The sequence below is a fragment of the Actinoplanes sp. NPDC026670 genome, from assembly GCF_040638175.1.
Taxonomy (GTDB): Bacteria; Actinomycetota; Actinomycetes; order Mycobacteriales; family Micromonosporaceae; genus Actinoplanes.
This window is the reverse complement of sequence record NZ_JBEZXU010000016.1, coordinates 56,919-172,261: the sequence shown is the minus strand read 5'-3', so window position 1 is coordinate 172,261 and position 115,343 is coordinate 56,919. Positions and strand designations below refer to the sequence as shown.

General features: G+C 71.3%; 89 protein-coding genes (2 of these 89 cut by a window edge). 60 read left to right on the top strand and 29 right to left on the bottom strand.

All coding sequences use genetic code 11. The features are described 5' to 3' along the window. From AB0E94_RS18015 to AB0E94_RS18000, 4 genes are all read right to left on the bottom strand, one after another. Window positions 1-1,089 carry the 5' portion of an ABC transporter ATP-binding protein gene (locus tag AB0E94_RS18015; protein WP_360327362.1) on the bottom strand. Its footprint begins 738 nt before the window's first position, so the window shows 1,089 of its 1,827 coding nt (coding positions 1-1,089); the start codon lies at window positions 1,087-1,089; its stop codon lies off the left edge, out of view. Continuing rightward, window positions 1,086-1,628, bottom strand: coding sequence for a TlpA disulfide reductase family protein (locus AB0E94_RS18010; protein ID WP_360327360.1), 543 nt, complete (start codon window positions 1,626-1,628; stop codon window positions 1,086-1,088). Before AB0E94_RS18010 ends, AB0E94_RS18015 begins: the two co-directional genes overlap by 4 nt. Continuing rightward, complete coding sequence (locus tag AB0E94_RS18005; RefSeq protein WP_360327358.1) at window positions 1,549-2,175, bottom strand: MauE/DoxX family redox-associated membrane protein; 627 nt, start codon at window positions 2,173-2,175, stop codon at window positions 1,549-1,551. The genes AB0E94_RS18010 and AB0E94_RS18005 overlap by 80 nt, the downstream gene beginning before the upstream one ends. 64 nt (window positions 2,176-2,239) lie before the next feature. Next, a complete protein-coding gene (locus AB0E94_RS18000; protein WP_360327357.1) occupies window positions 2,240-2,452 on the bottom strand; it encodes a hypothetical protein in 213 nt (70 codons plus the stop codon). Window positions 2,453-2,593: 141 nt separating this feature from the next. On the opposite strand from AB0E94_RS18000, the gene AB0E94_RS17995 reads away from it, so the two are divergent. Then, window positions 2,594-5,410 (top strand): BTAD domain-containing putative transcriptional regulator, encoded by a 2,817-nt coding sequence (locus AB0E94_RS17995; RefSeq protein WP_360327355.1) that lies wholly within the window; start codon window positions 2,594-2,596, stop codon window positions 5,408-5,410. A gap of 134 nt (window positions 5,411-5,544) precedes the next feature. Here AB0E94_RS17995 and AB0E94_RS17990 read toward each other — a convergent pair whose 3' ends face one another. After that, the gene (locus AB0E94_RS17990) at window positions 5,545-6,168 is read right to left on the bottom strand and encodes a carbonic anhydrase (RefSeq protein ID WP_360327354.1); all 624 of its coding nucleotides are present in this window, start codon (window positions 6,166-6,168) and stop codon (window positions 5,545-5,547) included. Window positions 6,169-6,372: 204 nt separating this feature from the next. Here AB0E94_RS17990 and AB0E94_RS17985 point away from each other — a divergent pair, with 204 nt between their 5' ends. Continuing rightward, a complete protein-coding gene (locus AB0E94_RS17985; protein ID WP_360327352.1) occupies window positions 6,373-8,481 on the top strand; it encodes a PAS domain-containing methyl-accepting chemotaxis protein in 2,109 nt (702 codons plus the stop codon). Beyond that, complete coding sequence (locus AB0E94_RS17980) at window positions 8,478-9,983, top strand: chemotaxis protein CheW (protein ID WP_360327351.1); 1,506 nt, start codon at window positions 8,478-8,480, stop codon at window positions 9,981-9,983. Before AB0E94_RS17985 ends, AB0E94_RS17980 begins: the two co-directional genes overlap by 4 nt. A gap of 55 nt (window positions 9,984-10,038) precedes the next feature. Here the strand turns inward: AB0E94_RS17980 and AB0E94_RS17975 are convergent, their stop codons facing one another. Then, window positions 10,039-11,808 (bottom strand): CocE/NonD family hydrolase, encoded by a 1,770-nt coding sequence (locus AB0E94_RS17975; RefSeq protein WP_360327349.1) that lies wholly within the window; start codon window positions 11,806-11,808, stop codon window positions 10,039-10,041. Between the two features lie 59 nt (window positions 11,809-11,867). Here AB0E94_RS17975 and AB0E94_RS17970 point away from each other — a divergent pair, with 59 nt between their 5' ends. Beyond that, window positions 11,868-13,877: a M6 family metalloprotease domain-containing protein gene (locus tag AB0E94_RS17970; RefSeq protein ID WP_360327348.1), complete on the top strand. Its 2,010-nt coding sequence runs from the start codon at window positions 11,868-11,870 to the stop codon at window positions 13,875-13,877. Window positions 13,878-13,896: 19 nt separating this feature from the next. Continuing rightward, entirely contained in the window at window positions 13,897-15,933 is a 2,037-nt protein-coding gene (locus AB0E94_RS17965) for a hypothetical protein (RefSeq protein WP_360327346.1), read from the top strand. 135 nt (window positions 15,934-16,068) lie between these two features. Here the strand turns inward: AB0E94_RS17965 and AB0E94_RS17960 are convergent, their stop codons facing one another. Continuing rightward, a complete protein-coding gene (locus tag AB0E94_RS17960) occupies window positions 16,069-16,962 on the bottom strand; it encodes a hypothetical protein (RefSeq protein WP_360327345.1) in 894 nt (297 codons plus the stop codon). Between the two features lie 225 nt (window positions 16,963-17,187). Here AB0E94_RS17960 and AB0E94_RS17955 point away from each other — a divergent pair, with 225 nt between their 5' ends. The 5 genes from AB0E94_RS17955 to AB0E94_RS17935 all read left to right on the top strand — a co-directional run bounded on the left by AB0E94_RS17955 (window position 17,188) and on the right by AB0E94_RS17935 (window position 20,641). Further along, window positions 17,188-17,904: a response regulator transcription factor gene (locus tag AB0E94_RS17955; protein WP_360327343.1), complete on the top strand. Its 717-nt coding sequence runs from the start codon at window positions 17,188-17,190 to the stop codon at window positions 17,902-17,904. 106 nt (window positions 17,905-18,010) lie between these two features. Beyond that, a complete protein-coding gene (locus AB0E94_RS17950; RefSeq protein WP_360327342.1) occupies window positions 18,011-18,187 on the top strand; it encodes a hypothetical protein in 177 nt (58 codons plus the stop codon). Beyond that, complete coding sequence (locus AB0E94_RS17945; protein WP_360327341.1) at window positions 18,184-18,612, top strand: hypothetical protein; 429 nt, start codon at window positions 18,184-18,186, stop codon at window positions 18,610-18,612. Before AB0E94_RS17950 ends, AB0E94_RS17945 begins: the two co-directional genes overlap by 4 nt. Next, window positions 18,602-19,747, top strand: coding sequence for a histidine kinase (locus tag AB0E94_RS17940; protein ID WP_360327339.1), 1,146 nt, complete (start codon window positions 18,602-18,604; stop codon window positions 19,745-19,747). Before AB0E94_RS17945 ends, AB0E94_RS17940 begins: the two co-directional genes overlap by 11 nt. A gap of 111 nt (window positions 19,748-19,858) precedes the next feature. Continuing rightward, on the top strand, window positions 19,859-20,641 hold the full coding sequence (locus AB0E94_RS17935; protein WP_360327337.1) for an SGNH/GDSL hydrolase family protein: 783 nt from the start codon (window positions 19,859-19,861) through the stop codon (window positions 20,639-20,641). Here AB0E94_RS17935 and AB0E94_RS17930 read toward each other — a convergent pair. Then, a complete protein-coding gene (locus AB0E94_RS17930) occupies window positions 20,622-20,774 on the bottom strand; it encodes a hypothetical protein (protein WP_360327336.1) in 153 nt (50 codons plus the stop codon). The genes AB0E94_RS17935 and AB0E94_RS17930 overlap by 20 nt on opposite strands. A gap of 315 nt (window positions 20,775-21,089) precedes the next feature. Between AB0E94_RS17930 and AB0E94_RS17925 the strand changes: the two genes are divergently transcribed. From AB0E94_RS17925 to AB0E94_RS17910, 4 genes are read left to right on the top strand one after another with little or no spacing between them, the layout of a single operon-like run. Further along, window positions 21,090-22,172 (top strand): hypothetical protein, encoded by a 1,083-nt coding sequence (locus AB0E94_RS17925; RefSeq protein ID WP_360327335.1) that lies wholly within the window; start codon window positions 21,090-21,092, stop codon window positions 22,170-22,172. Continuing rightward, window positions 22,159-24,450, top strand: coding sequence for a nitrate- and nitrite sensing domain-containing protein (locus AB0E94_RS17920; RefSeq protein WP_360327333.1), 2,292 nt, complete (start codon window positions 22,159-22,161; stop codon window positions 24,448-24,450). The genes AB0E94_RS17925 and AB0E94_RS17920 overlap by 14 nt, the downstream gene beginning before the upstream one ends. A gap of 13 nt (window positions 24,451-24,463) precedes the next feature. Further along, the gene (locus tag AB0E94_RS17915) at window positions 24,464-24,892 is read left to right on the top strand and encodes a roadblock/LC7 domain-containing protein (RefSeq protein ID WP_360327332.1); all 429 of its coding nucleotides are present in this window, start codon (window positions 24,464-24,466) and stop codon (window positions 24,890-24,892) included. Then, window positions 24,889-25,344, top strand: a complete 456-nt coding sequence (locus tag AB0E94_RS17910) for a DUF742 domain-containing protein (RefSeq protein WP_360327330.1) — start codon at window positions 24,889-24,891, stop codon at window positions 25,342-25,344. Before AB0E94_RS17915 ends, AB0E94_RS17910 begins: the two co-directional genes overlap by 4 nt. Window positions 25,345-25,519: 175 nt before the next feature. On the opposite strand, the gene AB0E94_RS17905 is transcribed toward AB0E94_RS17910, so the two are convergent. Next, window positions 25,520-27,112, bottom strand: coding sequence for a methyl-accepting chemotaxis protein (locus AB0E94_RS17905; protein ID WP_360327328.1), 1,593 nt, complete (start codon window positions 27,110-27,112; stop codon window positions 25,520-25,522). Between the two features lie 212 nt (window positions 27,113-27,324). On the opposite strand from AB0E94_RS17905, the gene AB0E94_RS17900 reads away from it, so the two are divergent. The 3 genes from AB0E94_RS17900 to AB0E94_RS17890 all read left to right on the top strand — a co-directional run bounded on the left by AB0E94_RS17900 (window position 27,325) and on the right by AB0E94_RS17890 (window position 30,512). Further along, window positions 27,325-28,311, top strand: coding sequence for a pectinesterase family protein (locus tag AB0E94_RS17900; protein ID WP_360327326.1), 987 nt, complete (start codon window positions 27,325-27,327; stop codon window positions 28,309-28,311). A gap of 94 nt (window positions 28,312-28,405) precedes the next feature. Beyond that, window positions 28,406-29,572 carry a 4-hydroxybenzoate 3-monooxygenase gene (locus AB0E94_RS17895; RefSeq protein ID WP_360327324.1) on the top strand — a complete coding sequence of 389 codons (1,167 nt, stop codon included), beginning with the start codon at window positions 28,406-28,408 and terminating at the stop codon, window positions 29,570-29,572. A gap of 94 nt (window positions 29,573-29,666) precedes the next feature. After that, a complete protein-coding gene (locus tag AB0E94_RS17890) occupies window positions 29,667-30,512 on the top strand; it encodes a hypothetical protein (RefSeq protein ID WP_360327322.1) in 846 nt (281 codons plus the stop codon). Here AB0E94_RS17890 and AB0E94_RS17885 read toward each other — a convergent pair. Then, window positions 30,509-31,294 (bottom strand): polysaccharide lyase family 7 protein, encoded by a 786-nt coding sequence (locus tag AB0E94_RS17885; protein WP_360327320.1) that lies wholly within the window; start codon window positions 31,292-31,294, stop codon window positions 30,509-30,511. The two genes, AB0E94_RS17890 and AB0E94_RS17885, sit on opposite strands and share 4 nt — an antisense overlap. A gap of 202 nt (window positions 31,295-31,496) precedes the next feature. Here AB0E94_RS17885 and AB0E94_RS17880 point away from each other — a divergent pair, with 202 nt between their 5' ends. Together AB0E94_RS17880 and AB0E94_RS17875 are read left to right on the top strand one after the other, a co-directional pair. After that, a complete protein-coding gene (locus tag AB0E94_RS17880) occupies window positions 31,497-32,996 on the top strand; it encodes a sodium:solute symporter family protein (protein WP_360327319.1) in 1,500 nt (499 codons plus the stop codon). A gap of 19 nt (window positions 32,997-33,015) precedes the next feature. Further along, window positions 33,016-33,777 carry an IclR family transcriptional regulator gene (locus tag AB0E94_RS17875; protein ID WP_360327317.1) on the top strand — a complete coding sequence of 254 codons (762 nt, stop codon included), beginning with the start codon at window positions 33,016-33,018 and terminating at the stop codon, window positions 33,775-33,777. 904 nt (window positions 33,778-34,681) lie between these two features. Here AB0E94_RS17875 and AB0E94_RS17870 read toward each other — a convergent pair. Next, on the bottom strand, window positions 34,682-38,008 hold the full coding sequence (locus tag AB0E94_RS17870) for a BTAD domain-containing putative transcriptional regulator (RefSeq protein WP_360327316.1): 3,327 nt from the start codon (window positions 38,006-38,008) through the stop codon (window positions 34,682-34,684). 67 nt (window positions 38,009-38,075) lie between these two features. Between AB0E94_RS17870 and AB0E94_RS17865 the strand changes: the two genes are divergently transcribed. The 4 genes from AB0E94_RS17865 (at window position 38,076) to AB0E94_RS17850 (ending at window position 40,893) form a co-directional block, all read left to right on the top strand. Continuing rightward, window positions 38,076-38,735, top strand: coding sequence for an alpha/beta fold hydrolase (locus tag AB0E94_RS17865; RefSeq protein ID WP_360327314.1), 660 nt, complete (start codon window positions 38,076-38,078; stop codon window positions 38,733-38,735). Window positions 38,736-38,804: 69 nt separating this feature from the next. Next, on the top strand, window positions 38,805-39,236 hold the full coding sequence (locus tag AB0E94_RS17860) for a DUF393 domain-containing protein (protein WP_360327312.1): 432 nt from the start codon (window positions 38,805-38,807) through the stop codon (window positions 39,234-39,236). A 39-nt stretch (window positions 39,237-39,275) separates the two neighbouring features. Continuing rightward, a complete protein-coding gene (locus tag AB0E94_RS17855; protein WP_360327311.1) occupies window positions 39,276-39,902 on the top strand; it encodes a DUF5819 family protein in 627 nt (208 codons plus the stop codon). Beyond that, entirely contained in the window at window positions 39,892-40,893 is a 1,002-nt protein-coding gene (locus AB0E94_RS17850) for an HTTM domain-containing protein (RefSeq protein WP_360327309.1), read from the top strand. The genes AB0E94_RS17855 and AB0E94_RS17850 overlap by 11 nt, the downstream gene beginning before the upstream one ends. A gap of 16 nt (window positions 40,894-40,909) precedes the next feature. Here the strand turns inward: AB0E94_RS17850 and AB0E94_RS17845 are convergent, their stop codons facing one another. The 4 genes from AB0E94_RS17845 to AB0E94_RS17830 form a co-directional block, all read right to left on the bottom strand. After that, complete coding sequence (locus AB0E94_RS17845) at window positions 40,910-42,886, bottom strand: DUF4153 domain-containing protein (protein WP_360327308.1); 1,977 nt, start codon at window positions 42,884-42,886, stop codon at window positions 40,910-40,912. Window positions 42,887-43,036: 150 nt separating this feature from the next. After that, complete coding sequence (locus AB0E94_RS17840) at window positions 43,037-44,542, bottom strand: tripartite tricarboxylate transporter permease (RefSeq protein WP_360327306.1); 1,506 nt, start codon at window positions 44,540-44,542, stop codon at window positions 43,037-43,039. Beyond that, complete coding sequence (locus tag AB0E94_RS17835; RefSeq protein WP_360327304.1) at window positions 44,542-44,985, bottom strand: tripartite tricarboxylate transporter TctB family protein; 444 nt, start codon at window positions 44,983-44,985, stop codon at window positions 44,542-44,544. The genes AB0E94_RS17840 and AB0E94_RS17835 overlap by 1 nt, the downstream gene beginning before the upstream one ends. Next, window positions 44,986-45,987: a tripartite tricarboxylate transporter substrate-binding protein gene (locus AB0E94_RS17830; protein WP_360327303.1), complete on the bottom strand. Its 1,002-nt coding sequence runs from the start codon at window positions 45,985-45,987 to the stop codon at window positions 44,986-44,988. A gap of 90 nt (window positions 45,988-46,077) precedes the next feature. On the opposite strand from AB0E94_RS17830, the gene AB0E94_RS17825 reads away from it, so the two are divergent. The 3 genes from AB0E94_RS17825 (at window position 46,078) to AB0E94_RS17815 (ending at window position 49,493) form a co-directional block, all read left to right on the top strand. Continuing rightward, window positions 46,078-46,380: a hypothetical protein gene (locus tag AB0E94_RS17825; RefSeq protein WP_360327302.1), complete on the top strand. Its 303-nt coding sequence runs from the start codon at window positions 46,078-46,080 to the stop codon at window positions 46,378-46,380. Then, entirely contained in the window at window positions 46,377-47,915 is a 1,539-nt protein-coding gene (locus AB0E94_RS17820) for a hypothetical protein (RefSeq protein WP_360327300.1), read from the top strand. Before AB0E94_RS17825 ends, AB0E94_RS17820 begins: the two co-directional genes overlap by 4 nt. 72 nt (window positions 47,916-47,987) lie before the next feature. Continuing rightward, a complete protein-coding gene (locus AB0E94_RS17815; protein ID WP_360327298.1) occupies window positions 47,988-49,493 on the top strand; it encodes a multicopper oxidase domain-containing protein in 1,506 nt (501 codons plus the stop codon). A gap of 64 nt (window positions 49,494-49,557) precedes the next feature. Here the strand turns inward: AB0E94_RS17815 and AB0E94_RS17810 are convergent, their stop codons facing one another. The 3 genes from AB0E94_RS17810 to AB0E94_RS17800 all read right to left on the bottom strand — a co-directional run bounded on the left by AB0E94_RS17810 (window position 49,558) and on the right by AB0E94_RS17800 (window position 53,972). Then, on the bottom strand, window positions 49,558-50,664 hold the full coding sequence (locus AB0E94_RS17810) for an aromatic ring-hydroxylating dioxygenase subunit alpha (RefSeq protein WP_360327297.1): 1,107 nt from the start codon (window positions 50,662-50,664) through the stop codon (window positions 49,558-49,560). Between the two features lie 11 nt (window positions 50,665-50,675). Beyond that, the gene (locus AB0E94_RS17805; RefSeq protein ID WP_360327296.1) at window positions 50,676-53,075 is read right to left on the bottom strand and encodes an FAD-dependent oxidoreductase; all 2,400 of its coding nucleotides are present in this window, start codon (window positions 53,073-53,075) and stop codon (window positions 50,676-50,678) included. Window positions 53,076-53,195: 120 nt separating this feature from the next. After that, window positions 53,196-53,972, bottom strand: a complete 777-nt coding sequence (locus tag AB0E94_RS17800; RefSeq protein WP_360327294.1) for an IclR family transcriptional regulator — start codon at window positions 53,970-53,972, stop codon at window positions 53,196-53,198. Between the two features lie 146 nt (window positions 53,973-54,118). Here AB0E94_RS17800 and AB0E94_RS17795 point away from each other — a divergent pair, with 146 nt between their 5' ends. The 16 genes from AB0E94_RS17795 (at window position 54,119) to AB0E94_RS17720 (ending at window position 72,479) form a co-directional block, all read left to right on the top strand. Then, window positions 54,119-55,207: an FAD-dependent oxidoreductase gene (locus AB0E94_RS17795; RefSeq protein ID WP_360327293.1), complete on the top strand. Its 1,089-nt coding sequence runs from the start codon at window positions 54,119-54,121 to the stop codon at window positions 55,205-55,207. Further along, window positions 55,207-55,548 carry a bifunctional 3-phenylpropionate/cinnamic acid dioxygenase ferredoxin subunit gene (locus AB0E94_RS17790; RefSeq protein ID WP_360327292.1) on the top strand — a complete coding sequence of 114 codons (342 nt, stop codon included), beginning with the start codon at window positions 55,207-55,209 and terminating at the stop codon, window positions 55,546-55,548. Before AB0E94_RS17795 ends, AB0E94_RS17790 begins: the two co-directional genes overlap by 1 nt. Then, a complete protein-coding gene (betA, locus tag AB0E94_RS17785; RefSeq protein WP_360327291.1) occupies window positions 55,545-57,203 on the top strand; it encodes a choline dehydrogenase in 1,659 nt (552 codons plus the stop codon). Before AB0E94_RS17790 ends, betA begins: the two co-directional genes overlap by 4 nt. Continuing rightward, entirely contained in the window at window positions 57,200-58,627 is a 1,428-nt protein-coding gene (locus tag AB0E94_RS17780; RefSeq protein WP_360327289.1) for an aldehyde dehydrogenase family protein, read from the top strand. Before betA ends, AB0E94_RS17780 begins: the two co-directional genes overlap by 4 nt. A 15-nt stretch (window positions 58,628-58,642) precedes the next feature. Further along, window positions 58,643-59,680 (top strand): glycine betaine/L-proline ABC transporter ATP-binding protein, encoded by a 1,038-nt coding sequence (locus AB0E94_RS17775; protein ID WP_360327287.1) that lies wholly within the window; start codon window positions 58,643-58,645, stop codon window positions 59,678-59,680. Continuing rightward, window positions 59,680-61,638, top strand: coding sequence for an ABC transporter permease subunit (locus AB0E94_RS17770; protein WP_360327285.1), 1,959 nt, complete (start codon window positions 59,680-59,682; stop codon window positions 61,636-61,638). Before AB0E94_RS17775 ends, AB0E94_RS17770 begins: the two co-directional genes overlap by 1 nt. A 2-nt stretch (window positions 61,639-61,640) precedes the next feature. After that, window positions 61,641-62,603: an ABC transporter substrate-binding protein gene (locus AB0E94_RS17765; protein ID WP_360327283.1), complete on the top strand. Its 963-nt coding sequence runs from the start codon at window positions 61,641-61,643 to the stop codon at window positions 62,601-62,603. Next, complete coding sequence (locus AB0E94_RS17760; RefSeq protein ID WP_360327281.1) at window positions 62,588-63,835, top strand: sarcosine oxidase subunit beta family protein; 1,248 nt, start codon at window positions 62,588-62,590, stop codon at window positions 63,833-63,835. Before AB0E94_RS17765 ends, AB0E94_RS17760 begins: the two co-directional genes overlap by 16 nt. A 16-nt stretch (window positions 63,836-63,851) precedes the next feature. Further along, window positions 63,852-64,094 carry a sarcosine oxidase subunit delta gene (locus AB0E94_RS17755; RefSeq protein ID WP_360327279.1) on the top strand — a complete coding sequence of 81 codons (243 nt, stop codon included), beginning with the start codon at window positions 63,852-63,854 and terminating at the stop codon, window positions 64,092-64,094. After that, entirely contained in the window at window positions 64,091-66,862 is a 2,772-nt protein-coding gene (locus AB0E94_RS17750; protein ID WP_360327278.1) for a 2Fe-2S iron-sulfur cluster-binding protein, read from the top strand. Before AB0E94_RS17755 ends, AB0E94_RS17750 begins: the two co-directional genes overlap by 4 nt. Next, entirely contained in the window at window positions 66,852-67,364 is a 513-nt protein-coding gene (locus AB0E94_RS17745) for a sarcosine oxidase subunit gamma family protein (protein WP_360327276.1), read from the top strand. The genes AB0E94_RS17750 and AB0E94_RS17745 overlap by 11 nt, the downstream gene beginning before the upstream one ends. Before the next feature lie 269 nt (window positions 67,365-67,633). After that, window positions 67,634-70,054: a nitrate- and nitrite sensing domain-containing protein gene (locus tag AB0E94_RS17740; RefSeq protein WP_360327274.1), complete on the top strand. Its 2,421-nt coding sequence runs from the start codon at window positions 67,634-67,636 to the stop codon at window positions 70,052-70,054. Window positions 70,055-70,101: 47 nt separating this feature from the next. Then, window positions 70,102-70,527 (top strand): roadblock/LC7 domain-containing protein, encoded by a 426-nt coding sequence (locus tag AB0E94_RS17735; protein WP_109599425.1) that lies wholly within the window; start codon window positions 70,102-70,104, stop codon window positions 70,525-70,527. Window positions 70,528-70,556: 29 nt separating this feature from the next. After that, window positions 70,557-70,940 carry a DUF742 domain-containing protein gene (locus tag AB0E94_RS17730; RefSeq protein ID WP_360327407.1) on the top strand — a complete coding sequence of 128 codons (384 nt, stop codon included), beginning with the start codon at window positions 70,557-70,559 and terminating at the stop codon, window positions 70,938-70,940. Further along, entirely contained in the window at window positions 70,924-71,523 is a 600-nt protein-coding gene (locus AB0E94_RS17725) for an ATP/GTP-binding protein (protein WP_360327271.1), read from the top strand. Before AB0E94_RS17730 ends, AB0E94_RS17725 begins: the two co-directional genes overlap by 17 nt. A 29-nt stretch (window positions 71,524-71,552) precedes the next feature. Continuing rightward, a complete protein-coding gene (locus AB0E94_RS17720) occupies window positions 71,553-72,479 on the top strand; it encodes an ABC transporter substrate-binding protein (protein WP_360327405.1) in 927 nt (308 codons plus the stop codon). Between the two features lies 1 nt (window position 72,480). Here AB0E94_RS17720 and AB0E94_RS17715 read toward each other — a convergent pair whose 3' ends face one another. Beyond that, entirely contained in the window at window positions 72,481-73,224 is a 744-nt protein-coding gene (locus AB0E94_RS17715; protein WP_360327269.1) for an EAL domain-containing protein, read from the bottom strand. A gap of 129 nt (window positions 73,225-73,353) precedes the next feature. Here AB0E94_RS17715 and AB0E94_RS17710 point away from each other — a divergent pair, with 129 nt between their 5' ends. Next, window positions 73,354-74,175, top strand: coding sequence for a glycosyltransferase family 2 protein (locus AB0E94_RS17710; protein ID WP_360327268.1), 822 nt, complete (start codon window positions 73,354-73,356; stop codon window positions 74,173-74,175). Here the strand turns inward: AB0E94_RS17710 and AB0E94_RS17705 are convergent. Next, window positions 74,123-76,231, bottom strand: a complete 2,109-nt coding sequence (locus tag AB0E94_RS17705) for a hypothetical protein (protein ID WP_360327267.1) — start codon at window positions 76,229-76,231, stop codon at window positions 74,123-74,125. The genes AB0E94_RS17710 and AB0E94_RS17705 overlap by 53 nt on opposite strands. A gap of 90 nt (window positions 76,232-76,321) precedes the next feature. Between AB0E94_RS17705 and AB0E94_RS17700 the strand changes: the two genes are divergently transcribed. After that, window positions 76,322-77,422: a glycosyltransferase family 4 protein gene (locus AB0E94_RS17700; protein ID WP_360327265.1), complete on the top strand. Its 1,101-nt coding sequence runs from the start codon at window positions 76,322-76,324 to the stop codon at window positions 77,420-77,422. A gap of 11 nt (window positions 77,423-77,433) precedes the next feature. Here AB0E94_RS17700 and AB0E94_RS17695 read toward each other — a convergent pair whose 3' ends face one another. Beyond that, on the bottom strand, window positions 77,434-78,444 hold the full coding sequence (locus AB0E94_RS17695) for a metallophosphoesterase (RefSeq protein ID WP_360327264.1): 1,011 nt from the start codon (window positions 78,442-78,444) through the stop codon (window positions 77,434-77,436). Continuing rightward, on the bottom strand, window positions 78,441-82,454 hold the full coding sequence (locus AB0E94_RS17690) for a hypothetical protein (protein WP_360327263.1): 4,014 nt from the start codon (window positions 82,452-82,454) through the stop codon (window positions 78,441-78,443). Before AB0E94_RS17690 ends, AB0E94_RS17695 begins: the two co-directional genes overlap by 4 nt. Before the next feature lie 170 nt (window positions 82,455-82,624). Between AB0E94_RS17690 and AB0E94_RS17685 the strand changes: the two genes are divergently transcribed. The 8 genes from AB0E94_RS17685 (at window position 82,625) to AB0E94_RS17650 (ending at window position 92,756) form a co-directional block, all read left to right on the top strand. Next, window positions 82,625-83,158, top strand: a complete 534-nt coding sequence (locus tag AB0E94_RS17685) for a hypothetical protein (protein WP_360327262.1) — start codon at window positions 82,625-82,627, stop codon at window positions 83,156-83,158. Window positions 83,159-83,289: 131 nt separating this feature from the next. Then, window positions 83,290-85,170 carry an ATP-binding protein gene (locus AB0E94_RS17680; protein WP_360327260.1) on the top strand — a complete coding sequence of 627 codons (1,881 nt, stop codon included), beginning with the start codon at window positions 83,290-83,292 and terminating at the stop codon, window positions 85,168-85,170. Then, on the top strand, window positions 85,167-86,036 hold the full coding sequence (locus AB0E94_RS17675) for a HAMP domain-containing sensor histidine kinase (RefSeq protein ID WP_360327258.1): 870 nt from the start codon (window positions 85,167-85,169) through the stop codon (window positions 86,034-86,036). The genes AB0E94_RS17680 and AB0E94_RS17675 overlap by 4 nt, the downstream gene beginning before the upstream one ends. A gap of 54 nt (window positions 86,037-86,090) precedes the next feature. After that, entirely contained in the window at window positions 86,091-89,339 is a 3,249-nt protein-coding gene (locus AB0E94_RS17670; protein ID WP_360327256.1) for a Neogenin, read from the top strand. A gap of 96 nt (window positions 89,340-89,435) precedes the next feature. Next, the gene (locus AB0E94_RS17665; RefSeq protein ID WP_360327254.1) at window positions 89,436-90,293 is read left to right on the top strand and encodes a glycosyltransferase; all 858 of its coding nucleotides are present in this window, start codon (window positions 89,436-89,438) and stop codon (window positions 90,291-90,293) included. Next, entirely contained in the window at window positions 90,290-91,453 is a 1,164-nt protein-coding gene (locus AB0E94_RS17660; protein WP_360327253.1) for a glycosyltransferase family 4 protein, read from the top strand. The genes AB0E94_RS17665 and AB0E94_RS17660 overlap by 4 nt, the downstream gene beginning before the upstream one ends. Window positions 91,454-91,488: 35 nt before the next feature. Then, a complete protein-coding gene (locus AB0E94_RS17655; RefSeq protein WP_360327251.1) occupies window positions 91,489-91,998 on the top strand; it encodes a hypothetical protein in 510 nt (169 codons plus the stop codon). A gap of 74 nt (window positions 91,999-92,072) precedes the next feature. Continuing rightward, the gene (locus AB0E94_RS17650; RefSeq protein ID WP_360327404.1) at window positions 92,073-92,756 is read left to right on the top strand and encodes a response regulator transcription factor; all 684 of its coding nucleotides are present in this window, start codon (window positions 92,073-92,075) and stop codon (window positions 92,754-92,756) included. Window positions 92,757-92,944: 188 nt separating this feature from the next. Here the strand turns inward: AB0E94_RS17650 and AB0E94_RS17645 are convergent, their stop codons facing one another. After that, entirely contained in the window at window positions 92,945-94,300 is a 1,356-nt protein-coding gene (locus tag AB0E94_RS17645) for a thymidylate kinase (RefSeq protein ID WP_360327250.1), read from the bottom strand. Window positions 94,301-94,415: 115 nt separating this feature from the next. Here AB0E94_RS17645 and AB0E94_RS17640 point away from each other — a divergent pair, with 115 nt between their 5' ends. Both AB0E94_RS17640 and AB0E94_RS17635 read left to right on the top strand, forming a co-directional pair. Next, window positions 94,416-95,648 (top strand): polysaccharide biosynthesis protein, encoded by a 1,233-nt coding sequence (locus AB0E94_RS17640; protein WP_360327248.1) that lies wholly within the window; start codon window positions 94,416-94,418, stop codon window positions 95,646-95,648. Window positions 95,649-95,650: 2 nt separating this feature from the next. Further along, window positions 95,651-98,047 carry a response regulator gene (locus tag AB0E94_RS17635; protein WP_360327246.1) on the top strand — a complete coding sequence of 799 codons (2,397 nt, stop codon included), beginning with the start codon at window positions 95,651-95,653 and terminating at the stop codon, window positions 98,045-98,047. 214 nt (window positions 98,048-98,261) lie between these two features. Here AB0E94_RS17635 and AB0E94_RS17630 read toward each other — a convergent pair whose 3' ends face one another. The 4 genes from AB0E94_RS17630 to AB0E94_RS17615 form a co-directional block, all read right to left on the bottom strand. Next, window positions 98,262-98,915: a hypothetical protein gene (locus AB0E94_RS17630; RefSeq protein WP_360327245.1), complete on the bottom strand. Its 654-nt coding sequence runs from the start codon at window positions 98,913-98,915 to the stop codon at window positions 98,262-98,264. 82 nt (window positions 98,916-98,997) lie between these two features. After that, window positions 98,998-99,510 carry a hypothetical protein gene (locus tag AB0E94_RS17625; protein WP_360327243.1) on the bottom strand — a complete coding sequence of 171 codons (513 nt, stop codon included), beginning with the start codon at window positions 99,508-99,510 and terminating at the stop codon, window positions 98,998-99,000. A 49-nt stretch (window positions 99,511-99,559) separates the two neighbouring features. Further along, entirely contained in the window at window positions 99,560-100,807 is a 1,248-nt protein-coding gene (locus tag AB0E94_RS17620; protein ID WP_360327241.1) for an SUKH-3 domain-containing protein, read from the bottom strand. After that, complete coding sequence (locus AB0E94_RS17615; protein ID WP_360327239.1) at window positions 100,804-102,054, bottom strand: SUKH-3 domain-containing protein; 1,251 nt, start codon at window positions 102,052-102,054, stop codon at window positions 100,804-100,806. Before AB0E94_RS17615 ends, AB0E94_RS17620 begins: the two co-directional genes overlap by 4 nt. Window positions 102,055-102,185: 131 nt before the next feature. Here AB0E94_RS17615 and AB0E94_RS17610 point away from each other — a divergent pair, with 131 nt between their 5' ends. From AB0E94_RS17610 to AB0E94_RS17595, 4 genes are read left to right on the top strand one after another with little or no spacing between them, the layout of a single operon-like run. Then, a complete protein-coding gene (locus tag AB0E94_RS17610) occupies window positions 102,186-102,614 on the top strand; it encodes a YbaB/EbfC family nucleoid-associated protein (protein ID WP_360327238.1) in 429 nt (142 codons plus the stop codon). After that, window positions 102,604-102,933, top strand: coding sequence for a hypothetical protein (locus AB0E94_RS17605; RefSeq protein ID WP_360327237.1), 330 nt, complete (start codon window positions 102,604-102,606; stop codon window positions 102,931-102,933). Before AB0E94_RS17610 ends, AB0E94_RS17605 begins: the two co-directional genes overlap by 11 nt. Before the next feature lie 4 nt (window positions 102,934-102,937). Continuing rightward, a complete protein-coding gene (locus AB0E94_RS17600; protein ID WP_360327235.1) occupies window positions 102,938-108,496 on the top strand; it encodes a toxin glutamine deamidase domain-containing protein in 5,559 nt (1,852 codons plus the stop codon). Then, on the top strand, window positions 108,493-109,365 hold the full coding sequence (locus AB0E94_RS17595; protein WP_360327234.1) for a hypothetical protein: 873 nt from the start codon (window positions 108,493-108,495) through the stop codon (window positions 109,363-109,365). Before AB0E94_RS17600 ends, AB0E94_RS17595 begins: the two co-directional genes overlap by 4 nt. 353 nt (window positions 109,366-109,718) lie before the next feature. Here the strand turns inward: AB0E94_RS17595 and AB0E94_RS17590 are convergent, their stop codons facing one another. After that, a complete protein-coding gene (locus tag AB0E94_RS17590; protein WP_360327232.1) occupies window positions 109,719-112,148 on the bottom strand; it encodes an EAL domain-containing protein in 2,430 nt (809 codons plus the stop codon). 341 nt (window positions 112,149-112,489) lie between these two features. Here AB0E94_RS17590 and AB0E94_RS17585 point away from each other — a divergent pair, with 341 nt between their 5' ends. Beyond that, on the top strand, window positions 112,490-114,043 hold the full coding sequence (locus tag AB0E94_RS17585; RefSeq protein WP_360327231.1) for a GGDEF domain-containing protein: 1,554 nt from the start codon (window positions 112,490-112,492) through the stop codon (window positions 114,041-114,043). A gap of 24 nt (window positions 114,044-114,067) precedes the next feature. Here the strand turns inward: AB0E94_RS17585 and AB0E94_RS17580 are convergent, their stop codons facing one another. Continuing rightward, entirely contained in the window at window positions 114,068-114,850 is a 783-nt protein-coding gene (locus AB0E94_RS17580) for an IclR family transcriptional regulator C-terminal domain-containing protein (RefSeq protein ID WP_360327229.1), read from the bottom strand. A gap of 100 nt (window positions 114,851-114,950) precedes the next feature. On the opposite strand from AB0E94_RS17580, the gene AB0E94_RS17575 reads away from it, so the two are divergent. Continuing rightward, a protein-coding gene (locus AB0E94_RS17575; RefSeq protein WP_360327227.1) for an ABC transporter substrate-binding protein crosses the window boundary here: on the top strand, window positions 114,951-115,343 show its 5' end (the start). 567 nt of this gene lie beyond the right edge of the window; 393 of the gene's 960 nt are visible here — the first part of the coding sequence; the start codon lies at window positions 114,951-114,953; the stop codon falls past the right edge of the window.

Genomic DNA, 115,343 nt, shown 5'->3' with positions numbered 1-115,343 from the left:
GTGCTCCGGGCCGTACCGGAACCAGACGTCCCGCAGTTCGATCCCGCACCTCAGCGGTGGCACCCCGCGGGCCGGAACGGCTCGCGGGAGATCGGGGGGATGGCTCCGGACAGCGGCGTGATGCGCGAAGAGCAACAGCGACTGCTGCACCCGGGCGGCGTCCGAGATCCCCCGGCCCAACGCGGTCTGCACGCCGGCCACCGCGGCGATGAACATCGTGACGTCGCCGGCGCTGAGCCGTCCGCCGGCCGCCGCGCGGACCGCCCACAGCAGCCCCGCGCCCGCCACCACCGCGGCGGTCAGAGCCAGTCCACCGTGTACGACCAGGGTGCGCCGGTCCAATCGGTCCTCGACCGAGTGCGCGGCGAGTCGCTCGGCGCGCATCCGGCCCCGCAGGAAATCGCCGGCGCTGAAGAGCCTGATCTCCTTCGCCGCCTGCACGTCGGTCAGCAGGGTCGCGTAGAACATCTCCCGCCGGTGCCGGGGGCTGATCTCCCAGTACGCGGCGGCCTGCCGGCGGGCCAGCCACAGCTGCGCGATCAGGCCCGGCACCGCCGAGACCATCAACAGCACGGTCATCGGCAGGCTCAGCGCGGCGAGCGAGACCACGAAGCCGGCCACGAGCGCCACCGCGCCGAGCAGTCCGAGAACACTGTCGAAGACCAGGGCGGGTGCGTTCTCCGCCTGCTGAGCCATCCGCAGCCGGTCCAGGAAACGCGGGTCCTCGAAGTTCCGCAGTCCCTGCTGGCGCTCCACCGCGGCGTAGAGCCGATCCTGGGCGAGCAGGCCGGACCGGCGGCTGATTCGGGCCTGGAGATAGCGGTTGAGCTGGGGCAGGACGGCGGTGCCGGCCGCGGTCACGGCCAGCCCGAGCGCGAGACCGAGCACCGCCGAGGCCGCGACCGGCGGGCGGGTGACCCGGTCCAGGATCGCCTTGGTGAGCCAGGCCGCGGCCACCGGCGCCGCCACGCCTGCCGCCGTCACCAGGACGTAGGCCGTCACACCCCACCGGGCCGGGCGCCAGACCAGCCCCAACGCGGCCGGGAGGTGGCTCAGCGCCGCCTTCTCGGCGTTCGCGGCGACGGTCATGCGAGCGCCGCGATCTGGATCTGCTGCGGGCGATACGCCGACGACCGTACGACGCCGGTCTCGCCGATGACGTAGTAGGCGGGGTAGCCGGACACCTCGAACGCCCGCGCCATCGGGCCGTCCTCCGGATCGAGCAGCACCTGCGAGACCGGACCCAGCTGTGCCACCATCGGCGCGGCCTCCGCGGCGGCGCCCGCCACCACGGCGAGCACCCGGTGCCGCCCGCCTGGGGTGTCGCCGGCCAGTTGCAGGAACGCGGGAAGGTTCTCCTCGCACGGCGGGCAGCCGGGCTTCATGAAGGCGACCACGGTGTCGCCGGTCAGCACGTCACGGCTCACCGGTTCGCCGTCGACAGTGGTGGCCGTGAAGCCGCCGACGCGCTCGCCGGCGGGAATCAGGCCCGGCGGGGCGACGGTGCCACCGCCGGCGGCGAGCATCGCCGTGTGCGTGCGCAGGCGCCTAATCACGCCGAGCGTGAGCAGCAGGTTCAGGGCGGTGACCAGGCTGAGGAGCAACACGGCGGCGAGTAGGTACGTCATCGGTAGTCCTTGTCGTCGTAGAGTGCCGGGGCGACGGCACGGCGGTGAACAGTTCGATGAGGTCGTCGAGGCAGATGATCAGCGCGGCGACGGTGAGGCCGGCGACGGCCGCTACGAGCACCCCGGCCGGGTCCGTTCCCTTGCCTGCCGGTCCGGCCAGGCCGATCACGGCCGCGCCCGCCAGCAGGCCGTTACGCAGCAGGTGCCGGCGGCTGAGCGGGGACTCCCGGTGGCCGAAGCAGCGGCACGGCGCGGGCTTGCCCCGCACCAGAACGACGGCGACCCCAGCCGTCAGCACGCCGAGCAGGCCCAGCGCGACGGTGAAGCCGGCAGTGGCGGTGCCGTCGGCGATGAGCAGCACGGGCACAGCCGCCTCGGTGAGGCCCAGAGCGACCGCGACGGACGCCACCATCCGGGCGGGCATCAGGCTCAGCTGGTGCAGCGACCCGGTGAAGTCGCGTATCGCCGGGCGGGACCTCAGCTTGCCGAAGGCCGCCGCCAGGAACACGGCGCCGAGCAGGACCCGGCAGGCCGTCGAGAGATACATCGTGACCATCACTTCCCGTCGGAGGTGCCGGCCCGGCCGCACAGGACGCCGGGCCGGCGACTGCTCAGCACAAGCCGGCGTTGCGCCAGACCTGCCGGTAGACGTAGCAGCCCTCGAAGGTCTCCGTGTAGCAGTTGTAGAGCTGCTCGGCGCCGTAGGTCGTACACCGGTAGATGCCTGTCCCACAGCAGCTTCCGCAGCAGGCGGCATGTGCGTCCGCCCGCGGGACGAACCGGCCGAACAGGCCGGCCGTTACCTTCGATGTGAGTCGTCTCATGCCATGCCCTTTCACAGACGGATCGTGGAACGCCCCCGTGACGTCCCCGTCGCTCGAGAGTGCGGGACGGCTGTTGACAGACCTTGGACATGATCACTCCCGGTGATCACGCGTGCACCGCTTTCATAGACTCAGGTCGCTATGGACTTCTTCGTGCTCGGGCCACTGGTCGTCCGCGACGGGGACGAGCCCGTCCGGCTCTGCCCGCGCCGGCGCGAGCGCTGCCTGCTCGGCCTGCTGCTGCTGGAGCCGGGCCGGCTGATGGCCGCGGACCGCCTGGCCGACCTGCTCTGGGACGGCGAGCCGCCGGTCCGCGCCGAGGCGATGCTGCGCAGTCATGTCTCGCGGTTGCGCGGCTCGTTGTCCGCCTTGACCGACGTACGACTGCGCCGCCAGGGCTCGGCCTATGTGCTGGAGGTGGCGCCGGACCGGGTGGACGCACACCGGTTCACCGCCCTGGTGCGAACCGCCGCGCAGGTGGCCGGCCCGGACCGCCGCAGCCGGATCCTGCGCGAGGCGCTGGGGCTGTGGCGCGGGAACCTGCTGACGGACATCGCCTCCGACCGGCTGCGGGATCGGGTGGGCGAGGGCCTGACCGAGGCACGCCTGGGCGCCGCCGAGGATCTCTTCGCGGCCGAGCTCGCCTGTGGACGGCATGACCAGGCGGTTCCGGCGCTCACCGACCTGGTCGCGGATCATCCGTACCGTGAGCGGCTGGTCTCGCTGCTCATGCTGGCGCTGTACCGTTCGGGCCGGCAGACCGACGCTCTGGAGGTCTACCGCCGCGCCCTGGCCCGGCTGGCCGGCGATCTGGGCATCGCGCCGGGTCCCGGCCTGCGCCGCCTGCACGAGGCCGTGCTCTGCCGTGATCCGGAGATCGACCCGCCGCTCGCCGCGAGCGGATCCGCTCCGCTCGCGTCCCCGGTGGTGCCGGCTCAGCTCCCCGCCGCGCCGCGGCACTTCTTCGGCCGGGAGGGCGATCTCGCCGCGCTCGCCGAGGCCGGCGCCGGTGCCGCAGTCGTCACCGTCGAGGGGACGGCGGGGGTCGGCAAAACCGCCCTCGTTCTGCGCTGGGCGGCTGCCGCCCGGAGCCAATTCACCGACGGCCAGCTCTTCGTCGACCTGCGTGGGTTCTCCGCCGAGGCGCTCCTGCCGCCCGCCGAGGTCCTGGCCAAGCTGCTCCGGGCGCTCGGCGTGCCCGTCGCCGACCGGCCCGCCGACACGGCTACGGCGGCGGCGAGATTCCGGGCGGCCGTCGGCTGGCGGCGAATGTTGATCCTGCTCGACAACGCCGCCGGCGTCGAACAGATCCGGCCGCTGCTGCCCGCCGGGCCCCGATGCGTCGTGGTGATCACCAGCCGCAACCGGCTGGCCGATCTGCCCGCGGCCGGGAAGACCGTCCGGATCACGCTGGGTCCCCTGCCCGTGACCGACGCGATGGGCCTGCTGCGAGCGTTCCTCGGCACCGAGCGCATGGACCAGGACCCGGGCGCGGCGAACGCGCTCTCCCGCGCCTGCGGTCACCTCCCGCTGGCGCTGCGGATCGCGGCGGCCAATCTCGCCGACGACCCGGGCCGGCCCATCGCCTCCTACCTGCAGGAGGCGGCCGCAACCGGCCTTTCCGCCTGGAGCGTCGACGGCGATCCCCACGCCGCGGTGCGACGAGCCTTCGATCTCTCGTACGCGAAACTGGCGCCCCCGGCCGCCCGCCTCTTCCGATTGTCGGGCCTCGGTCCCGGCCCGGCCCTGTCGATGACGGCCGCGGCCGCGCTGGCCGGCCGGAGCGTCGACGAGACCCAGGCGCTGATGCGGGTGCTGGCCTACGCGCACCTCGTGGAGGAGGGCCAACCCGGCCGGTATGGGATGCACGACCTCATCGCGTTGCACGCGCGGGAACGGCTGTCCACCGACGAGCCGGCCGCGCACCGGGAAGCGGCCCGCGCCAGGCTGTACGGCTGGTATCTCGGCGTGCTCCACGCGGCCCACGCGCTTCTCGCACCGCACCGGCGGACGCTGCCGGTCACCCCACCCGATCCGCCCGTCCCGCCGGAGTTCCCCGTCACCTGGGAGTCGGCACTGACGTTCCTGGACGCGGAACGCCCCGGCCTCGTCGCGCTGGTCCGCTCCGCCGCCGCGGCCGCCCTGGACGAACCCGCCTGGCAGCTGGCCTACCTGCTGGGGCCGTACTTCCAGCTTCGCGGTGACGGCCCGGACAGCCTCGAGATCTATCGGATCGGGCTCGGCGCGGCGCAGCGGGTCGGTAGCCCGCCGGCGCAGGCAGCGCTGCACAACAGCGCCGGAATCGCGTACGCGACGGCACACCGGCTGACGAAGGCGGCCGAACACCTGTCTCGTGCGGTCGCGCTGTTCCGCGAAGGCGGGCAGGCCGACGCCGAAGCCGGCGCTCTGACCAACCTGGGCCGTCTCCTGGCCGAGCAGAACCGCCTGCCGGAAGCCCGCGCGGCGTTCGAGCGGGCCGTGCGGCTGCGGACGAGCAGCGGAGACACGGCACGGCTCGGCTTCATCCTGAACAATCTCGGCGGCACGCTGACCGCAATGGGTGAGACCGGCCAGGCCGACCGGTGTCTGAGGCTCGCGCTGGCGCTGCATCGCCGGACCGGCGACCTGGCCGGGGAGGGCAACACGCTGGACACCATCGGCGCACTGCAGCTGAAGACCGGTGCGGTGGAGGAGGCCCTCGTCAGCCTGCACACCGCTCTCGACGTCCTGCGCGCGGCGGGCTACCGGGAGGCCGAGGGCGTGACGCTCGCCAACCTGGGACGGGCCTACCTGCGCCGGGGAGACAGCACGGCGGCCATCGGATATCTGCGCCGGGCCGCCGATCACTACGACGAGGCAAGCGACTGGCACCGGGCCGAGCAGATCCGCCACGAACTGTCCGCCCTGACCGGCGGATGCCCGCGCGACGATGCCGGCGAGCCCGAAGATCTCGGCTGACCGGGCCGGATCCGGTGGTCAGCGTTCGCCGGGCCGGCCTGAACGCCGCCGATCGCACCGCGGCTCTGGTGCCGGTTTGCCGACCGGTCCGCCGCACGGCCTGTCCCGCCGGACAGGCCGCGGGCTCCGTCACGTCACACCGGCAGCAGCCGTCGCAGCGGGACCGCCTCGGTGACCAGGCCGGTGCTGAGCGAGTACCGGGCGGCGGTCACCGTCAGCCGGCCGGCCCGGACGGCGCCGTCGATCAGGGACGAGCGCTCGGACAGCAGCTCCGCGGTGTGGCACGCGTGCTGCTCGACCGTCGCCTCGAACGTCTCGGCCCCGTCGAGCCGGGCCCGGACGACGTCCGGGGCGATGCGCTCGGCGACCTCACGGATGCAGCCGGACGGCACCATGCCTTCGTCGACCATGGCGATCGCCGCGGCCACCGCGCCGCACCCGTCATGCCCGAGGATCACGATCGAGGGCACGTCGAGCTGCTGCACGGCGTACTCGATCGAGCCGAGAACGGCGCCGTCGACGACGTGCCCGGCGGTGCGGACCACGAAGAGGTCACCCAGGCCCTGGTCGAAGAGGATCTCGACCGGCACCCGCGAGTCGGCGCAGCCGAGCACGATCGCCGTCGGCGTCTGGGCGCCGACCAGCTCCGACCGGCGTTGCGAGCCACGGCGCGCATCGGCGGTGCTCCGCCCCTCCACGTACCGGGCGTTGCCGGTCCGCAGAACCGCCCACGGCGATCGGGTGTCGTCTGTCGGCATCGAGACTCCTGACTAGAAGGACGAGGGGCGCCGTTCCACGGCGACCTGGCCAGCCAGGAGAGTCGGCACGAGGCCGGGCAACCTAAGCACAAACTCCATATGCCGGACTCCAGATGCTCAATCTGCTTCCCGGCGAAATCTCTCAACGCTGCCCGGCGCCGGTCGAATGACGGGACGCGTATCCCATGAGAGAAGCGGAGCATCATGCCGAGTGCCAGGGCCAATTCCACCGACACCGACTCCCAGGAGGCCCTTCTGCGGCAGGCAGAGGACGACCGGGGCAAGGTGGCCGCCCTCAACCGGTCGCAAGCGGTGATCGAGTTCGACCTCTCGGGCACGATCCTGGCGGCCAACGACAATCTTCTCGCGACCATGGGCTACACCCGGGAAGAGGTGATCGGGCAGCACCATCGCATGTTCATGCCGGAGCGGGAGGCGCACAGCGCCGAGTACCGCGAGTTCTGGCAGCGGCTGGGTGCGGGCGAGTTCCAGGCCGGGGTGTACTCGCGGGTGGCCAAGGCCGGCCGGCCGGTGTGGTTGCGGGCGACGTACAACCCGATCCTCGGCACCGACGGCAAGCCGGTGAAGGTGGTCAAGTTCGCCGCCGACATCACCGCTGACCGCCAGCGCACCGCCGAGTTCGAGGGCAAGATCGCGGCGGTGAGCCGGTCCCGGGCGCTGATCGAGTTCGACCTCGACGGCACGATCCTGGACGCGAACCAGAACTTCCTCGACACGATGGGCTACACCCTCGACGAGATCGTCGGCCAGCACCACCGGATGTTCATGCCGCCGGGCACCGCCGGCCAGGCCGAGTACGTCGAGTTCTGGAAGAAGCTGACGCGCGGCGAGTTCGCCTCCGGTGAGTTCAAGCGGATGGCCAAAGGCGGCCGGGAGGTCTGGCTGCTGGCCTCGTACAACCCGGTTCTCGGCGCGGACGGCAAGCCGTTCAAGGTGTTCAAGTTCGCCGCGGACATCACCGAGGAGCAGCACCGCACCGCCGAGTTCGAGGGCAAACTGTCCGCGATCAGCCGGTCCCAGGCGGTCATCGAGTTCAACCTCGACGGCACGATCCTGGACGCGAACCAGAACTTCCTCGACACGATGGGCTATACCCTCGACGAGATCACCGGTCATCACCACCGGATGTTCGTCGACCCGGCCGAGGCGTCCGGAGCGGGCTACCTGCTGCTCTGGGAGCGGCTGGCTCGTGGCGAGTTCCAGGGCGGGGAGTACAAGCGCATCACCAAGGACGGCGCGGACGTGTGGCTGCAGGCCACCTACAACCCGATCCTGGACGCCGACGGACGGCCGGCCAAGGTGATCAAGTTCGCCATCGACGTCACGGCCGCGAAGCAGCGCACCGCCGAGTTCGAGGGCAAGGACACCGCGATCAGCCTCGCCCAGGCGGTCATCGAGTTCGACCTCGACGGCAACATCCTCACCGCCAACGACAACTTCCAGCGGACCGTGGGCTACACCGCGCGGGAGCTGATCGGGCAGCACCACTCGACGCTGTGCCCGCCGGAGTACATCGTCTCGCCCGAGTACCGCGACTTCTGGCACCGGCTGGCGGCCGGCGAGATCCACAGCGGCCGGTTCCACCGGGTCGGCAAGTACGGCCGGGAGGTCTGGATCCGGGCCAGCTACATCCCGATCCGGGACCTGCACGACAAGGTCTACAAGGTCGTCAAGTACGCCTACGACATCACCGACCAGGTGGTGCTGGAGCACCAGCTGGCCAACAAGACCCGGGACATGAAGTCCTCGGTGACGGCGCTGACCGCGGCCATCGACGAGATCACCGCGGCCGCCACGCAGGCGACCACGCTGGCCGACACCACCCACCACAACGCGCAGGAAGGCTACGAGGAACTACGCAAGTCGATCGACGCGATCGACCTGATCCAGAAGTCGTCGGAGCAGATCGCGGCGATCGTCACCGTGATCGGTGAGATCGCCGGACAGACCAACCTCCTCGCCTTCAACGCCTCGATCGAGGCCGCCCGCGCCGGCGAGCACGGCATCGGCTTCTCCGTCGTCGCCGGTGAGGTCCGTAAGCTGGCCGAACGTTCCTCGGCCGCGGCCCGGGAGATCACTCAGCTGATCCACGAGTCGGCGAGCCGGGTGAGTCAGGGCGCGACGGTCAGCCAGCGCGCGCAGAGCTCCTTCGGGCACATCCTGTCCAATGTCGCCGAGACGAGCGACACCATCCGCCGGATCGCGGCCTCGACCGAGGAGCAGCAGACGGTTTCGCACCAGGTCGCCGAGCTCATCAACGAACTGGTCAACAGCAACAGCGACCACTCGTGACCACGACCGCGGCCGCCACCCTCTACGGGATCTTCCGCACCGGGGAACTACGCATGGCGCTGCCGCTGGAGAAGCTGCGGGAGGTGATCGTCCGGCCGCCCGAGTTCAGCGCGCTGCCGACCGCGGGCGCCGGGCTGCTCGGGGCGGTCAACCTGCGGCACACCGTGATCCCGGTGATCGATCCGTGCCTGCTCGCCGGGCGGGCCTCGGCGATGGAGACGGGCGAGGTCATCATCATCGTCTCCAGCGAGGGCCGCCTGTTCGGGCTGCTCGCCGACGCCATCGAGGGCTCCACCCACGTCGCGGCCGAGTCCCTGCTCGCGGTGCACATGGGCGGCGGCGGGCCGGCCCTGTTCTCGCACACCTTCGAGCGCGCCGACGACCAGGCCGTCATCGCGGTGCTGGACGCCGCCACCATCGTCGACATGCCCGGCATACCGGCGATCGCCGATCCGGCCCAGCGGCCGGGGACGGCCGACGTCGCCGCGGCACAGCGGCACGGGCCTCGCCGGACCCTGCTGATGTTCGAGTGCGGCGACACCGGCCTGTCCATCGACGTCACCCATGTGCACTCGGTGGTGCCGGACCTGCGGCTGCACTCCTCGCCGCTGGACGGCCCGGTCTGCCGGGGCGTGGCGCACCTGGCCGGCCACGCCGTCCCGGCCATCGATCCGGTCGCCCTGCTCGGCCTGCCCGAGCAGCCGGCGTCCGGCACTCGGCGCGGCGTCGTGGTCTCCCTTCCGCAGGGGCTGATCGCGCTCACCGCGACGGCCGTCACCGAGATCACCACCGTGCCGGCGGAGGACATCCTGGCGATGCCGATGGTGCCGAGCCCCGACCGCACGCTGCTGGCCGGTCTGCTCAGCACGGAGGGGCGTCAGTATCTGGTGCTGGACGGGCAGGCGCTGCGCGAGAGCAGCGAACTGGCCGCCTTCGGCGCCCTGAACATCCGGCTCGAACCAGGCGTCGCCGAGACCGGCCCGCCGCCGGACGACACCGACCGGGACGCGAACCGGGTCGTCACGAGCGTCCGCAAATTCCTCACCTACAGCGTGGGGGTCGATGCCGCCACTCCGCTGGAACAGATCGACGAGATTCTGCCCTTCCCGGGCGTGCGTCTCAGCCTGGGCGGGACGTCGCTGCTCGGCATGTTCACCCACCGCCGCAAGACGATTCCGCTGATCAATCTTCCGGTCCTGCTGGGGCACGGGCACAGCCCGGAGCCGGAGGCCGACCGGGTGCTGCTGGTGACCCCGGCCGGCGGGTCGACGGTCGGGCTGGTGGTGCCCGAGTTGCGGGCCATCGAGCAGTCGGTCTGGGAGGAGCCGGAGACCGCCGTCGGCGCGGGCCGGGAACGGCTGGTCAGCATCGGCACTCCCGAGGACCACCGGCTCCTGCCGTACGTCGACCTGTTCGCCGTCGCCGCCGAACACTTCGCACGGGACACGGCAGGCGCCGGGGCCGGCGGGCCGGAGACACGGGTGGCCGCCGCCTTGCGGTGACGCAGCCGGCTGCCCGGCCGATCAGACGGCCGGGCAGCCGAACGATGGCGGCTCGTCAGGGCCGGTGGCGCAGGGCGAGCGGGAAGGTTCCCGCGCCGACGCCGGTGAGCGTACGGGTGTACTGCCGCAGGTAGGTGTCGAGGAACGGCGAACGGTCGCCCTGGGCCGGCACATCGAGCCGCGGGTTCTGCAGCGCGAGGTTCAGCCGCGCGCGGGTGATCTCGATCGTGTTGCCGCTCGGGGTGTCGCGCCAGCTCCCGCTGCCGATCGTGCCGATCTGCACGCCCAGCTGGTGACCTGCCTCGAAGGTCCAGTCGGTGGATTTCAGGTCGAACGCGACGCGGCCCGCCCGTTCGATCAGGGCCACGTTCTCGTCGAACATCACCGCGGTCCCGTCCGGGGCGACGTCCCAGAGCCGCACCATGACATTGCCCGGCGCGCTCGCGGACAACCCGATCCGCGGTGTGGCGGTGATCCGCAGCCGGGACTCGACCGGCGTGGACCAGGTGAAATAGCTCGACGTCGGCGCGAGACCCCTGGCTGCGGGCGGAGCGGGATCGGTGTAGTGCTCCATGTCCCACTCCGTGGCGGCGGGCGCGGCCAGTGCCGAGGCGAGACCGTCGTCGACGTACTGCCCGTCGGCCAGGGCCGCGCTGGTGTGCGACGACGGCGCCGGCCACGTCGGCTGGGCACGCCACGCGCCGGTGTTGTCCTCGACGGCGTAGGCCGGGTCGTGCACCGCCGGCCGGGCGCCCAGCAGGTAGCGGTCGTAGAAGCGCATGACCTCGTCGAAGAACCCGGCGCGGCCCATCAGCAGCTGCCCCTGATTGTTGGTCTCGTTGCCGCGGACGTGTTCCCACTGCCCCAGCCAGCCCCGCTCGACGCCGTGGTGGTTGTCGAGGAACTCCTGCATGTCCTCGGGCTTGGTGTTGTTCTCGATGAAGCCCTGCGTGACGAAGAGCGGGGTGTTCGTGCCCCTGGCCTGGGCCGCGAGGTCACGGGCACGCCAGTAGGACGAGTCCGGGTCCGGATTGTTGTTGTTGGTGCGGTTGTCGGCGAGGCACTCGGGGTGGCTCTGCTCGTACGCCGCGTTGGTTTTGTATCGGTCGGTGTCGTCGGGCAGCGGAGCCATCGTGGCGATGCCGTTGTAGGCGTTCGGGGTGCCGGTCACGTTGGGCCGGGGAACCCCGTTGCTGAACAGGTAGTTGTACATGTCCCACACCGGCTCCTGAGCCACCACGGCCTTCAGTTCCGGCAGGCGCAGATTGTTGCCGACGAGACCGGTGACGGCGTCGTACGACTTGCCGTACATGCCCACTCTGCCGGTCGACCACGGCCGGGTCGCCACCCACCGGATCGCGGCCTTGACATCGGCCTGCTCCCCCGGGCCCATCCAGTCGAGGCAGCCGGTGCTCCCGCCGAAGCCACGCAGGTCGACCATGACGTACGAGTAACCGCGGGCGAAGAGGCCGGTGCCGCTGGTGAAATCGGCGAACCGGCTGGACGGGCCGGTCCGGGTCCACCCCTCCGGCCCGGTCTGGCCCGCGTGGCTGAAGTACGAGCTGACGGCGAGGATCACCGGCGTGCGGGCGTTCGGCGGCAGGTGCGCCGGCCGCAGGACGTCGGCGTGCAGCTCGACGCCGCTGTCGTCGGCGGACGGGAAGTAGGCCTCCGTCCACACCGCGCCCTCCGGCACGCGGGGGTTCTCCTCGTGGGTGACACCCGGTGGCGAGACAGCCGCGGCGGTCGCCGGGCCACCCACCGCGAGAGTGGCCACCGTGATCAGTGCGCCGGCTGCGGCTGCTGCCCGTCCGCGCAGATTCATCCGACCTCCAAAATCGGCGATCCATTGAGTGGTGTCGATAAGTTTGCCAGGATGACGCCATGACGACGGGGCGACGGTTGTTCTCGGCACTGTCCGTAGCGGCGCTGGTGGTGGCCGGCGCCGTCAACGCCGTGCCGGCGACGGCCGCGCCACCGAACCCGGACCCGGACACGCCCTGGCGCATGCGGCACTGGCCGCAGACCCAGCCGTGGCAGCTCGACGAGGCGGTCACCCTGGGCGGCCCGGCCGGCACACCACAGCCGATCGACCCCCAGCGGTACGAGCTACCGGACACGATGACCTGGGACGACTACCGGCCAGTGCCGGGCACCGACTGGGCCGATCCGGCGGTACGCGGCTCGGAACGCACCTTCAACGGGGCGCTGGTGCTGGTCGACTACCCGAACCAGCCGTTCGTGGTCACCCAGCCGGCGAACTCGACGATCTACGGGAACCCGTCCGGCGTACAGAATCTGGATCGCTCTGAAGTTCCGGCGTTCTACCGGGACTTCCTGAACAAACCGGGAGCGCTCAACCGCGGCCACACCATCCACGAATACTGGATGGAGGACTCGAACGGGCGCTTCGGCATCGACCTGAGCGCGTTCGGTGTGTACGCGATGCCGCACGCGAGCCACGAATACGGCATCGAGAACTCCATGCAGCGCGGACTGGGCTGCCCGGCCGGCGACCTGTGCGGGCGTGACCTGCGGACCGACGCGCGCACCGCCTGGATCGCGGCGGTCGGCGAGCAGGAGGCGGCCTCGTACGACTTCGTCTTCTTCCTCTCGGCCGGCCAGGACGAATCGGCGACCTGGCAGGAGTTCGGCCCGATGAAGTTCACCACCAAGGAGGACGTGAGCGACGAATTCGGGCCGCCGGACGAGTCACTGACGAACTGGAACGCGACCCGTTACGTCGAATGGACCTCCTGGCAGGCCTCGGCGAACATCTGGCCGAACGCCACCCAGGGCAGCTCGCTGCAGGCGGAGAGCTCGGGCATGTCGACGTACGCGCACGAGTTCAGCCACATCCTCGGCATCGGCGACAACTACAACAACCCGTACTCGGTGCCGGCTCGCCGCGACTACAGCGGACCGTGGGAGATGTTGAGCCGCGGCACGTTCAACGGGCCCGGCGGACCGCACAGCCGGTGGCTGATCCCGGGAACCGGGGGCTCGTCGATGGGCGCGCAGCACATGCTGCGCAACAAGATGAAGCTCGGCATCGTTGACGACACCGCCGTGCTGAAGCTCTCCCGCGCAGGCCTGGCCGAGTCCGGCGTCGTGGTGACCCGGGTGACGGCGCGCGCCGTCGATCCCGGCCCCAGCCGGCTGGCCGGCATCAATGTCACCCTGGACGGCGGCGACCGCAGCCCCGCCTGCAACACCGCGACCGACCCGTACTGCGACGGCGGCGGATACCACAACTACACCCTCGAAGTCGTCGACCGGATGGGCTTCGACTCGTTCACCCCGGACTCCGGCGTGCTGCTGGCCAAGACGAAGAACAACGACTCCGCGCCGTTCATCTGGACCGTCGACGCCAACCCGCAGGACATCGACAAGGTCGACTTCGTGCTGCCGGACGGCACCCCGCAGAAGATGACGATCGGGGACTACCGGCAGCTCTCCGACGCGCTGTTCCACGCCGGCACCGGATCGGGCAGCCTCTTCGAGTACGCGGACACCGCCAACCGCCTGCACTTCTACATCCTGGACCGGACACGGGACCGGCACGGCGTGCTCTCGTACGAGGTCGCGGTCCGTTCCCTCGACGGCGCCGGGCCGTCGGTCCGCGGCGTGACCGCGCGGCCGGCCACCGCCCGCCCCGGGCCGTCCGGCTGGGCCCGGTGCACGGTTCCGGTCCGCAACACCGGCCGGGACGCCGACGTCTTCCGGATCTCGGCGCCGGGGGCGGTGCTGCCCCGGGCGGTCGTCGCAGTGGCCGGCCGTCAGTCGGCCACGGTCGAGGTGTACGTCAAGGACGTGCGAGCGGTGACGGTCGAGGTCAGGTCGGAGAGCGACCCGGCCGCGACCGCCGTGACCTCCTGCACCGTACGGCGCTGACGCCCTCAGGTGACCGGGTGTGGTATTCGTTGTCGCCATGTTCGCCGGGATTGATGAGATCGACTGGACCTCGATGCCGCACGCCTACGGGCCCGCGACCGAGATGCCCGAAGTGATCCGTGGGCTGATCTCGAAGAAGAAACGGATCCGGTCCTGGGCGCAGGACTGCATGTGGGGTGGCATCCACCATCAGGGCGACGTCTACGAGTGCACGCTCCGGGCCGTCCCGTTCCTGCTGGAGGCGGCCGCGACGCCGGGCCTGCCGGGCCGGCCGACGATTCTGCGCCTGCTCGCGAGCATCGGGAGCGCGGAGATCGACGACCTCGGCCGGCTGCCCGAGACGCGCGGGCAGTGGCGGGCCGCGCAACCGGCGGTCGCGCAGGGGCATCAGGTCTTCCTGGAACTGCTCGGCGACGACCGGAAGAAGGTCCGGCGGGCCGCGCCCGAGGCGCTGCTGGTCCACCGGGACCGGACGGCGGAGACGCTGGCGGCGCTCCAGGGCCGGCTCACGGTCGAGAAGGACGTCGCCGCCCGGGCCGCCACGATCGAGGCCATCGGCGTCATCGCGCGGCGGCTGCGGGCCGGTCACCTGCACGGCGCCGACTTCGGCGAACTGCTCGCCTGGCTCGGTGATTTGACCAGAGAATCAACCCATCCTGATGTACGGCTGGCCGCGTTCACCGAGCGGCTACGCCTGACCGACGAGCCGGACGACGATCTCGCGTCGACGCTGTACGACATGCTCGGCAAGACCGACGCGATCGACCTGCGCGACCTGCGGGAGGCGCTCGGGGACCGGGTGGGCGTGCGCAACAGCCTGCTCGCACGCACCCTGCGGGAGGGCCCGGCCGCCCGCCGGGGCAACGCCATGTGGGCGGCCGCCGGGGCGACCAGCCACTGGCGCGGCGACTACAGCGACGTGATGCTCGCCTGCGTCGAACTGCTGCCGGATCCCCGGACCCGGCCCCTCGGCCTGCGCATGCTGACCGGGGATTCCTGGCCGCTCGTCGCGCCGGTCGCCGACCGGGTGTTCGAGTTCGTCGAGGCGGAGCTCGGCCGCGGCACGCCGGTATACGCCGCTCAGGAACCCGACTTCTGGAGCTTCGACGGCGGTACGGTCTGGGCGCTCACCACCACGCTGGCGAAACTGCGGGACCCCCGGGCGCTGCCGCTCATCGCGCGGGCTCTCGAGGAGGACGCGCTGCCGGTCGACTGCCGGCCGCCCCTGTTCGCCTACCGGGACGAGATCGTGCCGCTGGTCCCGCTGCTGTGCCGCCAGCTCCGGCGGGCGATGGCCGCGGGTGATCACAAGTCCGGGCTGAACCTGCTGTGGCACCTGCACCACACCGGACCGGCGGCGGCCGAGGCCCTGCCCGAGGTGTCGGCCCTGGTCCCGTACGACGACGACTTCTGGGGTGAGTCGTTGCTGGCGCTGGCGGCGATGGGGCCCGCCGCGGGCCCGGCGCTGCCGCTGGTCCGGGAGCGTCTCGCCAACGGTGGTCCGCGGCTCGTCGGCCACGCCGCCAGGACTCTCGCGGCCATCGAGGGCGCTCCGGCCGAGGCGGAGCTACGACCGTTGCTGGCCCACGAGGACGCCCACGTGCGGTCCGGTGCCGCCGATGGGCTCCGCGCGATCGGGGTCCCCGCCGGGGAGGTCCTGCACGCCTATGCGGAGGACGACTACTGGTCGTTGCGCCCCATCGGGCCGGAGGCGGCGCCGCTGGTGCCCCGGCTGCGGGCGGCGGTCGAGACGGCGCGATGGCCGGAGGGGCTGCTCACCCTGCTGTGGAAGATCACCGGTGACACCGGCACGTACCTGCCCGCGCTCATGGAGAACTTCACCCGCGAGCGGTCCTGCCACAAGCTGACGGCGGAGATCTGGGCCGAGATGGGCCCGGCAGCCGCCGCGGCCGAGCCACTGCTCCGCGCCGAACTGGCGAACCCGGTGCGGTCGACGTACCGGCCGAACAGCCACAGCAGCTCCGACGTCGAGTCCGACGAGGCCTTCCTGAGGACGTGCCGGACGGCCCTGGCCTCGGTCACGGCGGCCGTCTGACGCCCGCGCCGGCCGAGACCAACTCGGCCGCCTCGACGGTCAGGTAGGCACCGTCGATGAACGGCGATCACTCCATTTCGGAGGGCGGGCGACCGTGGGCCGGGGCCCGGCGTTGTGCCGCCGGACCCCGGCCGGTCAGCGCCGGGCGAGGGCGCCGGTCAGCTCCCGCATGGCGGTCCGGGAGTCGTCGGTGAGGACCCAGGCCTTGTCGTCCTCGGCCCCCGGAGTGGACCAGGCGAGGTACACGGTGGGTGGGCGGCCGGCCGGGTCGCCGGTGGCGGCGTGGCGGTCGAAGACCCGGTCCAGCCAGGCCGACTCACGGCGGATGGTGGCGGCCCGCAGCCCGTCCTCGCCCATGAAACCCCGCTCGGCCAGGCCGTAGGTGAGGCCGGTGGCCAGGCGCGGGCGGACGATCGTGTCGAACCAGCCGGTGTAGCCCGGGTGCTCGGGCAGGATCAGGTGGGCCGGGAACGCGCCGTTGTTCTCGTTCATTCCGGAGTAGACGTCGCACAGGTACTCGTCGGCCTCGACCCGCCGCCACTGGCCGGGCGCCTGGGCGGCCCGGCCGCTGGGCCGCCACTGGTAGGCCATCGCGCAGTACGCCACCCGCGCGCCCGCCCAGCCGGCCTTGATCTCGTCGCGGGAGCGGGCGAACACCGCGCGGAAGGTGGCGCCGTCCAGCCGGTCGCGGCCGCCCTCCGGCTCGTGGTGCACGATGATCCGCACCCACGGGTGATCGGCCAGCCATCGGCCGATGTCGCGATGGACCCGGGTCCAGTCACCGGCCGCCACCTCGCCGGGCGCCGGCTTGTAGGAGATGTAGACACCGCCGTCCCGCCATGGCCGGGCCAGTTCCCGGATACGTTCGAACACCTTTCCCGGATCCTTTCCGCGGGGCAGCGGCGGAATGAACTCACGACCCACCCGCGCTGCCGGGTAACGCTCCCGGGTCACTGACGGGAGAGCGTCCTCGTGCACCCCGACCGATACCGTACGGGCGTCGCGGGCACTGACCTCATTGACGTTCATCCACCTGTCTCCGAATTCTCTGGACATCCGCATGTTCGGACGGTTCCAGAATCGTCCCGCCGATCCGGTACGGCATCCCGCTGGACACGTAAATACCGGCGCCGTGTACCGCGTGTGCGGTACCCGGCGGGGCTGAATACCGCCGGATGGAACCGTTCACGGCAGTGCGCTGATCCATACTCGGCGCATATCACGCAGTTCCTCGGCAGCGAAAGGCCGATGTTGATGACCACCGATTCCAGCACCGCCGGCATTCGAGTCCTGCTCGCCGACGACCACCCGCTCTTCCGTGGCGGACTGCTCATGCTGCTGTCCGCGCACCCCCGGATCCAGGTGGTCGGTGAGGCCGGCGACGGCGCGCAGGCGGTCGTCATGGCCCGGCGGCTGCAACCGGACGTGGTGGTCATGGACCTCGACATGCCACACCTCGACGGGGTCGCCGCGACCCGGCAGCTGACCAGCGACGACTTCACCGGCGACCCGGGCCGGACGATCCGGATCATCATCCTCACCGGGCTCGGCTCGACCCCCGAGGCGGTCTGTGCGGCGCTGCGGGCCGGCGCCTCCGGATACCTGCTGAAGGACGCGGCGCCGACCGAACTGGTGACGGCCATCGAGTCGGTGGCCGACGGGCTCGCCTATCTGGCGCCCAACGTCACGCCCGGGGTGATCGCCGACATCGCCAGCCGCCCGGTTCCCGGACGGCCCGCGCCCGGCATTCTGGACCGGCTCACCGCGCGGGAGCGGGAGATCCTCTCGCAAATGGCGTACGGGTTGAGCAACGACGACATCGCCGGGCGGTTCCACCTTTCCGTGGCTACCGTACGAACGCACGCCTGCCGCATCCTCAACAAGCTCGAGGTGCGGGACCGGGCGGGCGCGGTGGTGGTGGCCTATCAGAGTGGCCTGGTGCTGGCCGGCGGTATTTCCCCGGGTATCTGACGCCTCCGACGTATACGCAGATGACCGCTGTCGACGGATGCGCCCAGGAAAGCGCGGCGCAATGCTTGAACCGTCACATCGAGTCATCGGTGATACGGGGGAAAGAATGGATCGCCTGGCAATTTCCGCACCCAGGCCGGGGGCGGGCCTCGCCGAGTTGTGCGTGGCGGCGCTGATGACCGCCGAACACGCGCCGAGGACTGCCGTGATCGTGCTGCTGATCTATCTGGCGCTCACGTTGAATCCGAGCCCATGCCCGAATCGAACCACGGGGGAATCATGAACTCATCGATCGCACGCGCGGTGCTCGCCGCGGTCGTCCTGACCCTGGTCACCACGGTCGGGGCGGCCGGCCCGGCGATGGCCGGCCCACCGGACGACGACGCCGCCGCGTGGGGACCGGCCCTCCCAGCGGACGGGCTGGGCGCCGCCGGACTGGTGCTGCTGTCGGACGAGCTCGCCGGCGCCGGACTGATGATCACACCGGACGAGCTCGGCGCCCTGGATCTGAAGGTCAGCTCCTGCCGGTACTCCTGGTCCGACAGCTGCGCTCGTCCGTACCAGACGTATCTCATGATCTGCGACGCCGTGCCCTGGATCTGCTGGCGGAGCAAGGGCTTCCGGAAACCGCGGCACATCGGATTGATCGCCGACTGGCAGGTGCTCGCACCCGTCGTGCCTCCGCTGGACTCCGGCAATGAGCAGTAGGGATCGGGAACGCGTTCGCGCGTTCGTCCAGGACCTGCTGCTGACCGCCCTGGCCGTCGTGGTGGACGCCGGCGTGAACCTGGGCAAGCCGGAGGTGACCGACAGGTGGGTCCTGTCGGCGTGCACGACGGCGGTGATGTCCACAATCCTGCTGCGCCGACGGTTTCCGGCCGCGCTGCTGGGCCTCCAGGTGGGATATGTGCTGCTGATCCTGGCGCTCAAACCTCACGCCTCGCTCGCCGCCGGACTGCTCATCGCTCTCTACGCGGTGGCCAGCCGGCGGGATCCGTCCCGGTCCGTCCTCGCGCTGCTCGCCGCGGCCGTCGCCGCCAACGCGCAGATCATCAGCCTGCAACGCCTGGAACCGATGCAGAGCCCGGCGACGGTCGTGTTCCTGCAAGGGCTGCTGATGTTCGGGGTCTGGAGCGCCGGTTATCGATCGTGGATCACCCGGGCGCGCCTCACCGAGCGGAAGGCCGCCGAAGCGGACATGTTGCGGGAGGAGCGGCTGCGGATCGCGCGGGAGCTGCACGACATCGTGGCCGGCTCGGTGAGCGTGATGGTCGTGCAGGCCGCCGGCGCCCAGACCGTCCTGCGCACGGACATCCAGCGCACCGACGCGGCGCTCGGTGTCATCCAGCAGTCCGGCACCCAGGCGATGGCCGAGCTACGGCGGCTCCTGGGCCTGCTGCGATCGGCCGGCGGCACCGGTGACGACGCGACTCTCGGGCCCGGCGTCGACGGTATCGGCGAACTGCTGGAGAGCATGCGCAGCGCCGGTCTGACCATCACGTACCGGGTCTCCGGCACCCCCGCGCCGGTCGACCCCAGCGTCTCGCTGGCCTGCTACCGGATCGTTCAGGAGTCGCTGACCAACACGGTCAAGCACGCCGGCGTCGATGCCAGTGTCGACGTGCACCTCGACTGGCGCCGGCGGGGCGTGATCCTCTCCGTCGCCGACGGCGGTGGGCAGCAGCCGGCCGACGGCGAGTTGTCCACCGGGCACGGCCTGCTCGGGCTGCGGGAACGGGTGGTGACCCTGGGCGGCGTCTTCGCTGCCGGGCCGACCGCGGACGGCTTCAGGGTCCGGGCCGAGCTGCCGGTGACCAACAGCGGCCCGCTGGCGGCCACCTGAGCCGGGAACCGATGATGATATCCACCGGTAACAAGAAATTCACGTTGTTCTTTTTCTCGAAACCGAAATCTACTCTCCGGTAACTATCGCTACCGCCACCGGAGGCCACCGATGAGTAGGGCTACCCCCCTCGCCTGTCTCGTCACCACAGCCGTCCTGGCGCTGGGGCTCGCCGCCCCGGCCCAGGCGGCCAGCAGCATCGACTACGCCGCGCTCGGCGACTCCTACTCGTCCGGGGTCGGCGCCAGCGGACAGTCCGGGTCGTGCCTGCGCAGCAACAACGCGTTCGGCCCGCTCTGGGCCGCGAAGAACAGTCCCGCCTCGTTCCAGTTCCTGGCCTGCACCGGGGCCACCACCGACGACGTGCGCAATAGCCAGATCCCCAGCCTGAGCGCCGGCGCCGACCTGGTCAGCATCACCGTCGGCGGCAACGACGTCGGTTTCGTCTCGACTCTGCTCACCTGCTGGACCACCACCGACTCGGGGTGTGTGGCCAAGGTCAACGAGGCCAAGGCGTACGCGGCGAGCACCCTCGGCGGCAAACTGGACGCCACCTACGCCGCGATCAAGGCGAAGGCGCCCGGCGCGAAGGTCGTGGTGCTGTCGTACCCGCTGATCTACGCCACCCCGGCCACCGGCTGCACGCTCAGCACGGCCAAACAGGCGGCGATCAACGACGGCGCCCGCACCCTGGACGCGAAGATCCAGGAACGCGCGGAGGCAGCCGGGTTCGTCTACTCCGAGGTGCGCGACGAGTTCTCCGGCCACGAGGTGTGCTCGTCGACGCCGTACATCAACGGCGTGACCCTCATCCCCGCCACCAACTCGTACCACCCGAACAACAACGGCCACCTGTACGGCTACCTGCCGGCCTTCACCGGGTCGGCCGGCTGACCCGGCCCGCCGGGGAGCCGTTGAGCAGTTCGAGCAGCGGCTCCCACAGGGTCTTGATGTCGGTCCCGGATCCGGTGCGCCGGTCCGTGGTGTCGTTGGTCCGGGCGGGGGCGGCGAGCTGTGAAGAAGTCATGCCCAGAAGCCTGCCGCCGCAGTCTCAGCGCCACCTCAAGCGGGACTCAGGCAACGGACAAAAGCCAGTGAAACAGCGTTTCCCCTGATCACAGCTGGAGTGCGCCACCGTACGCCCTCCATGATCTTTTGAAAAGTGACAAACCTCACTGGCACCCGAACGTTTTCAGGTATCGGCCGATCCGGCGTGACATTCGGTCGAGTCGCCGTCACTCCGCGCGGTTCTGTAGTCGTACGTTCACCCGACGAACCTGTGGTCTGTTCAAGGGCAACGCGCGGTGCTCGCTTCCGACGCTGTCCGGAGAGCGAGCGAACGATGACTGTCAGAACACGCCAGCATCAGCGTGGCCGGCCGATCGGCGCCGTGACGCGGCTGCTGCTCCCGATCCTGCTGGCCATGTCGGTGACGGCGCTGTTCGCCATGGTGTGGCAGTCGGTCGGCGAGCAGTCCGACTTCGCCGATCTGGAGCGCGACGGGGTCCGGTACATCCAGGCCCTCGGGCCGCTGGAGATCGCCCTCACCAACGCCGGTTCGGCCGCGGTCACCGGCACGCCCGCGCCGGTCGAGGACCTGACCCGGGCCGTCGACGCGGTCGCCGCCGTGGACCGCGAGCTCGGCGAACGGCTGAGCACCCAGGATCGGTGGGCCGGCCTGCGCGCCAAGATCGAGGCGCTGCCCGCCGACGCCGGCAAGGCGGACACCATCGCGGCGTACGGCACGGTCAACGACCTGCTGCTGGCGCTGATGGACAAAGTCCGTAACAGCTCCAAACTGGTCCGTGACCCGGACGCCGACCTCTACTACCTCGGCGACGGCGCCGCACAGGAGCTCCCGGAGAGCATCGTGGCCGCCACCAGGTACACGAACCTGCTGGTGAGCCTCCCCGGGCTGAACGCGGCCGACCGGGCCTCGACCCTCATCGACATCAGCACGGCCGGCTCCTCCCTGGCCGGCAACGCCCGCGACCTCTCCGACGACGTCCGGCTCGCCGTCGAGGGCACCGGCAGCGAGAGCCTGGGCAGCGCGCTGCTGAGCCGGCTCGACCGGTTCAACCGGGCGGTCGACAACCTGATGCCGCTGATGTCCGGACGGGACGGGGCCGGCTCCGAGCAGGTCGTCCAGCGGCGTGACGAGATGCAGGCCGCCGCGGCCGACCTGTCGTCGGCGCTGCTCACCCAGATCGACATCGGCCTCCAGGACCGGATCTCCTCGCTCGACCAGCGCCGTCTGCTGGCGTCCGGCATCTTCCTGGTCTCCGTGCTGCTGGCCCTGGTGCCGGCCGGGCTGGCGCTGGCCGCCCGGTCCCGCGGCGCGCGGCCACCACGACCGGGGCCGGTCGCCGTGCCGGAGCTGGAGTCGGAGCGCGAACGGTGGGGGCGGGTCAGTGTTCCTCAGTAGGCTCCGCATCCGCGGCAAGCTGATCCTTCTGGTCATCATCCCGCTGCTGGCGATGGTCGCGCTGGTGGTGCCGGTGATCCGCGACCTGGTCATCGACGCCGAGAAGGCCAACGAGATCGACACCGTCGCGACCATCGCCGGGCGGGTCGGCCCGCTGGTCGAGGACGTGCAGCGGGAACGGCTGCTCTCGGTCGGCTACCTGCTCGACGTGGTGGACGCCGACGACCTGGCGCTGCAGACCGCCGCGGTGACCGACCGGGTCCGCGAGGTGCAGCGTGACCTGGGCGACCGGCTGCCGTCCGGGTTGCGTGGCGAGATCGGCCGGGTCGACGGCCTGGAGGACGTCCGGGAACGGGTCCGCGACAAGTCGGTCCAGCCGGACATCGTCATCGCCGAGTTCGACCTGGTGCTGGACAGCATCATCGACTCGCTCGGGCTGGCCGACGAGGCCGACGCCGGCACCGCGGCCGGCCGGCAGCTCATCGCGCTCGACGCTCTGTTCCGCATCGACGAGTCGACCAACGACAGCACCATGCTGCTGTCGCTGATGGCCGCCGGCGGCGTCGGCCGGTACTCCGTCGAGTACCGCGAGGAGAGCGCACGGTTCCAGACCTACCTGGACCAGTTCGCCGACTACGCCACGCCCGGCCAGCAGGAGCTGTACGAGCTGGTGACGGCCGCGTTCCAGGACCGGGTCGGCAAGGACTTCGAGGCCCAGTTCGCGGACGACCCGGCGACCGCGATGGCGGCGCTGCCACTGGACCGGCTGTTCCCGATGCTCAGGTCGTTCAGCATCCTCGGCGGTTTCGCCAAGAAGCGGGTCGTCGACGACGTCACCGCGGCGGTCGCCGAACAACGACAGGAGCAACTGACCATCGCGTACGGCACAGGTCTGCTCGTGGTCCTTGTCCTTCTCGTGGTCCTGGTGCTGGTGGCCACCGTGGCCCGGGCCGTGGCGGTGCCCCTGACCCGGCTCGGCCGGGCCGCCGAACGGGTGGCCGAGGCGGGCGAGACCGAGCTGCGGCGGATCGCCGACGACGAGGCCGAGAGCGTCGAGCCGGTACGCATGGAGGTGCTCGACCTGGACGCCCAGGACGAGATCGGCGACCTGGCCCGGGTCTTCGCCCGTGTCCAGCGGACCGCCTCACAGCTGGTCGAACGTCAGGTGCTCAGCCGGCGCAACGTGGCCGAGATGTTCGGGCACATCGGGCGGCGTACCCAGAACCTGGTCGGCGGTCAGGTGGACCTGATCGACGAGCTGGAGAACGAGGAGACCGACCCGGACCGGCTGGCCAAGCTGTACCGGCTCGACCACATCGCCAACCGGCTGCGCCGCAGCGCCGACAGTCTCGTGGTGATCTCCGGGGCCGACCGGGAGGAGCACCACTCGTCGCCGGTCCGGCTGATCGACGTGGCCCGCCTGGCGCTGGCCGAGATCGAGGACTACACCCGCGTCGACGTGGACGTCCCGCTCGACCTGCTGGTGGCGCCGTCCCTGGTCAGCGATCTGGTGCTGATCTGTGGCGAGCTGCTGGAGAACGCGACCGTCTTCTCGCCGCCGCACACCCGGGTGACGGTGTCGGCCCGGGCCGTGCCCGGTGGCGCCCGGCTGACCATCGCCGACCACGGCATCGGCATGCTCGACGACCGGCTCGCCGAGGAGAACTCCCGGATCGCCCGCCGCGAACGGCTCGACCTCGTGCCGACCCAGGTGCTCGGGTTGTTCGTGGTCGGCCGGCTGGCCCGGCGGCACGGCATGAGCGTCACCCTGGCGCACACCCCCGGTGGCGGGGTCACCGTCCAGGCGACCATCGGCAGCGTGCTGCTGGCCGGGGACATGCTGGTCGGCGAGCCGGTCGCAGGCCGCCCGCCGGGCATGGAGCGGCTCGCGCCGGCGCCGCTGCCCCGTGAGACCGCCCCGGGGCGGTCCCAGGTACGGGAGGCGATTTCGCGGGTCAGCGACGTGATGAGCGACCCGGTCACCTGGAACGGCTTCGACGTGGCCCGACAGCTGACATCCGCCCCGCCACCCGCCGCGGCGCCGCCACTGCCGCCGCCCCCGCCTCCGGCGCCACAGGTTGCCGCGCCGACGCCCACCTCGGTGGGTGGCCTGCGCCGGCGGATCCCGGGCGCCCAGCTGGCGCCGGCGGAGGCGCCGCCACAGGTCGCGCACCCGGTCACCGGGCCCGACCCGGACGCCGCCCGGCTGCTCGTCGAGCAGCTCGAACTGGGCGTGGCGCAAGCGCTGCACGAAACCTCAACACACCCCCGACAGTGAAGAAGGCTCCACCATGGACAGTACTCAGCTCAGTGCCGAGGTGAAGACCTTCAACTGGCTGCTCGGCTCGTTCGCCAGCCGGACCGCGGGGGTGCAGGAGGCAGTGGTGGTCTCGTCGGACGGCCTGCTCATGGCCCGGTCGTCGAAACGGGAACGGGCCGACTCCGACCGCCTGGCCGCAGTGGTGTCCGGGATGGCGAGCCTCGCCGCCGGCGCCTCCGAGTGGTACCGGCTGGGCGCGCTGAACCGGGTCGTCGTCGACATCGCCGAGGGCTATCTGGTGATCACCACGATCAGCCGGGGCTCGGCGCTCGGCGTGGTCGCGAGCCGGTCGGCGAACCTGGTCACCGTCGCGTACGAGATGACGCTCTTCGGGACGCGGGCCGGGGCGACACTGACGCCCGGGTTGATCGCCGAACTGAAAAGCGCAGCGCAGAGTTGAGCGGCGCGCCGGATCACGAGCCGATCGGGCGGATCCCACCGTACCTGCGGGCCAACCCGGCCGGTGCTGCTCCGGCCGGGTCCCCGCACCGGCCCCCGGCCGGGCAGCCCGCGCTGCGCCCGTTCGTCCTGACGGCCGGCCGGGTCAGTGCGGTCGACCCGGAGATCGATCTGGAGACCCAGGTCACCCTCCGGCCGTACGATCCACGGGCCGGCCGGGCGCCACTGGCCACGCTCGGGCCGGAGATGCAGGCAATCGTCGAACTCTGCGTCGAGCCGGTGTCGGTCGCGGAGATCTCGGCCCGGCTGCGCCTGCACCTGGGCGTCACGAAGATCCTGGTCGCCGACCTGCGCGCGGCGGGGCACCTGGACGTGCACGTCACCGACACGCTGAACCCGCTGTCCGCCGACACCATCCTGCGCGTGATGCAGGGCCTCCGAGCCCTCTCCTGACCACGCCAGGCCCGCCGGCCGTCGCCCAGCACGGTAAAACCGCACGCATTCCAGTAGTCAGCGACGGCTGAGGCCGCCAGCCGTCGCTCAGCACGGTAAAGCCGCACGCATTCCAGTAGTCAGCGACGGCTGGCGGTCTCGGTTTGACCGAGACCGCCAGAGACCGGGAGCGCTCCTAGACGCGGTATTCGGCGATCTCGCGGCGCAGCTCGGCGGCCATCAGAGCCAGGCTCTCCGCCGTCGCGCCGGTCTCGGTGGCGCCGGTGGCGGTGGCGTTCGCGGCGGTGGACATCCCGTTGATGTTGCCCGCGATGTCGCCGGCGCCGGAGGCCGCCTCGACCACGCTGCGGACCATCTCCGAGGTGGTGGCGCTCTGCTCCTCGACGGCGGCCGCGATGGTCGCGGTGTACTCGTCGATCCGGCCGGTCACCGCGGTGATCTCACTGATCGCGGCGACCGCCTCGGCGGTCTCCTCCTGAATGGTCGCGATCCGGGTCGCGATGTCACCTGTCGCCTTGGCGGTCTCCTGAGCCAGCTCCTTGACCTCGGTGGCGACCACGGCGAAGCCTTTGCCCATCTCCCCGGCCCGGGCCGCCTCGATGGTGGCGTTGAGGGCGAGCAGGTTGGTCTGCGCGGCGATCGCGTCGATCAGCTTGACGACCGCGGAGATCTCGGTGGACGACTGGCCGAGCCGGGTGACGATCCGGTTGGTACGGCCGGCGGTCTCGGTGGCGGTCGCGGCCACCTTCGCGGCCTCGGCGGCGTTGCCGGCGATCTCCCGGATGGAGGCGCTCATCTGTTCCGCGCCGGCGGCCACGGTCTGCACGTTGTCGGAGACCGAGCCGGCCGCCGACGCGACGGTGTCCACCTGGGCCGAGGTCTCCTCGGCGGTGGCCGACATCTGGGTGGCGACCGCGGACAGCTGCTGGGACGCGGCGGCGACCTGGATCGCGTTCTCGCCGACCCGGCGCACCATGCCGGCGGTGGCGTCGGTGGAGGCGTCCAGCGCCTGGGCGAGGCGCCGCACCTCGTCCCGGCCGGTCAGCCCGGCCCGCAGGGTGAGGTCGCCGCCGCGGATCGCCTCGAGCACCTCCATGCAGCGCGACAGCGGCCGGGTGATGCTGCGGGAGATGAACATCCCGAACGTGGTGGACAGCACCAGCCCGGCGAGGATCACCGCGATGAGCAGGGTGCGCGCGTTCTGGTAGGTGGCCTCGGCGGAGGCAGCCGCGGCGGCCGCCTCGCGCGACTCGATCTCCTCCAGCTCGGTCAGGGCGTCGCCGGCCTCGTTGAAGGCCGGGTCGAACTTCTCGTCCTCCAGCTGGACGCTGCGGTCGAGGTCGCCGGCCTGGATCGCGGGCAGCAGACCCCGGTCGGTGATGGTGAAGAGCTCGCCGAGGGCCGTCGCGAAGTTCTGCTGTTCGCGCAGCTTGCCGGGGGACGCCGGGTTGGCGGCGTAGGCGGCCCACCTCTCGTCGATCGCCGAGCGGAGACGGGTGAGCTCCTTCGCCAGGGCGGCCGGGTCGGGGTTGACGAGGTTCCGCAGCACGGTCGCCCGGTAGTCGTTGACCTGCCCGTCGAGCTGGGCCAGCTGATCCATCTGGACGAGGTTGGTGTCGTAGATGCCACCGCCGACCTCGTCGACCTCGGCCAGGCGCAGGATGCCCATCCCGCCGACCATGACGCAGACCACACCCGCCATCCCGGTCAAGGCGAGGATCTTGCCCCGGGTGGAGACGTTGTGCAGGCCCCAGCGGCTAGATGCCATCACTTCCTCCGGTCAGCTGATTCCGTACTCGTCACGAAGAGTGACCGGCAGACCTCAAGAGCGGCGCAAGCGGCGGTACGGCTGCCGTCAAGAACCCAGCCGCATTGACACTCGACTATGCCGGGCCTAGTTTCGGACGAAGCGTTCAGGAAAGCGCTTACCTACAGGTCGCATCCCCCATGCCGCGACCTGCTGAGGAAAGGACGTCCCCCATGCATCGCTCCGTCCCCGCGGCCGTGGTCCTCGCGGCCGGGCTGATCGCCGCCCCCGCGCCGGCGGTCGCCGCCACCTCGTTCACCGTCGCCGCCGACGGGTCCGGGAACTACACCACGATCCAGGCCGCGATCGCCGCCTCGTCGACCAGCGGGGTGATCACCGTCAAGGCCGGCACCTACCAGGGTCAGGTGCAGATCCCGGCGAGCAAGTCCGGGCTCACCATCCAGGGGGCCACCGGCAACTCCGCGGATGTGATCATCACCGGGAACAAGCCGCAGTCGACCGCCGGCACCGCGGGCAGCGCGACCGTCTACAACCTGGCGCCGAACAGCACGATCAAGGGCCTGACCATGCAGAACACGTACGGCGCAGGCAGTCAGGCACTCGCCCTGTACGCCGCCGGGGACCGGCAGGTCTACCGCAACGTGCAGATGAAGGGTTACCAGGACACGTTCCTGTCGTGGGGCGGCACCGGGTCGTCGCAGATCCGCCAGTACGTCTACAAGTCCTACATCTCCGGCGCGGTCGACTTCATCTACGGCAACGGCGCGGTGGTCATCGACAGCACCACCATCGAGTCGCTGAACATCGGCAGCAGCTCGAACAACGGCTACATCACCGCGGCCGCCACCGACGACAGCAACCCCTATGGCTTCCTGATCACCCGCTCGACACTGAAGAGCTCGGCCGCCGCGCAGACGGTCGCGCTGGGCCGCTGCTGGCACGCCGGGAACGCCTCGGACGCGATCGGGCAGGTGCTGGTCCGGGAGTCGACGATCGGCAGCCACGTCCGGCAGGCCGGCGCCTGGCAGGACATGAGCGGCTGGTCGTGGAAGACGTGCCGGTTCAACGAGTACGGCAACACCGGCGCGGGCGCGACCAACGGCACCTCGGACCGCCCGCAGATGAGCGCGTCCACCGCCGCCGGCTACACCGCGCAGAAGTACCTGGCCGGTTCGGACGGCTGGAACCCCGTCCAGTAGGACGATCGATCCGCCGGCATCGACGCTTATGATCCCTTGTGGACAGCCGGGAGCGCGGCCCGCTCCCGGATCTTCCCAGCGGAAATGGGGCGCGATGCCGGCGGACACCACGGTCGTGATCATCGGGGCGGGGCCTGCCGGGATGTCGCTGGCCAACTTCCTCCAGCGGCGCGGCGTGAGCTGCGTGGTGCTGGAGATGCGCGACCGGGCGTACGTCGAGGGGCGTCAGCGGGCCGGGGTGATCGACCACCGGGCCGGGGAGATCTTCGCCGAGTTCGGCCTGGACGGGCCGGTGGCCGCGGGCGGGCCGGTCGAGACGCTGCTGGAGATCCGCACCGACGGAGTGCCGCGCCTGCTCGACGTCCCGGCGCTGGCCGGTGGGCGGCCGAGCCGCCTGGTGCCGCAGCAGATGCTGGTCCAGCGGTTGATCGGCGCCTTCCTGGACGGCGGCGGTGACCTGCGGTTCGGGGCGGCCGACGTGACCCCGCACGACCTGGACGGCGACCGGGCCCGCGTCACCTACCGCGACCCGGATGGCGTCGAGCACGAGCTGACCTGTGCGTACGTGGCCGGCTGCGACGGTTTCCACGGGGTGAGCCGGCGCAGCATCCCGGCGGGGGAACTGACCACCTACGCCTTCGACCACGGCATCGGGTGGTACACGGTGCTCGCCGACTCTCCCGCCCCGCGTTACCCACTGATGGCGGTCAGCCGGCACGGGTTCGCCGCCCAGTTCGCCCGTGGCCCGTACGCCAGCCGGTTCTATCTGCAATATCAGCCGGGCGACGACCCGCGGCAGTGGCCGGACGAGCACACCTGGGAGCAGTTGCGGCTGCGGCTCGGCGACGAGAGCCTGCCGGCCGGCGCGATCACCGGCCGTGAGGTGGTGGAGATGCGCAGTTTCGTGGCCGAGCCGATGTCGTGGGGGCGGATGTTCCTGGTCGGCGACGCGGCGCACATCATCACGCCGATGGGCGCCAAGGGCATGAACCTGGCGATCGCCGACGCGTACGTGCTGGCCCGGGCGATCATCGACGGCGAGGGACTGACCGGTTACTCGGCCACCTGCCTGCGCCGGACCTGGGACTACCAGGAGTTCTCCAGGTGGTACGCGGAGATGGTGCACGACGCCGGCGACGACTCGCCGTCCGGGGCGTTCCGCCGCAAGCTGGCGCTGGCCCGCCTGGACCGGTTGTTCCGGTCGCCGCCGGCGGCCGCCGCGTTCGCCGATCTGATGGCCGGCACCGAGGTCACCCCTTGATCAGGGTTTGCACAGCTCAGGCACAGGCCCCTCCGAGGCATTTATAAGCATCGATTTCTAGCGTCTGCCGGGTCCCATCCCACGAGGAGGATCCATGGACAACGACGACGAACCCGTCGGCCGCGTGCTCAGCCGCAGACACGCGCTCGCCCTGCTCGCACTGACCGGCACCGGCCTGGCGGTGGCCGGAACCGCCGCGCAGGCCGCCACGAGGACGACCGCCGCCCCGGTGGCGACGAGTGTCGACTGTGTGGCGAAACCGGAGATGACCGAGGGGCCGTACTACGTCGACGAAGGGCTGGAACGCTCCGACATCCGCATCGACACCCTGGACGGCACGGTCTCCGACGGCACGAAGCTCACCCTCGACCTCGACGTCCTCCAGATCGCCGCCGGCGCGTGCAGCGCGCTGCCCGGCGCGGTCGTCGACCTCTGGCACTGCGACGCCTACGGGGTCTACTCGGATCAGGCGGCCAACGACTCGGTCGGGCACACGTTCCTGCGCGGGTACCAGGTCAGCGACGAGTGCGGGCGGGTGCGGTTCGTCACCGTGCTGCCCGGCTGGTACCAGGGCCGGACCGTGCACTTCCACCTCAAGATCAGAACCATCGGGACGGACGGCAATCCGTACGAGTTCACGTCCCAGCTGTTCTTCACCGACGCCTTCAACGCCGCCTTCCTGGCCACCGAACCGTATGCGGCCAAGGGCACCCCGGACACCACCAACGCCACCGACTTCATCTACCTGGCGGCCGGTGAGCAGATGCTGCTGTCGCCGCGCCGGGTGCGTGGCGGCTGGACGGCCCGGTTCGCGATCGGCCTGGACCTGTCGGACACCGAGGTCGGCGACGACGACAGTGGTGGTGGCCCCGGCGGCCCGGGTGGCCCCCCGCCCGGACCGCCGCCGTCCACGTCACCGTCGCCGTCGGCGTCCGCCTAGTTGTGCTTGACGGTGAGGCTGTAGAACTTGACCTTCGCGCCGTTGGTGGTGCTCTCCGACGACGACTGGTTGTAGGAGCCCGCCTTGAAGTACTGGCGGTACGGGTTGAAGGCCGACGGGATCGTGTACGAGGTGGTCGTACCGTTGATGGTGAGTTTGAGGTTGTTGCCGTTGACGTTGATCACGTAGGTCCATTTCACTCCGAGCGCCACGGTGCCGACCTTGTGCAGGGTCTGCCCACTGGCGTCGGGTGAGTTCTGGGTGCCGAAGTAGATGTCGCCGTTCGGGCGGTAGTAGAGCTCGGCGAGGGGCTTGGTCGACGTGCCGCCCGTGCCGAGCTTGACCTGCCCGACGGCGACGTTCTTCGTCACCGACACGATCCGCAGCTGGGCGCTGAGCGTGTGGTTGCCGGCCAGCGTCCAGTTCGCGGCGCTGCCGTTGGCGTTCATCTCGCGCAGCTCGGACCGGGCGTACTTCGAGTTCGGCGTGGTGACGCCCTTCTCCGGCGCCCAGAACGTCATCGAGCCGTCGTTCTTGTCGGTCCAGAAGAACGACGGGTTCGAGTAGCCGTTCGCGCCCTTGAGCTGTGCCGGGGAGATGGTGTCGGGGCTGCCCGGCGAGCCGGTGGGCAGCTGGAGCGACCAGACCGAGAGGTCGAAGTTGCCACCGGGCGGCAGGCTCGGGTCGAGCGTCGCGGCGGAGGCGCTGCCGATGCCGAGGGCGCCGAGAGCGCCGGCTGCGGCGGTGGACAGGGAGATGGCGAGCACGGTGCGTCGCTGCATGGGGGATGACCTCGCTACCGTCAGGGGAATCGGCAAGACGGTTAACAGATAACCATCCTTACCATTACCGCACAAGACCCCGCGTCTTTTTCATAGATTGCCATCACTGTGTTCCATGTATTGACAAGCCGTTTCATGTAGCAGAACATCCGGTCGACGAAACATCCCTGTAACGCGTGTCATGCACCGGAGGGGAGCTCACGTGACCGCGCTCGACTGGGCAATACTCAGCGGATACTTCCTGGTGATGATCGGCATCGGCCTGTGGGCCAAGAGCCGCGTGCACAACGTCGCCGACTTCTTCACCGCCCGCGGCCGGATCCCCTGGTGGCTGGCCGGCATCTCGCATCACATGTCCGGCTACAGCGCGGTCATGTTCGTGGCCTTCGCGGCCGTCGCCTACAACTACGGCCTCGCCATGTACGTCTGGTGGGCACTCACCATCGGCCTCGGCGTCGGCATCGGCGCCTTCGTCTTCGCCGCCCGCTGGAACCGGCTGCGCTCCAAACACGGCGTGGCGTCCCCGCTGGAATACCTGGCCCGCCGCTACAACCTGCCCACCCAGCAGGCCCTCGCCTACAGCGGCGCGCTGCTCAAGGTGGTCGACATCGCGGCCAAGTGGGTGGCAATCTCGATCCTGCTGCGCGGGTTCGCCGGCGTGCCGATCATCTGGGGCATCCTGATCACTGGCGTCGTCACACTCGCCTACATCACCCTCGGCGGGCTCTGGGCCGACGTGCTCACCGACTTCGGGCAGTTCGTCATCCAGGGAGTGGCCGGCATCGCGATGTTCTTCGCGTTCCTGGCCCACCTCGGCGGCGTCTCGGCACTGTGGACGATGTGGGGCGACCTGCCCGACGGGCACGGCGATCCGTTCAGTGGCCCGTACACCATGACGTTCTTCCTGGCCCTGCTCTTCATCAAGACCTTCGAGTACAACGGCGGCATGTGGAACCTGGCGCAGCGCTACATGGCCGCGCCGTCCGGCTCGGCCGCGAAACGGTCCGCCCTGCTGTCCAGCGGGCTGTGGCTGGTCTGGCCACTGATCCTGTTCCTGCCGATGTTCGCGGCGCCGCTGATCGTGCCCGGCCTGGCCAACGCCGAGCAGGCGTACGTCGAACTGGCCAAGACCCTGCTGCCGCCTGGCGTGATCGGCCTGGTGCTGGCCGGCTTCTTCTCGCACACCATGGCGATGGTGTCGTCGGACGCCAACGTGATCTCCTCGGTGGTCACCCGGGACATCGCCCCGGTGCTGGTCCGGGCGGTGCGCAACCTCACCGAACGGGCCGAGCTGACCTTCGCCCGGGTCACCACGTTCACCTTCGTGGTGATCAGCATGGTCATCGCGATCAGCACCGAGGGCCAGGGCGTGGTCCTGAAGATCGTGGTCGACCTGGTCGCCGCCACGATGGGGCCGATCTCCATCCCGCTGATGCTCGGCCTGCTCCCCTGGTTCCGGCGCAGCGGACCGACCGCCGCCCTGGTCTCCTGGGCCGCCGGCCTCGGCGTCTGGGTGGTCGTCAAATGGATCATGGAGGAGACCAGCCAGACCATGGTGGTCGGCGTCCCGCTGGTCACGTCCCTGGTCCTGTACATCGCGATCGGCCTGCTCAAGCCGGAACGCACGGCGGAACGCGACACGCTGGTCGACTCGCTCGAGACCGATCCGGTGGGCGAACCGAAACCGGCGACCCTTCGATAACGACCAGTACGCTGAATCGGTGGTCAGGGAAGGCAGTTCCATCGACAAGACGCTGGCGGTGCTCGAAGCTCTGGCCGAGCACCACCGCGTCACCGACATCGCCGTCGCGACGGGCGTCTCCAAGTCGACCGTGCACCGCATCCTCCAAGCACTGGTCACCTGGGGTTTCGCCCGTCCCGACGGGCTCGGCAGCTACGAGCCCGGACCACGGATCCTCACTCTGGCCGGGCGGGTCATGCACCGGTTCGACCCGGCCCGGCAGGCCTCCGGCGCGCTGCACGACCTCTGCGAGGCCACCGGGTTCACCACACACTTCGCGATCCGCAGCGTCGACGAGGCGGTCTACGTCGACAAGCAGGAGGGGCGGCGGCCCTACCAGATGCCGTCCCGGGTCGGGATGAGCCTGGCCCTGCACACCACGGCCATCGGCAAGGCGATCCTGGCCGAGCTCAGCGACACCGAGGTGCAGGCGATCAGCCGGCGCACCGGGCTCCCGCAGCGCACCCCCAACACGCTGACCAGCGAAGAGGACCTGCTCACCCATCTGGCCCGGGTGCGGGCGGTGGGCTACGCGATCGACGACGAGGAGAACGAGCCGGGCATCCGCTGCGTGGGGGCGGCCGTCTTCGACCACACCGGGCAGGTGCTCGGCGGGATCTCCATCTCCACCCTGGCGCTCGACATGGACATGGCCGGGGTGGAGGAGCGGGCGGCCGAGGTGATCGCCGCGGCCCGTCAGGTTTCGGCGGCCCTCGGCGCGGCCGACCCCGCACACAGGTGACTTGACGACACCCCGGCCTCCCGCGATCTTGTGGACTTCGTCCCGCCCTCGAGTTTCGCCATTTGTGAAGCGACATTGCAGGTCAGAGCCGCAGTCGAAGTGAATCTTGCAGTCGCCCTGGTCAGCGCCATCCCCAACGAACTCCGCAAGATCACCGTGAGGCGCTGCGGCCTTGGACGGCCGTCCAGAGACGATGCCGGAAGCGGACCGCCGAGGGCGGGCCCACCGGCCGCAGCGGTGGTCAGCGCACACGTTTGCCTGGCGCAGCGATTGTCAGCGCACACGTTGCCCGGGTGCAGCGATGGTCAGCGCACACGTTCGCCGATCGTGTGCGCCTGCTTCGCTCTGACGGGGACGGGCGCACACGTTGTGCCGTCCGTGTGCGCCCGTCGTCGTCCCGGCGAGGATGAAATCGCACATTGCCGCATTGTGTGCGCTGGTCGTCGCACCGCCGGCCGAATACCGGCGACCGCGTCTGGCCGCCCGCTGGCGACCGGGCCGGGCCGAGCGCCGCCGACCGCATCCAGCGGAAGGCCGACGACCAAGCCTTGCGACGACGGACACCTGTGCGCCGCCACCCAAACGATCCCCGAAATGGCGAAACTCGAGGTCCCGCCGAGTCCACAAGATCGAGACGAGATGGTGCGAAGCGGCGCGGCACGGCACGGGAAGCGGCATGGCACGGGAAGCGGCGCGGCGCGGCACGGCACGGCACGGCGCGGCGCGGCACGGCGCGGCACGGCACGGCACGGCACGGCGCAGCACGGCACGGCACGACGCGGCACGGCACGACGCGGCACGGCACGGCACGACGCGGGAAGCGGCGCGGCACAGGAAACGGCGCGGCACGGCACGGCACGGGAAACGGCGCGGCACGGGATGCGGCGCGGCACGGCGCGTGGGGTCAGTTGGTCTGGTCGAGGAACAGGGTGGCGCCGCAGACCGCGAACAAAGTGCGCGCCTGGTCTAGCTCGTGGCTGGCCGCGGCGCTCTGCCCGGCGGCGGTGAGGGCGGTCGCCAGGTGCAGGTGGGCGCGGCCGGCCATCAACCGGTCACCGGCGGCGGCGAACAGGCCGGCGGCGGTTCGCGCATGGGTGGCGGCGGCCTCGGCGTCCACGGCGCGCAGGGCGTGGGACCGGGCCAGCGCGGCCAGGCCGGCCCGGCGCGGGGTGGACCAGATCGCGACGTCGGCTGCGGCCCGGTCGGCCCAGGTCGCGGCGGTGTCCGGGCGGTCCTGGGCGGCCCAGGCCAGGGCGAGGGTCTCGTACAGGGTGGCACGCATGGTCGGGGTGGACCGGTACTCCTCGGTGCCGGCCAGCAGGGTGGTGCAGGCGGCCGGGTCACCGGTGTGCAGGCAGGCGTTCGCGAGCGCCTGGGCGGCCACCTGCGTGGTGTAGTCGGGGCGGCGGCCGGCCAGGGCCAGGGCCTCCTCGCCGGCCCGGTGCGCGAGTTTCACGTCGCCGGTCAGCAGGGCCAGGGTGGACTCCCTGGTCAGGACCAGGCTCATCATCGTGTCGGTGCCGGCCAGGGTGGTCGCCTCGCGGGCGTCGTCGACGCTGCGGGCGGCCGCCTGAAGATCGCCGTGGGCCAGGTGCACCCCGGCGACCAGCAGGTGCAGGCCGTGCATCACGTACATCTGGCCGGTGGCCCGGGCCAGGCCGACCGCCCGGTCCATGTGCCGGGTCACGTCGTCCATCCGTTCGTAGACCGCCTCGGCGGTGGCCAGCCAGGCGAGCATGTGCAGCATCCGGATGGCCGTGCCGTCCGGCATGGCGTCGACCAGCGCGGTCGCCTCGGTGAGCCGGGCCGCGGTGGTGGCGTCCCACGCGTCGTCGGCCTGGTCGGCGAGGACGCACTGGAGCAGCGCGTCGGCGACCAGCGGCGGGGAGTCCGCGCGCCGGGCGGCGGCCAGGGCGCGGCGGGACCAGCCGGGTTCGCCCGGCACGCGCGGCTGCAGGTGTGCGGCGGCCAGCGCGACAAGCAGGGTCGCGGCGGCCGGGCCGTCCGGGTCGGTGACCCGGGACAGTTCCGCGCGGAGCAGGGCGTCCGCCTCCCGGTGGCGGCCGAGCATCCGTTCGATGCCGGCGCACGAGCCGGTCAGCCGGGCCCGGTCCAGGGTCACCTCGGGTGGCATGGCCTCGCGCAGGCGGTGCAGCACGTCCCGGCTCTCGGCGAGGCGGCCGCTGATCGCGAGGCTCTGCGACCGCAGGGCGAGCAGCGGCAGGGCCAGGTGCGGCTGGCCGTCGGGGACGATCCGCAGCGCCACGCCGAGCCAGTGCGCGGCGGTCCCCGGGCTGCTGTGCAGGGTCTCGGTGGCGGCCCGTTGCAGCACGCCGGCGGCGGCCAGGTCACCGCGCCGGGCCGACGACTCGACGTGCCGGGCCTGCTCGGGCGCCGGCGCCCCGGCCTCGGCCAGGGCGGCCGCCACCCGGCCGTGCGCGGTCACCCGCCAGCCGGAGCCGGCGGTGTCGTAGGCGATCCGGCGGAGCAGCGGATGCCGGAACCGGACGTGGCCGGTGCGCGGGACCGGCCGGAGCAGGTCGCGGTCGGCCAGAGTGTCCAGCGCCCGGGCCACCTCGTCCTCGGGCAGGCCGGCGGCCGCCGCGATCAGCGCCAGATCGGCCTGGTCGCCGACCACGGCGGCGGCCTGCGCGACGGTACGCCCGGAGTCGCTCAGCCCGTCGAACTCGCCCCGCAGCGCCTGCCCGCCGTCGCCGGCGCCGGCCCCCGCGCGGGCCAGCGCGAGCAGGTAGAGCGGGTTGCCGCCGCCGGCCGCGTACAGCTCGTGGCGCCTGTCGTCGCTCAGTTCCTCGGGGAGCAGCGGTTCGGCTTCGGCGGCGGAGAGCGGGCCCAGCTCGACGAGGGCCGCCGTGTCGTCGTGGATCGCCCGGCCGGCCGCCGCCCGGAGACGGCCCCGCAGCTGTCGCGGCCGGTAGGCGGCGGCCACCACGACCCGGCCGCGGGGCGGGTGCCGCAGCAGGTGGGCGATCAGCTCGGCCGAACCCGGGTCGGCCCAGTGCAGGTCGTCGAGGACGAGGACCAGCCCGGACCGTACGGCCAGGGTTTCCAGCAGTGCGCGGAAGGCCCGGAACAGCAGGAACCGTTCGGCCTCCAGGGTGCGGCGGGCGGTGGTCCGCTCCCCCGGCTCGCCGGGCATCGGCAGGATCTCGGCGAGCAGCGCCCGGTCGGTGTCCGGCAGCACCGCGAGCAGCGCCGGATCGGCCCGGGACAGGTGGTCGGCGAGGGCGTCGACCACCACGGCGTACGGCACCTGCTGCTCGAACTCGGCGGCCCGCCCGCACAGCGCCGTCCACCCGGACCGTTGCGCGCGGGCCGACAGCTCGGCCAGCAGCCGGGTCTTGCCGATGCCGGGATCACCGGCGACCAGCGTGACGCCCGGCGCGGACAGGCGCCGGAGCAGGACGGCGAGTTCCCGGGTGCGCCCGGCGAGCGCCGGGCCGTCACCGGCCGGCGGGAGGCCGGCGTGTTCGCGGGCGGGGGTCAGGGCGGCGTCGTGCCGGAGCATCGCCGCTTCCAGGTCGTGCAGCGCCGGCCCCATGTCGATGCCGAGCTCGGTGTCGAGGACCCGCCGCGCCCGGCGGACCACGGCCAGCGCGTCGGCCTGCCGGCCGGTCCGGTAGAGGGCGAGGACCAGTTGCGCCTGGATCTGCTCGTCGTACGGGTGCCGGCCGGCCAGCTCCTGCAACTCGGGCACGAGGCCGGCGTGTTCGCCGAGCGCGAGCCGGGCCTCGGTCAGCGCCCGGCGGCCCTCCAGTTCCAGGCCGGCGAGGCGACGGGCCTGTTCGGCCAGCCACGGCACCTCGGTCACGTCCTGGAGCGGGCTGCCACGCCAGAGGGCGAGCGCGGCCCGCAACGGCTCGGCGGCGCGGGCCGGGTCGGCGGCGCCCAGTCCGGTGTGGATCAGCCGTTCGGCGGCGGCCACGTCGCTGGCGTCGCCGTCGAGGTCGAGCAGGTAGCCGGGTGGGCGGGACACGATCGCGGCCCGGGCGCCGAGCACGCGGCGCAGGTAGGAGACGTGGCTCTGCACGGTGTTGAGCGCGGTGGCCGGCGGCCGGTCACCCCAGACCAGGTCGATCAGGCGGTCGGCGCCGACGGTGCGGCCCGCGTTCAGCGCCAGCACCGACAGGATCGCCTTGCGCCGCAGGCCCGGGACCGGCCGGGCCTCCTCGCCGTCGTGGACGTCCACCGTGCCGAGAAGGCGCACCCGCATGCGCGGCACACTACACATCGACGTCGAAGAATCGGCACGCGTACCCCGTACCCCATGGAGGTCCTTGATGCATCTCGCCCTGGCCGCTGTCCTCAGCCTCGCCTGGCTGGCCGTCCCGGAGGCGCGAAGCGCCGAGCCGGTCGTCCTGGTGCACGGCTGGGCGGGCACGCCGGAGAACATGTCGGCGATGCGCGACGCCTTCGTCGCGGCCGGCCATCCGACCTGGGTGATCGACCTGCCCGGGGAGGAGAACGTCGCGAACGCGAATGCGATCGCGGCCCTGGTCGCCGACGTGCGGGCGGAGACCGGGGCGGCCACGGTCAGCCTGGTCGGGCACAGCATGGGCGGCCTGTCGGCGCGGTATTTCCTCAAGCGGCTGGGCGGCGCCGCGGTGGTCCGCACCTATGTCTCGATGGGCACCGCGCAGCAGGGTTACCTGCCCGGTTGCCTGCTGCGGCCGGACGAGGGCGGGCAGATGTGCCCGGGCAGCGCGTTCCTGCGTGACCTGAACGAGGGCGACGACACCCCCGGCGATGTCGCGTATTCGACGTTCCGCAGCTCGCAGGAGAACGCCCGCAACGTGCACCTGGACGGCGGCGCGTGCTTCCTGGTGATCCCGAACGTCGTGCACTCCGGGCAGCCCAGGTCGCCGCTGTTCATCGAGGCGGCGCTGACCGCGGTCGGTGGCGGCTGCCCCGGGTCCTTCGTGGACGATCCGGTGCGCTGAGCGCGGGCCGGCGGATTTCACGCTTCCGGCTGCGCGTGTCCGTACCGCAAAAGGGATAAAGTTCCCGGCATGGCCACGCCTACCTTCGTATACGACGGTGACTGCGCGTTCTGCAGCAGCTGCGCCCGGTTCATCGAGCGCCGGATCCCGACCCGCGCCCGCCTGGTCCCGTGGCAGTTCACCGACCTGGCGGCGCTGGGTCTGACCAGCGCGGAGTGCGAGCAGGCGGTGCAGTGGGTGGGCGACACCCGGGCGGCCGGGCCGGATGCGTTCGCGCTGCTGCTGCGGGACGCCGGACGGCTGTGGCAGGCGCCCGGGACAGTGTTGCAGTGGGCCCCGGTGCGGCTGGTGGCCTGGCCGGCGTACCGCTGGATCTCCCGGCACCGGCACATGCTGCCCGGCGGCACCGCGGCCTGCTCACTGCCACAGGCGGAGCGGGACCGGATGATCGACACGCCGCCGAAAGAACGTATTACGCCGTTTATCACTGATTTGGGCTGACCATCGGGCGGTAAACCCGATGGAAGGCGGAAAACCGAAGTGCGGCAACGGTACGGAGAACTCGACGACAAGCGACTACGTGTGGCCAAGGGGGCCGTCGCCGGGCTGTGCGCGGCCGTCGCCCTGGCCCACGTGCTGCTGGTGTTCCTGCACGTGGCGCCGTCGAACCCGGTCTCCCAGCGCTACGAGAAGCAGATCAACGCCTGGATCAACCCGTACTTCGAGCAGAACTGGCTGCTCTTCGCGCCCAACCCGGAACCCAACCGGACCTACGTCTACGCGCGGACCGGCTGGGACACCCCGGACGGCGGCCACGACACGAGCGACTGGCTCGACATCACCGCCGGCGACGACGACGCGATCACCCACAACCCCTATCCCAGCCGTACGAACCAGAGCATGCTCCGCCGCGCGTGGAGCGCCTACGAGTGGGCGCACGGCGACAGTGACGTGTCCGAGAACGAATGGGCGCAGCTCCGGGCCGAGTATCTGCGCAACATCGCCGTGCAGCGGGCCACGCCGCTCAGCCCGCACCCGTTCCAGGTGATCCGCCTGAAGGTCGTGACGGAACCGATCACGGTGCCCGGCGACACCCCGGAGACCGACTCGACCGAACCCGTGACCAGGATCCTGCCCTGGTGGAATGTGACGTCCGATGGCAGTTGACCAGACGCCCCTCGTCGTTCCGGCGCCGGCCCCGGACGAGACCGGCAGACCTCCCGGCCGTTTCGAGCGGCTCTACGGCCGCCTCACCGAACGTCCGTTCTCGCTGTACGCCACCGCGTTCCTGCGCATCGGTTACGGCCTGCTGTTCCCGATCATCCTGTTGCGGGAGTTCCCGAACCGGCACATGATCTGGGGCCCGGAAGCAGCGTGGAGCGCCGACCTGGCCCGCCGCATGTTCGACCAGAACGGCTGGTTCAGCGTCCTCACGCTCTCCGACGACCCGTTCTACTTCGAACTGTGCTACCTCGCGGCGATCCTCGTCAGCGTGCTGTTCATGCTCGGCTGGCACACCCGGGTGACGTCCGTGCTGTTCGCCGTCGCGGTGGTCTCGTTCTACTCGCGCGCCGTGCTGATGAGCGACGGCGGCGACAACCTGATGGTCCTGATGGTCATGTACATGATGTTCACGGCGTGCGGGCGGCGATGGTCGCTCGACGCGCGGCGCAAGGGGACGGCCGGGCCACGGCCGGGCTTCCGCGAGTTCGTCGTGACCGTCCTGCACAACTGCGCGCTGTTCGTGATGATGGCCCAGATGTGCATCCTGTACGGGGCCGCCGGCCTCTACAAGGTGCAGGGCGAGACGTGGGGCGCCGGAACGGCCCTGCACTACGTGTTCAAACAGGACCTGTTCCGGCCGTGGCCGGCGCTGTCCGACTTCCTCGACGGCCACCACGTGATGATCGCGCTCGCCTGCTACATGACCGTGCTGGTGCAGGTGGCCTTCCCGTTCAGCCTGTTCAGCAAGCTGAAGTACGTCGTGCTGCCCATCCTGATCGGCATGCACCTGGGCATCGCCTTCCTGATGGCGCTGCCGATGTTCTCCGCCGTGATGGTCCTGTCGGACCTGGTCTTCCTGCCGGACCGCTTCTACCGGTGGGCGGCCCGCACCGGCCGGCGGCTGCTGCGGCGGGACCCGGCCCCGTCGGTGTGACGGGGCCGGGCCAGCGCTAGCGCGTCTTGGGCAGGTCGAACTGGTCGGCGCGGCGGCAGTCCTTCTGATTGCCGACCGCGCCCGGACCGAGGCTCTTCAGCGCCTCCCGGGCCCGGGCCCGGCCCAGGTTCCACGCGTACCAGGGGTCGGGCTCCTTCAGGTCGTCGGCGATCCAGCTCAGCGTGCACCGCCGGACCGGATCGGGCAGCCTGGTCAGCGCCGGGGTCGCGTCGGCCGACAGCGCCCGCAGGTACCAGGCGTCGATCTTGCCGGTCGCCTCGTAGCGGACCGCGTTACGGCTGGCCACGTAGCCCTCCGGGTCGAGGACAGCCAGGCCCAGCAGCATCACCACGGCCAGGCCCACGGTCGCCTGCGGGATCCAGCGGCCCTTCCAGGTGATGCCGGCCACCGCGATCAGCACGAACACCGTGCCGAGCAGCAGCTCCAGCGACATCACGAAGATCCGCTCACCGGTGAAGCTGTAGACCCGCTGGTACGCCCACATGCGCGACAGCGCGGACGCCACGATCACCACGCTCAGGGCGCACAGCAGGCCCAGCAGCACGCGCAGCAGGATCCGCTCGATCCGCTGTTCCCGTTTCGCCCAGCGGGCCAGGGCCGCGAGCACCGCCAGCGACAACAGGGTGACCGCCGCGAGCTGCCAGAAGCCGCTGCGGGCGTACTCGGCGTAGCTCAGGCCGGACGTCTTCAGCACGTGCCGGGCGCCGCCGAACAGCACGGTGAACTGGACCCCCACGAAACCGGCGAACAGCAGCACCAGCGCGAACGAGGCGGGCGCCCACTCGACCAGGCCGAACCGGCCCCGGCCCGGAGTGTCCATGCCGGACGTGACGGGCGGCGCCGACAGCGTGTAGATGCCGGAGACGGCGAGCAGGCCACCGAGGGCGCCCAGGAAGAGCCACTCGAAGACGGTGCCGGTCTCGAAGTCCGGCACCACGTCGTCGAGCAGCGCCGAGAACGCGACGTCGGCCGAGGACAGCAGGCCACCGAAGACGAGCAGGATCACGATCGTCAGGATCGCGGAGAAGACGACCCGGCCGGCCATCCCCGGGTTGCGGCCCGAGGATTGCAGGTGGTTGCGGACCCACGGCAGGCCGCGGAACGCCGCGTACGGGGCGGCGAACAGGCTGAACAGGATCGACCTGACCTGCCTGCCGCCGACGATCGCCAGGGTGGCGCAGCCCAGCGCGCCCAGCACACTGAAGGTCACCAGCCACCAGGCGTTCCGGAACGCCGGGACCAGCAGCAGGGCCAGCGCAGACGCGGTCCAGCCGATCCGGGTCCAGCGGTCGGTGCGGGACATCTCGCCGGCCTTACGGACCGCGGCGACCACACCGGCGGTCAGCGCGAGCGCCGCCAGGAACCAGCCGATGCCGACCCGGCCCAGCGGCAGGAACGCGACGAAACCGAGCGCGCCGGCCAGCACACCGGCGGGCACGGCACGGCCGCGGGCCGCTTTCGGGCCGGGCCAGTTCTTGTCCCGGAACTTCTGCCAGGTCGACGGGGGCAGCGGCTCGTAGCCGGCGTAGGGACCGGCCAGCGGCGTCATCCGGCTGACCGGAACGGGCCGGTCCGGCGCCGGGCTGCCCGGGGGTGTGGGCGTGCTCTGGCCGGCCGCTCCCGCGTCGGCCGGGCCAGACTTCGCCGCACCTTCCGTTCTGCCAGATTTCTCCGGCTCAGCCTTCTTCTCGACGGCCGGCGTCTTCTCCTCGGCCGGCGTTTTCTGCTCGGCCGGCGTGACCTTGGGCTGCGGCGCGGGCGTCGAAGCGGCGGGCGGCGCGGTCAGGGCGACGGGCGGCGATGCGGCAGGCGCGGCAGGTGCGGCGGCGTCCGGCGGCGAGGCCACCGGCAGCATCGGTACGAACAGCGCGTACCCCCGCGTGCCGGACGGGATCTGCACCGGAATCGCCCACGCGGGCGCACCCTCGGGCCCCGGCCAGACGATCGACGGGATCGCGTCCGTCGAGGGCATGACGAGGATCTGGGGCGGTGGGGCTTCCGACGGTTTTCGTTGTTCAGGCGGCGGCTCGGACACGGGACCCCCTCGATTGATCGGTCCGCACACTGTAGGGCTCCCACGCCAATACGTCTACGTTGGGACGGTCCCGTTCCGCCGCGACGATCAGTCGTCCTCGGTGAACACCTCCTCGCGCCGCCGCCGGATCGCCGGGAGAGCCGCCACGACCAGCGCCGACAGGGTGAGGAACAGCAGCACCGCCGAGATCGGCCGGGTGACGAAAACCGACGGGTCACCCCGCGAGATGATCAGCGCCCGGCGCAGGTTCTCCTCCAGCAGCGGCCCGAGGACGAACCCGAGCAGCAGCGGCGCCGGCTCGCACCCGCACTTGATCAGCACGTAGCCGAGGATCCCGAAGAAGGCGATCGCGTAGACGTCGTACGCGTTGAACGACAGCGAATAGGTCCCGATGACGGCGAACAGCACGATCATCGGGAACAGCACCTGGTACGGGATCCGCAGCATCCGCACCCAGATCCCGATCAGCGGCAGGTTGAGCAGCACGAGCAGCACGTTCCCGATCCACATCGACGCGATCAGGCCCCAGAACAGCGCCGGCTCCTCGGTGATCACGTTCGGGCCGGGCGTGATGCCGTGCACGATGAACGCCCCGACCATCAGCGCCATCACCGGATGGGCGGGCAGGCCGAGGGTGAGCAGCGGGATGAACGACGTCTGCGCGGCCGCGTTGTTCGCCGACTCGGGACCGGCCACCCCCTCGATCGCGCCGTGCCCGAACTCGGCGCGCCGCTTCGAGATCCGTTTCTCCACCGCGTACGAGGTGAACGACGCCAGCACGTGCCCGCCGCCGGGCAGCACCCCGAGGGCCGCGCCGAGCCCGGTGCCCCGCAGGATCGGCCCGATGATGCGCCGCCGGTCCTCGCCGGTCGGCCAGAGGTTCGTGACGCCGCCGAGCGGGGCCGGGCGGTCGCGTTCGTTCTCCAGGTTGCGCAGGATCTCGGCGATGCCGAACATGCCGACGGCGACCGACACGAAGTCGATGCCGCCGTAGAGCTCCCGCTGCCCGAACACGAACCGCGGCGTGCCGGTGTAGATGTCCTGGCCGACGGTGCCGAGCAGGATGCCGAGGGCGATCATCGCGAGCGCCTTCAGCGCCGAGCCGCGGGCCAGCGCGATCGACACGATCAGGCCGAACAGCACGAGCGCGAAGTAGTCGGCCGGCCCGAACTTCAGCGCCACCTCGGCGAGCGGCGGGGCGGCGACGGCCAGCACCACGGTGGCGACCGTGCCGGCGAAGAACGACCCGATCGCGGCGGCGGCCAGCGCCGGCCCGGCTCGCCCCTGACGGGCCATCTCGTGGCCGTCGAGCGCGGTGACCGCGGCCGACGACTCGCCGGGCAGGTTGATCAGGATGGCCGTGGTGGAGCCGCCGTACTGGGCGCCGTAGTAGATGCCGGCCAGCATGATCAGCGCGGTGACCGGCTCGAATCCGAAGGTGATCGGCAGCAGCATCGCCACCGTGGCGGTCGGCCCGATGCCGGGCAGCACGCCGACCGCGGTGCCGAGCAGCACCCCGGCGAAGCAGTAGAGGACGTTCTCCAGCAGGAACGCGGTGGAGAAGCCGAGGACCAGGTTGTCGAGGAGCTCCATCACCAGCCCCAGAGCGGGACACGGAGCTGGAGCCCGACCACGAAGATCAGGGTGGCCGCCAGGGTCAGCCCGGCCGACACGGCCACCGCCACGAGCGGCCGGACCCGCCGGCTCGCGAACGTGGTGAGCAGGGCGGTCACCATCGAGGTCGGCACGAACCCGAGCCGCCTGACGAAGACGCCGAAGAACACCACCGCGGCCAGGATGAGCAGCACGGCACGCCACGGCACCGGCCCGAACGTGATGTCGTCGGCGGCGATCAGCCCCTTGATCACGATCGCCAGGCCGAGCACGGCGACCACCCCGCCGATCAGCAGCGGGAAGTAGCCGGGCCCCATCCGCAGCAGGGTCCCCCGGTCGTAACCGAGGGACCCGGCCGCGAACAGGCCGCCGATCAGGACGAAGATCCCGCCGGCGAGCAGATCCGGGAAGGCGCGGCGCATCTACGAGGCCTTGACGCCGGCGTCGGCGATGACCTTGCCCCAGGTCGCGATCTGCTCCTGGAGGTGGGCGCGATGTGCCTCGGGGGTGGCGTCGGCGGCCGGCACCGGGGCGGTGCCGAGCTTGGCCATCTGCTCGACCACGGCCGGGTCGGCCAGGGCCGTGGTCAGGGCGCCGGACAGTTTCCGTACCACCTCGTCAGGTGTCCCGGCCGGGACGTAGAGGCCGTGCCAGACGCTGACCTGGAGTTGCGGCATGCCGGCCTCGGTCGTGGTGGGCAGGTCGGGCAGGTTCTTCACCCGTTCCGGGGTGGTGACCGCGTACGCCTTGACCTTGCCCGCGGTGATCTGCCCGGTGGTGTTGGTGGTCTGGTCGCACATGACGTCGACCTGCCCGCCGACCAGGTCGGTCAGCGCCGGGCCGGTCCCCTGGTAGGGCACCTCCTGGAGTTTCACCCCGGCCGCCGACTGGAGGAGCAGGCCGCACAGGTGCGAGGCGGCGCCGATCCCGGCGTTGGCGAGGGTGACCGTGCCGGCGTTCGCCTTCAGGTACGCGGTCAGGTCGGCGAACGTGGCGGGCGCGAAGTCCGGCCGCGCGACCACCGTCATCGGCACCTCGGTGACCAGGCCGATCGTCGCGAAGTCCGCGAGCGGCTGGTAGGGCAGGTCCTTGTAGAGGGCGGGCGCGGTGGACATGCCGATGTGGTGCATGAGCACGGTGTAGCCGTCCGGCTGGGCGGTGGCGACCTGGCCGGCGGCGACGGTTCCGCCGGCGCCCTCGACGTTCTGCACGACGATCCGGCCGCCGAGGGCCTTCGCCATCGGGTCGGCGATCATCCGGGTGACGGTGTCGGTCGGCCCGCCCGCACTGAACGGGACGACGATGGTGATGTTCTGGTCCGGGTACCCGCCGCCTTCGCCGGCGCCGCCGTCGCCCGAGCACGCGGCGACGAGCGAGACTGCGGTGAACGCGGCGATCAATCTGGGCACGGTGCTGGGTCGCATGTCCTGACCTCTCTGTCGGTGACTCCCCCTCGATGTCGATCCATTGACGAACGTATATCAACTAGGGCGGCAGGCGTTACGATCCGTGCCGTGCAGGTCGATGCGGACGAATTGCGGGACGCGGCGCGGGCTTTACGGGACGGCGCCGCAGAGGGCCTCCGGAAGGCAGCCGATCGGGTACGGATCCCCGAGCAGCAGTTCGGTGTGGAGGCCGCGTTCGACAGGTACACCACGGCGGTCCCGTACCGGGCGCTCGCCGCCGCGGTCGAGGAGGAGCTGCGCGTTCTCGAACAGGCCGCGCGCGAGCTGGCCGACGCCCTGGAACGCACCGCCGCGGACTACCGGCACGCCGACGAACGGGCGGCGCACCGGCTGGGCGGCGGGCCCCGATGACCGGCGACGAACTGCGGGCGTTGCGGCACGAGCAGGGCAACATCCGGGAGGCGTACGGGCCGTGGGGCGCCGACGATCTGGCCGCGGGCTGCCGGGCCGGGGCACGGGTGCCCGGTTTCGGCGGCGACCCGGGCACCCTCGACGACATCGCCCGCAACCTGACCGAGGTACGCCGGATCGCGGCCCGTGCCGGTGAGGTCGTCGGCGGGCTGCGCGACCGCGGGGTCGCCACCGGCTGGGCCGGGGACACCCAGGTCGAGGCGGCCGAGGCCGTGGAGGCGCTGTTCTCCGCCGTGCACGGGCTGCTGGACACGCTCGGTGATCTTCCGGGGCGCCTGGACGCGTACCGCATGATGATCGAACACTGGGGAGGCGCGGACCTGGCCGCGGCCGACGACCTGGACGATGTCGCGGCGCAGGCCGCGCGGATGACCGCGCTGACGTATCTGCCGGACCCGTCCGGCTACGACGCCGGGCTGATGGCCGCCCTGCACGAGCGGGCGGTGCGGGCGATCGACGACCGGGTGACCGGCCATCACGTGGTCGCCGAGACCGGCCGTGAGCTGGCCTCCCACCTGCGGGACCGGGCCGCTCAGGCGCGCGGGCGGCGGATGGCCGGCTCGCCGCTGAGCACGCTCGACGAGGTGATGCTGACCGAGGCCGGCAGCGACTGGCGGTCGGCGGACCCCGGTGTGCTGACCCCGTCGCAGGCCGGGCGGGCGGCCGCGGCGCTGAACCGGCTCAGCGACGCCGACCGGCAGGTCATGCTCGGGCTGCTGCGCTCGGCGGTCTCCCCGGAACAGCGCGCGTACCTGATGAAAGCGCTGGCCGCCGGATACCCGGTCGCGGACGTCGCCGGGTTCAACGCCATGATCGCCGCGCACGGCGACGACGGGCCGTGGCTGGCGGCGCGGCTCGGGCCGTTCGAGATGGACTCCGGGCCGGGCGTGCCGGCCGGGCCCGGCTGGTCCCAGGAGCAGCTCCCGACCTGTGTGGCGGCGTCGACCATCGCCGCGCGGGCCGCCGTCGACCCGGTCTACGCGTTGCAGCTGACCACCGGCGGGCGGCCGGGCGATCCGGCGCACGACAACCCGGCCGCCTTCCGGGACCGGTGGCGGGCCGAGCAGCTGCGGATCTACGACGACGGGCGGGACCTGATCCAGAAGATCGCCGGCTCGGACGGGATGACGTCGGGGCAGTCGGCCGCGATCGCCGGCGAGCAGATCGGAGCGCGTACCGGCGTGGTCTATCACAACGAGGACCTGGCCGGCCCGGGCAGCCGGTCGGACATGCTGCCGCGGATCGAGGCCGCAGTCGACGACGGCCATCCGGTGCCGGTCACCACCCGCTCGGACGGCTCCGCCCACCAGCTGATGATCATCGGACATCAGGGCGACGAGCTCCAGATCTACAACCCCTGGGGCGACACCTACTGGGTCAGCAAGGACGCCTTCGCCGACGGCGACATCAGCAACGGCGACCCCGGCCTGCCGCGCACACCGACCTCGGTGCGGCTTCCGGTCGCTTTCAGCTAACACTCAGATACACACGCTCCGCCCAGGAATCCCTCAGGGTCCTACCAAGATCCACATTGAACCTCTCGGTCCATGACACACACCCACCGCAGCCCGAGCCGGATCAGCCGCCGGCACGTCCTCGCCGGGACGTTCGGCATCGGCGCCGTCGCGGCCCTCGCCCGGATCGGTATCGGCACCTCCTTCGCCGAGGAGACCACCGAGGCCGTCACCCTTGCCACCGCGGCCGGCGGCACGCTCCCCATCCCCGACCTGCTGGCCGCCACCGACGAGGACGGCGTCTCGGTCTACGCCCTCGACGCGCAGACCGGCACCAACACCACCCTGGTCAGCGGCAAGACGATCAGCACGGCCGGCTACAACGGAACCTTCCTCGGCCCGACCATCCAGCTCACCGACGGTCAATCGGTACGGTTCGACGTCACCAACAACCTCGGCGAGGAGACCACCGTCCACTGGCACGGGCTGCACATCGCCCCATCCAACGACGGCGGGCCGCAGAACACCATCGAGGACGGCGCCACCTGGTCCCCGGCCACCACCGTCAACCAGGGTGAGGCGTGCACGCTCTGGTACCACCCGCACGGACTGGGCACCACCGCCGACCAGGTGGCGCTCGGCCTGGCCGGGATGATGATCATCGACGACGGCTCGGACGCCAACGCGGCCCTACCCCACGACTACGGCGCCGACGACATCCCGATCATCATGCAGTCCACCGCGGTCACCACGGCCGGAGCGTTCGCCACCGCCAACAACAACTTCACCGCCTCCACCTCCACACTGAAGTTCCTGGTCAACGGGATGAGCGCGACCGACGAGACGCCGACGCTGGAGGTCGCCTACGGCCGGGTGCGGCTGCGCCTGCTGAACGCCTCACTCACCGACAGCATCACGATCGCCCGGTCCGACAGCGCGAGCTTCACCCAGGTCGCCAGCGACGCCGGGCTGCTCGCCGAACCGATCTCGATCACCAGCCTGCGGATCAGCCCCGGCGAGCGCGCCGAGATCGTCCTCGACCTGACCGCCGCCGACGACGCGGTGAAACTGCAGGCCACCGTCCGCAACACCACGAACGGGACCCGCTACACGGCGTCCATGCTGTCGGTCACCAGCACCGCCACGTCGGCCGCCGACGACCTGCCGGACACCCTCAACACGATCACCGACATCGACGCGACCGACGCCACCACCCGGACGTTCACCCTGAGCAACAGCGGCGCGAGCATGCTGATCAACGGGATCGCCGGAACCACGATGGACATCATGGACGCCAACGCGGTGATGACCACGCTCGGCGCCATCGAACAGTGGACGATCACCAACAGCAGCACGAACATCTACCACAACTTCCACCTGCACGACGTGCCGTTCCAGATCGTCTCGGTGGCCGGCGCCGCCCCGACCGGCGCCAACACGGCCTGGCGGGACACCATCGAGGTCGCCCCGGGCACCAGTGTGGTGATCAAGATGCAGTTCACCGACTACGCCGACAACGAGTACATGTACATGCTGCACTGCCACAACGTCATCCACGAGGACGACGGCATGATGCTCGCCCTGATGGTCATGTCCTGACCCCGGGCCGGCTCTCGCCGCTGTCTCGGGGGGCCGGAGACAGCGGCGAGAGCCAGCCGGGTCGTCAGACGCCCAGGCGGGTGGTCACCCAGTCGTGGAAGGCGCCGATGTGATGCTCCGACGGGACCAGGACTCCGCCTCGGGCGTAGGCGCGGGAGCTCATCGCCGGCTGGCAGCGTTCGCACGCGTCGAAGTCCTGGACGTTGACCCGGTGGAACAGTTCCACCGAGCGGGACACGTCCCGGCCGGACGCGACCACCTCGTTGGAGTAGAGCCAGTCGCATTCGACGATGGTGCGGTCGGCGGCCACCGGGTACATCCGGTGCAGGATGATGTGGTCGGGGACCAGGTTGACGAAGACCTGCGGCTTGATGGTGATCGCGTAGTAGCGCCGGTCCTGGTCGTCGGTGACGCCGGGGAGCTTCTCGAAACCCTCCGACCCGTCGACGGTGAATCCCTGGATGCCGCTGCCGAACTCGGCGCCGTGCCCCACGTAGTACTGGGCGGCGTACCCGTCGGCGAACTCCGGCAGCACCTCCACCAGCTCCGGGTGGATGGTCGCGCAGTGGTAGCACTCCATGAAGTTCTCGACGATCAGTTTCCAGTTGGCCTTCACGTCGTAGGTGATGCGCCGCCCGACCTGGAGGGTGTCGATCTCGTAGGAGTCGATCGCCGACAGCGCCCCGAGCCGTTCGGTGACGGCGCCCATCACGTCGTCCTCGAAGGCGGGCGGCTCGTCGGCGAGGCACACCCACACGTACCCGATCCATTCCCGCAGGTGCACGTTGACCAGGCCGTACTCGACCCGGTCGATGTCCGGCATCTTGGTCAGGTTGGGGGCGGCGATGAGTTTGCCGTCGAGGCCGTACGTCCACGCGTGGTACGGGCACTGGAACGCCCGCTTCACCTCGCCGCTCTCCTCGGTGCACAGTTTCGCGCCCCGGTGCCGGCAGATGTTGAGGAACGCGCGCAGCGAGCCGTCCCGCCCGCGGACGATGAGGACGCTCTCCCGCCCGATCTCCACCGACTTGAAGCTGCCCGGGCCGGGCAGGTCGGCGGCGCGGACCGCGCAGAACCACATGGTCTCGAAGATCCGCGACTGTTCGAGCGAGAAGATCGTCGGGTCGGTGTAGTAGTGGCCGGGAAGAGTGGGGATGAGACTGGCGGTCACGGCTGACACCTCTATTTGCGAATGCGTTCCATCTTCGGGTCGAACAGCGGCTCGGCCGCCACGGTCGCCGGGAGCCGCTCGCCGAAGTACTCGACGTCGACGGCGGTGCCCGGCACTGACAAACCGACGGGGAGCCATGCGTACGCGACGGTGCGGCCGATGGTGTATCCGTAGGACGCGCTGGTGACGTACCCGACCGGGGCGCCACCGGCGAAGACCGGTTCCTTGCCGAGCACGACGGCGGCCGGATCGTCCAGCGTGAAACAGGTCAGGCGCCGATCAGCCGGACGGGAGGCGAGAGCGGCCCGCCCGATGAAGTCGCCCTTGTCCATCCGGACGGCGAAGTCGAGCCCGGCCGACACCGGATCGTGCTCGGTGGTCATGTCGGTGCCCCACGACCGGTAGCCCTTCTCGAGGCGCAGGCTGTTGAAGGCGCTGCGCCCGGCCGCGGCGATCCCGTGCGCCTGCCCGGCCGCCCACAGCGTGTCCCAGAGCCGCAGCCCCAGCTCAGCGCTGGTGTAGATCTCCCAGCCGAGCTCGCCGACGTAGGACAGCCGCATCGCGGTGACCGGGACCTCGCCGATGAAGGCCTGCTGCGCCCGGAAGTACTTGAGGGCGTCGTTGGAGAAGTCGGTGCGGGTCAGCGGCTGCAGCACGTGCCGGGCGAGCGGTCCCCACAGCCCGATGCAGCAGGTCCCGCCGGTGATGTCGCGGATCTGGACGCTGTCCGGCGCGTGCTGCCGCATCCAGTCCTCGTCGAGCGGCCCGTTCGCGCCGACCTGGAAGACCTGCGGTCCGAGACGCGCCACGGTCAGGTCGCTGCGGATCCCGCCGTCAAAACCGAGCATCAGCGTGTACGTGACCGAGCCGACCGATTTGTCGAGATTGTTGGTCGTCAGGTACTGGAGGAACTCGAGCGCCCCGGGCCCGGAGACCTCGAGCCGCTTGAGGGGAGTCATGTCGAACATCGCCACGCGTTCCCGGGTGATCCGCGCTTCGGTGGCGGCGATCGGCGACCAGTAGCGGGCCGACCAGTCGTCCCGCTCCGGCACCTCGGCCGGGGCGTTGGCGGTGTACCAGTAGGGCCGTTCCCAGCCGGCGCCTTCCAGGAAGACGGCGCCGAGGGCCTGCTGCCGTGGGTGGAACGGGCTGGTCCGCAGCGGGCGCGGACGTTCCATCGGCTGCAACGGGTGCACTATGTCGTACACCTCGATGAAGTTCTGTTTCGCCCGCTCCTCGACGTAGTCCGGCGCGAGCTGCACCTGCTCGAACCGGTGCAGGTCGGCCTCGTGCAGGTCGATGCCGGGCTGGCCGTCGACGAGCCATTCGGCGAGCGAGCGGGCGACACCGGCCGAGTGGGTGACCCAGACGGCCTCGGCGACCCAGAATCCGGCGAGCTCGCGGTGTTCGCCGATGAGTGGGAACCCGTCGGCGGTGAACGAGAAGATGCCGTTGATCCCCTCCTCGACCGCGGTGCCGGCCAGATCGGGCAGGAGGTCGGCGCTCTCCCGCCAGGCCGGCTCGAAGTCCTCGGGGGTGAAGTCGAGGACACTGGGCATGGGGGCTTCGCCGAAAGTAAAGGCCGGCATGGGCCGGTGCCCGTAGTAGCCGATGCCGATCCGGTCGCCGTGTTCCCGGTAGTAGAGATCCTGGTCCTGGTGGCGGAGGATGGGCCTGCTCGCCTCCAGGACCAGGTCGTTGAGGCCGGCCATGGCGGGGACCGGGCCGGTCTTGGCGTACTGATGGGCGAGCGGCAGCAGCGGGATGGTGAGGCCGACCATCTCGCCGATCTTCGGTCCCCAGAACCCGGCCGCGCAGACGACGACCTCGGCCGGGATGAACCCGCGGTCGGTCTCGACGCCTGTCACCCGCCCGTCCTGCCGCCCGACGCCGGTGACGGTGTGCTCGCCGAGGAAGCGGGCGCCGCGTTCCATCGCCCGCCGGGCCTGGGCCTCGACCGCGCGGACGGCTTTGGCCAGCCCGTCGGTCGGCACGTGGAAGCCGCCGAGGATCTTCGCCGGATCGAGGAGGGGGTGCAGGGCGGCGCATTCCGCCGGGCTGAGCAGCGCGCCCTCGACGCCCCAGGACGTGGCCAGGCCGTGCTTGCGTTTGAGGTCGTGCCAGCGGGCCTCGGTGGTGGCCACCTCCAGGCCGCCGACCTGCCGGAAACACCACTGCCCGTCGAGGGTGAGGGCGCTGAGCTTCGCCACGGTGTACGCGGCCAGCTCGGTCATGGTCTTCGACGGGTTCGTCTGGAAGACCAGGCCGGGCGCGTGCGAGCTGGAGCCGCCGGGGGTGAACAGCGGGCCCTGGTCGACCACGGTGACGTCGGTCCAGCCGCGTTCGGTGAGCTCGTCGGCGAGGGCACTGCCGACGACACCGGCGCCGATGATGACAACACGAGGGTTCATGGCAGTCCTTGTGTTCACAGAGCCTGCGTTTCACAGAGCGCAACACCGCTTGGAATACGCAACAGCTTCAACGAACGGCGGGACCGGCGTCAAGGCATCGACTGTTAAACCTGCGGTCGTTTACGGAACCCAGCCCATCCGGCCGCTCACCTCGTCGGCTGCGGCGATCACCCGCTGCGCGATCGACGGGAAGGCGGACCGGGTCAGCCGGTACGCCGGGCCGGACACGCTGATGGCGGCGATCACCGTGCCGTCGGCGCCCCGGATCGGCGCGGCGACGGCGTTGAGGCCCACCTCGTACTCCTCGGCGGTGGAGGCCCAGCCGGCCGCGCGCACCTCGTCGAGTTCGGCGGCGAGCGCGGCCTCGCCGGTGAGAGTGGCGACGGTGAACCGCTCGGGCGGCTCGGCGAACACCGCGGCCCGCACCCCGGAGGGCGCGTGGGCCAGCAGGACCTTGCCGCTGGAGGTGGCGTGCAGCGGGGTCTGCCGGCCGACCCAGTTGTGGCTGGTGACCGAGGCGGCGCCGCGGCTCTGGGTGATGTTGACGGCCCGGTTGCTGTCGAGGATCGCGATGTTGACCGTCTCGCCGAGGTCGGCGGCGAGCCGGTCGCTGGCGTCGTGGCCCTGCCGGCTCAGGTCGAGCTGCGCGGTGACCGCGCCGGCCAGCCGGACCACCCCGAGGCCGAGGCGGTACGTGCCGCGGTCCTGGGCCTGCTCCACGAAGCCCCGCGCTTCCAGGGCTGCGAGCAGGCGAAACGCGGTGGATTTATGGACGCCGAGCTCTTTGCCGATCTCGGTGACACCCGCCGCACGGCGGCGTGCCAAGATTTCGAGGATGCTCAATGCCCGATCGACGGACTGGACGAGCGCCGGACCAGACTCGCGTTCGTTGCTCATAGCGCAACAATAAGGCCTCAGTTTCCGGAAAGTTGCAAGACGTGACGGCTCGGTGTCGCACTCTTGACTATCGATCAAGGTCCCGGGCAATCTGTTGCGGATCTCAGCAGCTGTTTCGTTTTGCACAACGACAGGCGGTCGTTTGCGTGGAGAAAGTCGCGATTGTCGGGGCGTCCCTGGCCGGCCTTGCCGCCGTCCGTGCCCTGCGCCGACAGTCCTTCGCGGGCGAGATCGTCGTCGTCGGCGGCGAACTCCATCAGCCGTATGATCGCCCGCCGCTCTCCAAGGACTTCCTGACCGGCGCGGTCACGGCCGCCGACCTGGCGCTCTCCCCCGCCGACGAGGACCTCGGCGCGGACTGGCGGCTGGGCGTCACCGCGACCGGTTTCGATCCGCACACCAGGGCCGTTCACCTGGACACCGGCGAGGTGCTCCAGGCCGACGGCGTGGTGATCGCGACAGGCGCCCGGGCCCGGCCGATCGAGCACCTCGGAGTCCACACTCTCCGCACTCTGGACGACGCGATCGTCCTGCGCGACGCGCTGCGGCAGACCGGCCGCCTGGTCGTGATCGGGGCGGGGTTCATCGGGGCCGAGGTCGCGTCCAGCGCCCGGAAACTCGGCTGGGACGTGACAGTCGTCGAGTCGCTGCCCACTCCCCTGGCCGGACAGCTCGGCGCCGAGATGGGCGAGATCGTCGCCCGCCTGCACGGCGACCACGGCGTCCGGCTGCGGACCGGCCTGCCGGTGAGCGGGCTGACCGGAACCGATCGGATCGAGGCGGTCGAGCTGGCCGACGGCACCCGGCTGCCGGCCGATCTGGTGGTGGCCGGGATCGGCGCGATCCCCAACGTGGAGTGGCTGGACAGCGCCGGCGGGCTGGCCGCCGCGACCAGCGTGCCGGGTGTGGTGGCGACCGGTGATGTCACCGGCTCCCAGCACTGGACGTTCGCCCTGGAGAACCCGGCGGCCGTGGTGGCGACCCTGCTCGGCACCGAACCGCCGGCCGCCAAGGCCCCCTACTTCTGGTCCGACCAGTACGGCGTGATGATCCAGTTCGCCGGCCACCGCGCGCCCGGTGACACCGTCCGGATCGTCGAGGGCGACCCCGAGCAGCGCAGTTTCCTCGCCGTGTACGAACGCGACGGGCAGCCGTCCGCCGTGCTGGGCCTCGATCAGCCGAAATTGTTCACCCGGTGGCGCCGTCAGCTGCGCTCCGTCCCACAGGAGGCCTGATGCTGCAACCCGTCTGCCCGCTCAGCGACATACCACCGGGCGAGGCGTACCGGTGGGCGACCGAACCGGCGGTGGCGATCTTCCACACCGAGGACGGTGAGGTGTTCGCGATCGACGACACCTGCACCCACCAGGACGCCTCGCTGGCCGACGGCTGGCTGGAGGGCTGCGAGGTGGAGTGCCCGCTGCACGCCTCCAGGTTCGACCTGCGGACCGGCCGGGTCGACGCGCCCCCGGCGAAACTCCCGGTCCGCACCCACCGGGTCGAGGTGACCGACGGGGTCGTCCACGTCGAACTCTCGAAGGAAGCACCGAACCTGCCACCCGGAGCCAAGCCATGACCAAGTACGACTTCGTGATCGTCGGCGGCGGTTCGGCCGGTTCCGCGCTCGCCGCCCGGCTCTCCGCCGACCCGCTCAACAAGGTGCTGGTGCTGGAGGCGGGCCGTCCCGACTATCCGTGGGACGTGTTCATCCACATGCCGGCGGCGCTGACCTTCCCGATCGGCAGCCGGTTCTACGACTGGAAGTACGAGTCCGAGCCCGAGCCGCACATGAACGACAGGCGGATCTACCACGCCCGCGGCAAGGTGCTCGGCGGCTCCAGCAGCATCAACGGGATGATCTTCCAGCGCGGCAACCCGCTCGACTACGAGCGCTGGGCCGCCGACCCGGGCATGGCCGACTGGGACTACGCGCACTGCCTGCCGTACTTCAACCGGATGGAGAACTGCCTGGCCGCCGACCCGGACGATCCGTACCGGGGGCACGACGGGCCACTGGTGCTGGAACGCGGGCCGGGCACGAATCCGCTGTTCCAGGCCATGCTGAAGGCGAGCGAGCAGGCCGGTTATCCGCCCACCACCGACGTCAACGGGGAGCGTCAGGAGGGCTTCGCCCTCTTCGATCGCAACATCCGGCGGGGCCGGCGTCTCTCCGCGGCGGGCGCCTATCTGCACCCGGCGATGAAAAGGCCCAATCTGACGGTACGGACCAGAGCACACGTCTCGAGAGTGCTGTTCGACGGGAACCGGGCGACCGGCGTCGAGTTCACCACCAGGCGGGGCGGTGCGCCGCACCGGGTCTACGCGAACGAGGTCATCCTCTGCGGCGGCGCGATCAACACCCCGCAGATCCTCCAGCTCTCCGGCATCGGCGACAGCGCGGAACTGTCCGCGCTCGGCATCGACCCGGTGCACCACCTGCCCGGCGTCGGCGAGAACCTGCAGGACCACCTGGAGGTGTACATCCAGTACGCGTCGACCCAGCCGGTGTCGATGCAGCCGTACCTGAAGTGGCGGCACCGGCCGTGGATCGGCGCGCAGTGGCTGTTCCTGCGCAGCGGGCCGGCGGCCACCAACCACTTCGAGGCGGGCGGCTTCGTCCGCAGCAACGACGAGGTCGCGTACCCGAACCTGATGTTCCACTTCCTGCCGATCGCGGTCCGCTACGACGGCTCGTCGCCGGCCGGCGGGCACGGCTACCAGGTGCACGTCGGACCGATGTACTCCGACGCCCGGGGCAGCGTGAAGATCCGGAGCCGGGATCCGCGCGAGCACCCGGCGCTGCGCTTCAACTATCTCTCCACCGATCAGGACCGGCGGGAGTGGGTGGAGGCGGTCCGGGTCGCCCGCAACATCCTCAACCAGGCCGCGCTCGACGAGTTCAACGGCGGCGAGACGTCACCCGGCGAGGCGGTGCAGACCGACGAGGAGATCCTCGACTGGGTGCGCCGTGAGGGCGAGACCGCGCTGCATCCGTCGTGCACGGCCCGGATGGGTGTGGACGACATGTCGGTGGTCGACCCGGGCAGCATGCGGGTGCACGGCGTCGACGGGCTCCGGGTGGTCGACGCGTCGGTGATGCCGTATGTGACGAACGGCAACATCTACGCCCCGGTGATGATGGTCGCCGAGAAGGCCGCCGACCTGATCCTCGGCAACACCCCGCTCGCCCCGGTCGAGGTGCCGTTCTTCCGGCAGGGCACCGGCCGATGACCGGGAAACGGGAGATCCGCTGCCCGGCCGACGGCAGCCTGGTCACCACGGTGACCGACGGATCCCGCGAGGAGACGATCGCGGCGATCGCCACCGCCCGGAAGGCGTTCGACGAGGGCCCGTGGCCACTCACCCCGGCGATCGAGCGGGGCGCGCTGCTGTTCCGGGTGGCCGACCTGATCGACCGGGACGCCGCCGAGCTGGCCCGCGCCGAGGCCCTGGACACCGGCAAGCGCCTGGTCGAGGCCGAGTACGACATGCAGGACGTGGCGAAGGCGTTCCGCTACTACGCGGGGATCGCCGCCACCGACGCCGGCCGGGTCATCGAGACCGGCCGCGCCGATGCGATCAGCCGGATCACCCACGAGCCGATCGGCGTCTGCGGGCTGATCACCCCGTGGAACTATCCGCTGCTCCAGACGTCGTGGAAGGTCGCCCCGGCGCTGGCCGCGGGCAACACGTTCGTCCTCAAGCCGAGCGAGCTGACCCCGTCGACGGCGATCCTGCTGCTCCGGCTGCTGGCCGAGGCCGGGCTGCCGGACGGGGTGGCGAACCTGGTGCTCGGCACCGGGCCGGAGGCGGGCGCGCCGCTGGCCGAGCACCCGGACGTGGACCTGGTGTCGTTCACCGGCAGCCTGCGGACCGGGCGGATCCTGATGGCCGCGGCCGCCGCCACGGTCAAACGGGTGGCCCTGGAACTGGGCGGCAAGAACCCGAACGTGATCTTCGCCGACGCCGACTTCGACACCTCCGTCGACTTCGCGCTGACCGCGGTGTTCCTGCACTCCGGGCAGGTCTGCTCGGCCGGCGCCCGACTGGTCGTCGAGGAGTCGATCCACGACCGGTTCGTCGACGCGGTGGTCGAGCGGGCGCAGCGGATCCGGCTGGGCGGCCCGTTCGACGCAGACGCCGAGACGGGCCCGCTGATCTCGGCGCAGCACCTGGCCAAGGTCGAGGAGTACGTGGCCGCCGGTCTCGCCGAGGGCGCGGTGCTGCGCTGCGGCGGACGGCGGCCGGACGACCCGGCGCTGTCCGGCGGCTTCTACTACCTGCCGACGGTGCTGGACGGGTGCCGGTCCGGGATGACGGTGGTCCGCGACGAGTCGTTCGGGCCGGTGCTGACCGTGGAGACGTTCACCGGCGAGGACGAGGCGGTCCGGATCGCCAACGACACCGATTACGGCCTGGCCGGGGCGGTGTGGACGAACGACGCCGGGAAGGCGCAACGGGTCGCGCAGCGGCTGCGGCACGGCACCGTCTGGATCAACGACTACCACCCGTACGTGCCGCAGGCCGAGTGGGGCGGCTTCAAGCAGTCCGGCATCGGCCGTGAGCTGGGCCCGTCCGGGCTCGACGAGTACCGCGAGACCAAGCACGTCTGGCAGAACATCGACCCCCGCCCGCAGCACTGGTTCCGCGTCTAGACATTTGGAGTTTCGATGACCACCGAGAGCGTCATCTCGGTCCGGGACCTGTGGAAGGTGTTCGGGCACAAGGCGGAGCAGGTGCCGCGCTCCGAGGAGCTGAAGGCGCTGTCCCGGCGCGAGCTGATCGAGCGGACCGGCTGCACGGCCGCGGTCCGGGAGGTGACGTTCGACGTCGCGCCGGGCGAGGTCTTCGTGGTGATGGGCCTGTCCGGGTCGGGCAAGTCCACCCTGGTCCGCTGCCTCACCCGGCTGGTCGAGCCGACCGCCGGGCAGGTGGTCTTCGAGGGCGAGGACATCCTCGGCGCCGGCAAGCGGCGGCTGCGGGACCTGCGCCGGCACAAGTTCTCGATGGTGTTCCAGAATTTCGGGCTGCTGCCGTACCGGCAGGTCATCGACAACGTGGCCTACGGCCTGGAGATCCGCGGCGCGACGAAGACACAGCGGCTGCGCCGGGCCCGCGAGGTGATCGAACTGGTCGGCCTGGAGGGCTACGAGCACAGCTTCCCCGACCAGCTGTCCGGCGGCATGCAGCAGCGCGTCGGCCTGGCCCGCGCCCTGGCCGTCGACCCGGACGTCCTCTACTTCGACGAGCCGTTCTCGGCGCTCGACCCGCTGATCCGCCGCGACATGCAGAACGAGGTCATCCGCCTGCACCGCGAGGTCGGCAAGACGATGGTCTTCATCACCCACGACCTGTCCGAGGCGCTGCGCCTCGGCGACCGGATCCTGATCATGCGGGACGGCCGGCAGGTGCAGTGCGGCACCGGTGACGAGCTGGTCGGCGCGCCGGCCGACGACTACGTGCGCGACTTCGTCCGGGACGTGCCGCGCGCCTCGGTGCTGACGCTGCGCTGGGTGATGCGCCAGCCCCGCCCGGACGACGTGCTGGACGGCCCGGAGCTGGGACCGGACCTGATCGTGCGGGAGGCGGTCCGGACCGTGCTGGCCGCCGACCGGCCGGTCAAGGTGGTCAAGGACGGCACCCTGCTCGGGGTGGTCACCGCCGAGGAGATCCTCACCGTCGTGACCGACGTGGAAGCCGCCGCCTGATGGCCACCACGACGGCTCCCCTCCAGCGGACCTGGCGGCGACCCGGTAAACCGGTCCTGGTGGCCGGGGTCCTGCTGGCCTGGGTGCTGATCTGGCTGCCGGCCCGGGGCCTGCACACGCTCGGCCTCTCCCCCGCCGACCTGACCCCGCTGCACCACTGGCTCAACGACGTCAACGACACGGTCGGCGCGAACCGGAACAGCAGCCCGCTGTTCCTCTACTTCTTCAACGAGATCCGGGCCGCGGTCGACAGCCTGGTCACGTTCCTCCAGGACCTGATCGCCCAGCCGTCGTACGGGCGGCCGGTGCCGGTGCTCGGCTGGCTCGGTGTGGTGGCCGTCGTCGCGTACGTCTCCTGGATCTTCGCCGGTTGGAAGCCGGCCCTGCTCGCCGCCGCCGGTTTCGTCTTCTTCGGGTTGCAGGGCCTGTGGGAGGAGAGCATGGACACCCTCGCCCTCACCCTGGGCGCGGTGGTGATCTCGCTGCTGATCGGCATCCCGCTGGGCATCTGGGCCGGGCTGTCGGACCGCTTCCACCGGCTGGTCACGCCGGTGCTCGACTTCATGCAGACCATGCCGACCTTCGTCTACCTGGCCCCGCTCACCCTGTTCTTCCTGATCGGCCCGGCCTCGGCGACGATCGCCACGCTGATCTACGCGATGCCGCCGGCGATCCGGCTCACCGCGCACGGCATCCGCTCGGTGCCGCGCTCGGCGGTCGAGGCGACCGAGTCGCTCGGCGCCACCGGACGGCAGAAACTCACCGGGGTCCTGCTGCCGCTGTCCAAACGGACCATCGTGCTGGGCGTCAACCAGACCATCATGGCGGCGCTGTCGATGGTCACCATCGCCGCCCTGATCGACGCGCCGGGTCTCGGCAAGACGGTGATCAAGGCGTTGCAGACGCTCGACGTGGGCACCGCGTTCAACGCCGGCCTGGCGATCGTCGTGATGGCCGTGGTGCTGGACCGGGTCACCACGGCGGCCGGCAACCGGGCCCGGCAGACCGGCCCGGCGAGCCGGTTCCGCAAGCCGCTGCTGGCCGTGTTCGGCATCGCCGCGGCGGTCTGCGCGTACCTGTCGCACACCTACTTCTGGGCCGCCGAGTTCCCCGACGACGTCAGCATCGGCAGCGACCTGTCGAAGGGCGCCGACTCGGTGGCGCAGTGGGCGCAGGAGGACCTGTCGACGGCCACCGGGGCGCTCAAGGACGCGGTCACCTACGCCCTGCTGAACCCGCTCGAGTCGCTGCTCGTCGAGTCGCCGTGGTGGCTGGTCGGCGCGGTCGCGGTGCTGCTGGCGGTGCTGATCGGCGGGGTCCGGTCGGCGGTCGTCACGGCCGCGTGCGTGGCGCTGCTGATCGGCACCGGGCTGTGGCAGGACAGCATGACCACGCTGGCCATGACGATCGTCGCGACGGTCATGGTGATGGCGCTCGGGGTGCTGTTCGGGGTGTGGATGGGCCGCAACCGGCTCGCCGACCGGATCATCCGGCCGGTCCTCGACGCCGGGCAGACCATGCCGGCGTTCGTCTACCTGGTGCCGTTCCTGGCGCTCTTCTCGGCCACCCGGTTCACCGCGATCGTGGCCGCGGTGGTGTTCGCCGCCCCGGTCGCCATCAAGATCGTCGCGGACGGGGTGCGGGCCATCCCGGCCGCCACCGCCGAAGCCGCGACCGCCGCCGGGTCCAGCACCTGGCAGATGATCACCAAGGTGCAACTTCCCATGGCCCGGCCGTCGCTCACCCTCGCGGCGAACCAGGGCCTCATCTATGTCCTGTCCATGGTCGTGGTCGGCGGCCTGGTCGGAGCCGGTGCGCTCGGGTACGACGTGGTCGCCGGTTTCTCCCAGGGACAGCTCTACGGCAAGGGCCTCGCGGCCGGCGCCGCCATCGTGGTGCTCGGGATCATGCTCGACCGGATCGCCCGAGCCTCTTCCCCCTCGAAAGGTAGTAACTGAACATGAAGCTATTGCGCCTCACGGCGACCGCGACGCTCACGGCGCTGGCGCTCACCGCATGTAGTGGCGAGAAGATCGGTGATACCCCGGCCGCCGGAGCCTCCTCCGGAGCGGCGGCGTGCGGCACCTTCAACCTGGCGGTCAACCCGTGGGTCGGGTACGAGGCGAACGCCGCCGTCATCGCGTACGTCGCCGAGAAGAACCTGGGCTGCACGGTCACCAAGAAGGACCTCAAGGAGGAGATCGCCTGGCAGGGCTTCGGCACCGGCGAGGTGGACGCGATCGTGGAGAACTGGGGCCACGACGACCTCAAGAAGAAGTACATCGACGAGCAGAAGACCGCCGTCGCGGCGGGCGAGACCGGCAACAAGGGCGTGATCGGCTGGTACGTGGCGCCGTGGATGGCCGCCCAGTACCCGGACATCACCGACTGGAACAACCTGAACAAGTACGCCGCGCAGTTCAAGACCTCGGAGTCCGGTGACAAGGGCCAGCTCCTGGACGGCGACCCGTCGTTCGTCACCAACGACGAGGCCCTGGTCAAGAACCTGAAGCTGAACTACAAGGTGGTGTACGCCGGCAGCGAGGCGGCCCTGATCACCGCGTTCCGCCAGTCGGAGGCGAAGAAGACCCCGCTGATCGGCTACTTCTACGAGCCGCAGTGGTTCCTGTCCGAGCTGAAGCTGGTCAAGATCAACCTGCCGAAGTACGAGACCGGCTGTGACGCGGACGCCGCGAAGGTCGCCTGCGACTACCCGGAGTACATCCTCGACAAGATCGTCAGCAAGAAGTTCGCCGACGCCAACGGGCCCGCGTACAAGCTGGTCAAGGCGTTCACCTGGTCCAACGACGACCAGAACCTGGTCGCCAAGTACATCTCCGAGGACAAGCTGTCCGCCGATGACGCCGCCAAGAAGTGGGTCGAGGCCAACCCGGACAAGGTGAAGGCGTGGCTGGCCCAGTAGGGACCCGCCCTGCCCCGGGCGGCGACCTGCCGGAGCACCCCGACCGGTTGTGGCGCAACCCGGCGCCCAAAGCCTCCTACGACGTCATCGTCGTAGGAGGCGGCGGGCACGGCCTGGCCACCGCCTACTACCTGGCCAAGAATCACGGCATCACCAACGTGGCGGTGCTCGAGCGCGGCTGGCTGGCCGGCGGCAACATGGCCCGGAACACCACGATCATCAGGTCCAACTACCTGTGGGACGAGAGCGCCGGCATCTACGAGCACTCCCTGAAGCTGTGGGAGAGCCTGGAGCAGGAGCTCGACTACCCGATCCTGTTCAGCCAGCGGGGTGTGCTCAACCTGGCGCACAGCCTCCAGGACGTCCGCGACAGCGTGCGGCGGGTGCACGCCAACCGGCTCAACGGGGTGGACGCCGAATGGCTCACCCCGGCGCAGGTCAAGGAAGTCTGCCCGATCGTCAACATCTCGCCCGACGTGCGCTATCCGGTGCACGGCGCGACCTACCAGCCGCGCGCGGGCATCGCCAAGCACGACTACGTGGCGTGGGGTTACGCCCGCGCGGCGGACGCGCTCGGGGTCGATCTGATCCAGCACTGCGAGGTGCAGGGACTCCAGATCAGCAACGGGCGGGTCACCGGCGTGCACACCAACCTGGGCACCATCGGGGCCGGGAAGGTGGCGCTGAGCGCGGCCGGGCACACCTCGGTGGTGGCCGCCACCGCCGGGATCGACCTGCCGTTGCAGAGCCACCCGTTGCAGGCGCTCGTCTCCGAGCTGCTGGAGCCGGTGCACCCGACGGTGGTCATGTCGAACGCCGTGCACGTCTACGTCAGCCAGGCGCACAAGGGCGAGCTGGTGATGGGCGCCGGCATCGACACGTGGAACGGGTACGGCCAGCGCGGCGCGTTCCACATCATCGAGCGGCAGATGTCGGCGGCGCTGGAGTTGTTCCCGGTGTTCGCGCGGGCGCACGTGCTGCGTACCTGGGGCGGCATCGTCGACGTCACCCCGGACGCCTCCCCGATCGTCGGTCTCGCGCCGGTGGAGAACCTCTACCTGAACTGCGGGTGGGGCACCGGCGGGTTCAAGGCGACCCCCGGCGTGGGCTGGTGTTACGCGCACACCGTGGCGCACGGCGAGCCCCATCCGCTGAACGCCCCGTTCAGCCTCGAGCGCTTCGTCAGCGGCGCTCTCGTCGACGAGCACGGCGCCGCCGCGGTCGCCCACTGATACACGAGGAATACCCATGATGCTCATCCCCTGCCCCTGGTGCGGGCCCCGCGACGAGTCCGAGTTCCATTACGGCGGACAGGCCGGAGTGGCCTACCCGGCCGACCCGGCCGCCCTGTCCGACGAGGAGTGGGCGAAGTACCTGTTCTTCCGGGACAACCCGAAGGGCCCGTTCCGGGAGCGGTGGAGCCACAGCGCCGGGTGCCGCCGCTGGTTCAACCTGGTCCGCGACACGGTGACGAACGAGGTGCTGTCATGACCCAGCCGTTCCGTCTCGCGCAGGGTGGGCTGATCGACCGGGAGACGCCGTTGAGCTTCCGGTTCGACGGCCGGGAGTACCAGGGTTTCCAGGGCGACACGCTGGCGTCGGCGCTGCTGGCGAACGGGGTGCTGCGGGTCGCCGACAGCCTCCGGCTCGGGCGGCCGCGCGGGATCTTCTCGGCCGGGATCGAGGAGCCCAACGCGATCGTGCAGATCGAGGAGCCGTTCCCGGAGCCGATGCTGACCGCCACCACCGTGGAGCTGTACGGCGGTCTGGTCGCGCGGTCGCTGCGCGGGCACGGGCGGCTCGCCGGCGACCCCGACCCGGCCCGCTACGACTCGACGCACGCGCACTGCGACGTGCTGGTCATCGGCGCCGGCCCGGCCGGTCTCGCGGCCGCCGCCACCGCCGCGGCGTCGGGCGCCCGGGTGATCCTGCTCGACGACCAGCCGCGCCTGGGTGGCAGCCTGCTCGGCACCGGGGAGCTCCTGGACTGGGTGGAAGCGGTGGCCGCCGATCTGGCGAACGCGGCGGAGACCCGGGTGCTGACCCGGACCACGGCGTTCGGCTACTACGACGACAACCACGTGATCGCGGTCCAGCGGCGCACCAACCACCTGGGCGCGCTCGCCCCGCGGCACCTGTCCCGGGAGCGGATCTGGCGGATCCGGGCGAAGCAGGTGGTGCTGGCGACCGGCGCGCACGAGCGGTCGCTGGCGTTCGCCGACAACGACCGGCCCGGTGTGATGCTGGCCGGTTCGGCGCGCACCTACGTGAACCGGTACGGCGTGCTGCCCGGCCGCCGGGCCGTCGTGCTGACCACCAACGACAGCGCGTACGCGGCGGCCCGGGACCTGGCCGCGGCCGGGGTGGAGATCGCGGCGATCGCCGACCTGCGGCCGGAAGTCGGCAACGACGGGGGGCTGCCCGGCTGGGCGGTGGCCCGGGTGCACGGCGAGGAGCGGGTGTCGGCGGTGACGCTGCGGTCGCCGGACGGGGCCGAACGCGACGTGGACGCGGATCTGCTGCTGGTGTCCGGCGGGTGGAACCCGGTGGGCGCGCTCTACAGCCAGGCCGGGGGGCGGCTCGCCTACGACCCGGAGCTGGGGGCGTTCCGTGCGGACGGCGGCTGCCGGCAGTCCCTCCTGCTGGCCGGGGCCGCGGGTGGATCGTACGATATCGGGGTTTGTCTCGCCGAAGGCGCCGAAACGGGTGAGCGCGCCGCGGACGCCGCCGGTTTCGCGGCTCGCGGGATCGCCCGGCCGGAGGTCACGAGCGTTTCGGGGACGCCGCCGCTCGCGGTCTGGGCGCTGCCCGGCGGCGACCCGGCGACGCAGCTGGTGGATCTCCAGCGGGACGTGACGGTCGCCGATCTGGCCCGCGCGACAGGCACCGGGATGCGCTCGGCCGAGCATGTGAAGCGCTACACCACCGCCGGCACCGCGCACGATCAGGGCAAGACCGGTGGCACGCTGACCAGCGGTGTCGTCGCCGAGTTGCTCGGGGTGGAGGTCGGCGCACTGGGCACCACGACGTTCCGGCCGCCGTACGCGCCGGTGAGTTTCGCCGCGCTGGCCGGCCGGGACCGGGGCATGCTGTTCGACCCGGTGCGGGTGACCGCGCTGCACGGCTGGCACGAGTCGAACGGCGCGCTGTTCGAGAACGTCGGCCAGTGGAAGCGGCCCTGGTACTACCCCCGCGACGGCGAGGACATGTTCAGCGCCGTGCTCCGCGAGTGTTACGCGGCCCGGGACGGCGTGGCCATGATGGACGCCTCCACGCTCGGCAAGATCGACGTGCAGGGCCCGGACGCCGGCGAGTTCCTGGACCGGCTCTACACCAACCTGATCAGCTCGCTGAAACCCGGCGCGATCCGCTACGGCGTGATGTGCAAGCCGGACGGGATGGTCTTCGACGACGGCACCGTCATCCGCCTCACCGAGGAGCGGTTCCTGGTCACCACGACCACCGGCAACGCCGCCGCCGTCCTCGACTGGATGGAGGAGTGGCTGCAGACCGAGTGGCCGGAGCTGCGGGTGCGCTGCACGTCGGTGACCGAGCAGTGGGCGACCGTCGCGCTGGTCGGCCCGAAGTCGCGCACGGTGCTCGCCGCCGTCGCGCCCGGCCTGGACGTCAGCAATGCCGGTTTCGGCTTCATGACCTGGCGGGACACCGAGGTCGCCGGCCTGCCCGCCCGGGTCTGCCGGATCAGTTTCTCCGGCGAGCTGGCCTACGAGATCAACGTCAGCTGGTGGGACGCGCTCGCGCTGTGGCAGGCGCTGCTCGCGGCGGGCGCGGCGCACGACATCACGCCCTACGGCACCGAGACCATGCACGTGCTGCGGGCCGAGAAGGGCTACCCGATCATCGGCCAGGACACCGACGGCACGGTCACCCCGCACGACCTGGGGCTGGGCTGGGCGGTGTCGAAGAAGAAGGCCGACTTCATCGGCAAACGATCCTTCAGCCGTACGGACACCGCGCGCGCCGACCGCAAACAGCTCGTCGGCCTGCTCCCGGACGGAGGCGGGCTGCTCCCGGAGGGCGCGCACCTGGTGACCGACCGGGCGGAGCGGGTGCTCGGGCACGTCACCTCCTCGTACCACAGCGCGGCTCTGGGCCGTACGTTCGCTCTCGCCCTGCTCAAGGGCGGCCGTGACCTGATCGGACAGACGGTCTGGGCCACTCTCGACGACGGCCTCGCGCCGGTGACGGTCACCGGTTCGGTGCTCTACGACCCGGAAGGAACCCGCCGTGACGGCTGACCGGAACTTCCGGAAGTCCCCCCTCAGTGATCTCCGTGACCGCCTCGCCACACTGAGCGGCGCGATCACCGTCACCGAGGTCCCGTTCCTGGCCCAGATCAACGTGCGGGCCGCCGCTCTCCCCGCGCCGGCGCCGAGAGATTCGGAGGTGCTCGCCCTCGGGCCGGACGAGTTCCTCGTCGTCGGGCCGCCCGGTTCCGAGGACCGGCTGACCGAGGCGTGCCACGGCCCGGAAGTATCCCTTGTGGACGTCTCGGCGCAACGCACCGCGCTCGATCTGAGCGGTCCGGGCGTCCGGGAGCTTCTGGCGTTCGGCTGCTCGATCGATCTGCATCCGCGCGTCTTCGCGGTCGGCGATTGTGCGCAGACCGTTCTCGCGCACACGCCGGTGGTGTTGCAGCGCCGCGAAACGGGATTCCGGGTTCTGGTGCGCTCGTCGTTCGCGGCGCATCTGGCGGCCTGGATTCTCGACGTGAGCCCGGAGCTCACCGCCGGTCACTGAGAGCGCTCCCATATTACGGGCAGTAATGGGTGCAATGCATAAAGAGGTTGCACCATCGTAAATTTCGGTCTGCGGTGTTGACCATCAACAAGGAAAAGAAGATTCTTGTCCGGCGATCACGGAAGGTCGGATTTCCGACTCCGCGACCGTCATCGCGCGCTGCTTTGGGTCCACATTGCTTAACAAACTTTAACGATTCATTGCCGTGAATCGCATCGCGTGCCGGCCAGGACGGGGCCCCGCCGGCAGTCGACAGAGGAGCTGATCGCTTGTCCGTCCATGTCGAGGGCGCCGAGCTGTCCGAGCCGGCCGGTGGCACCACACCGGCCCCCGGCGCCCACGCAGGTGACAAGCAGGTTCTGAGCCACCGGACCGGCGGCACGATCCGCCGGCGGGTGATCCGTACCCTGGCCCTGCCAGTCGCGACCACCCTGGTGCTGCTCACCATCGTCGCCGTCGGCGAGGTCGCCAACTACCGCGAGGCGTCGGCGACCGCCCGCGCCGTCGACATCAACGTCGCGGTGCAGGAGCTGGTCCAGGACCTGCAGACCGAGCGTGGCCTGACCGCCGGTTACCTCGGCGGCAACGAGGGCTTCCAGGACGAGCTGCTGCCCGCCCGGGACGCCGTCGACCTGAGCCGGGACCAGCTCGAGGTGCTGATCTCCGACGGCGGTGACGTCGAGGACCGGGTGGCCGCCGCCGCCCAGCAACTGGACGGCCTGGCCGGGGTCCGGGCCGGCACCGACACCGGCTCCGGCGTCCGGTCCGCCACCTTCGCCTTCTACACCGCGCGCATCGCCGACCTGAGCAACCTCGACTTCGACCTGGACAGCACCGGCGACGAGGAACTGCGCCGCGGCGCCGCCGCCCTGGAGTCGCTCAGCGCGGCCAAGGAGGCCATCGCCCAGGAGCGCGCCTTCCTCAACGGTGTCTTCTCGGCCGGCGGTTTCAAACAGGGCGAGTTCCTGCAGTTCGTCACCCAGCGGTCCACCAAGGACGCGGCGCTGACCGCGTTCGACAGGTACGCCAACGACACCGAGCGGGCCGCCCGGCAGTACCTGTTCGACACCGGCCCGGCCCGGGAGGCGGCCTACTTCGAGCAGGTCGCCCTGCTCTCCGGCGACGGCCGCTACCTCCAGGTCAACCCGCAGGCGTGGTGGTCCGCGCACACCACGCTGCTGGACGACATGCTCCAGCTCGAACGCCACGTCGGTTCGGTCATCTCGGCCCGCGCCAACACCCTCGAGGACGAGGCGTCGGTCCGGATGGGCGTGCTGCTCGGCGCCGTGCTGATCTGCCTGGCCGGCTCGATCTGGCTGGCCACCGTGGCCTCGCAGTCGGTGGCCCGGCCGCTGACCGTGCTGGCCGGCGAGGCGAACCGGCTGGCCGTCCTCCAGCTGCCGGAGGCCGTCCAGCGTGCGTCGACAGGTGACAGCACCGCGCCACCACTGCCGGTTCTCGTGCCACGCGGCGCGAGTATCGAGGTCCGGCTCGTGGCCGACGCGTTCGACCGGATCCAGGCGACCGCGTACGAGCTGGCCACCGAGCAGGCGGTGCTGCGGCGGACCACCGCCGAGTCGCTGGCCAACCTCGGCCGCCGCAACCAGAACCTGCTGCGCCGCCAGCTCGGCTTCATCACCAAGCTGGAGCGGGAGGAGTCGAACCCGACCGGCCTGGCCAACCTGTTCGAGCTCGACCACCTGGCCACCCGCATGCGGCGGAACGCGGAGAGCCTGCTGATCCTGGTCGGCGCGTCCAGCCCGCGGCAGCTGTCCGAGCCGCTGAACGTCACCGACGTGATCCGGGCCGCGGTCTCCGAGGTCGAGGAGTACCGCCGGGTCACCCTGCGCCGGGTGGACGACAGCCTGGTCACCGGCTCCACGGTCAGCGGCATCGCGCACATGCTGGCCGAGCTGATCGAGAACGGCCTGGCCTTCTCCCCACCGGACGTGGATGTGGAGATCCACGGCCGCCGGATCGGTGACACCTATCTCATCGCGATCAGCGACCAGGGCATCGGCATGTCCGCGCACGACATGGCCCGGGCCAACGAGCGCCTGCGCGGCGAGGGCGACTTCATCACCGCCCCGGCCCGGTTCCTCGGTCACTACGTGGTCGGCCGCCTGGCCATGCAGATGGGCATCGAGGTACAGCTCACGCCGTCGCCGGTGACGGGTGTGACGGCCCGGATCACGCTGCCCGCCGACATCCTGGCCAGCGCCCAGCCGGTCGGCGCCGCGCCGCGGCCCGCGGCCCGCCCGGCGTCCTCGTCGGCACGCCAGATCACCGCGACCATCGAGGCGCCGACCGTGGTCATGCCGGCGCCGCTGCCGACCATGGACACCGCCCCGATCCGCCCGTTGCAGTCGGCGGCGATCGAGTACGTCGTCGTGGACGACGGGCAGGCGGTCACGCCGGCGCCGGCGTCGATCCCGGCGCAACGGGAGCCCCTGGAGAGCCTGGAGACGTTCACGCTCTCCGACGACAGCGCACCACGGACGGCGAACGGCCTGCGCAAGCGCACCCCCCGCGCGCAGCGTGGCGGCCAGCCACGCAAGGCCGAGGCGTCCACGCCGACGATCGAGAAGCCGAACCTGATCAACGACTCGCCGGAGTCGGTGCGTGACCGGCTCAACGCGCTGCGTGGCGGCATCCAGCGTGGCAGTGCCGAAACAGCGGGGTTGTCGTGACTGCTATCCCGAAATGGCCCCTTGGCAGCAACCTGGAAAGAAGAATGATGAGCGTAGACACGTCGGCGGATCGGCACCAATTCAATTGGCTGCTCGGCAACTTCGTGCACCAGACGGACGGCGTGCGCGATGCCGTGGCGGTGTCCTCCGACGGCCTGCTGATCGCGAGCTCGGACGGGCTGAACCGGGCCGAGGCGGACCAGCTGGCCGCCATCGTCTCCAGCCTGGCCAGCCTCGCGCGCAGCGCCTCCCGGCGGTACGACTTCGACGGCCTCAAACTCATCATGATCGAGATGCACCGGGGCTTCCTGCTGGTGTCGGTCATCCGCGGGGGCAGCGTCCTCGGCGTGGTGTCCGGCAGCGAGTGTGATCTGGGCCTGGTCGGCTACGAGATCTCACTGCTCGCCGACCGGTTCGGCGACCTGCTCACCCCGGCCCTGATCGCAGAGTCCCGGCAACACCTACCGCGATGACCAGCCCTTCGTGGGGCTCCGAGCCCGAGATGATCCCGTACGCCGGCTCCCACCGGCCGTCCTCCGGGCTGCACTCCACCGACCCCGACGAGGACCCGGTGATCCGCCCGTTCATGCTCACGAACGGGCGGACCCAGCCGCTCCAGGACGGGCTGCGGATCGAGACGTTGTTGTACGCGGCTCCGGCCGCTCTGTCGGCGCCGTTGCGCTTCGAGTCCCGGCGCATCGTCGAGCTCGCGCAGTCGCCGATGTCGGTCGCGGACCTGTCGGTGGCGCTGCGCGCGCCGCTCGGCGTGGTCCGCGTGATCGTGGCCGACCTGATCACGCAGGGCTATCTGACCGTGCAGGAGTCGGTCGGTGAGCTCTCCACCAGTTTGATCGAAAGGATCAGGGACCGTGTCCGGGCGCTCTAGGGAGCCTTCGGCAGCGCACCCCGTCGCTGTCAAGATCGTTATCAGCGGTGGTTTCGGCGTCGGCAAGACCACGTTCGTGGGCGCCATCTCCGAGATCGAACCGCTGGTCACCGAAGCCGAGATGACCGAGAAGTCGATCGGCATCGACGACACCTCCGCGGTGTCCGGCAAGACCACCACGACCGTCGCCCTCGACTTCGGCCGCATCACCCTCGACGACGCGCTGCTGCTCTACCTGTTCGGCACGCCCGGGCAGGACCGCTTCGCGTTCCTCTGGGACGACCTGGTCGACGGGGCGCTCGGCGCCATCGTCCTGGTCGACACCCGCCGGATCGAGGACTCGTTCCCGGCCATCGACTACTTCGAGGAGCACGAGATCCCGTTCATCATCGGCATCAACCGCTTCAGCGGTGGGCAGCGTTTCCACCTGGAGGAGGTCCGCGACGCCCTCGGCGTCGGCCCCGGCCTGCCACTGGTGGAGTGTGACGCCCGGGATCGCGAGTCGGTGAAGAGCGTGCTCGTCGCGCTCACCGAGCAGGTCCTGCTCAAGCGGGCCGCCCGGGAACGGGCGTCGGCGTGGTGAGCGGGCGGATCCTGCCGAAGGTGCTCGCGATGGTCGGCCTGGCCGCGCTGGCCGGCTGCTCGACCACCGAGGCGGCGATCAGCCCGCCGCCGGGTGTGCCCGTCAACAACCGGTGCGGGACCGTCAACATCGCGGTCAACCCCTGGTCCGGGTACGCCGCGAACGTCGCCGTGGTCAGCTATCTGCTCGAGTCGGAGCTGGGCTGCAAGGTGGCCTCGGCCGAGCTGAGCGAGACCGCCTCCTGGGCCGGTCTCAACGACGGCAGCATCGACGTGATCCTGGAGAACTGGGGCCACGACGACCTCAAGAAGAAGTACATCGACCGGCAGAAGGTCGCGGTCGAACTGGGCCTGACCGGCAACAAAGGCGTGATCGGCTGGTACGTGCCGCCGTGGATGGCCAAGACCTACCCCGACATCACCGACTGGAAGAACCTCAACGAGTACGCCGAGCTGTTCAAGACGGCGAGATCCGGGGAGAAGGGCCAGTTCCTCGCCGGTGACCCGTCGTTCGTCACCAACGACGCGGCGCTCATCGAGAACCTCAAGCTCAACTACACGCTGGTGTACGCGGGCAGCGAGGACAAACTGATCGCGGCGTTCAAGAAGGCACAGGCCGACAAGACACCGCTGATCGGGTACTTCTACGAGCCGCAGTGGCTGCTGTCGGACGTGAAGCTGGTGCACATCCCGCTGCCGAACTACACGCCCGGCTGCGACGCCGACGCGGAGAAGGTGGCCTGCGACTACCAGCCGTACGACCTCGACAAGATCGGCCGCAAGGCGTGGGTCGACTCCGGCAACCCGGCGGCGACCTTCATCAAGAACTGGCAGTGGACCAACGCCGACCAGAACCAGGTGGCGAAGGACATGACCCAGAACGGTCTGTCCGCCGAGGACGCCGCGAAGAAGTGGGCCGACTCGCACCGCACCGTCTGGGAGAAGTGGCTGCCCTGAGTCAGACCGTCCGGCCCTGCTTCGGCAGCGGGGCCGGGCGGCCCAGCAGGTAGCCCTGGCCGAGGCGGATGCCCAGTTCGAGGAGCTTCGCCCGCTCGGCCTCGGTCTCGATGCCCTCGGCGACCAGCATGGCGCCGATGTCCGAGGCGAAGCCGGCCAGGCAGCGGGCCAGCGCCATCCGTACCGGGTCCATGTCGATGCCGCTGGTCAGCGTGATGTCCAGCTTGATGATGTCCGGGCGCAGCTGGAGGATGTGGCTGAGGCTGGCGAAACCAGCGCCGGCGTCGTCGACCGCGATCCGGATGCCGTAGGCGCGCAGCTGCTCGGTGACGGCGACCAGCCCCGGGTAGTCGAAGACCTGGGTGTGCTCGGTCAGCTCGACCGCGATCCGGCGGTGCGCGTGGGCCAGCAGGATCTCCTGCACCCGCGGGTCGAGGATCGCCTCCACCGACAGGTTCGTGCTCAGGTAGGCGCCGGCCGGCACCTCGTCCAGGGCGGCCAGAGCGCGCCGCATGGCGAGCAGTTCCAGCTCCACCCCGAGGCCGGCCTCGTTGGCGGCGGCGAACGCGATATCCGGGTTCAGGCACGTGTCCTTGTGGAACCGCGCGAGGGCCTCGTAGGCGATGACAGCGCCGTCGGAGAGGCGCAGGACAGGCTGGAACATCGGCTCGATCGCCTCGGTGCGCAGCACCCCGTGCAGGATGTCGATCGTGGCCTGGCTCGTAGCCGCCGTCTGCGAAGTCATGCCCATATGTTGCGGAGCGTTTCTCAAGCCGGGTTCAACCCGGGCTCTGGATTAGCCGGGGGACACCCTTGTCTCAAGCCTGAATCGGGCCAGAACTGAGCTTGAGGTTGCGCCTCGAACGTTTTGGCCATGAACGCAACCGCCACCATCCAGCGCACCGTCACCGCCGCCGCCGTCGCCACCCTGGCGCCGGCCGTCAACCCCAACCTGTGGGCCCCGGCCACCGCGGGCATCGAGCTGACCGTGGTCGTCCCCTTCTACAACTGCGGCCCGGTGGTGGCCCGCACGATCCGCGACATCGCCGCCACGCTCTCCGCCGCCGGCGTCGGGCACGAGATCATCGCGGTCAACGACGGCAGCACCGACGGCTCGCAGCACCACGTGTACGGCATCCCCGGCGTCCGGCTGATCGACAACCGCACCAACTCGGGCAAGGGCAACGCGCTGCACCAGGGTTTCGCCGCCGCGCGGGGCGCCTGGATCGGGTTCATCGACGCGGACGGCGACATCGCCCCGCACCACCTGGCCACCTACCTGATGCTGGCCCGCGGCGGCGACCACGCGGCGGTCTACGCCGACAAGCGGCACTCCGGCTCGGTCAGCGGCGCCACCAAGCTCCGCAAGCTCATCTCGATCGTCTACTCGACCCTGGTCGCCCTGCTCTTCCTGCTCAAGGTCAAGGACACCCAGACCGGCTGCAAGATCATCCGCCGGGACGCGCTGGCCCAGCTGCTGCCGCACCTGCGTGAGCAGCGGTTCGCCTTCGACCTGGAGTTCTTCGTCGCCGCCAAGGCCGCCGGCATCGGCAACATGCACTCCGCCCCGGTCGCACTGAACACCGGCGCCAACGGCAGCACGGTCACCACCAACACGATCGTCCGCACGCTGCGCGACACCGTCACGATCCACCGCCGGCACCTGGCCGGTCACTACCGTCAGGCCGCCGTCTGAGCCACTCCCGCCGGTGCTCCAGCACCCCGGCGACGAGCAACGCCGCCAGCGACGACAGCGACACCGCAAGACCCAGACGTAGCCACTTCCACGGCGCGTACCGCACCGTGAAGGCCCCGGTACCGGCTCGGACCGCCACCGTCCCCGCGACGGTCGGGCGGGTGACCTGATCACCCGCGGTCCAGTTCGCCGACCATTCCTCGGGCACCACCACCCAGCCGGCCGCACCCTCGGCGACCTGCCATTGCGTCGAACCGGCGCGGCGGACACCCCCCGAAGCGGTGGACGGAACCACCCCGTCGCCGGCCCCGGAGAGCACCGTCTCCGTTCCCAGGCGCCGCTTCGCGGCCCAGCCCAGCGCGTCGGGCAGATCCCCGTTCCGAGCGCTCACCACCCGGCCCGTGCCCTCCGCCGACACCCGGTAGAGGTCGAGTTCCCGGGTTCTCAGCACCGGCGCCAGATCCAGTTGCCGGTCCAGCCAGGCGTACATGTCGCTCTCCCGATCCCGGGCCAGCGCGACGTACCTGACCCCGAGCGGCGCGATCAGCTGCCCGAACTGGCCACCACCACCCCTCGCGATCAGCTCGTCGAGGTACGCCATCCGCCGCGACGCCGAGTTGGTCCGCACCTGGCCCAGTTCCGCGGCGTCACTGCTGAGCACCGGCCGCCGGAAGAACGCCCCGGCCGGCGTGGCCACACTGCGGGCCGCGGTGAACGCGAACGGCTGGTACTGGTGCCAGGGCAGGAACAGCACCGACTCGTCACCGGCCCCCATGATCCGATCGGCGGTGTACCAGGCCTGCGGGTAGTGGCTCACCCGTACCGTGCCGCCGAGACCCCACACCAGGGCGGCGCCCAGCGTCGCGTACATCCCGATCAGCGCCGGCGCGGCGGTGATCGCCACCGCCTGCCGCAGGCCGGAGGTGCTCGACCGCAGCCGGGTCATCACCACCTCCACCGTGGCGCCGACGCCGACGGCGTACCCCAGCATCCCGAGCGCCGCCCATTTCTGCTGCTCACGCATGGCTTCGAAGAGAGGGAGGACGTCGAAGGCGATCCGGTAGACAGCGCCGAGCGGGCCGTCGACACCCGCGCCGAGGGTCAGCCCGGCCACCGTGACGACGGTCAGCGGCACCCCGATCACCGGCTCGCGGCGGCACAGCAGGGCCAGGCCGGCCAGCGCGGACACCACCAGGACGGTGGCCGGCACGACGCTCAGGGCGGCCTGCGGGCTGCTGTCGGCGGCGCCGCGCCAGAAACCGCGCAAGGTGAAGACGGTCGCCGCCAGACCGGACGGGCCGGGATAGGTCCGGTACACGTCCAGGTCCTGGTCACCGACCCGGACGGTGAGGATCGCGTTGGCCACCACCACGGCGGCGTACGCGTAGACGCACCCCGCCGACACGATCACCACCAGGGTACGGACCAGGTCCGGCCACCGTGGCCGGGGCAGCATCGCGATCGCCACCAGCAGCGTCGCGCCGAGCCAGGCCGCGTGCGCGCCGACCGAGATGGCCAGCGCGTACCAGCCGGCCGGACGGGCGGCGAACCAGCGGCCCCGGCGCCGGGCGTGCACGGCCGACGCCGCCATCGGGCCGAGCAGTGCCACCGCCAGCAGGAACGGCACGTGCCCGGCCTGGATCCGCTCCACCACGAACGGGTTGAGGCAGGCGAACAGCGCCGCCGGGTGCCGGCGCCAGCGGCTGCCACCGGCCAGCGCGGAGACGCCGCCCGCGACGATCGGGAAGTACGCCAGGATCATCAGCCAGCTCGTCGCCCCGGCCCCGAAGACGGTGCGGATCCCATGTGTGGCCAGCCGGTACGGCAGCGCGTCGAGCGCCGCCGGGTCAAGCCCGTACAGACCGGGGCTGAGCGCCTGGTGCGGCCCGGACACCCAGTCCAGCAGCAGCAGATAACCGGACCGGGTCCACGGCGCGACCACCAGGACTCCGGCGATCAGACCGAGGAGCACGGACTCCGCCGTCAGCCCGCTGAACCGGGCCACGACCCGCTGCCGCCGATGCCGGCCGGACCGGTTTCGGCGGTCTTCGGTCACTTAATCCACTATCGCCGCTGGTCATGGCCTCGGTGGCGATATCCGCGAACGTTTCTCAACCCGGGTACCGGACGACCGATCTTCCCGGTCATGCGGATCCTGATCCTGAACTGGCGCGACCTGAGCCACCCGGCGGCCGGCGGGGCCGAGGTCTACACCGAGCAGGTGCTGCGCCGGTGGGCGTCGGCCGGGCACCAGGTCACCCTGTTCGCCGCGGCGGTGCACGGGCGGCCGGCGCACGAGATCCGCGACGGCTACCGGATCGTCCGGGCCGGCAGCCGGTTCACCGTCTACCGGGAGGCCCGCCGGTGGTGGCAGCGCCACGGGCGCGGCAACTTCGACGTGGTGATCGACGAGACCAACACGGTGCCGTTCCACGCGCACGAGTGGGTCGACGACGGCACCCGGACGGTCGCCCTGGTCCACCAGACCTGCGAGGAGATCTGGCACATCAACGCCCCGCCGGTGCTCGCGCACCTGGGCCGGCACCGCCTGGAGCCGAACTGGCTGCGGCGTCTGGGCGGCAGCCCGATCCTGGCGGTGTCCGAGTCGACCCGCGAGGCGCTGGCCCGGTTCGGCGCAGACGACGTGACGGTGGTGCCGGAGGGTTACGAGCCGCCGGACCCGCTGCCCCGGCCGGCCAAGGACGAGCAGCCCACGGCCGTCTTCTGCGGGCGGATGGTCGGCTACAAGCGGCCCGGCGACGTGATCCGGGCGGTCGGCCTGGCCCGCGAGCAGGTACCGGGGCTGCGGCTGCGGATGATCGGCGGGGGCCCGCTGCTGGACCGGCTGGCGGCCGCCGCGCCCGAGCACGTCACGTTCCACGGGCGGGTCTCCGAGGAGGAGAAACACCACCTGATGGCCCGCTCGCACGTGCACCTGGCGGCCAGCGTCCGGGAGGGCTGGGGCCTGGTCGTCACCGAGGCCGCCGCGCTCGGCACCCCGACCATCGCGTACGACGTGCCGGGGCTGCGCGACTCGACCACCGCGGCCGGCGGGGTGGTGGTGGCGACCCGGCCGGAGGCGATGGCCGCCCGGCTGGCCGAGCTGCTGCCCGGCTGGCTGCGGGACGCGCCGGCGCCCCTGCCGTACGGCGGCGCGCACTCCTGGGACACCGTCGCCGGCACCCTGCTGGCCGAGGTCCAGCGGCACTCCCGGGTGCCCCGCGGCCCGATGCGGGTGGCCGCCTGACGGTTCACCTCTCACAGGCAGTTCGCCGAGCCCTCGTCCACGAGGGTCTCGGACGCCTCCAATGGACGGAACCCCCACTGGTAGGACGCCGGCCGCAGGGTCAGCGAGAGCACCCCGTGGTGGTCGTAGTCGACGTACTCGCCCTTCACCGCGCCGGCCACCGGCGGCAGCTCGGGACGGTAGTGCGCCTGTCCCCCGGTGCCGACGACGAACTGCCGGACCCCCTGGTCGTCGCGCTGCCCGTCCGGGTTCATCGGCGCGAACCGCTCGTAGTGCGCGTCGTGGCCGGACAGCACCAGCTCCACCTGGTTGTCGTAGAGGGTCCGGAACAGGTCGGCGGTCCGGTCGTCGGAGCCGGCCAGGCCACTGGACCAGCGTGGATGGTGCCACGCGGCGATCACGCAGCGGTCCCCGGCGGCGGCCAGGTCGGCGGCCAGCCAGCTCTGCTGCGGTGAGCCACGGGCGCAGCCGCCGGACACCGCGGAGCAGTTCGAGTTGAGCACCACCAGGTGCCACTGCCCGATCTCCTCGGACCAGAAGCCGCGCGGGTCGCGTACCCGGTCACCGAAGTAGGTCTTGAACGACGACGCGTCCTGCACCTTGTACTCCTGGTTGCCGAAGACCGGCACCGTGCGGTTGCGCAGGCGGCCGTAGGACGGGCCGTAGACGGTCCGGAACGCCTCACGGGTCGGCACCTCGTACTGCACGTCGCCGAGCGCCAGCAGGTAGTCCGGGTCCACCGCGACGGCGAGATCCGACACCGACTTCTGGCGGCACCTGTCGCCGGGCGGCTCGCCGGCCGGCTTGAGGTCCGGGTCGGCCGGGTCGCAAGCCATGTCCCCGACGGCGACCACGGTGACCACCGACGGGGCGATGATGAACCGCCGCCCGGCCGGCCACATCAGCACCGCGACCAGCGCGACGACGAGCGCGGCCGAGGTCCAGAGGATCAGGTGGCGGCGGGCCCAGCGCATCCGCCGCCGGGACCGGCCGCCGAGCAGCCGCCGGACGATCCCGATCATCGGCGCCACCCTCGCCAGTCGAAGCGCCGGGGGAAGCGCCAGGGGAACCGCCACCTGTTGCGCCAGGGGGACCGGCGGCGGTGCCGGACGGTCCAGGCGCCCGGGCGGCCGGGTGGCAGGCGGACCGCGTACATGAACCCGATCGACAACGCGACCGTGACCGGCAGCAGGTAGAAGACGTACCGGGACAGGGTGGCCGGGGTGTACCGGACGGTGAAGTCGCCGCCGGCCGGCAGCGTCCAGCCGCTCATCCAGCCTTGCAGGGTCACCTTCTCCGCCCCGGGGACACCGGTCAGCTGCCAGCCGGGGGCCGCGCTCTCGGCCAGGGCCAGCACGGTGGGGCCGTCACCGGTGACCGTGCCGGAGAACCGGGCCGGGTTCTCCCGCTGCCAGTCCACCACCGACTCCGGCCCGGGCTCGTCCTGCCGGATCAGGACCACCGCCGAAGTGGACGCGACCGGGCGGATCCGTACCCCCCGGTACTCCACCTGCGACTGCTGGCGGCCCTCCAGGTCACGCAGGCCGTACAGGTAGAGACGGGCCTCGACGGTGTTCGGGTCGGGCGGGATGAGCGCCTCGTACGGCGTCCACCCCTGGTAGAGCGCGACCGTCGGCAGTTTCCGGCACAGGTCCGGCCCGCGCAGGAACAGGCAGAACTTCGGGTTGCGCAGGGCCACGCTGCGCGCCTGCATGGACAGCTCGTACAGCGCCGATCCGCCGAAGTCGTCGGCGGTCGCGCCGATGCAGGCCAGGTGGCTGACCGCCTTGAGCGTGTAGGTCGTCTCGCCGTCCCCGCCGACCGCCTCCTCGGCGGCCAGCCCGGCCTGCTCGGCGGTCTGGTCGTCGTAGCGGTAGCAGTCCTCCAGCGGCTCGAAGCCGGACAGGATCGAGCCGGACAGCCCGCCGTCGACGCGCAGCTCGTGCTCCCCGGCGGTCAGCTCGACAGTGGTCTCCGGCACGGCCGCCGGCCACACCTCGTGGCTGCCCACCTCCTCCAGCGCCTGCACCTGCACGCCCCGGTACTCGACCACGGTCGGCGAGGCGAGCCGCCGGCCCACGTCGGCGTGCAGGATGATCTGCAACAGGCCGCCGGCGTCCATCGTCACCACGCCCTCGTAGGACGTCCAGTCCTTGCTGAGCGCGGGCCGCGACGACAGCTCGCACCCGGCGGCGCCGGACTGCCACAGGCAGATCTGCGGGCGCGGCCCGGAGACGTGCCGGTACTGGAGCCGGACCCGGTAGATCTGGCCGGGCGGGGCGTCGCTGACGATGACCCGGGTGCAGCCCGCGTGGTCGGCGGCGCTGAGCCGGACCGCCTTGCCGTGTTTCGTGTCGGTCGTCTCGGCCGACAGGCCCAGCTCCTTGAAGGGCCGGGGCTCGTAGTTGTTGCAGTCGAAGACCGGGCTGAACCCGCTCACCTTGGCCGGGGTGGGGTCGGCCGCCAGCAGGGTCAGCTCGGTGGCCGCGCCGACCGGCACCGGCGCCGGCTTCTTCACGTCGAGCGAGACCACCCGGCGGTTGCCCGCCGGTTTGATCGCCAGCACCCGGCGGCCGTCCGGCAGCGGCACCCGGACGGCCGGGCGGCGCGACACCGTACGGCCGTCGATCTTCACCACCGTCCGGTCCTCCAGCAGCAGCTCGTCGCCGTCGACGCGCGGGATCAGGGCGGGCGCGGCCCGGGCCCGCTGGGCCACCGTGTACCGGCCGGCCGCCACCTGCACCGTCGTCGACGGTGCGCCCTCGTCGACCGCCGGGACCGGCCAGTGCACCACGTCCGGGGTGACCGCGGCGGTGTCGTCGACCTGCGGGCTGTTGGCCACCGCGCTGGTGTCCGGGCGGGCCTTGATCGCGGTGGTCTCGCCGACCGTGCCGAGCACCGCGGCGCCGGCGTCCGGCCGGGCCGGGGCGTCCAGCACCCGGTCGTAGGTGCGCACGGTCGGGCTGGAGCCGTCACCGAGCCGCCACACCTGGAGCAGGCCGTCGACCTCCAGGGTGGCGCCGGGCACCCGGGCCATCGCGGCGGCCAGCACCCGGTCGTCGGCGAAGTACCGGTTGGGCAGGCCGCGGACCAGGTCGTGCCGGACGATCACCCGGCTCGCGCCGATCGACTGGAGCAGCCGCGGCACCGGCTCCAGGTCGCCGGCCAGCAGGGCGCTCTCGATCAGCCGCAGGCCGGCCGCGAAACCCGGCACGTCACCGAAGTAGCCGTCCGGCTTGGGCTGCACCACGGGATGCTTGACGAGCAGGTTCGCGATGCTGTCGGCACCGAAGAAACCCCAGGTCGTGGGCATCTGGTAGTAGTCGTCCAGGGGGAGCACGAACACCTTGCCGGGGCGCGGGTCGGCGTCGATGTGCTCGGCCACGTCCCACCACTCCTGGGCCACCCGGACGTGCATCGAGGGCTGGGTCGGGCGCTCGTCGGGCATCACCCCGCCGGTGTAGAGCGGGTACGGGTAGGCCAGCGCCAGCACCACCGGCACGGCCGCGGCGACCAGGCCGTACCCCCGCCGGGGTCGGGGTAACAGGCGCAGCCGCAGCAGCAGGCCCTCGACCGTGACGGCGAGCATCACCCCGAAGAACGAGATGAGCAGCTGACCGAGTTTGCTCATCGGCTCCCGGAACAGCCAGAAGCCCGGGGCGTGCAGGTACAGGAACATGTTGATCTTGGCGAGGGGCGGGCGCAGCCCCTTGGCCAGGAACACGAACACCAGGATCGCCACCAGCAGGCCCAGCGTGACCCGCCGCAGCCGCCGGGACGCCACCAGCGGCGCGATGAAGACCAGCGCCGGCAGCAGGTAGCGGATCCAGATCCACCACGGCCGGTCCAGGTCGGTGGCGAACGGCAGGTACTGGGGCAGGAACCAGGCCCAGTTGGCCACCATGGTCAGGATGTTCGGCGGGATGTTGTTCACCTGCGACCAGGACCAGTTGGTCGGGTCGGTGAAGGTGGCGTTCGCGGTCGCCCCGCCACCGCCGGTGAAACTCTGCGCCAGCGGGAGCAGCCACCACGCGTTCAGGCAGAGCGCCCAGGGCATGGCCGCGACGAACCACTTGAGCAGCCGCCACGCCGCGCCACGCCCGATCAGCAGGGCGGCCATCAGCGGGGTGCCGGCCACCGCCCAGGCGTACGCGACCACCAGCATCGGCGGGTTGAAACTCAGGAACGACGTGGGCATCAGCGCGAACCCGGCGATCGGCGCGGGCACCCGGCGGCCCAGCGCGACCCGCATCGCCACCCCCGTGATCAGCGCGACCGAACCCACCGAAATGACGTTCAGCGGGTTCGGCAGCCGGGTCAGGAAGAACCCGTTGAGCATCCCGAACGCGCCGGCCACCACGATCCCGGTCTGACTGCGGACGAACGCGCCGGCCAGATACGCCACCCCGAACCCGACCAGCCCGTAGATGCACGTGTAGTACAGCCACTGGGCGGAGTACTCGGTCAGCCCGGCCAGCCGGCACAGCCGGATCAGCACGAACTCGAAGCCCCGCGCCATCGTGTAGGCGGCCGAGCCCGCCCCGGTGATCTGGTGGTTCCACGACCAGGCCATCTCCGGTTCCCAGCCGCGCCTGATGAACGCGCCCATGTCGCCGCCGGCGATGAACGTCCCGGTCCGGAACCAGCGGCTGACGATCAGCACGTCCAGACCCAGCACGATCAGATACGGGCGGGCGGCCACCAGCGCGGCGCGGCGCGGCAGATCGGCCAGCGGGCGGCTGCCGCCGCGGAGCGCGAGCAGTCCGAGAGGCACGGCCGCCGCGGCGAGCGCGAGACCAATCAGCACCATCCAGAAGACCACGGTGGTACGGCCGAACGCGTGCGCCGGTCCACTCGACGCGAACAGGACGACCGCCGTGAGCAGCGCCGGCCGCCACAGCCGGACGGCCTGGGCACGCAGGTCACGACGACGGCGCCGATGCCGGGCGGCCTCCCGGCGCACCGGGCGGTCAGGATCCGGCACGGGCGTCACCCGGTCCGGCGCCACCGGCCGGGCAAGATCGAGCGCCACGGCGAACCTCCGGACATCTGCCCTCGAACTACCCTTCGGCGCGTTCCCGGCATCGCTGAGCGGGCGCCCGTCTCAAGCCCGCCGGAACAAGCTCAAGGGCAGGTCAGGACGCAGGCAAGGTTGCCTCGCAGGCGTTCCCCCGACGGTCCGGGTCGAGCAAGCTCCTATCCATGACGAACACCAGCGCCGCCGCTCGCCGTACCGTCACCGCCCTGATGATCTTCCTGGCGGTGTGCGGCATGGCGCTGGTCCTCGACGCGAAGCCGGCCGGCGCCGCGGCGAGCAGCGACCGGCTGGTGCTGAACTGGGCCGAGGACGGCAACCGCCTGGTCGTCAGCGGGGTCGGCTACCGGGCCCGCGACCTGGTCGAGGTCCGGCTCGGCAGCAACCCGATCCAGCAGACCCGCGGCGACGACAACGGCCGGATCGAGGTCAGCGTCCCGCAGACGCTGCTGACCGCCGGGATGTCCGGCGCCAGCATCGTCCTGGCCGGCCGCTCGGTCTCCGGCACCTCGCGCATCCTGATCTCGGCGATCCCGCCCCGGGCGGCCGCGCGTGGCCCGGTCGACCTGCTCCCCTGGGGCCTCGGCGCCCTCGCCCTCGCCGCCCTGCCGCTGGGCCTCTGGCTGCGCCGCCGCAGCCGCAACGCCGCCGCCCCGGCCGCCGTCGCCCCGGCCGGCTACCGCAGCCGCCACGCCGCCTGACCCGCGGATCGCGGCGGCGGGGCGACTGAAACCGATCGGCAACCGAAGCTCACCCGCCGCCGCTCCCCGGGCGGCAGAGCATGAATGCCCGGGCTCCCCGGCCCGGGTCGCTCCCACGCGAAAGGTCTGGCATGGGATATGCAGCGCGCACCCTCGTCGAGGCGATCCCCGCACCCGCGGCGATCCTGGACCTCGACGGTCGTGTGCTCGTCGCCAACGGGCGATGGTCCGGGCCCGGCCGCGACGGCGAGCTCTATCCGGCCGAGGGCGGCTTCCTCAGCGCCGCGGCCGGACCGTGCGGCGAGCACCGTGCCGTGCTGGAGGCGGTGTGGCATCTGACGCCGGCCGCCGCGCCCGCGCGGGTGCGGTGCCGGTGCGACGAGACGGCCGAACGTGTCCTCCAGGTCGCCGCGGTGCAGACCGGTGACGGCGAACGCCAGTGCCTGATCACCGAACTCACCGAGGAGCCCGGCCCGGACACCCGCGCCGAGTTCCTGGCCCTGCTCAGCCACGAGGCGCGCACCCCGGTGACCACCGTGGTGGCGGCGGTCGAGCTGCTCCGGGCCCAGTCGCTGGAGCAGGGCGTCCGGGAGATCGTGGACAACGTCTACTTCTCCGCCCGTGCCCTGGAGACGCTCACCGACAACCTGCTCGACCTGGGCAAGCTGGAGACCGGCCGGCTGCGCCTGACCGACGAGCCGGTGACCGTGCGGGCGCTGCTGGAGGGTGTGGTCGAGCCGCTCCAGCGGGAGTCCCGGAGCAAGGGCATCCTGCTGCTCACCGCCCCGGCCCCGGATCTCCCGCCGGTGCTCATGGGTGACGGGCGGCGGCTGCGGCAGGTGCTCGACGCGGTGGTCGGCAACGCGGTCAAGTTCACCACCGAGGGCGAGGTCGTGGTGCTGGCCGAGGCGCCCGGCGACGGCACCTGGCTGATGACCGTGTCGGACACCGGCCCCGGCATCACCGAACCGCAGCGGGCCCGGATCTTCCAGCCGTTCACGCAGGCCGACTCGTCGAGCGCCCGGCGGCACGAGGGCGCCGGGCTCGGTCTGGCGCTGGCGTCCCGGCTGGTCGCCCGGATGGGCGGCACCATCGAGGTGGAGTCGTCGCCCGGCGCCGGCGCGCTGTTCCGGATCCGGCTGCCGCTGCAGGTCTCACCGGCCGACGGCGAGCCCGAGCCCCGGCCGCTGGCCCGCCGGCGGATCGCCGTGGTGGCGCCCACCGCCCGGTCCACCCGGGCGCTGTCCTGGCTGCTGGCCGGGGCCGGCGCCGAACCGGTGGCGGCGGTTTTCGACGAGGTGATCCGGCCGATGGCGGACGTCGACACGGTGGTCTGGTGCGACGACTCGCACGACCCGGAGGCGGCACACCGGGCGGACACCGTCGGCCGCGCGGTCGGCCCGGAGGGCCAGGGCCTGATGATCAGCACCACCGACCCGCGGACCGGGGTGGTCCGCCGGCCCGGGGTGCTGACCGCGCCGCTGATCCTCAGCCGGCTGGTCGCCGCCCTGAACCAGGAGCGCACCGGCGTCCGCGGCGCCCCGGTGACGGTTGCTCCGCTGTCCGGCGGCCGGGTGCTGCTGGCCGAGGACAACGAGGTCAACCGGACCGTCTTCCGCCGCATGATCGAGCTGATGGGCGTCACCTGCGACACGGTCGTGGACGGCGCGGCAGCGGCCCGGGCGGCGCTCGGCGGGCCGGAGTACGACGTGGTGCTGATGGACGTGCAGATGCCGCGCACCGATGGACTGGAGGCGACCCGGCTGATCCGGGCGGCCGGATGCCGTACCCCCATCCTCGCTCTGACCGCGACCGCACCGGCGGACCGGGACCGATGCCTGGCGGCCGGGATGAACGGGCGGCTCAGCAAGCCGATCACGCTGCCCGAGCTGCGGGCCGCGCTGGCGCCCTATCTGCATCCGGCGGCGACCGCGCCGCCCGGTGACGCCGACGGACCGAACCTCTCCCAGATCCAGACCGACGACGACCCGGCGCCGGTGATGGCCCGATGAACTCACCCCAGGAAAGGCCCACGGTGTCCGACAGCGCCGCACCCGTCAACATCGAGATCGCCGGTCTCCGCGCCGAGCTGGAGCTGGAGCGCGGCCGCAACGCGGAGCTCCGGGCCACGATGAGCGGGCTGAACCGGTCGGTGGAGGAGTTGCGGACCTTCGCGCGCGACGTCAGCCACGACCTGAAGGCGCCGCTCGCCGGCATCCTCGGCTACGCGCAGTTGCTGGAGCACCTCGACTTCGGGTTGCCCCGCCCGCCCGCGTTCGACGAGTTCGTCTCCGAGATCAACCGCAGCGCCGACCGGATGCGCCGGCTCATCGACGACGTGCTGGCCTATTCGGCGACCGCCGACAGCCCGCTGCGCCTCGGCCCGATCGACCTGTCCGCGCTGGTCGACGACCTGACCGCGGACGCGGTCGGCCTGGTCCGGCCGACGCCCGCGATCACCCACGACGTCCTGCCCGCGGTCAACGGCGACCACGGCATGGTGCGGCGGCTGCTGGAGAACCTGATCGGCAACGCCATCAAGTACGTGCCGCCCGGCGAGGCGGCCCGGGTGCACGTCTCGGCCCGGGCGATCGACGACATGGTCCGGATCGAGATCACCGACCAGGGGATCGGAATTCAGGACGGGCAGCACGAGGCCATCTTCGAGGAGCTTCACCGGGCGCATCCCGAGGCGTACCCGGGAAATGGTCTCGGCCTGCCCATCTGCCGCCGCATCGTGCAACGGATGGGTGGCGCCATCGGCGCCGATCCCGCGTTCCGTGGCGGCGCCCGCATCTGGTTCACCCTGCCGCCGGCACGGAGGGCCGGCGATCCGCAGCCGACGGTGGCTCCCGAACTCGACCACACCCCGGTCTGAGATTCCACCGCCACTGCATCCCCCCGGAATCCCCCACAGAAGAACGAGGTCCTGATGGACTTGAGGCGACTACTCGTCGCGTTGGGCGCTGGGGCGCTCGGGGTGGTGGCCTCCACGGTCGCCCTCCCGTCGAGCGCCCAGGCCGCCCTCACGGCGCCCAAGACGCTGGCGGTGAACCGAACAGCCGACGACGTGCACAAGTTACGGGTGGTCTGGAAGGCGGTCCCCGACGCCGACCACTACGCGATCGACATCACCGCCGGTGACATCCAGACCGTGCTCGACCTGCCGGCCACGGCCACCGAGTACACGATCGACGCGCCCAACCCGTGTACCGCGTACAAGATCCGGGTCGGCGCGGTCGACTCGACCGGCGCGATCGCGAACACCGGCTACTACTCGCTGCGCGCGCTGACCCCGAGCGCCGTCATGGGTGTGGTCACCGGCCGGGCCGACGACGGCGCCACGGCCACCGCCACCTGGAAGCTCCCGGCCTGGACCGGGTACACCCCGCTGACCGGCTACCGCGCGGTCTTCACCCGGATGATCGACGGTGTGGTGCTGGCCGACCAGACCGGAACCGACATGTCGTTCCGCTATTCGGGCGCCGACCCGGAGCGGGCCTACACGCTGTCGCTGACCACCGTCAACGAGTACGGCGCCTGCGTCACCACCAAGTCGCTGGTGGACCGTTTCCGCCCGGCCGAGCCGACGAACGTGGTCGCGGAACGCCGCGCCGACGCCCCGGGCACGGTCGAGCTGGTGTGGAAGGCGCCGTCCGGTGGCCCCGCGCCCACGTATTACCAGGTCGGTTACGGCAACGACAAGGTGACGAAGCTGGTCAAGGTCGACGCGTCGGCCCGGTCCAGCACTCTCGCCCTGGCCGCCGACAAGCGCTGGGTCGTGGAGCTGAAGGCGTACAACGAGAACGGTGGCAGCAACGCGGTCACCAGCGCCGTCCCGGCCACGATCACCGAGACACCGGCCACCCCGGTCACACCGTCCGTCCCGGCGACCGAGCCCACCGAGGAGCCGGTCGTGGACCGGACTCCCCCGACGATCACCGCTTCGCTGTCCCAGCAGCCTGTCGACGACTGGTTCAGCAACCCGGTGACGATCCAGTTCGCCTGCGACGACGACAGCGGGACGGTCGCCGACTGCACCGCTCCCATCGTCGCCGGCGCCGACGGCGCGGCCCAGCGCTTCACCGGCACCGCCCGGGACGCCGCCGGCAACACCGCCACCACCACGGTGACCGTCAACGTCGACCGGACCGCGCCGGAGATCACCGCCACGGTGCTCGGCGCCCCGAACGAGTCCGGCTGGTACACCTCGCCCCCGACGGTGCACTTCTCCTGCACGGACGCGGGTTCCGGGATCGCCACCTGCCCGGCCGACACCGTGGTCAGCGTCGAAGGGCTCGGCCAGAAGGTCAGCGGCATCGCCCTGGACCGGGCCGGCAACACCACCACCAAGACACTGGTCCTCGACATCGACGGGACCGCCCCGGCGATCAGCAGCTCGGTGAACCAGGCCGCGAACGACGCCGGCTGGTACCGGGAAACCCCCACCGTCCGCTTCAACTGCGCCGACACCGCCTCCGGACTGGCCTCCTGCCCGTCCGACACGACGGTGACCGAAGACGGCGCGGGCCAGGTCGTCGAGGGCGTCTCGACCGACAAGGCCGGCAACAGCGCGAGCCGGTCGGTCACCCTCAATGTGGACCGCACCGCGCCGCAGATCACCGCCGAGTTGTCCAGCGCCGCCAACGGCTCCGGCTGGCACCGCGCCACCACCACGGTCCATTTCGTCTGCACCGACACCGGCTCCGGCATCGACACCTGCCCGGCCGACACCACCATCGACACCGACGGCGTCCAGGTCGTCAACGGCGCCGCCGTCGACAAGGCCGGCAACACCGCCACCACCTCGGTCACCGTCAACCTGGACCGGGCGGAACCGGTCATCACCTCGTCCGTCGACCAGACCGCGAACGACAACGGCTGGTACCGCACCTCCCCCACCGTGCACTTCACCTGCACCGACACCGGCTCCGCGATCGACACCTGCCCGGCCGACACCACCGTCGACACCGACGGCGAGGGCCAGGTCGTGGACGGCGCCGCCGTGGACCGGGCCGGCAACACCGCACGCGCCTCGGTCACCGTCAACGTCGACCGGACCGCCCCGACGATCACCGCGACCCTGACCGGCACGGCCAACCCGGCCGGCTGGCACCGCACCCCGCCCACCGTCAAGTTCACCTGCGCCGACACCGGCTCGGGCATCGACATCTGCCCGGCCGACACCAAGGTCAATGACGACATCGCCGGCCAGATGATCACCGGCACCGCCGTCGACAAGGCCGGCAACACCGCCACCACCTCGGTCACCGTCAACCTGGACCAGACCGCCCCGGCGATCACCTCCTCGGTCGACGCGGCGGCCAACGCGGCCGGCTGGTACCGGACCGCTCCCACCGTCAAGTTCACCTGCGTGGACGCCGGTTCCGGCATCGCCACCTGCCCGGCCGCCAGCACGGTGGGCACCGAGGGTCTGGGCAAGGTGGTGAACGGCACGGCGACCGACAAGGCGGGCAACAGCTCCACCGCCACGGTCACCATGAACGTCGACCGGACCGTGCCCACCATCAGCGCGACCCTGACCGGCACGGCCAACGCCGCCGGCTGGTACCGCGCGGCCCCGTCGGTGAAGTACACCTGCACCGACGCCGGCTCCGGCATCGCCACCTGCCCGGCCACCACCACCGTCAACGCCGACGGAACCCAGGTCGTCACCGGCACCGCCGTCGACAAGGCGGACAACACCGCCGGCGCGTCGGTGACGGTCAAGGTGGACCGCACCGCGCCCATCGTCTCCGTCACCGGGGCGGTCAACGGCGCGGTCTACGGCCCGGACGCCAACCCGGCCGTCGCCTGCGCCACCGCCGACCCGCTGTCCGGCGTGGCCACCGCGGCCGTCCTCAGCCACACCGAGAACAACGGCACGCACACCGTGAAGTGCTCGGGCGCGGTCGACAAGGCCGGCAACGCCACCGCCGCGACGCAGATCACCTACAGCGTCAAGCTGAACGTCGCGTGGCTGGTCGAGCTGACCCGCAAGTACGCGGGCTCGGCTTCGGCGGCCACTCTCCAGCAGCTGGAGAACGACCTCTACGCGGGACGCATCGTGGCCTACATCGCCAAGGTGACCGCGATGACGAACGGCGCCAAGCCGGTTCTCACCCCGATCCAGGCGACGACGCTGACCTTCTGGGCGCTGTCGCTGGTCCTGACCCGCTAGGGCAGGAACCACATCGGTGGGCCGGGGCTCGTGGAGCCCCGGCCCACCGTCGTCATACCGGCCACCAGGACGGGTGAAATGTGGCCATACTGGGTCATGACCCGTCCTCCGACGCTCTCGGTCATCGTGCCGGCCTACAACAGCGCCGCGCTGCTCCGCGAGTTCCTGGCCTCCTTCCAGGCCTCCGACTTCCGTGACTTCGAGATCGTCGTCAACGACGACGTCCGGTCGTCCGACGAGACGCCCGAGGTGGTGGCCGAGCATCGGGCCCGTGGGCTGGCCGTGCGCTATCTCAAGGAGAATCGGTCGATGGCCCAGGGCCGCCGGCGCGGCGCCGCCGAGGCCACCGGCGAGATCCTGCTGCACCTGGACACCGACATGACGGTGACGCCGGGCCTGCTCGGCGAGTGCGCCGAGATGCTGGCCGGCGACTACGACGCCCTGGTCATCCCGGAGGAGTCGTTCGGCACCACGTTCTGGGCGCGGTGCAAATGGCTGGAGAAGAAGTGCTACGACGGCGTCGAGCAGATCGAATCGCTGCGCTGCCTGCGCCGCGACGTCTACGAGAAGCTCGGCGGCCACGACGAACGGATGGTCTTCTCCGAGGACAAGGATCTCGACCTGCGGGTCCGGGCGGCCGGCTGCCGCGTCGGCCGCACCCGCGGCTTCCTCTTCCACAACGAGGGCGGGCTGCGGCTCTCCCGGACCCTCAAGAAGAAGCTGGGTTACGTGGGAACGGCCGACGTCTTCGCGCAGGAGCACCCCGAGGCGTTCCGCTGGCAGATCAACATCCTGCACCGGTTCGCCCTCTACCTGCGCAACATCCGTTACCTGCGCACCCATCCGCTGCTCTACGCCGGCATGTGGTTCATGAAGATCAGTGAGTTCGGGTTCGGGGCGGCCGGGCACGTGCTGCGCCGGGTCCGGCCGGCCGGCCGGATGGTGCCGGCGTGACCCGGGTGGCGCATGTCATCGCCGAGTTCTCCGGGCGGGAGGCGATGGGGCGCACCGTCACCGAGACCGTCCAGCGGGTGCCGGCCGAGCACCACCTGATCACCACGCACGTCGTCGACGGCGGCCGGATCTTCGCGAGCACCCACGAGCTGGGCGGCGCGCTGGAGACGTTCCCGCTGGGCCGGGCGGCCGAGCTCGCCGGTGTCCTGGCCGGGATCCGCCCCGACCTGGTGCACGTGCACGCCGGGGCGCTCGGGCCGCTGCTGGCGCTGCATCCGGCGCTGCGGCCGTACCCGAAACTGCTCACCGTCTACGCCTGGCCCACCCTGCCCGGGCCCCGCGCCTGGCGGCGTGGCACCCCGGCCGAGATGTGGTCGTCGAACGTGCTGCGGCCCCGGGTCGCGGTCACCACCGTGCTGCCGCCGGCGCTGGCCGCCGCCGCGCTGCGCCGCGCCGGGATCACCACCGTCCTCACCCCCGATCCGCGGGTCGAGGAACGGCTCGGCCGCCCCGGCGGGCCACACATCGTGCGGTACGCGTGCGGCGCGCCCGACGACGACCGCCGGGCCCGGTTCGACGGAGCGGCGCCGGTGATCGTCTTCGCCGGCCGGGCCGAGACGGTTCGCGGGCTGGACACGTTGCTCGACGCGTTCCGGACGGTGCGGGAGCGTGTCCCCGGCGTACGGCTGAGGCTGCTTTTGATCCCTCGCCCCGAGCTGCCCGCCATCCTGGCCCGGGCCGGATCGGCCGGCGACGCCATCGACGTGGTCACCGAACCCGTGCCGGACCTGCTCGCCGAGTTCGCGGCGGCGCAGGTCGGGACGTGGCCGTTCAAGTTCGACTACACCACCTCGCCGCCGGCGATGGCGCTGGTCGAGGCGATGGCGGTCGGGCTGCCGGTGGTCGGCACCGACGTCGCGTGCGTCCGTTCCGTGCTGGAGCCGGGGGTGAACGGCCTGTCCGTCCCGCCGGCCGACCCGCCGGCGCTGGCCCGCGCCCTGATCAGCCTGCTCACCGACGAGGCGGCCTGGAACCGCTACGCCGCCGCCGGGCGCGACTCGGCCCGCGACCACATGGGCTGGGAGCAGGCGACCGACCGGGCGGCCGCGGCCTACCGGGCCCTCACCGGCGGATTTGCCCACCGCTTGACATCGGGATGAGCCGCGCTTGAGGTTCGCACAGGATCCTCAAATGCATGACGAACTCGCAGCTCACCGCCCCGGTCCTCCCCACTGTCACGTTCCGCGCGCCGGCTCCGGTGGCCACCGCCGCCGCCCCCTTCCGCCCGCCCGCGAACGTGCCCGCCGCCACCTTCCTGGCGCCGGCGCCGCCCGCCCCCTTTGCTCGTTCTGCCACGGCCGGTCCGGCCGTCGTCCCGGGGCTCGGCCAGACCGGGGTCGACCTCACCCTGGTCCTGCCGGTCGACGGCTCCCCGGCCGCCGTCCGCAACGTCGTCGAGCGGCTGTCCGAGGCCCTCTACGCGCAGTGCATCAGCTTCGAGGTGGTGGGGGTCGCGGACGCCGCCGCCCTGGCCGCCGACGAGGTCAACGGCCTGCCGCTGACCCGGTTCGTGAACACCTCGGTCCGGGCCGGCGCCGCGGTCACCTCCGGCCGCTGGGTCGCCGTCCTCGACGTGGAGAGCGCCGCCGAGATCGACGCGTACGGCTTCGTCGAGCTCCTGCACCAGGCCCGCGAACGCGCCTGATCCCTTGGATCCGCCGTCCCGCAGCCGATGAGAGATCTGCCCGTCGTTCCATCGCCATCGGAGGTGCCGTGACCATGCCACGCGCGCTCGTCGTCGAGGACTCCCCCGAGTTCATGATGATCTGCCGTCATCTGCTGGAGAAGGAGGGCTTCGAGGTGGTGCCCGCCGGTGACGGCCAGGAGGCCGTGACCCAGGCGCAGAAGCAGCGCCCCGAGATCGCCATCCTCGACCTCGGCCTGCCCGACTTCGACGGCATCGAGGTCTGCCGGCAGATCAGGCAGTTCACCGACGCGTACATCATCATGGTGACCGGCCGCACCGACGAGCTGGACAAGGTGGTCGGCCTCTCGGTCGGCGCCGACGACTACGTCACCAAGCCGTTCTCCCCGCGTGAGCTGGCCGCCCGCATCCAGGCGATGCGACGGCGCCCGCGCGCGACCGCCCAGGCCCGGCGCGAGGCCGTCCGCGAATACGGCGAGCTCCGCATCGACCTGGAGGTACGGGAGGTCGCCCGAGCCGGCACGGTGATCGAGCTGACCAAGATCGAATTCGATCTGCTGGACCTGCTCTCATCCGCGCCGCGCCGCACCTTCACCCGTCCCCAGCTGCTCGAACACGTCTGGGGCGACAACTTCTTCGGTGACGACCACATCATCGACGTGCACGTCGGCAACCTGCGCCGCAAGCTGGGCGAGTCGGCGTCCGCCCCGCGCCACATCCGAACCCTGCGAGGCGTCGGCTACCGCTTCGAACCCTGACACCAGCCGTCGCTGAGCACGGCAATCCGGCCGCCATTCGCGCCCTGAACGACGGCCGAGCCCGCCAGCCGTCGCTGAGCACGGCAATCCGGCCGCCTTTCGCGCCCTGAACGACGGCCGAGCCCGCCAGCCGTCGCTGAGCACGGTAAAACGGGCGGGATTCCCGCGGTGAGCGACGGCCGGCGGTCTCAGCGGCGGCGCCTGGGCGCGTGGGCCGCCTCGATCACGGCCGCGACCAGCGTCATCACGTCGTCGGCGGACGCCGGGCTGGACGTGTCGATCAGCATCTCGGCATGGCGCGCCGGCTGCTCGGCGAGCAGGTCATGGAAGCGTTCCTGCTGCTCCCGCTGTTCGGCCCGGCTGCGCTCGGGTTTGCGCCGGTGGATGACGTCGATCGGCGCGTCCGGGAGCACCAGCAGGTCCGGCGCGGGCACCAGCAGTTCGGCCACCCGGGCCGCCGGTGACCCGGGCCACGGCGACTCACGCAGGTCGTAGACCCAGCGGTCGGCGATCACCACCCGGCCCCGGACCAGCGCCGGAAGGACGTCACGCAGGTAACGCCAGCCGTACTCGCCGGCGTAGTACCAGGCCGCGACCCGGCGCAGCTGACTGTGGTCGAGCCCGCCCGGCCGGGGATCGGCGGCCCTGGTGTCCGGCGCGGTGGAGCCCACCCCCAGCAGGCGGCGGGCCAGGGCCACACCCGGCAGGTTGCCGCGGGCCATCCCGAAGTAGGCGGCGGACGTGGCGAAACCCCGGCCCCGCAGGCGATCACCGAGCATGGCGGCGACCGTGGATTTGCCGGAGCCGTCGGTACCCACCAGAGCGACCACGACCCCACGGGTCCGCAGGCCGAGGGGTCCGGCGGCCGGGCCGGCCGGCAGAACGCTGCGCCGCTGAGCCCAGGTGGCCCCGATGGTGCCCGGGGTGAGACTGCGGGCCGCCAGCCTGAGCCGGGCCCGGCGGGGCAGCCCGGGATCGGGGCGGGCGCCGTCCGCGATGGCGATCAGGTCCGACGCGACCGCCGCGCCGAGCTGCGTGGTGAGCCGCCGGGCCAGGGCGGATCGCTGGGCCGGTTCGGCCGCCGCCCAGGCCTCGACTGCTTCGGCCAGGCGCTCCTCGCCGGGTATCCGGCCGCGCAGCACCGGGCGTACCAGAAGATCGGCGACGGCGGCCGCGCCGGTCAGGCGGTGACTGGCCCGGTCGACGGTGACCTCCGCAGCCGGGACCAGCAGAACCGGACCGACCCGCAGGTCACCGTGGGTGAAGTCGACGACGCCGAGCCCGTCGCCGGTGAGCACCGCGACGCTGGTGTGCCGCAGCCGCCGGGGATCCGAGGCGTCGGCGACGACCGCGCAGGGGTGCGCCTTGGCCAGGGCGGCGACCGGGTCGGAACGGCTGGCCGCGGCGTGCCAGACATCCAGGTCGGCGGGGCCGTGATCGGTCACCCACCGGTCCGGTGCCCCGGCGGCGCCCTGCCAGGCCCAGTCCTCACCGATGTCGTCGAGGGCGGCCGCCACGGTGTCCAGCACCTCGGCTCGGCCCACGGAACCTGAAATTATTTTCCCGGACATATAACTATAAGTACGCCCAGTACGCCCCGACGCGAGCAACGTTCGGGAGAATCAGCAGCTTCCGGAGCGGACGGCCGATACGGATCACGTGCAGTTCGACCACAGGCGTGCCGGCGGCGCGCTCCTCCGGGCCGCCGGGCCGATCGCCGTGGCGGTGGCCGTGCAGAGCGCCGGCAACCTCGCCTTCCACGCCCTGGTGGGGCGGCTCCTCGAACCGTCCGCCTACGGGGCGCTGGGCGCCCTGCTGGCCGCGATGGTGATGCTCGGCATCCCGCTCGGCGCGCTGCAGACCGCGGCGTCGGCTCATGCGGCCACCCACGGGGCCGGGCGGGCCACCACGATCGGCACCGTACGGGCAGTGGCGCTGTGGAGCCTGCCGGCCGGTGTGCTCACCCTGCTCTGCTCGCCACTGCTCAGCGACTGGTTCCACCTCGACGGGCTGGCCGGGACGGCGCAACTCGGCCCGTACCTGATGGTCGCGGCGCTCCTCGCCACCGTCCGCGGGCTCCTCCTCGGCACCCGGCGGATCACCGCCGTGGCCGGCACGTATCTGATCGCGACGGCCGTACGACTGATCCTGGGTGTTGCTCTTGCTCTGCCCTTCGGGGTGACCGGCGCGCTCGCCGCCACCCTGATCAGTGAGGTCGCGGCGCTGGCCGCGGCCGTCCGGGTGCTGGTCCGCGACCGCGAACCGGCCGCCGGGACCACGCTGCGGCTCGGCGCGGTCGGTGGCGCGGCGGTCGCGGTGACCGGCCTGTTCCTGTTCTCCACGGTCGATCTGCTGCTCGCCCGGCACCATCTGGCCGGGGCCGAATCCGGCGCGTACGTCGCCGCCGCGACCGTCGCGAAGACCGTCCTGGCGCTGCCCGCGGCGATCATGGCGGCGGTGTTCCCGCGCCTGGTCGCCGCGCACGACCAGCCCGGCCGGGCCCGCACGCTGCTCACCGCGTGCGCCGCGGTCGCCGGTCCGGCGCTGTTCGGCGCGGCGGTCGTCGCGGTGGTCCCGGCGCTGGTGCTGAGCGTGCTCTACGGCGACGGATACTCCGGCGCGACCACGCTCGTCCAGGTGCTCAGCGGGGTCGCCGGCGTCACCTCCGTGGTGACCGTCCTGACGAACGCCGCACTCGCCCGCCGCTCCTGGATGACACTGGTGCCCTGGGCCGGGGCCGTCCTGGAGATCGCCCTGATCCAGCTGTGGCACGGTTCGGCCGCCCAGATCGCCGCGTGCTCGGCCGCCGCCCTGCTGCCCACGCTGCTGGTGATCGCGGTGGCCGAGGGCCGGGCCTGGACACGCCGCACACAGGTACTGCAAGGGGTCTGAGCATGAGTTTCGCCGCACGGAGCCTGGCCGACGCCCTGCCGTATCCGGCGGCGATCACCGACGACGACGGCCGGGTCCTGGTCGCCAACGCGCGATGGCCGGTCACCGCCGCCGACCCCGACTGCCCAGGACATCAAAACCTTCCTGATCTGGTACGGGAGACGAGCGCCCGATCGGACACGACGAGAGTGTGCCAGTGCGACCCGGCATCCACCGGCACCCTGCGAGTGACCGCGCTGGAGAGCACCTGCGGAGCACAGCGCCGCCTGATCACCATCGAGACCGTCCCGGCCGGCGGCGGCCGCGACCGGTTGCTCGGCCTGCTCGGCCCGGAGATCCGCACCCCGGCCGCCGCCGTGGCCGCGGCTGTCGACCTGCTGCGCGGACAGGCCCTGCCGGACGCCGCCCAGGAGACGATCGACGACATCGAACGAACCGCCCGCGGCCTGCAGGAGTTCGCCGACGACCTGGCCGAGCTCGCCCGCCGGGAAACCGGGGAACCGGCTCCGACGGCCGGGCCGGTGGCGTTGCGGCGGGTGCTGGAGGACGTCGCCGAATCGCTGCGGGCCGAGTGCCGGGCCAACGGGATTCTGCTGCTCACCGCTCCGGCGCCGGCTCTGCCCGCGCTGGTCGAAGGGGATGCCGGCGTGCTGCGGCGGGTTCTCGGGGCGGTGGTGGGGCATGCGGTCCGGCATACCGCCCGGGGCGAGATCGTGGTCACGGCTGAGGTCGACGGCGTGGACGCGTACCGCATCGACGTCTCCGCCGACGGAGACCCGCGACCGGATCCCGGCCCGGACGACCGGGCGGGCCTGGCCCTGGCCACCCGGCTGGCCGCCACCCTGGACGGCGCCACCACCCAGACCGGCCTTGCCGGGCCGGCTGGCGCCGCGGGGCTGACCGGCGCCGCGGGGCTGGCCGGTCATGCCGGGCCGACCGGCGCTCGCGGGCTGACCGGTCATGCCGCCGCTATGACCAGCGCCGCGGCTGTCGGCGACGCCAGCGCCGTGGCCCGCACCGCCGCCATCCGGAGCGCTGCTGCGTCTCGGGGTGGCGCGGCCTCACGGGACGGCGCGGCCTCGCGGGACGGCGGAGTCGTGGCTGTGGCATCCGGTGAACGGTTCCGGTGGAGCGTCCGGCTGCCGCTGCGGCCACTTCCGGCTTCCGATAAATCGGATATGCCGGAGATGGTGCGGGGCTGGGTCGCCATCGCCGTCGCCTCGCCGAACCCGCGCACCAAGCTGGCGCTGACCTGGCTGGTCGCCGCGACCGGCGCGGAACCGGTCCAGGCCGACATCGCCGATCACGGAGCCGACCTGGTGCTCCGCTGCGACGACCCACACGACCCGATCCTCACGATCGGCCCGGCCGGCCCACCAAACCAGGCAGCCGGCCGAACCCTCACCCTCAGCATCCCGGTGACCCTGGACCGGCTCGCCTCCGCCCTTCGTCAACAGCTGACCAGTCCACCGCCCTCGTTGGCGCCCTCGCCTTCACCCTCGCCGTCAATGTCGGCATCACCGGCGCTGTCACCGCCTTCATTCCCGCCTTCGCCCTCGTCGTCGCCTTCGCCCTCACCCTCGTCGTCGCCTTCGCCCTCGCCCTCGCCTTCGCAGCTGGCCGGGGCTCGGCCGGTGTCGGCGACGCTGGAGCCGCTGCCGCCGGGACGGGTCCTGCTGGCTGAGGACGACGAGGTGAACCGGACCGTCCTGCAGCGGATGATCAGCGTGCTGGGCGTCGAATGCGACACCGTCCCCGACGGCGCCGCCGCCGTCACGGCGCTGCTCGGCGACAAGGAGTACGACCTGGCCCTGCTGGACATGCACATGCCGGCCATGGACGGCCTGACGGCGACCCGGGCGGTCCGCGCCGCCGGCAGCCAGGTGCCGATCGTCGCCCTCACCGCGACCAACCTGTCCGAGGACCAGGACCGTTGCCTGGACGCCGGCATGAACAGCCACCTCCCGAAGCCGGTCACCCTGCCGGAACTGCGCCGGGCCCTGGAGCCGTACCTGACCGCCCCGGCCGCCCCGCCGGAACCCGCATCCGGCGATGTCCTGTCCCGCGCGCAGCTGCGCGAACTCGAGGAACAACTGGAAGGCCGCGAACTCGTGGCGATGACGGTGAACATGTTCCTGGGCGAACTCGACGGCCGCCGCCAGTCGATGGCCACCGCCCTGGAGACCGGCGGAAACGACCGCCTCGCCGCCGTGGCACACACCCTGAAGTCGTCGAGCGCGCTGCTCGGCGCCCAGACGCTGGCCGACGCCTGCGCCCGGGTCGAACGCCTGGCCTCCTCCCCGGTCGACGCGGGAGTGCTGGCCGCCGCCGTAGCCGAGGTCGACCGGGCCGCCGCCGCAGCAGCGATCGCCATGGCCGAATACCTCAAGGAACCCTGACCCACAGCGGCGAAGACCGCCGGCCGTCGCTCAACGCGGTTCTGAGCCGGAATTCCCCGCCTCAGCGACGGCTGAGGCGGGCGAACCGGCCCGGCTCGGTGGCAGGCGAAGCGGCCAGGCTCGGTGGCGGGCGAAGCAGCCAGGCTCGGTGGCAGGCGAGGCGGTCAGGCTCGGTGGCGGGCGAAGCAGCCAGGCTCGGTGGCAGGCGAGGCGGTCAGGCTCGGTGGCGGGCCAGGTGACGGTGGCGGGGCCGCGGGCGGCCGGCCGGCCGGGCGCGGGTGAAGCCGGCGAAGGAAAAGCCCGCGAAGGTGAAGCCCCGGCGGCGCAGCCAAAGTCCGGCCAGCAGCGAACCGGCCAGGGCGGCCACCCACGGGACGAGTTCGGTCGCGCCCCGGTCGGTCATCTCCGGTGGGACCGCGCCGACCAGCGTTCGCAGTTCGCCCGCCGGGGTGTGCCCGCTGACCAGCACGCTCGCGCCGGTGGCGGCGGAGAGTTCGGAGGCGCCGCCGGCGAGGGGCGTGACGGCGCTGGCGAGCTTCCAGGTGCTCTTGACCTTGGAGGTGCTGGCGAGCTTCGCGATGAACAGGAGGTCGACCGCCCCGTACGGGTCCGCGACGACCGTACGCTCGGCATCCGAACCGATCTGGACCCGCACCGACGAGCCGCCCCGGAACCCGACGGCGTAGACCGCCAGGCCGCGCCGCTGCGCGTTGATCTCCCAGATGACGGTGAGCGCGTCGGCGTTGCCGCCGTAACCGGGCCCGTCGGCGCTCGCCGGCAGCGGCACGAGACCGGTGCCGAGCACCACGGTGGCCACCGCCAGGCCGGCTTTGGCAAGGCGGGATGCGGGGGTACGGGCTCCGGTCACGCTGCGACGATGCCATCCACCGGTTGCCGGACGGTTGCCCCGCCGGTCCCACCCGGTTGCACGACCGTCCGCACTGGTCCCGTCACGGTCCCGCTGACGGGCCGATCCGGGCGATGCCGTGCCGCCCGAACGCGTCCCGCAGCACCCGCATCGCCCCCTCCAGCCGGGGCGGCGTCGTCTCCAGATGCAGCACGTGCTCCCGGCCTTCGAGCGGCTCGACGGTCAGCACAATCCCGTCGTGGCCGGGCTGCTCAAACGCGGTGCGCAGATCCTGCGTGAGCGACAGGAACGTGCCCCGCGGGATCAGGTCGGTGCAGGTGATCGTCACGACGACGGTCCCCCGCGCGGTCAGCTCGGTCGCGACCCGGGCGTGGTTCCAGTCCGGCCGGTTCACGGCACTGCGGTACAGCAGCGCGCAGAACAGCGCGACCAGTCCGACACCGATCACCACGCCGATCACCGTCACCGGCACCCCGTACCGCTGCCACGGCCGCACCACCAGCACACAGGGCAGCACCAGCAGCGCGAGGACCGCGACGAACAGGGTCACGGCGATCCGGCGGTTCGCTCCGGTCGTCTCGGCGGGCTGATCCACCGGGAAAGTATCGACGGACCCCGACCCGGCGACCATCGTCCGCCCGGCCCTACCCCCAGGTGCCGTCGTCCCGCACGCGGTAGGTCCGCCGGCCCTGGATCAGCGTCTCCAGCGCCTCGACGTAGCTGTCCGCGACGAACCACTCACCCGCCTGGTCCAGGTGGAAGACCCGGCCGTGCTCGTCGATCGCCAGCACCGACTCGAAGTTGACCCGGCCCAGCGGGAACAGCCGGGCCCCGATCACCTGACCGAGTTCGTACAGCACGTCGGCGGTGTGCCGGACCGGCATCGACCAGATCTCGAAGAGCTGGACCCGCTGCTCCAGGCCCGGCGCCCGGCGTTTCACGAGCAGCTTGCCGGTGATGCCGAACGCCTCCAGCACCGCGGGGAACAGCTCGTGCCGGTGCTCCCGGCCCTTGGCCTTGACCGTGTCGCCGGCCATCACCTCGGCCATCCCGTAGCGCACCCGGTACGGCGTCTCCGGTTTCCACCTGCCGTTGAGCAGTTCGGCGGCGGCCAGGTCGGAGAACCGGGCCGGGTCCGGGTTGGGCTGTTCCGGGGCGACGTCCTGCATGAGCGCGGCGGTCGACCCCCACGGCAGCAGCGCCAGCTGGGTCAGCACGTACGAGCAGGTCGGGCACGGGGTGTTCGGCTCGCCCGCGTTCTCCGCGCCCGGCTCCAGGATCTGGAACGTCTCGAACAGCGACTCGCCGAGCGCCTGCCGTGCCTCGTCCAGGGTGAGCGGCGGCAGACCGTCCAGGCCGCGCCGCCGGTCCAGGTCGTGCAGCGCGTCCGAGCAGACCAGCATCTCGGCGTGCCGTTCGCACCCGCGCACCTTCTCCTGCGGCGTCTGTTCGGCCAGGCGCTCCAGCACCAGCGGATGGTGGTTGAGTTTCTGGTCGCCCTTCGCGCCGCGGGCGATGTACACCCGGCCCTGCACGGTGGCGTGCGCCGCGATGCCCGGGGCCGGCCGGCGATGGATCTCCCGGCGCAGCTGAACCTCGGGGTCGGCGGTCCTCGGCGGGTCGACGATGTCGCCGCGCTGCTCCCGGTAGACCCCCTGCAACGTCTCGAAGGGCCAGTTCGGCCAGTTCGACACCCGGCCGGTGGCCCGGTCGACGACCCGCCAGCCGGCGCCGACCCCGGACGGGGAGAACAGCCGCCGGGCCGCCACGACCTTCACCGCGAACCCGAGGTCGAACTCCTCCACGGTCGCCTGGTGCTCCCGGCCCTCGGCCAGCGACTCGGACCGGGCCCACGCCGCCGCGACCGCGTCCGCCTCCGCGCGAGTGATCATGATGCCTCCAGCCAGGTGCCGTCATCGCGGATCCGGGCCGCCGGCCGGCCGGTGGCCAGCGCGACGATCGCCCGGTCCAGGGTGTCGGCGATGAACCACTCGCCGCCCTGGTCCAGGGCGAACACCCGGCCGTGCTCGTCGATGGCGAGGACCGCCTCGTCGAACCCCTCCCGGCCGATCGGGAACAGCCGGGCGCCGACGATCGCGCCGAGCTCGTACAGCGGGTCGGCCAGGTGCAGCAGGTTGCCGCCGCCGAGATGGAACCACCTGACCCACTGCGCGGCACCCGGACCGTTGCGGCCGGGCGCCACGTCGGAGAACTCGCGCAGCGCGGCCTCCACCACCGGGAACCGGGTCAGCGTGTGCTCCCGCCCGGCGGACTTCTCGATCCGCTCGACCAGCACGGCTCCACGCCGCTCGCGCCACTCCGGCTCGGTGCCCCAGTCGCCGGCGGCCAGTTGCCAGGCCACCTCCTCGGGAAAACGGCCGGGCTGCGGATCAGTCCCCGAGGTGAGCAGCCGCGGCCTCGGGTGGGCCCGGTCGGCGTCGGTGATCACGGCCAGGTCGAAGAGCACGTCGGCGCAGGTCACGCAGAACACCGCCGGCTGACCGCCGATCCGGTCGCCGGTCTCCCGGATGTGGAACGTCTCGAACCGGCCGTGCCGCAGCAGGGCGCGGGCCTCGTCGCCGGTCAGCGGGTCGATGCCGTCGGCGGCCCGGGTGCGGTCGGCCGCATACAGCACGTCCGACACGACCAGCAGCTCGGCGTGCCGGGCGGCGCCGCGGACGGTGCGCCCGGGCGGGATCGCGGCCAGCCGGGCGGCGACGATCGGGTGGTGCCGCAGCTCCTGGTCGCCCTTGGCGCCACGGGCCCGGAAGAGCCGGCCGCCGATCGTGAGGTGCGCGGCCACCGACGGGCTGACCCGGCGGTGCGACTCCCGGCGCAGCTCGGCGACCGGGTCGGCGGTCTGGTGCGAGCCGACCGCGGCGTCCCGGCGCTCGGAGTAGTGCTGGTCCAGGTCGGCGCCGAGGGACGGCGGCCAGTGCGAGAGACGGCCGGTCGCCCGGTCGATGACGGTGGTCACGTCGGCGCCCGGCTCGGGGCGCGCGTCGGGTGGCAGCACCATCGACACGGCCCAGCCGAGGGCCAGCTCCTCGACGAACGGAGTACACGGATAGCCCCGCCGGATCGACTGCCGGTGCGCCCAGCCGCCGGCGATGTGCTCCGCCTCGGCCCGTGTGATCATCCTGGCCCGCCCCCTTCGGTCCCCGGACTGCGAGCTTAGAGCTATCGGGACCGGTCACTCGGCGGCGGCCCCGGGACTCCTCGCGGCTGGTAGGTTCTTGCAGTCAATTCGCGAGTCTTGGGGAGACAGCCGTGAGCAGACAGGCCGATCGGGACGTGAACCATGCCCTGCGGGCGAGGTTCGACGACGTGGTGTCGCAGTACCAGCGCCTGCGCCTGGGCCTGGACGACATCCAGGAGCGCCTGTCCACACTGGCCGTCACCGAGGAGTCGGCGGACGGCTCGGTCCGGGCCACCGTCGGCGCCCGCGGCCAGCTGATCGACCTGCGGCTCAGCCGGGACATCTACCGGCAGGGCGATCCCGATGAGCTGGCGCGCACCATTCTGCGTACCGTCGAGAAGGCCGTCGCCCGGACCGGCGACCAGGTGCAGGAGATGGTCGGCGAGTTCCTGCCGTCCGGTTCGGCCGCGGCCGGTTTCATGCGCGACGGCAACTTCGGCAACCTGCTGGCCCGCCAGGACCGGATCATGCGTGAGGCCGGTGCCGACGATGGCCGGTGAGCAGCTCTATCTCGACGCGCCCAAGGCCACCGCGAGCGGCCGTGATCTCTCCGCGGCGGGATCGCAGCTGGTCGGCATGAGCAACGGCCCGGTCGCCGAGATCGCCGCGGTGAGCGCCGATCAGCCGTGGGGGCGGGACGAGATCGGCGCCGCGTTCCAGAAGGACTACGGGCCGATGGTGCTGAAGTTCGTCGAGGCGTTCGGCAAGGTCGCCGGCTACGTCGAGGGCATCGGCGAGGCCGCGGTGCAGACCGTCACCGACAACGAGGCCGCCGACTCGCGCGCCTCGGCCACCGTCACCAAGTCGTACCAGGCCTGACCGGATGACGATCCTGCCGAGCCCGATCCCGCATCCGCTCGACTACTCGCCCTGGGACCTGCCCGGCTGGGCCTACGAGGCGCTCGAGTGGGTGGTCGGTTTCGACTGGCCCGAGGGCAACGAGAAGACCACCTGGGACCTCGCCGACCAGTGGTACGACCTGGTCGGCTCGATGACCGCGCCGCGCCAGGACGCCGCCGACGCGGCCGGCCAGTTCATCGCCGCGTACGGCGGCAGCGGCACCACCATCGACGCGTTCGTCGCGGCCTGGAAGGACGTCGCCGACGGCGAGGAGGCACCCCTCAACGCGCTGGTCGCGTTCGCCGCCGAGATGGGCAAGGTCGTCGACGAGTGCGCCCAGGACATCGAGGCGGCGAAACTCGAGGCGTGGATCGAGCTGGGCCTGTTCGTCATCGAGCTGATCGGCCTGGCCGTCACGGTGGCGCTCACCCTCGGCGCGGCGTCGCCCGCGGCCGGCGGCATCATCGCGGCCACCCGGATGGCGATCCAGCAGATCTTCAAACGGCTGATCGCGCAGCTCTCCAAGAAGGCGATCAAGGCCGCCGTCAAGGAGACCGCCAAGCGCGCCGGCAAGGAACTGCTCACCAAGAAAGGTCTGCAGAACCTCGGGAAGAAGGCGCTCAAGGAGGGTAAGGAGGAGGCCCGCGAGGAGTTCCTCACCAACCTCGGCATCCAGACCTATCAGGCCGGTGTGGGGCATTCCGACGGGATCGATCTGAAGGATCTCGGGATGTCGACTCTCGCCGGGGCCGCCGGTGGGGCTTCGGCCAGCGGGGCCATGATCGGGGCCGGGCACAAGGGTGGCGGGTTGTTCCGCGGCGCGGCCGGTGAGGTCTTCGGCGAACTCGGCGGGGCGGCGGCGGGCGGGCAGCTGCCGTCGTTCGAGGACCTGGCCAAGGCCGGCACCTCCGGCGCGGCGGGGTCGGCGGTCGGTGGCACGCGGCAGGCATTCTCCGATTTCGGAGCGAGCTTCAACGGCGACCTCAAGATCGACGGTTCGGCGGCGGGTCCGTCGTCGGTCCCGGTTTCCTCCTCATCCGGTACGGGTGTGAGCTCCGCCGTCTCCGGCCTGCCGAGTGGCGGTTCCGCCGACGGCGGAGACTTCTCGCCGTCCGGCGCTTCCTCGGCTTCCCATTCCTCGGCGGCCGCCGCCACGGCGTCCCACTCCTCGTCCAGCACCTCCACAGCGTCGTACTCCTCGTCCGACTCCTCCGCCGCGTCGTACTCCTCGCCCGGCGCGACTTCGGCGTCGCACACCTCGTCCGGATCGTCCTATTCGTCCTCGACGCCCTCCTCGGTGGCCGATTCGTCGGTGGCGGCCTCGCCGGCGAGTCCGGCCGGGCATGCGCCGACGTCGACCGCCGCGGCCGATCATGCCGCGCCGTCTGCTCCGGGCAACGTCACGCTGTCGTCCGTCGCGCCACCCGTGGAAGCGCCGGGCAGCGCCGCCACCAGCGCCGGCATGTCGTCGTCGGCACCCACGTCGCTTGGTTCACCGACGGCCGGCGCGCAGAGCAACGCGCCTGTCGCCTTCGCGCCCTCCACCGGGAACGCCGGCCCGTCCGGTTCACCGACGATCGCAACCGCCGGCCCGGCCGCCTCCCCCAGCGCACCCGTCTCCACCAGCCCGACCATCCCCAGCGGGCCCGCCGTCTCGTCCGGCCCGTCCTACTCTTCCGGGCCTTCTGTCTCCACCAGCCCCTCCCCCTCCACCAGCCCCACCGTCTCCACCGGGCCTTCCGTCTCCACGAGCCCCTCCCCCTCCACCGGGCCCGCCGGGCCTTCCGTCTCCTCCAATCCGGCGGTTTCGTCCAACCCTGCGTCGTCTCCGACGGGCTCGACCGGGTCGCCCAATCCCAACGCGCCGCTTGCCAATGGCGGCCACACGACGACGAACCCGACGGTCGGCACACCCAACGGTGGACCCAACCTCACGAATCCATCGACGAACGGCACGAATCCGCAGAATCTGGACAATGGCAACAACCGCGGCAACGGCCCGGCTGTCTCTCCGACGCCGTCGGCCAATCCGGCGAGTCCGGCCACGCCTGGGACTCAGAGCGGGCCGTCCACTCCCTCGCAACCGGGTACCAACACTCAGCCCGGGTCGTCGCGGCCGGATCCCGGGCGTACTGATCCCGGGCGTACTGATCCGGCGCTTGCGGGGACCGCGCCCATTCCGATGCCGCTGCCGATGACGCCTCGGACGATTCGTGACAATGTAAGTGAGCAGGAATATTTCGCGCAGTTCGCTCAGAACCGGCGGAACACGTTCCGGGACATCTACAACTTCCGGCATCAGGCGCTGTCCGCGGAGATCGCCCAGGAACGCGCCGACGCCGAGGACTCCCGGCGCAGCGCGCTCAACGCCGCGCGGGCCCTCGACTTCAAGGGCGTCCGGGATGCGCTCAAGGAGGAAGCCGGCCACCGCCGGGCCGCCCGGGACGCGAACAACCGGCTCGACGCGCTTCGCAAGGACCCCCGCTCCGTCCTGGCCGGCCAGTGGAACCTCACGAACTCGTCGAGTTTCCTCCCGGCGAACACCGATCGTGGCGCCCTCTCCGACGCCCCGATCTGGAGCAGCGACCAGTCCGCGATTCCCGGGCCGGGTCAGCGGCCGAATTCGCGCCTGTCCCGGGCCTACACGACCGGGGGCGGGCTCCGCGTACCGCTGAAGATCCATCAGGCGGACCTGGAGCGGGCCGTCCCGCGGGATGCCAACAACCAGCCGGAACGTAATCCGGACCCGCGCCGTCCCTGGCTGCGGCTGCTCAACGACGGCGGGCCGGCCGCGGACCCGACCCGTGGCGTCAACTGTCTCGACTGCTCCCTGTCGTTCCTGGAGACGTACCTGCACGGCCGTCCGACGGTGTCGGCGCCGCGGACCGTCGACACCTACGGCATCGGGCAGACCGACAATCACGTCGGCGAGTTCGACGGGCATCTCCGGGCGGAACGGGTGACCGGCAGCGGTTTCACCCAGCTGGCCCCGTTCCAGGGCGACATCAAGACCGATCCGCGCCCGCCGGCCGTGGTGAAGGCGGCTGTCGACAACGGCTTCCAGCAGATCATCGACACCCTGGCGCTGGGCGGCCACGGCTCCACCGCGGTGATCATCAACGTGTGGGGCGACGGCAGCGCGCACGCCTGGAACGCCGTCAACCACAACGGGACGATCGTCTTCATCGACCCGCAGCTGGGCCAGTGGGCCGACTCGTCGAACCTCTCGACGGCCCAGCACCCGACCCTGTACGGCCACGACGGCACTGCCCGGAACGGGAACGTCGTCGCTCTGAACGCCCTGATGGTCGACGGCAGCGGCAACCCGATGGCCGTTCCGAACACGCCACCGGCGCCGTTCTACAGCAACCGGACGACGCCGCCTCCACCGCCGATCGCCTACCAGTTGCAGCAGCAGGCGCTCCAGCAGCCGCCGGCCCCGCCGGTCAGTACCCAGCCGTCGCCACTCCCGCCGCCGCCTCCGCTGCCGCCAGCCCCCGGACCAGCACCGACCCCGACCCCGGCGCCGCCTCCGACCCCAGCGCCTACGCCCCCTCCGGCACCCGTCCCGGCTCCGTCCCCCACTCCGGTCCCAGCGCCCGCGCCGGCTCCGGTGCAGCCGGACTTCAACGACGTCCGCCCGGAGGAACTCACCACCCGCACCGACGATGCTTTGGACGGGTCCTTCAACGGCGTGCGACCGGAGGAGCTGACCGTACGGACGGATACGGCGACTCCTGTGCCGGCTCCGATTGGGGACGACTTCGGCCGTACCGAATCGGAATCGTCTCCGAAAACGGACGCCGCGCCGAATCGCCCGGTTTTTGATCCGCTCTCGGTGTTGGATCCGGTTTCCCTGAACGGGCCGACGGTCAAGGACCCGTTGTCCGTTCTTGATCCTGATTACGACGCCAAGCTGGCGGAGACCGCGCCGGCCCCGGATCCGACGCCATCACCCCCGGTGACGGCCGACCGCGACGCGGCGGACGCGCAGGCCCGGGAGAACTATCTCTATGAGGGCCACCAGCGGCGGCAGCGTTTCGCCGACAACCACCGTCAGGAAACCGCCCAGGAACTGCGGAAACAGTCCAACAACAGGACGCTGGACGCCGACGACCGCCGCCGGGACGCCAACCGCGGCGACCTCGCGGACCGGGCCGCCGCCGAAGTCGAGGCCAACCGTCTACAGACCGAGGCCGACGATCTTCTCGACCAGGCCCGGCTCATCGAGGGCGACGGCCCGATGGGTGACGTCCAGCTCACCGGTAACGACTGGGAGTTGGTCAACGACAGCGCCAGCGATCTGGCCCCGGGCCCGGTGGAAACCGACGACAGATCCGCCCTGACCGGAAACGATCACCCGCCCTCGGCCGACCGCTCACGCCCCTACAACCGTCGCGGTGGCCTGCGCCCGCCGCTGAAAACGCACCAGACCGACCTGGAACGCGCCATGCCCCGCGACCGGAACGGCGACGTGATCCGGCACGCCGACCCGCGGGAAGGCGATTGGTTCGTCCTGCAGAACGACGGCGGCCCGGAAGCCGACCCGACCCGCTCGAACAACTGCGGCGACAACGTGCTGTCCCTTTTCGAGACGTACATGCACGCCCGCCCGCGCGTTTCCGCGCCCCGAACGTTCGACGGTTACCACGACGGCGACCCGTCCCGCCCGATCGGCGCCGAGGACGGCGTGACCGCCAGAATCGAGGACACGGTTGGCGGCCGTTTCGAGGGCCTGACCGACGTCGCAGACTTGGACCCGGACGACGCCCGAGTACAGGTGAAAATGGCCGAGATCGGCCTGCGAACCCACCTGACCTCGCTGGGCCACGGAGCTTTCGCCTTCATCGAAACCCAGGACCAGGCCGGCCGGACACACGCTTTCGCAGCAGTGAACCAGAACGGCACGATCCTCTACCTGGACTCCCAGACCCGCCGAGTGAGCACGTTCCCCATCCAGACCCATTCCGGCTTGGACGTCCCAGGCGACGTCATCCGAATGGACACCCTGGTGGTGAACGGCGATGCCACCCCCACCCCGATGACCGAAGGCGCCGACCCGTTCGTAACCGCCGACCCCGCCGGCCGCAACGAACCGACCTGGCCGGTCGCCGATTCCGTCGAGGGTCCCGCTCGCAGATGGGGCGTAGTCAAACTGCCACATCCTCGGCACAACCTGTCCGGCGTCCGCTCCGGTCAGACCGACGAACACAACAGTGTCTATCTGCGAACATATGAAGGCGCCGCTGCTCAAGACGTCGCAGCGATTGCCGCCGGCGAGGCTAAATGGGACAAAAGTATCAATCGTTACAAGGTTAACGGCCGCACGTACGGGATTGAACCAGGCGGTCGCGTGTACCCGGACTCCGGGGTTGGTTTGGTGAAGCTTGATCGGAATGAGTACACCGCACTGAGAGAGATCGCCAGGGCGAATGGCGATCCGGAAGCAGCGCCGCAACTGAAGTTCAACCCGCGCTTCTTCGAGAATCCTCATGTGATCGCCAAGGCGAAGGCCATCTACGACGGGACCTATGAGCAGTGAGCTACCTCCTCCTACTTCGATACGAGGTCGATCGGCCGTCGCTCGCTGAAGCCCTCGCCGACATGCTGTCGCTGCCGGTGACAGCGATTGACGTCGGAGGGGATGGCGAGGAGGAGCGCAATTGGGCGGCTCCGATCAGCTGCACGGTGTCATATCTGGACGGCGACCTTCCACTTCACCTGGACATCTACTTCAACGACAGCGTCGCGGCGCCCTCGGAGGAAAGTGCTGCCGCATGGTTGGCCTCTCGCCTGCACACCATCGTCGCGTACAAGTCGGTACCCCTGCCGCCCAGCGCTTATTGGCTCGTAGGACCGGATGGGCAACGGACCCGAGCCCGGCTTCTCGACGAGGATGAAAAGGGAGATCTCCTACCCTCGGGCCGCCGGATAGCCGCCATGGAAACCGCGATGCCCCTCCTTCCCGACGTACCGATAACACCTCTCGTCGAGGTGATTGGCGAGTACCGGATGCCGACGCCGATCGCCGACGATCTGGCGAGCAGGCTCACGCCCGCCGAACGACCCGCGGTCCAATCTGCGATAGACGCTCTCACCAACTGGGAAGCCGTGATTAGCCGGCTTGTCTCTGGCTGGCCACCGGACGGCTGGTACCCACCCGATCATTACCGCGACGACATGAAACTCCGGGACAAGCTCGCCGATCCCGCCGAGATTCCCCCGGGTCCACGCCGGGCCGAATTCATGGCCGCGTTGGAAGCGATCGACCGCCGTTTCACGGAAGCAACGATCGACGACGGCGGCGCGGCTCTCTCTGCCGCCACCGGCCCGTTGCCGGACCGCTGGTGGTGGCAGCGGATCACAGACCCACTCCCTTGGAAACGGATGCCGCCAACCGCCGATCGATGAGGCGTCGGCTCCCGGCCATTGCACGACTTCATTTGGGCACCGGTGAACGCTCACGATAGCCGTGCGTGTGCGTCTGCCGCCGCTGCGACCCGCGTGGACACCTGCGGCTCGAATCGGGCCATAGGTCACCACGCTGCCGAGTTCTCCGGCCCGATTCGAACCGAGGGTCACCACGCACATCACTGCTGTCGACGGGGACTGACAGAACGCGGTGGCTGGGAGCGACCTCTTCGCCACGATGTGGCACCGCCTGGCCTTGCCGCCGCTGCGCCTCGTTCGGCCCCGCGTCAGTCCGGGGCGGCTGCGTGTGAGTCCAGCGTGAAGGCGAACAGGCGCGCCACACACGGAGTCGGTCAGGCCGGCAGGCTTTCGGCCGCCGGAACTATCGGGTCGGGGACCGGCCGGCCGAAGTGATAGCCCTGGGCGTATTGGTAGCCGAGTTCGCGCAGGTAGTCGGCCTGCTCCGCGGTCTCCACGCCCTCGGCGACGGCCCGCAGTTCAAGGCCTGCGCAGACGTGGATGAGAGCGTCGACGACGACCGCGCGCCGGCCCGGTTCGGTGATCTCGTCGACGAACGACTTGTCGATCTTCAAGACGTCTACCGGCACGGTACGGAGCAGGCCCAGCGACGAGTGTCCGGTGCCGAAGTCGTCCAAGGCGATCCGGATGCCCGCCCGGTGCAGGGTTTCGACGGCCTCGACTGCGGTGCCGCCGCCGAAGATGGCGGTCTCGGTGACCTCGACGAGGAGGGCGGCCGGTTCGAGCCCGGTCTCGGCCAGGATGCCGAGGACGACGGCTGGGAATCCGGGCTCGCTCAACTGGCGCGGTGACACGTTGACGCTGATGTAGAGCGGCGCCTCGGCACCCAGCGTGGCCCGCCAGCCGGCCAGTCGGCGGCAGGCGGTTCTCATGATCCACTCGCCCAGTTCGACGATGAGGCCGTTGTCCTCGGCTACCGGGATGAATGCGGCTGGGCTGACCGGGCCGCGTACCGGATGGGTCCATCGCACCAGGGCCTCGACGGCGACCGTGCGCTCGTCGCGAAGGTCGATGATCGGCTGGTAGACGACCTGGAAGTCGCCGTCGTCGAGGCTGTGCCGCAGGTCGGCGCCGAGCCGCTCGGCGGCTTCGGCGCGTTCGTCGAGCTCCGTCGTGTATTCGACGAGCTGGCCGCCGCTGGCCTTGGCCGCGTAGCGGGCCGTGTCGGCCCGGCGGATCAGCTCGGCCGCGCCGTCGAGAGAGACGCCCGACACAGCAGAGGAGTCTGCGGGGACAGAACCACTTCCGTCGCCGTCGGCGATAGAGAAGGTAGAGAAGGAGGAGGCGCGAGCGGACGAAGCGGGAGCCGGCGAAGCGAGGGCGCCCGAAGAGAGGGTAGGCGAAGCCGGAGCGGACGAAGAGAGAGAGGGCGAAGAGAGAGTCGACGAGGCGTGCGTCGAGGAGGAGGGCGTCGAGGAAGCGACGCCGAGGCGCGCGTTGAGAAGTAGCTCGTGTTCACCGGCGTGGATCGGGTGGCGCAGCACTTCGGCGAGGCGGCCGGCCACGGCCTGGCCGTCGCCGGGGAGCGTGTCGTGGACCAGGACGGCGAATTCGTCGGCGCCCATTCTGGCCACCACGTCGCCGTCTCGGATGCTCTGGCGGAGCAGGTCGGCGACGGCGATCAGGGCCTGGTCGCCGACGGCGCGGCCGAGACGGTCGTTGACGTGTTTGAAGCCGGCCAGATCGATCATGATCATGTGACAGGGGGCGGTCTGTACGGCGCGGGTGGCGCGCTGTTCGAAGTCGCGGCGGTTGGGCAGGCCGGTGAGGTCGTCGCGCATGGCCAGTTCGCGTAGCTGGTGGGCCTGCATGTCGACGCGTGAGATGTAGCCGCTCATGCGCGTGGCGATGAGGACGAAGAGGGCCATCGAGCCGACGGCCACCGCGGCCCAGCTGACCCGGCCGCCGCCGTGTTCGCCCTGGACCAGGAGCACGGCGGGGACGAGGAGGGTGGAGGCGGTGAGGACGAGCAGGCGGCTACGGCCGAGGCTGTCGCGGTCGCCGGTGACGGGCCGGGCCATCGACGGGTGACTGGCGGCGGCCGCCCAGCAGGTGTAGGCGGCGAGGTATCCGGCATAGAGATAGACGGGGTCCACCGCATGGGGCAGAAGCGTGTAGGAGATGTTGCCGGCGAGGGTGATGGTGCTGCCGGCGGTGAGCAGCCACAGGCTGGGGCTGCGCGGGCCGCGGCGCAGCAGGATCGGCGTTATCACGGCGCAGAGCAGCACGCCGGCCGTCGGGTATCCGGCGGTGACGAGGCGGGTCAGGGCCGGTATCGAGGAGTCCGTGACGACCGGCTCGATCAGGAAGGTCCAGTAGACGATGCCCAGCCCGACGCCGATGATCGCGGAGTCGATGAGATTGCCGCTGAGGAAACCGCCGCCGGTGAGCCGTTCCCGGGTGAGGCGGAAGAGCGCGATCGTGAGCATCGGGTAGGCGCCGAGGTAGAGAGCGTCGGCCCAGGAGGGGAAGGCTGCCGCGCCACCGACCAGGATCTGGAGGGCGTAGACCACGTCGCCGAGGATCCAGGTGGCGACCCCGGCGGCGAAGAGGTACCAGTTTCCGGCGGCGGCCGGGCGATGCCGACGGGTGCCGGCGACCATGAGGGCGCACGAGCCGGCCGAGATGACCGTCGAGACCCCGAGAGCGACCCAGCCATAGGGCAGGGCGGTGTATCCGAGGGCAGCGGCGAGCCCGCACATCAGCCAGGCAAGCCACCCGGGGACACCCGCAAGTCTCGGCACGCCGGGCACATTCGGTCGAGCCCGCCCGAACTTTAGACGGGCTCGGATGCGGCTCACCCGACCCGGACGGCAATGGGTCACCCGAGCCGGACGGCAATGGCTCGTCCGACCCGGACGGCAATGGCTCGCCCGACCCGGACGGCAATCGCTCACCCGCGCCGGACCGCAATGGCTCGCCCGACCCGGACGGCAATCGCTCACCCGCGCCGGACCGCAATGGCTCGCCCGACCCGGACGGCAATCGCTCACCCGCGCCGGACGGGAGCGGCCCGCCCGGCCGCTCAACTCCGCGGCCCGGTCGCCGATCTGCTCTCTGCTAGAAGACGCGGGGAGTAGAGGTCTTGATCAAGTACAGCCGGGCGTGCCTTGCGCTCTTCGCCGCGTCGGTCGTGTGGTTCGCCGTCACCGCGGTTCGGCCGGTCGGCCCGTCGTGGCTGCTCTGGGTTTCGATTCCGCTGGCCGGCGTGCTGGCTTCGGCGGCGTTCGGTTCGGTTGCGCGCCGGCCCGGGCTGCCTGCGCCGACCCGCCGGTTCTGGCGGCATCTGACTCCGGTCCCGGGGCTGATCGCGGCGGGGCAGACGGCGCAGGCAGTGGATGTGCTGTTGCATCCGGGTGGGCGGACGTCGTACACCGGATCGTTGATGTTGATCTTCAGTGGTTTTGCTCTGCTGGCGGTGGTGCACGCGCTGGTCCGGCTGCCGGCTGGGGCGACCCGCGTGGGGTCGGCCGCGCTGGTGGCCCTGGACGCCGGCACCGTTGCGCTGGCCGTAGCGGTGTTCGCCTGGCACTTCGGGACCCGGCGGGCGCTGGAGGCCGGGTTGACGCCCCTGGTCCTGGTGTCGCTGGCGCTCACGGTGCTCACCGTGTTGATGGTGTTCGCGCTGGCCCGGGCGATCATGTCGGACTATTCAGCGATCGACGCCAAGGGGCTGCGACTGCTCGCGGCGGGTGGCGTGATCGGGGCGCTGGCGCCGATGCTCCAACCGGCCGTGGCGGCCGCCGGTGATCGGCTGTTCGTGGCGCAGGTGCAGATACCGCTGGTGTTGTGGATGGCGGCGCGGGCCGCCGAGGCGCAGTGGCTGGCGGAGCCCCGGGTGAAGTTCCGCAAGCGGCCGTACAGCCCGCTGCCCTACCTGGCGGTGGCCGCGGCCGACGGCCTGCTGCTGGTCAGCGCCTGGCAGGGGTCGGACGACATGGTGGCGGTGGCGTTCACCGCGGTGGCGCTGACCGGTGTGGTCGTCTATCGGCAGATGACGGCGCTGCGGGACAACAGCCACCTCGTCGCCCGGCTGAATCACGCGGCGACGCACGACGCGCTGACCGGGCTGGCGAACCGGGCTCTCTTCCAGAGCCGCCTCGCCGCCGCGCTGGAAGACTTCGGAGCCGCCGCGCCGGAGCACTCCGGAGAGACCTCGCTGAGCAACCCGGGAGAGACCGCGCTGGGGCACCCCGGAGGTGACGTGCAGCCGGGCGAGGGCCGGCGGGTGTATGTGGCGCTCCTGGATCTGGACGGGTTCAAGCAGATCAACGACACGCTCGGGCACGAGGCCGGGGATCTGCTGCTGACCCGGGCGGCGTCGGCGCTGACCGCCGCTGCCCGGCCGGGTGACACGGTCGCCCGGCTCGGTGGGGACGAGTTCGTCCTGGTGCTGCCGGGGACGACGGCCGCCGACGCGGTCGCGCTGATGGAGCGGGTGCTGGCCGGGCTCCAGCAGCCGGTCGCCATGGACGGGCGGCCGCTGCGCATGCGGGCCAGCATCGGCATCGCCGGCGGCCGGACGGGCGACGATGCGGCGGATCTGCTGCGCCGGGCGGACACCGCGATGTACGCCGCGAAGCGTGTCCCGGGATCCGCCTATCTCTTCCACGAGAATGACAGCGCCGCAGCGGCGTAGAACGTCACCGGGCAAAGGGGGGCGTCAGGAGGCCGAGCGGCGGGGCGCGATCTTCAGGTCGGACTCGATGGCGGCGGCCGCGGCCAGCAGCGGGGGCAGGATCCGGGCGCGGATGTCGTCGACGGTGGCCCGGGCGGCGTGGATGGAGACGTTGACGGCGCCGGTCACCGTGCCCGAGCGGTCCCGGATCGGGGCCGCGATCGCCCTCAGCCCCTCCTCGAGCTCCTGGTCGACGATCGAGTGGCCCTGCCTCCGCACCTGGGCGAGTTCGGCGCGGAGCGCGTCCGGCGTACAGATGGTCCGGTCGGTGAGGGGTTCGAGTTTGGCCCGTGCGAGGTAGGCCTCCAGCTCGGCCGCGGGCAGTCCGGCGAGGATGACCCGGCCCATCGATGTGGCGTATGCCGGGAATCGGGTGCCCACGTTGATCGCGACCCGCATGATCCTACTTGTCGGGACACGGGCGACATACACAACATCGTCACCGTCGAGCACCGACATCGACGATGATTCGCGGACCTCGGCGACGAGACGTTCGAGGTGCGGTTCGGCGACTTCGGGCAGCGAGATGCTGGAGAGGTACGAGTACCCGAGCTCGAGGACCCGCGGGGCCAGCGAGAACAGCCGCCCGTCGGTGCGCACGTACCCGAGGTCGGTGAGGGTGAGCAGGAACCGCCGGGCGGCGGCGCGGGTGAGCCCACAGACCCGGGCGACGTCACTGAGCGTGAGCTCGGAGTGCTGTGCGTCGAACGCGCGGATCACCGCCAGTCCCCGCTCCAGCGACTGAACGTAGTACGGTTCGCGCGGCATCAGATGATCGACCCGAATCGTTGACGTGACACGGGGCACATCATAGCGTTCTCCATGAGAACTCACGTTCGTCATGCGCACACATTTCGAAGGAGTAAATATGCGGCGACTTCTCGCGGGGCTCGCGGCGGCTGCGCTCGCCGGCTCCCTGGTGGCCTGTAGTTCCGATTCCGGTGGCGGCACGACGACCGAGGGGGGTGTCGACCAGGTCAAGGTCGGCGTCATCCCGATCGTCGACGTGGCCCCGATCTACCTGGGTCAGCAGAAGGGCTTCTTCAAGAACCGGAACATCGAGCTCACCCTGGAAGCCGGTCAGGGTGGCGCCGCGATCGTCCCGGGTGTGGTGAACAACCAGACCCAGTTCGGCTTCAGCAACCTGACCTCCCTGATGATCGCCCAGACCAAGGGTCTGCCCATCAAGGCGGTCGCCGCCGGTGTTTCCTCGACCGGGGAGGCCGGCAAGGACTTCGGCGCCGTGGTCGTGAAGGCGGAC

What these genes read in the sequence shown, in the direction of transcription:
- AB0E94_RS18010 (WP_360327360.1), bottom strand. Translation starts at nt 1,628, where the DNA reads ATGACGTACCTACTCGCCGCCGTGTTGCTCCTCAGCCTGGTCACCGCC.
- AB0E94_RS18005 (WP_360327358.1), bottom strand. Translation starts at nt 2,175, where the DNA reads ATGTATCTCTCGACGGCCTGCCGGGTCCTGCTCGGCGCCGTGTTCCTG.
- AB0E94_RS18000 (WP_360327357.1), bottom strand. Translation starts at nt 2,452, where the DNA reads ATGAGACGACTCACATCGAAGGTAACGGCCGGCCTGTTCGGCCGGTTC.
- AB0E94_RS17995 (WP_360327355.1), top strand. Translation starts at nt 2,594, where the DNA reads ATGGACTTCTTCGTGCTCGGGCCACTGGTCGTCCGCGACGGGGACGAG.
- AB0E94_RS17990 (WP_360327354.1), bottom strand. Translation starts at nt 6,168, where the DNA reads ATGCCGACAGACGACACCCGATCGCCGTGGGCGGTTCTGCGGACCGGC.
- AB0E94_RS17985 (WP_360327352.1), top strand. Translation starts at nt 6,373, where the DNA reads ATGCCGAGTGCCAGGGCCAATTCCACCGACACCGACTCCCAGGAGGCC.
- AB0E94_RS17975 (WP_360327349.1), bottom strand. Translation starts at nt 11,808, where the DNA reads ATGAATCTGCGCGGACGGGCAGCAGCCGCAGCCGGCGCACTGATCACG.
- AB0E94_RS17970 (WP_360327348.1), top strand. Translation starts at nt 11,868, where the DNA reads ATGACGACGGGGCGACGGTTGTTCTCGGCACTGTCCGTAGCGGCGCTG.
- AB0E94_RS17960 (WP_360327345.1), bottom strand. Translation starts at nt 16,962, where the DNA reads ATGAACGTCAATGAGGTCAGTGCCCGCGACGCCCGTACGGTATCGGTC.
- AB0E94_RS17955 (WP_360327343.1), top strand. Translation starts at nt 17,188, where the DNA reads ATGACCACCGATTCCAGCACCGCCGGCATTCGAGTCCTGCTCGCCGAC.
- AB0E94_RS17950 (WP_360327342.1), top strand. Translation starts at nt 18,011, where the DNA reads ATGGATCGCCTGGCAATTTCCGCACCCAGGCCGGGGGCGGGCCTCGCC.
- AB0E94_RS17945 (WP_360327341.1), top strand. Translation starts at nt 18,184, where the DNA reads ATGAACTCATCGATCGCACGCGCGGTGCTCGCCGCGGTCGTCCTGACC.
- AB0E94_RS17940 (WP_360327339.1), top strand. Translation starts at nt 18,602, where the DNA reads ATGAGCAGTAGGGATCGGGAACGCGTTCGCGCGTTCGTCCAGGACCTG.
- AB0E94_RS17935 (WP_360327337.1), top strand. Translation starts at nt 19,859, where the DNA reads ATGAGTAGGGCTACCCCCCTCGCCTGTCTCGTCACCACAGCCGTCCTG.
- AB0E94_RS17930 (WP_360327336.1), bottom strand. Translation starts at nt 20,774, where the DNA reads ATGACTTCTTCACAGCTCGCCGCCCCCGCCCGGACCAACGACACCACG.
- AB0E94_RS17925 (WP_360327335.1), top strand. Translation starts at nt 21,090, where the DNA reads ATGACTGTCAGAACACGCCAGCATCAGCGTGGCCGGCCGATCGGCGCC.
- AB0E94_RS17915 (WP_360327332.1), top strand. Translation starts at nt 24,464, where the DNA reads ATGGACAGTACTCAGCTCAGTGCCGAGGTGAAGACCTTCAACTGGCTG.
- AB0E94_RS17905 (WP_360327328.1), bottom strand. Translation starts at nt 27,112, where the DNA reads ATGGCATCTAGCCGCTGGGGCCTGCACAACGTCTCCACCCGGGGCAAG.
- AB0E94_RS17900 (WP_360327326.1), top strand. Translation starts at nt 27,325, where the DNA reads ATGCATCGCTCCGTCCCCGCGGCCGTGGTCCTCGCGGCCGGGCTGATC.
- AB0E94_RS17895 (WP_360327324.1), top strand. Translation starts at nt 28,406, where the DNA reads ATGCCGGCGGACACCACGGTCGTGATCATCGGGGCGGGGCCTGCCGGG.
- AB0E94_RS17890 (WP_360327322.1), top strand. Translation starts at nt 29,667, where the DNA reads ATGGACAACGACGACGAACCCGTCGGCCGCGTGCTCAGCCGCAGACAC.
- AB0E94_RS17885 (WP_360327320.1), bottom strand. Translation starts at nt 31,294, where the DNA reads ATGCAGCGACGCACCGTGCTCGCCATCTCCCTGTCCACCGCCGCAGCC.
- AB0E94_RS17870 (WP_360327316.1), bottom strand. Translation starts at nt 38,008, where the DNA reads ATGCGGGTGCGCCTTCTCGGCACGGTGGACGTCCACGACGGCGAGGAG.
- AB0E94_RS17865 (WP_360327314.1), top strand. Translation starts at nt 38,076, where the DNA reads ATGCATCTCGCCCTGGCCGCTGTCCTCAGCCTCGCCTGGCTGGCCGTC.
- AB0E94_RS17860 (WP_360327312.1), top strand. Translation starts at nt 38,805, where the DNA reads ATGGCCACGCCTACCTTCGTATACGACGGTGACTGCGCGTTCTGCAGC.
- AB0E94_RS17850 (WP_360327309.1), top strand. Translation starts at nt 39,892, where the DNA reads ATGGCAGTTGACCAGACGCCCCTCGTCGTTCCGGCGCCGGCCCCGGAC.
- AB0E94_RS17845 (WP_360327308.1), bottom strand. Translation starts at nt 42,886, where the DNA reads ATGCCCTCGACGGACGCGATCCCGTCGATCGTCTGGCCGGGGCCCGAG.
- AB0E94_RS17840 (WP_360327306.1), bottom strand. Translation starts at nt 44,542, where the DNA reads ATGGAGCTCCTCGACAACCTGGTCCTCGGCTTCTCCACCGCGTTCCTG.
- AB0E94_RS17835 (WP_360327304.1), bottom strand. Translation starts at nt 44,985, where the DNA reads ATGCGCCGCGCCTTCCCGGATCTGCTCGCCGGCGGGATCTTCGTCCTG.
- AB0E94_RS17830 (WP_360327303.1), bottom strand. Translation starts at nt 45,987, where the DNA reads ATGCGACCCAGCACCGTGCCCAGATTGATCGCCGCGTTCACCGCAGTC.
- AB0E94_RS17820 (WP_360327300.1), top strand. Translation starts at nt 46,377, where the DNA reads ATGACCGGCGACGAACTGCGGGCGTTGCGGCACGAGCAGGGCAACATC.
- AB0E94_RS17815 (WP_360327298.1), top strand. Translation starts at nt 47,988, where the DNA reads ATGACACACACCCACCGCAGCCCGAGCCGGATCAGCCGCCGGCACGTC.
- AB0E94_RS17805 (WP_360327296.1), bottom strand. Translation starts at nt 53,075, where the DNA reads ATGAACCCTCGTGTTGTCATCATCGGCGCCGGTGTCGTCGGCAGTGCC.
- AB0E94_RS17800 (WP_360327294.1), bottom strand. Translation starts at nt 53,972, where the DNA reads ATGAGCAACGAACGCGAGTCTGGTCCGGCGCTCGTCCAGTCCGTCGAT.
- AB0E94_RS17790 (WP_360327292.1), top strand. Translation starts at nt 55,207, where the DNA reads ATGCTGCAACCCGTCTGCCCGCTCAGCGACATACCACCGGGCGAGGCG.
- betA (WP_360327291.1), top strand. Translation starts at nt 55,545, where the DNA reads ATGACCAAGTACGACTTCGTGATCGTCGGCGGCGGTTCGGCCGGTTCC.
- AB0E94_RS17780 (WP_360327289.1), top strand. Translation starts at nt 57,200, where the DNA reads ATGACCGGGAAACGGGAGATCCGCTGCCCGGCCGACGGCAGCCTGGTC.
- AB0E94_RS17775 (WP_360327287.1), top strand. Translation starts at nt 58,643, where the DNA reads ATGACCACCGAGAGCGTCATCTCGGTCCGGGACCTGTGGAAGGTGTTC.
- AB0E94_RS17770 (WP_360327285.1), top strand. Translation starts at nt 59,680, where the DNA reads ATGGCCACCACGACGGCTCCCCTCCAGCGGACCTGGCGGCGACCCGGT.
- AB0E94_RS17765 (WP_360327283.1), top strand. Translation starts at nt 61,641, where the DNA reads ATGAAGCTATTGCGCCTCACGGCGACCGCGACGCTCACGGCGCTGGCG.
- AB0E94_RS17755 (WP_360327279.1), top strand. Translation starts at nt 63,852, where the DNA reads ATGATGCTCATCCCCTGCCCCTGGTGCGGGCCCCGCGACGAGTCCGAG.
- AB0E94_RS17750 (WP_360327278.1), top strand. Translation starts at nt 64,091, where the DNA reads ATGACCCAGCCGTTCCGTCTCGCGCAGGGTGGGCTGATCGACCGGGAG.
- AB0E94_RS17735 (WP_109599425.1), top strand. Translation starts at nt 70,102, where the DNA reads ATGAGCGTAGACACGTCGGCGGATCGGCACCAATTCAATTGGCTGCTC.
- AB0E94_RS17730 (WP_360327407.1), top strand. Translation starts at nt 70,557, where the DNA reads ATGATCCCGTACGCCGGCTCCCACCGGCCGTCCTCCGGGCTGCACTCC.
- AB0E94_RS17720 (WP_360327405.1), top strand. Translation starts at nt 71,553, where the DNA reads ATGGTCGGCCTGGCCGCGCTGGCCGGCTGCTCGACCACCGAGGCGGCG.
- AB0E94_RS17715 (WP_360327269.1), bottom strand. Translation starts at nt 73,224, where the DNA reads ATGACTTCGCAGACGGCGGCTACGAGCCAGGCCACGATCGACATCCTG.
- AB0E94_RS17710 (WP_360327268.1), top strand. Translation starts at nt 73,354, where the DNA reads ATGAACGCAACCGCCACCATCCAGCGCACCGTCACCGCCGCCGCCGTC.
- AB0E94_RS17700 (WP_360327265.1), top strand. Translation starts at nt 76,322, where the DNA reads ATGCGGATCCTGATCCTGAACTGGCGCGACCTGAGCCACCCGGCGGCC.
- AB0E94_RS17695 (WP_360327264.1), bottom strand. Translation starts at nt 78,444, where the DNA reads ATGATCGGGATCGTCCGGCGGCTGCTCGGCGGCCGGTCCCGGCGGCGG.
- AB0E94_RS17685 (WP_360327262.1), top strand. Translation starts at nt 82,625, where the DNA reads ATGACGAACACCAGCGCCGCCGCTCGCCGTACCGTCACCGCCCTGATG.
- AB0E94_RS17680 (WP_360327260.1), top strand. Translation starts at nt 83,290, where the DNA reads ATGGGATATGCAGCGCGCACCCTCGTCGAGGCGATCCCCGCACCCGCG.
- AB0E94_RS17675 (WP_360327258.1), top strand. Translation starts at nt 85,167, where the DNA reads ATGAACTCACCCCAGGAAAGGCCCACGGTGTCCGACAGCGCCGCACCC.
- AB0E94_RS17670 (WP_360327256.1), top strand. Translation starts at nt 86,091, where the DNA reads ATGGACTTGAGGCGACTACTCGTCGCGTTGGGCGCTGGGGCGCTCGGG.
- AB0E94_RS17665 (WP_360327254.1), top strand. Translation starts at nt 89,436, where the DNA reads ATGACCCGTCCTCCGACGCTCTCGGTCATCGTGCCGGCCTACAACAGC.
- AB0E94_RS17655 (WP_360327251.1), top strand. Translation starts at nt 91,489, where the DNA reads ATGACGAACTCGCAGCTCACCGCCCCGGTCCTCCCCACTGTCACGTTC.
- AB0E94_RS17650 (WP_360327404.1), top strand. Translation starts at nt 92,073, where the DNA reads ATGCCACGCGCGCTCGTCGTCGAGGACTCCCCCGAGTTCATGATGATC.
- AB0E94_RS17635 (WP_360327246.1), top strand. Translation starts at nt 95,651, where the DNA reads ATGAGTTTCGCCGCACGGAGCCTGGCCGACGCCCTGCCGTATCCGGCG.
- AB0E94_RS17620 (WP_360327241.1), bottom strand. Translation starts at nt 100,807, where the DNA reads ATGATCACTCGCGCGGAGGCGGACGCGGTCGCGGCGGCGTGGGCCCGG.
- AB0E94_RS17615 (WP_360327239.1), bottom strand. Translation starts at nt 102,054, where the DNA reads ATGATCACACGGGCCGAGGCGGAGCACATCGCCGGCGGCTGGGCGCAC.
- AB0E94_RS17605 (WP_360327237.1), top strand. Translation starts at nt 102,604, where the DNA reads ATGGCCGGTGAGCAGCTCTATCTCGACGCGCCCAAGGCCACCGCGAGC.
- AB0E94_RS17600 (WP_360327235.1), top strand. Translation starts at nt 102,938, where the DNA reads ATGACGATCCTGCCGAGCCCGATCCCGCATCCGCTCGACTACTCGCCC.
- AB0E94_RS17580 (WP_360327229.1), bottom strand. Translation starts at nt 114,850, where the DNA reads ATGCCGCGCGAACCGTACTACGTTCAGTCGCTGGAGCGGGGACTGGCG.